At 61.6% G+C, this 112,300-nt stretch carries 114 protein-coding genes (1 of these 114 cut by a window edge); 51 read left to right on the plus strand and 63 right to left on the minus strand.

Translation table 11 applies throughout. From position 1 onward, the window contains the following. The 8 genes from ACFWXH_RS07785 to ACFWXH_RS07820 all read right to left on the minus strand — a co-directional run. The coding region (locus ACFWXH_RS07785; protein ID WP_379119026.1) for a formate--tetrahydrofolate ligase at positions 1-452 on the minus strand (452 nt) is incomplete at its 3' end. 271 nt (positions 453-723) lie between these two features. Then, positions 724-1,845, minus strand: coding sequence for a DUF2333 family protein (locus tag ACFWXH_RS07790; protein WP_054310604.1), 1,122 nt, complete (start codon positions 1,843-1,845; stop codon positions 724-726). 111 nt (positions 1,846-1,956) lie between these two features. Further along, the gene (locus tag ACFWXH_RS07795; protein WP_379119028.1) at positions 1,957-3,243 is read right to left on the minus strand and encodes a DUF6638 family protein; all 1,287 of its coding nucleotides are present in this window, start codon (positions 3,241-3,243) and stop codon (positions 1,957-1,959) included. Then, on the minus strand, positions 3,243-5,153 hold the full coding sequence (locus tag ACFWXH_RS07800) for an AAA family ATPase (RefSeq protein WP_379119030.1): 1,911 nt from the start codon (positions 5,151-5,153) through the stop codon (positions 3,243-3,245). Before ACFWXH_RS07800 ends, ACFWXH_RS07795 begins: the two co-directional genes overlap by 1 nt. Before the next feature lie 109 nt (positions 5,154-5,262). Then, positions 5,263-6,408 carry a hypothetical protein gene (locus ACFWXH_RS07805; protein ID WP_379119032.1) on the minus strand — a complete coding sequence of 382 codons (1,146 nt, stop codon included), beginning with the start codon at positions 6,406-6,408 and terminating at the stop codon, positions 5,263-5,265. Between the two features lie 86 nt (positions 6,409-6,494). Then, positions 6,495-7,583, minus strand: coding sequence for a hypothetical protein (locus ACFWXH_RS07810; RefSeq protein ID WP_054310600.1), 1,089 nt, complete (start codon positions 7,581-7,583; stop codon positions 6,495-6,497). Between the two features lie 146 nt (positions 7,584-7,729). Then, the gene (locus ACFWXH_RS07815) at positions 7,730-8,125 is read right to left on the minus strand and encodes a c-type cytochrome (protein WP_379119034.1); all 396 of its coding nucleotides are present in this window, start codon (positions 8,123-8,125) and stop codon (positions 7,730-7,732) included. Positions 8,126-8,233: 108 nt separating this feature from the next. Continuing rightward, entirely contained in the window at positions 8,234-8,845 is a 612-nt protein-coding gene (locus tag ACFWXH_RS07820) for a thymidine kinase (RefSeq protein ID WP_379119036.1), read from the minus strand. A gap of 207 nt (positions 8,846-9,052) precedes the next feature. Here ACFWXH_RS07820 and choX point away from each other — a divergent pair, with 207 nt between their 5' ends. From choX to choV, 3 genes are all read left to right on the plus strand, one after another. Then, positions 9,053-9,988, plus strand: a complete 936-nt coding sequence (gene choX, locus ACFWXH_RS07825) for a choline ABC transporter substrate-binding protein (protein WP_054310597.1) — start codon at positions 9,053-9,055, stop codon at positions 9,986-9,988. Positions 9,989-10,110: 122 nt separating this feature from the next. After that, entirely contained in the window at positions 10,111-10,965 is an 855-nt protein-coding gene (choW, locus tag ACFWXH_RS07830) for a choline ABC transporter permease subunit (protein ID WP_379119038.1), read from the plus strand. Beyond that, positions 10,962-12,143: a choline ABC transporter ATP-binding protein gene (choV, locus tag ACFWXH_RS07835; RefSeq protein ID WP_379119040.1), complete on the plus strand. Its 1,182-nt coding sequence runs from the start codon at positions 10,962-10,964 to the stop codon at positions 12,141-12,143. Before choW ends, choV begins: the two co-directional genes overlap by 4 nt. An 88-nt stretch (positions 12,144-12,231) precedes the next feature. Here the strand turns inward: choV and ACFWXH_RS07840 are convergent, their stop codons facing one another. Both ACFWXH_RS07840 and ACFWXH_RS07845 read right to left on the minus strand, forming a co-directional pair. Further along, the gene (locus ACFWXH_RS07840; RefSeq protein WP_379119042.1) at positions 12,232-13,635 is read right to left on the minus strand and encodes an ATP-binding protein; all 1,404 of its coding nucleotides are present in this window, start codon (positions 13,633-13,635) and stop codon (positions 12,232-12,234) included. After that, positions 13,632-14,354, minus strand: a complete 723-nt coding sequence (locus tag ACFWXH_RS07845) for a response regulator (protein ID WP_054310593.1) — start codon at positions 14,352-14,354, stop codon at positions 13,632-13,634. The genes ACFWXH_RS07840 and ACFWXH_RS07845 overlap by 4 nt, the downstream gene beginning before the upstream one ends. A gap of 83 nt (positions 14,355-14,437) precedes the next feature. On the opposite strand from ACFWXH_RS07845, the gene ACFWXH_RS07850 reads away from it, so the two are divergent. The 3 genes from ACFWXH_RS07850 (at position 14,438) to ACFWXH_RS07860 (ending at position 15,624) form a co-directional block, all read left to right on the plus strand. After that, positions 14,438-14,893, plus strand: coding sequence for a hypothetical protein (locus ACFWXH_RS07850; protein WP_379119044.1), 456 nt, complete (start codon positions 14,438-14,440; stop codon positions 14,891-14,893). A gap of 35 nt (positions 14,894-14,928) precedes the next feature. Beyond that, on the plus strand, positions 14,929-15,156 hold the full coding sequence (locus tag ACFWXH_RS07855; protein WP_379119046.1) for a hypothetical protein: 228 nt from the start codon (positions 14,929-14,931) through the stop codon (positions 15,154-15,156). 234 nt (positions 15,157-15,390) lie between these two features. After that, entirely contained in the window at positions 15,391-15,624 is a 234-nt protein-coding gene (locus ACFWXH_RS07860) for a hypothetical protein (RefSeq protein ID WP_379119048.1), read from the plus strand. A 233-nt stretch (positions 15,625-15,857) separates the two neighbouring features. On the opposite strand, the gene ACFWXH_RS07865 is transcribed toward ACFWXH_RS07860, so the two are convergent. Genes ACFWXH_RS07865 through ACFWXH_RS07880 form a run of 4 tightly spaced genes read right to left on the minus strand, consistent with a single transcriptional unit; the run spans position 15,858 to position 22,675 of the window. Further along, entirely contained in the window at positions 15,858-17,930 is a 2,073-nt protein-coding gene (locus tag ACFWXH_RS07865; protein ID WP_379119050.1) for a hypothetical protein, read from the minus strand. 1 nt (position 17,931) lies between these two features. Next, positions 17,932-20,745 carry a DUF4159 domain-containing protein gene (locus ACFWXH_RS07870; protein ID WP_379119052.1) on the minus strand — a complete coding sequence of 938 codons (2,814 nt, stop codon included), beginning with the start codon at positions 20,743-20,745 and terminating at the stop codon, positions 17,932-17,934. Then, positions 20,742-21,659 (minus strand): DUF58 domain-containing protein, encoded by a 918-nt coding sequence (locus ACFWXH_RS07875; RefSeq protein ID WP_379119054.1) that lies wholly within the window; start codon positions 21,657-21,659, stop codon positions 20,742-20,744. The genes ACFWXH_RS07870 and ACFWXH_RS07875 overlap by 4 nt, the downstream gene beginning before the upstream one ends. 11 nt (positions 21,660-21,670) lie before the next feature. Continuing rightward, positions 21,671-22,675, minus strand: coding sequence for a MoxR family ATPase (locus ACFWXH_RS07880; protein ID WP_054310619.1), 1,005 nt, complete (start codon positions 22,673-22,675; stop codon positions 21,671-21,673). 165 nt (positions 22,676-22,840) lie between these two features. Here ACFWXH_RS07880 and ACFWXH_RS07885 point away from each other — a divergent pair, with 165 nt between their 5' ends. From ACFWXH_RS07885 to ACFWXH_RS07895, 3 genes are read left to right on the plus strand one after another with little or no spacing between them, the layout of a single operon-like run. Next, positions 22,841-23,470 carry a DUF1285 domain-containing protein gene (locus ACFWXH_RS07885; RefSeq protein ID WP_379120868.1) on the plus strand — a complete coding sequence of 210 codons (630 nt, stop codon included), beginning with the start codon at positions 22,841-22,843 and terminating at the stop codon, positions 23,468-23,470. Then, complete coding sequence (locus ACFWXH_RS07890; RefSeq protein WP_379119056.1) at positions 23,470-24,108, plus strand: CoA pyrophosphatase; 639 nt, start codon at positions 23,470-23,472, stop codon at positions 24,106-24,108. The genes ACFWXH_RS07885 and ACFWXH_RS07890 overlap by 1 nt, the downstream gene beginning before the upstream one ends. Continuing rightward, positions 24,105-25,373: a CCA tRNA nucleotidyltransferase gene (locus ACFWXH_RS07895; RefSeq protein WP_379119058.1), complete on the plus strand. Its 1,269-nt coding sequence runs from the start codon at positions 24,105-24,107 to the stop codon at positions 25,371-25,373. Before ACFWXH_RS07890 ends, ACFWXH_RS07895 begins: the two co-directional genes overlap by 4 nt. Positions 25,374-25,390: 17 nt before the next feature. Here the strand turns inward: ACFWXH_RS07895 and ACFWXH_RS07900 are convergent, their stop codons facing one another. Further along, a complete protein-coding gene (locus ACFWXH_RS07900; protein WP_054310583.1) occupies positions 25,391-25,576 on the minus strand; it encodes a DUF1059 domain-containing protein in 186 nt (61 codons plus the stop codon). 180 nt (positions 25,577-25,756) lie between these two features. Next, positions 25,757-26,671 (minus strand): oxygen-dependent coproporphyrinogen oxidase, encoded by a 915-nt coding sequence (hemF, locus tag ACFWXH_RS07905; RefSeq protein WP_379119061.1) that lies wholly within the window; start codon positions 26,669-26,671, stop codon positions 25,757-25,759. 99 nt (positions 26,672-26,770) lie between these two features. Between hemF and ACFWXH_RS07910 the strand changes: the two genes are divergently transcribed. Together ACFWXH_RS07910 and ACFWXH_RS07915 are read left to right on the plus strand one after the other, a co-directional pair. Next, positions 26,771-27,022 carry a hypothetical protein gene (locus ACFWXH_RS07910; protein WP_379119063.1) on the plus strand — a complete coding sequence of 84 codons (252 nt, stop codon included), beginning with the start codon at positions 26,771-26,773 and terminating at the stop codon, positions 27,020-27,022. Positions 27,023-27,102: 80 nt separating this feature from the next. Further along, a complete protein-coding gene (locus ACFWXH_RS07915) occupies positions 27,103-27,861 on the plus strand; it encodes a hypothetical protein (RefSeq protein ID WP_379119065.1) in 759 nt (252 codons plus the stop codon). 250 nt (positions 27,862-28,111) lie between these two features. Here the strand turns inward: ACFWXH_RS07915 and ACFWXH_RS07920 are convergent, their stop codons facing one another. Continuing rightward, positions 28,112-28,570 carry a tRNA (cytidine(34)-2'-O)-methyltransferase gene (locus ACFWXH_RS07920; protein WP_379119067.1) on the minus strand — a complete coding sequence of 153 codons (459 nt, stop codon included), beginning with the start codon at positions 28,568-28,570 and terminating at the stop codon, positions 28,112-28,114. A 481-nt stretch (positions 28,571-29,051) separates the two neighbouring features. Here ACFWXH_RS07920 and ACFWXH_RS07925 point away from each other — a divergent pair, with 481 nt between their 5' ends. The 10 genes from ACFWXH_RS07925 (at position 29,052) to ACFWXH_RS07970 (ending at position 41,300) form a co-directional block, all read left to right on the plus strand. Continuing rightward, positions 29,052-29,438, plus strand: coding sequence for a hypothetical protein (locus tag ACFWXH_RS07925; protein ID WP_379119069.1), 387 nt, complete (start codon positions 29,052-29,054; stop codon positions 29,436-29,438). Positions 29,439-29,577: 139 nt separating this feature from the next. After that, positions 29,578-31,467 (plus strand): ABC transporter ATP-binding protein, encoded by a 1,890-nt coding sequence (locus tag ACFWXH_RS07930; protein WP_379119071.1) that lies wholly within the window; start codon positions 29,578-29,580, stop codon positions 31,465-31,467. Between the two features lie 168 nt (positions 31,468-31,635). Then, positions 31,636-33,564 (plus strand): ABC transporter ATP-binding protein, encoded by a 1,929-nt coding sequence (locus ACFWXH_RS07935; RefSeq protein ID WP_379119073.1) that lies wholly within the window; start codon positions 31,636-31,638, stop codon positions 33,562-33,564. Positions 33,565-33,734: 170 nt separating this feature from the next. Next, positions 33,735-35,624, plus strand: coding sequence for an ABC transporter ATP-binding protein (locus tag ACFWXH_RS07940; protein ID WP_379119075.1), 1,890 nt, complete (start codon positions 33,735-33,737; stop codon positions 35,622-35,624). A gap of 33 nt (positions 35,625-35,657) precedes the next feature. Then, positions 35,658-35,981, plus strand: coding sequence for a DUF6665 family protein (locus tag ACFWXH_RS07945; protein ID WP_379119077.1), 324 nt, complete (start codon positions 35,658-35,660; stop codon positions 35,979-35,981). Positions 35,982-36,203: 222 nt separating this feature from the next. Beyond that, positions 36,204-36,770, plus strand: coding sequence for a ubiquinol-cytochrome c reductase iron-sulfur subunit (gene petA, locus ACFWXH_RS07950; RefSeq protein WP_379119079.1), 567 nt, complete (start codon positions 36,204-36,206; stop codon positions 36,768-36,770). A gap of 17 nt (positions 36,771-36,787) precedes the next feature. Then, positions 36,788-38,089 carry a cytochrome bc complex cytochrome b subunit gene (locus tag ACFWXH_RS07955; RefSeq protein WP_379119081.1) on the plus strand — a complete coding sequence of 434 codons (1,302 nt, stop codon included), beginning with the start codon at positions 36,788-36,790 and terminating at the stop codon, positions 38,087-38,089. Positions 38,090-38,117: 28 nt separating this feature from the next. Then, complete coding sequence (locus ACFWXH_RS07960) at positions 38,118-38,990, plus strand: cytochrome c1 (protein ID WP_054310573.1); 873 nt, start codon at positions 38,118-38,120, stop codon at positions 38,988-38,990. Between the two features lie 161 nt (positions 38,991-39,151). Further along, complete coding sequence (locus ACFWXH_RS07965; protein ID WP_379119083.1) at positions 39,152-40,516, plus strand: MFS transporter; 1,365 nt, start codon at positions 39,152-39,154, stop codon at positions 40,514-40,516. Between the two features lie 238 nt (positions 40,517-40,754). Further along, the gene (locus ACFWXH_RS07970) at positions 40,755-41,300 is read left to right on the plus strand and encodes an adenine phosphoribosyltransferase (RefSeq protein WP_054310571.1); all 546 of its coding nucleotides are present in this window, start codon (positions 40,755-40,757) and stop codon (positions 41,298-41,300) included. A gap of 23 nt (positions 41,301-41,323) precedes the next feature. Here ACFWXH_RS07970 and ACFWXH_RS07975 read toward each other — a convergent pair whose 3' ends face one another. The 11 genes from ACFWXH_RS07975 to ACFWXH_RS08025 all read right to left on the minus strand — a co-directional run bounded on the left by ACFWXH_RS07975 (position 41,324) and on the right by ACFWXH_RS08025 (position 50,944). Continuing rightward, positions 41,324-42,574 (minus strand): RNA polymerase sigma factor, encoded by a 1,251-nt coding sequence (locus tag ACFWXH_RS07975; protein ID WP_379119086.1) that lies wholly within the window; start codon positions 42,572-42,574, stop codon positions 41,324-41,326. Positions 42,575-42,582: 8 nt separating this feature from the next. After that, positions 42,583-42,969: a YciI family protein gene (locus tag ACFWXH_RS07980; RefSeq protein ID WP_379119088.1), complete on the minus strand. Its 387-nt coding sequence runs from the start codon at positions 42,967-42,969 to the stop codon at positions 42,583-42,585. Between the two features lie 177 nt (positions 42,970-43,146). Then, positions 43,147-43,779, minus strand: a complete 633-nt coding sequence (locus ACFWXH_RS07985; protein ID WP_379119090.1) for a LysE family translocator — start codon at positions 43,777-43,779, stop codon at positions 43,147-43,149. A 135-nt stretch (positions 43,780-43,914) separates the two neighbouring features. Beyond that, a complete protein-coding gene (locus tag ACFWXH_RS07990; protein WP_379119092.1) occupies positions 43,915-44,382 on the minus strand; it encodes a MaoC family dehydratase in 468 nt (155 codons plus the stop codon). Further along, positions 44,379-44,843, minus strand: a complete 465-nt coding sequence (locus tag ACFWXH_RS07995; RefSeq protein WP_379119094.1) for a MaoC family dehydratase — start codon at positions 44,841-44,843, stop codon at positions 44,379-44,381. The genes ACFWXH_RS07990 and ACFWXH_RS07995 overlap by 4 nt, the downstream gene beginning before the upstream one ends. A gap of 126 nt (positions 44,844-44,969) precedes the next feature. After that, the gene (gene corA, locus ACFWXH_RS08000; protein WP_379119096.1) at positions 44,970-45,944 is read right to left on the minus strand and encodes a magnesium/cobalt transporter CorA; all 975 of its coding nucleotides are present in this window, start codon (positions 45,942-45,944) and stop codon (positions 44,970-44,972) included. 185 nt (positions 45,945-46,129) lie between these two features. After that, positions 46,130-46,927 (minus strand): APH(3')-II family aminoglycoside O-phosphotransferase, encoded by a 798-nt coding sequence (locus ACFWXH_RS08005; protein WP_379119098.1) that lies wholly within the window; start codon positions 46,925-46,927, stop codon positions 46,130-46,132. A gap of 9 nt (positions 46,928-46,936) precedes the next feature. Continuing rightward, positions 46,937-48,040 carry a redox-regulated ATPase YchF gene (ychF, locus tag ACFWXH_RS08010; RefSeq protein ID WP_054310563.1) on the minus strand — a complete coding sequence of 368 codons (1,104 nt, stop codon included), beginning with the start codon at positions 48,038-48,040 and terminating at the stop codon, positions 46,937-46,939. Positions 48,041-48,128: 88 nt separating this feature from the next. Further along, positions 48,129-48,872 (minus strand): aminoacyl-tRNA hydrolase, encoded by a 744-nt coding sequence (gene pth / locus ACFWXH_RS08015; RefSeq protein ID WP_379119100.1) that lies wholly within the window; start codon positions 48,870-48,872, stop codon positions 48,129-48,131. A gap of 27 nt (positions 48,873-48,899) precedes the next feature. After that, on the minus strand, positions 48,900-49,532 hold the full coding sequence (locus tag ACFWXH_RS08020) for a 50S ribosomal protein L25/general stress protein Ctc (protein ID WP_379119102.1): 633 nt from the start codon (positions 49,530-49,532) through the stop codon (positions 48,900-48,902). Between the two features lie 188 nt (positions 49,533-49,720). Further along, entirely contained in the window at positions 49,721-50,944 is a 1,224-nt protein-coding gene (locus ACFWXH_RS08025) for an MFS transporter (protein WP_379119105.1), read from the minus strand. A 262-nt stretch (positions 50,945-51,206) separates the two neighbouring features. On the opposite strand from ACFWXH_RS08025, the gene ACFWXH_RS08030 reads away from it, so the two are divergent. Next, positions 51,207-52,040: a helix-turn-helix domain-containing protein gene (locus ACFWXH_RS08030; RefSeq protein WP_054310560.1), complete on the plus strand. Its 834-nt coding sequence runs from the start codon at positions 51,207-51,209 to the stop codon at positions 52,038-52,040. Positions 52,041-52,137: 97 nt separating this feature from the next. Beyond that, positions 52,138-52,944: a sulfite exporter TauE/SafE family protein gene (locus tag ACFWXH_RS08035; protein WP_379119108.1), complete on the plus strand. Its 807-nt coding sequence runs from the start codon at positions 52,138-52,140 to the stop codon at positions 52,942-52,944. Between the two features lie 59 nt (positions 52,945-53,003). Here the strand turns inward: ACFWXH_RS08035 and ACFWXH_RS08040 are convergent, their stop codons facing one another. The 7 genes from ACFWXH_RS08040 to lgt form a co-directional block, all read right to left on the minus strand. Continuing rightward, complete coding sequence (locus ACFWXH_RS08040) at positions 53,004-53,939, minus strand: ribose-phosphate pyrophosphokinase (RefSeq protein ID WP_054310558.1); 936 nt, start codon at positions 53,937-53,939, stop codon at positions 53,004-53,006. Positions 53,940-54,185: 246 nt separating this feature from the next. Then, complete coding sequence (locus ACFWXH_RS08045) at positions 54,186-54,806, minus strand: hypothetical protein (RefSeq protein ID WP_379119110.1); 621 nt, start codon at positions 54,804-54,806, stop codon at positions 54,186-54,188. 49 nt (positions 54,807-54,855) lie between these two features. Continuing rightward, positions 54,856-56,007 carry a M24 family metallopeptidase gene (locus tag ACFWXH_RS08050; protein WP_379119112.1) on the minus strand — a complete coding sequence of 384 codons (1,152 nt, stop codon included), beginning with the start codon at positions 56,005-56,007 and terminating at the stop codon, positions 54,856-54,858. Beyond that, on the minus strand, positions 56,007-56,804 hold the full coding sequence (pgeF, locus tag ACFWXH_RS08055; protein WP_379119114.1) for a peptidoglycan editing factor PgeF: 798 nt from the start codon (positions 56,802-56,804) through the stop codon (positions 56,007-56,009). The genes ACFWXH_RS08050 and pgeF overlap by 1 nt, the downstream gene beginning before the upstream one ends. A 122-nt stretch (positions 56,805-56,926) precedes the next feature. Then, positions 56,927-57,799, minus strand: a complete 873-nt coding sequence (locus ACFWXH_RS08060) for a phosphotransferase family protein (protein ID WP_379119116.1) — start codon at positions 57,797-57,799, stop codon at positions 56,927-56,929. Between the two features lie 88 nt (positions 57,800-57,887). Further along, positions 57,888-58,979, minus strand: coding sequence for a class I SAM-dependent methyltransferase (locus tag ACFWXH_RS08065; protein WP_379119118.1), 1,092 nt, complete (start codon positions 58,977-58,979; stop codon positions 57,888-57,890). Further along, positions 58,976-59,830 (minus strand): prolipoprotein diacylglyceryl transferase, encoded by an 855-nt coding sequence (gene lgt / locus ACFWXH_RS08070; protein WP_379120870.1) that lies wholly within the window; start codon positions 59,828-59,830, stop codon positions 58,976-58,978. Before lgt ends, ACFWXH_RS08065 begins: the two co-directional genes overlap by 4 nt. Before the next feature lie 235 nt (positions 59,831-60,065). Here lgt and ACFWXH_RS08075 point away from each other — a divergent pair, with 235 nt between their 5' ends. The 3 genes from ACFWXH_RS08075 to ACFWXH_RS08085 all read left to right on the plus strand — a co-directional run bounded on the left by ACFWXH_RS08075 (position 60,066) and on the right by ACFWXH_RS08085 (position 61,580). Continuing rightward, complete coding sequence (locus tag ACFWXH_RS08075; protein ID WP_379119120.1) at positions 60,066-60,380, plus strand: accessory factor UbiK family protein; 315 nt, start codon at positions 60,066-60,068, stop codon at positions 60,378-60,380. 321 nt (positions 60,381-60,701) lie between these two features. Continuing rightward, positions 60,702-61,202, plus strand: a complete 501-nt coding sequence (locus ACFWXH_RS08080; RefSeq protein WP_054310552.1) for a YbjN domain-containing protein — start codon at positions 60,702-60,704, stop codon at positions 61,200-61,202. Positions 61,203-61,220: 18 nt separating this feature from the next. Next, the gene (locus ACFWXH_RS08085; RefSeq protein WP_379119122.1) at positions 61,221-61,580 is read left to right on the plus strand and encodes a tRNA-binding protein; all 360 of its coding nucleotides are present in this window, start codon (positions 61,221-61,223) and stop codon (positions 61,578-61,580) included. A 15-nt stretch (positions 61,581-61,595) separates the two neighbouring features. Here the strand turns inward: ACFWXH_RS08085 and ACFWXH_RS08090 are convergent, their stop codons facing one another. Next, positions 61,596-62,618 carry a glycosyltransferase family 4 protein gene (locus ACFWXH_RS08090; protein ID WP_379119124.1) on the minus strand — a complete coding sequence of 341 codons (1,023 nt, stop codon included), beginning with the start codon at positions 62,616-62,618 and terminating at the stop codon, positions 61,596-61,598. Positions 62,619-63,063: 445 nt separating this feature from the next. Between ACFWXH_RS08090 and ACFWXH_RS08095 the strand changes: the two genes are divergently transcribed. Further along, a complete protein-coding gene (locus tag ACFWXH_RS08095; protein WP_379119126.1) occupies positions 63,064-63,378 on the plus strand; it encodes an EthD family reductase in 315 nt (104 codons plus the stop codon). A 146-nt stretch (positions 63,379-63,524) separates the two neighbouring features. Here ACFWXH_RS08095 and ACFWXH_RS08100 read toward each other — a convergent pair whose 3' ends face one another. Genes ACFWXH_RS08100 through ACFWXH_RS08110 form a run of 3 tightly spaced genes read right to left on the minus strand, consistent with a single transcriptional unit; the run spans position 63,525 to position 66,234 of the window. Next, the gene (locus ACFWXH_RS08100; protein WP_379119128.1) at positions 63,525-64,934 is read right to left on the minus strand and encodes an ATP-binding protein; all 1,410 of its coding nucleotides are present in this window, start codon (positions 64,932-64,934) and stop codon (positions 63,525-63,527) included. A gap of 48 nt (positions 64,935-64,982) precedes the next feature. Next, positions 64,983-65,702 (minus strand): response regulator, encoded by a 720-nt coding sequence (locus ACFWXH_RS08105; protein WP_379119130.1) that lies wholly within the window; start codon positions 65,700-65,702, stop codon positions 64,983-64,985. Beyond that, entirely contained in the window at positions 65,689-66,234 is a 546-nt protein-coding gene (locus ACFWXH_RS08110; RefSeq protein ID WP_054310613.1) for a MarR family winged helix-turn-helix transcriptional regulator, read from the minus strand. Before ACFWXH_RS08110 ends, ACFWXH_RS08105 begins: the two co-directional genes overlap by 14 nt. 243 nt (positions 66,235-66,477) lie before the next feature. On the opposite strand from ACFWXH_RS08110, the gene ACFWXH_RS08115 reads away from it, so the two are divergent. The 3 genes from ACFWXH_RS08115 (at position 66,478) to ACFWXH_RS08125 (ending at position 68,733) form a co-directional block, all read left to right on the plus strand. Then, a complete protein-coding gene (locus ACFWXH_RS08115) occupies positions 66,478-67,371 on the plus strand; it encodes a branched-chain amino acid aminotransferase (RefSeq protein ID WP_379119132.1) in 894 nt (297 codons plus the stop codon). A 142-nt stretch (positions 67,372-67,513) separates the two neighbouring features. Then, complete coding sequence (locus tag ACFWXH_RS08120; protein WP_054310548.1) at positions 67,514-67,825, plus strand: hypothetical protein; 312 nt, start codon at positions 67,514-67,516, stop codon at positions 67,823-67,825. A 266-nt stretch (positions 67,826-68,091) separates the two neighbouring features. Next, positions 68,092-68,733: an MBL fold metallo-hydrolase gene (locus ACFWXH_RS08125; protein ID WP_379119135.1), complete on the plus strand. Its 642-nt coding sequence runs from the start codon at positions 68,092-68,094 to the stop codon at positions 68,731-68,733. Between the two features lie 87 nt (positions 68,734-68,820). On the opposite strand, the gene ACFWXH_RS08130 is transcribed toward ACFWXH_RS08125, so the two are convergent. The 3 genes from ACFWXH_RS08130 to ACFWXH_RS08140 all read right to left on the minus strand — a co-directional run bounded on the left by ACFWXH_RS08130 (position 68,821) and on the right by ACFWXH_RS08140 (position 70,186). After that, positions 68,821-69,243 (minus strand): BA14K family protein, encoded by a 423-nt coding sequence (locus tag ACFWXH_RS08130; protein ID WP_054310546.1) that lies wholly within the window; start codon positions 69,241-69,243, stop codon positions 68,821-68,823. Between the two features lie 307 nt (positions 69,244-69,550). After that, entirely contained in the window at positions 69,551-69,763 is a 213-nt protein-coding gene (locus ACFWXH_RS08135) for a cold-shock protein (protein WP_024925394.1), read from the minus strand. Positions 69,764-69,973: 210 nt separating this feature from the next. Continuing rightward, positions 69,974-70,186 carry a cold-shock protein gene (locus tag ACFWXH_RS08140; protein WP_054310545.1) on the minus strand — a complete coding sequence of 71 codons (213 nt, stop codon included), beginning with the start codon at positions 70,184-70,186 and terminating at the stop codon, positions 69,974-69,976. Positions 70,187-70,668: 482 nt separating this feature from the next. Here ACFWXH_RS08140 and ACFWXH_RS08145 point away from each other — a divergent pair, with 482 nt between their 5' ends. Together ACFWXH_RS08145 and ACFWXH_RS08150 are read left to right on the plus strand one after the other, a co-directional pair. Then, on the plus strand, positions 70,669-71,085 hold the full coding sequence (locus ACFWXH_RS08145) for a Kazal-type serine protease inhibitor domain-containing protein (RefSeq protein ID WP_379119137.1): 417 nt from the start codon (positions 70,669-70,671) through the stop codon (positions 71,083-71,085). A 230-nt stretch (positions 71,086-71,315) separates the two neighbouring features. Further along, on the plus strand, positions 71,316-72,932 hold the full coding sequence (locus ACFWXH_RS08150) for a tetratricopeptide repeat-containing sulfotransferase family protein (protein WP_379119139.1): 1,617 nt from the start codon (positions 71,316-71,318) through the stop codon (positions 72,930-72,932). An 81-nt stretch (positions 72,933-73,013) separates the two neighbouring features. On the opposite strand, the gene ACFWXH_RS08155 is transcribed toward ACFWXH_RS08150, so the two are convergent. The 4 genes from ACFWXH_RS08155 to ACFWXH_RS08170 form a co-directional block, all read right to left on the minus strand. Next, on the minus strand, positions 73,014-73,442 hold the full coding sequence (locus ACFWXH_RS08155) for a VOC family protein (RefSeq protein WP_379119141.1): 429 nt from the start codon (positions 73,440-73,442) through the stop codon (positions 73,014-73,016). Positions 73,443-73,471: 29 nt separating this feature from the next. Continuing rightward, entirely contained in the window at positions 73,472-73,663 is a 192-nt protein-coding gene (locus tag ACFWXH_RS08160) for a hypothetical protein (protein WP_379119144.1), read from the minus strand. 212 nt (positions 73,664-73,875) lie between these two features. Then, positions 73,876-77,040, minus strand: coding sequence for an excinuclease ABC subunit UvrB (gene uvrB / locus ACFWXH_RS08165; protein ID WP_379119146.1), 3,165 nt, complete (start codon positions 77,038-77,040; stop codon positions 73,876-73,878). A 109-nt stretch (positions 77,041-77,149) separates the two neighbouring features. Beyond that, a complete protein-coding gene (locus ACFWXH_RS08170; protein WP_379119148.1) occupies positions 77,150-77,566 on the minus strand; it encodes an SH3 domain-containing protein in 417 nt (138 codons plus the stop codon). Positions 77,567-77,822: 256 nt separating this feature from the next. On the opposite strand from ACFWXH_RS08170, the gene ACFWXH_RS08175 reads away from it, so the two are divergent. The 5 genes from ACFWXH_RS08175 (at position 77,823) to ACFWXH_RS08195 (ending at position 84,383) form a co-directional block, all read left to right on the plus strand. Next, positions 77,823-79,253, plus strand: a complete 1,431-nt coding sequence (locus tag ACFWXH_RS08175; protein WP_379119150.1) for an amidase — start codon at positions 77,823-77,825, stop codon at positions 79,251-79,253. A gap of 493 nt (positions 79,254-79,746) precedes the next feature. Further along, positions 79,747-81,231 carry a lipopolysaccharide biosynthesis protein gene (locus ACFWXH_RS08180; RefSeq protein ID WP_054310539.1) on the plus strand — a complete coding sequence of 495 codons (1,485 nt, stop codon included), beginning with the start codon at positions 79,747-79,749 and terminating at the stop codon, positions 81,229-81,231. A gap of 67 nt (positions 81,232-81,298) precedes the next feature. Next, a complete protein-coding gene (locus tag ACFWXH_RS08185) occupies positions 81,299-82,303 on the plus strand; it encodes a polysaccharide pyruvyl transferase family protein (protein WP_379119152.1) in 1,005 nt (334 codons plus the stop codon). A 37-nt stretch (positions 82,304-82,340) separates the two neighbouring features. Continuing rightward, a complete protein-coding gene (locus ACFWXH_RS08190) occupies positions 82,341-83,150 on the plus strand; it encodes a galactosyl transferase (RefSeq protein WP_379119154.1) in 810 nt (269 codons plus the stop codon). A gap of 183 nt (positions 83,151-83,333) precedes the next feature. Next, positions 83,334-84,383: a CapA family protein gene (locus ACFWXH_RS08195; protein ID WP_379119156.1), complete on the plus strand. Its 1,050-nt coding sequence runs from the start codon at positions 83,334-83,336 to the stop codon at positions 84,381-84,383. Here ACFWXH_RS08195 and ACFWXH_RS08200 read toward each other — a convergent pair. Next, entirely contained in the window at positions 84,374-84,631 is a 258-nt protein-coding gene (locus ACFWXH_RS08200) for a SemiSWEET family sugar transporter (RefSeq protein WP_054310535.1), read from the minus strand. The two genes, ACFWXH_RS08195 and ACFWXH_RS08200, sit on opposite strands and share 10 nt — an antisense overlap. A 509-nt stretch (positions 84,632-85,140) precedes the next feature. Here ACFWXH_RS08200 and ACFWXH_RS08205 point away from each other — a divergent pair. From ACFWXH_RS08205 to ACFWXH_RS08215, 3 genes are all read left to right on the plus strand, one after another. After that, complete coding sequence (locus ACFWXH_RS08205) at positions 85,141-85,398, plus strand: DUF1344 domain-containing protein (RefSeq protein ID WP_244483355.1); 258 nt, start codon at positions 85,141-85,143, stop codon at positions 85,396-85,398. 175 nt (positions 85,399-85,573) lie between these two features. Beyond that, positions 85,574-87,211 carry an FAD-binding oxidoreductase gene (locus tag ACFWXH_RS08210; RefSeq protein ID WP_379119159.1) on the plus strand — a complete coding sequence of 546 codons (1,638 nt, stop codon included), beginning with the start codon at positions 85,574-85,576 and terminating at the stop codon, positions 87,209-87,211. Between the two features lie 17 nt (positions 87,212-87,228). Next, positions 87,229-87,861 carry a hypothetical protein gene (locus tag ACFWXH_RS08215; RefSeq protein WP_379119161.1) on the plus strand — a complete coding sequence of 211 codons (633 nt, stop codon included), beginning with the start codon at positions 87,229-87,231 and terminating at the stop codon, positions 87,859-87,861. Positions 87,862-87,866: 5 nt separating this feature from the next. Here the strand turns inward: ACFWXH_RS08215 and ACFWXH_RS08220 are convergent, their stop codons facing one another. The 3 genes from ACFWXH_RS08220 to ACFWXH_RS08230 all read right to left on the minus strand — a co-directional run bounded on the left by ACFWXH_RS08220 (position 87,867) and on the right by ACFWXH_RS08230 (position 90,026). Continuing rightward, positions 87,867-88,364 (minus strand): hypothetical protein, encoded by a 498-nt coding sequence (locus ACFWXH_RS08220; protein ID WP_379119163.1) that lies wholly within the window; start codon positions 88,362-88,364, stop codon positions 87,867-87,869. A 92-nt stretch (positions 88,365-88,456) separates the two neighbouring features. Next, the gene (locus tag ACFWXH_RS08225; RefSeq protein ID WP_379119165.1) at positions 88,457-89,581 is read right to left on the minus strand and encodes a hypothetical protein; all 1,125 of its coding nucleotides are present in this window, start codon (positions 89,579-89,581) and stop codon (positions 88,457-88,459) included. Between the two features lie 10 nt (positions 89,582-89,591). Next, positions 89,592-90,026, minus strand: a complete 435-nt coding sequence (locus ACFWXH_RS08230) for a hypothetical protein (RefSeq protein WP_379119167.1) — start codon at positions 90,024-90,026, stop codon at positions 89,592-89,594. 727 nt (positions 90,027-90,753) lie between these two features. Between ACFWXH_RS08230 and ACFWXH_RS08235 the strand changes: the two genes are divergently transcribed. Continuing rightward, positions 90,754-91,692, plus strand: a complete 939-nt coding sequence (locus ACFWXH_RS08235; RefSeq protein ID WP_379119169.1) for a diacylglycerol/lipid kinase family protein — start codon at positions 90,754-90,756, stop codon at positions 91,690-91,692. A gap of 66 nt (positions 91,693-91,758) precedes the next feature. On the opposite strand, the gene ACFWXH_RS08240 is transcribed toward ACFWXH_RS08235, so the two are convergent. After that, on the minus strand, positions 91,759-92,970 hold the full coding sequence (locus tag ACFWXH_RS08240) for a mandelate racemase/muconate lactonizing enzyme family protein (RefSeq protein WP_054310528.1): 1,212 nt from the start codon (positions 92,968-92,970) through the stop codon (positions 91,759-91,761). Continuing rightward, a complete protein-coding gene (locus ACFWXH_RS08245) occupies positions 92,967-94,583 on the minus strand; it encodes a GMC family oxidoreductase (RefSeq protein ID WP_379120872.1) in 1,617 nt (538 codons plus the stop codon). Before ACFWXH_RS08245 ends, ACFWXH_RS08240 begins: the two co-directional genes overlap by 4 nt. Positions 94,584-94,847: 264 nt before the next feature. Between ACFWXH_RS08245 and ACFWXH_RS08250 the strand changes: the two genes are divergently transcribed. Then, positions 94,848-95,240: an acyl-CoA thioesterase gene (locus ACFWXH_RS08250; RefSeq protein ID WP_054310527.1), complete on the plus strand. Its 393-nt coding sequence runs from the start codon at positions 94,848-94,850 to the stop codon at positions 95,238-95,240. Positions 95,241-95,249: 9 nt separating this feature from the next. Here ACFWXH_RS08250 and ACFWXH_RS08255 read toward each other — a convergent pair whose 3' ends face one another. Continuing rightward, positions 95,250-95,624: a helix-turn-helix domain-containing protein gene (locus ACFWXH_RS08255; protein WP_054310526.1), complete on the minus strand. Its 375-nt coding sequence runs from the start codon at positions 95,622-95,624 to the stop codon at positions 95,250-95,252. Between the two features lie 92 nt (positions 95,625-95,716). Here ACFWXH_RS08255 and ACFWXH_RS08260 point away from each other — a divergent pair, with 92 nt between their 5' ends. Next, positions 95,717-96,319: an NADPH-dependent FMN reductase gene (locus tag ACFWXH_RS08260; RefSeq protein ID WP_054310525.1), complete on the plus strand. Its 603-nt coding sequence runs from the start codon at positions 95,717-95,719 to the stop codon at positions 96,317-96,319. A gap of 55 nt (positions 96,320-96,374) precedes the next feature. Here the strand turns inward: ACFWXH_RS08260 and ACFWXH_RS08265 are convergent, their stop codons facing one another. The 3 genes from ACFWXH_RS08265 to ACFWXH_RS08275 form a co-directional block, all read right to left on the minus strand. Further along, a complete protein-coding gene (locus ACFWXH_RS08265; protein ID WP_054310524.1) occupies positions 96,375-97,685 on the minus strand; it encodes a hemolysin family protein in 1,311 nt (436 codons plus the stop codon). A gap of 136 nt (positions 97,686-97,821) precedes the next feature. Then, the gene (locus tag ACFWXH_RS08270) at positions 97,822-98,643 is read right to left on the minus strand and encodes an extensin family protein (protein ID WP_379119172.1); all 822 of its coding nucleotides are present in this window, start codon (positions 98,641-98,643) and stop codon (positions 97,822-97,824) included. Between the two features lie 117 nt (positions 98,644-98,760). Beyond that, entirely contained in the window at positions 98,761-99,522 is a 762-nt protein-coding gene (locus ACFWXH_RS08275) for an extensin family protein (protein WP_244483352.1), read from the minus strand. Positions 99,523-99,846: 324 nt separating this feature from the next. Between ACFWXH_RS08275 and ACFWXH_RS08280 the strand changes: the two genes are divergently transcribed. The 3 genes from ACFWXH_RS08280 to greA all read left to right on the plus strand — a co-directional run bounded on the left by ACFWXH_RS08280 (position 99,847) and on the right by greA (position 101,548). Continuing rightward, positions 99,847-100,197: a DMT family protein gene (locus tag ACFWXH_RS08280; RefSeq protein WP_054310521.1), complete on the plus strand. Its 351-nt coding sequence runs from the start codon at positions 99,847-99,849 to the stop codon at positions 100,195-100,197. 74 nt (positions 100,198-100,271) lie between these two features. Next, entirely contained in the window at positions 100,272-100,817 is a 546-nt protein-coding gene (locus tag ACFWXH_RS08285) for a tetratricopeptide repeat protein (protein WP_054310520.1), read from the plus strand. A 257-nt stretch (positions 100,818-101,074) separates the two neighbouring features. Beyond that, positions 101,075-101,548, plus strand: coding sequence for a transcription elongation factor GreA (greA, locus tag ACFWXH_RS08290; protein WP_054310607.1), 474 nt, complete (start codon positions 101,075-101,077; stop codon positions 101,546-101,548). A gap of 66 nt (positions 101,549-101,614) precedes the next feature. Here the strand turns inward: greA and waaC are convergent, their stop codons facing one another. Genes waaC through rfaD form a run of 3 tightly spaced genes read right to left on the minus strand, consistent with a single transcriptional unit; the run spans position 101,615 to position 104,504 of the window. Then, a complete protein-coding gene (gene waaC, locus ACFWXH_RS08295; RefSeq protein ID WP_379119175.1) occupies positions 101,615-102,580 on the minus strand; it encodes a lipopolysaccharide heptosyltransferase I in 966 nt (321 codons plus the stop codon). After that, positions 102,577-103,584 carry a lipopolysaccharide heptosyltransferase II gene (waaF, locus tag ACFWXH_RS08300; RefSeq protein WP_379119177.1) on the minus strand — a complete coding sequence of 336 codons (1,008 nt, stop codon included), beginning with the start codon at positions 103,582-103,584 and terminating at the stop codon, positions 102,577-102,579. The genes waaC and waaF overlap by 4 nt, the downstream gene beginning before the upstream one ends. Further along, positions 103,557-104,504 (minus strand): ADP-glyceromanno-heptose 6-epimerase, encoded by a 948-nt coding sequence (rfaD, locus tag ACFWXH_RS08305; protein ID WP_379119179.1) that lies wholly within the window; start codon positions 104,502-104,504, stop codon positions 103,557-103,559. Before rfaD ends, waaF begins: the two co-directional genes overlap by 28 nt. A 137-nt stretch (positions 104,505-104,641) precedes the next feature. Here rfaD and rfaE1 point away from each other — a divergent pair, with 137 nt between their 5' ends. The 3 genes from rfaE1 (at position 104,642) to ACFWXH_RS08320 (ending at position 107,319) form a co-directional block, all read left to right on the plus strand. After that, on the plus strand, positions 104,642-106,129 hold the full coding sequence (rfaE1, locus tag ACFWXH_RS08310) for a D-glycero-beta-D-manno-heptose-7-phosphate kinase (RefSeq protein WP_379119181.1): 1,488 nt from the start codon (positions 104,642-104,644) through the stop codon (positions 106,127-106,129). Positions 106,130-106,135: 6 nt separating this feature from the next. Beyond that, on the plus strand, positions 106,136-106,717 hold the full coding sequence (locus ACFWXH_RS08315; protein ID WP_054310516.1) for an SIS domain-containing protein: 582 nt from the start codon (positions 106,136-106,138) through the stop codon (positions 106,715-106,717). A gap of 92 nt (positions 106,718-106,809) precedes the next feature. Next, positions 106,810-107,319, plus strand: coding sequence for an HAD family hydrolase (locus ACFWXH_RS08320; protein WP_054310515.1), 510 nt, complete (start codon positions 106,810-106,812; stop codon positions 107,317-107,319). Here the strand turns inward: ACFWXH_RS08320 and ACFWXH_RS08325 are convergent. Then, a complete protein-coding gene (locus ACFWXH_RS08325; protein WP_379119184.1) occupies positions 107,303-108,121 on the minus strand; it encodes a glycosyltransferase family 2 protein in 819 nt (272 codons plus the stop codon). The two genes, ACFWXH_RS08320 and ACFWXH_RS08325, sit on opposite strands and share 17 nt — an antisense overlap. A gap of 46 nt (positions 108,122-108,167) precedes the next feature. After that, the gene (locus ACFWXH_RS08330) at positions 108,168-108,659 is read right to left on the minus strand and encodes an Lrp/AsnC family transcriptional regulator (protein ID WP_054310739.1); all 492 of its coding nucleotides are present in this window, start codon (positions 108,657-108,659) and stop codon (positions 108,168-108,170) included. Positions 108,660-108,916: 257 nt separating this feature from the next. Between ACFWXH_RS08330 and trxB the strand changes: the two genes are divergently transcribed. After that, a complete protein-coding gene (trxB, locus tag ACFWXH_RS08335; RefSeq protein ID WP_054310738.1) occupies positions 108,917-109,891 on the plus strand; it encodes a thioredoxin-disulfide reductase in 975 nt (324 codons plus the stop codon). Between the two features lie 54 nt (positions 109,892-109,945). Beyond that, positions 109,946-110,842 (plus strand): LysR family transcriptional regulator, encoded by an 897-nt coding sequence (locus tag ACFWXH_RS08340; RefSeq protein WP_054310737.1) that lies wholly within the window; start codon positions 109,946-109,948, stop codon positions 110,840-110,842. A 60-nt stretch (positions 110,843-110,902) separates the two neighbouring features. On the opposite strand, the gene ACFWXH_RS08345 is transcribed toward ACFWXH_RS08340, so the two are convergent. Beyond that, complete coding sequence (locus ACFWXH_RS08345; protein WP_054310736.1) at positions 110,903-111,406, minus strand: isoprenylcysteine carboxylmethyltransferase family protein; 504 nt, start codon at positions 111,404-111,406, stop codon at positions 110,903-110,905. A gap of 866 nt (positions 111,407-112,272) precedes the next feature. Further along, positions 112,273-112,300, minus strand: the final stretch of a protein-coding gene (locus ACFWXH_RS08350; RefSeq protein ID WP_054310735.1) for an elongation factor G. It continues 2,024 nt past the right edge of the window; 28 of the gene's 2,052 nt are visible here — the last part of the coding sequence; its start codon lies off the right edge, out of view; its stop codon occupies positions 112,273-112,275.

A 112,300-nucleotide genomic window follows, 5' to 3' on the forward strand; every position in this document is an offset into this window, starting at 1 on the left:
ATGTGGTTGTCGATCAGGGCCGACAGAAGGTTGTGGGCGGTGGTGATGGCGTGGAAGTCGCCGGTGAAGTGCAGGTTCATGTCTTCCATCGGCACAACCTGGGCGTAACCGCCGCCTGCGGCACCACCCTTGACGCCGAAATTGGGCCCGAGCGATGCCTCGCGGATGCACACCACCGCCTTCTTGCCGATGCGGTTGAGGCCATCGCCGAGACCGACGGTGGTGGTGGTCTTGCCTTCGCCGGCCGGTGTCGGGTTGATGGCGGTGACCAGGATCAGCTTGCCGTCCTTGTTACCCTTCACCGACTTGATGAACTCGGCCGAGATCTTGGCCTTGTCATGGCCGTAGGGCAGCAGATGCTCGTTGGGAATGCCGATCTTTTCCCCGATCGCCTGGATCGGCTGCTTCTTCGCGCCACGCGCGATCTCAATGTCACTCTTGTACTCGGCCATGTAAGGTGATCTCCCAAATCGTCAGATGGCAGGCGCGGCATTCGCCGGCCGGTGTCGTGCGGCATAGAAGCCGAGTGTGGACTGGTTTCGCCGTCTCAAAACAGCCGCGCAATACGCGAAATGCGACAGGGTCGTCCGAAGCGAATAGCGAATGGTGAGTGGCGAATAGAGGAAGGCATTGTCGTTTCCGCAGGCCAGGTTGCGACATAACCACAACCGGCTAATTTCATTCGCTATTCGCTATTCGCTATTCGCTATTCGCTATTCGCTATTATTGCGCCAGCACGTTGCTGATCTCGACCAGGTTGGAGCGAACGCGCAGAACATAGAAGCCCATCGTGGTCAGATGCGTGGCGAAGATTCCGGTTTCATCGCTGTTGGCGACAAGCCAGGGCTGGATACGCAGCGCTGAGACGAACTGGGCATCCATCGTATCCCAAAGGCTCTTCAGATTCTTCTGCTTGAGCACGTCCTCGTAGTCGGCTTGCGCTCCCTTCATCAACCCATAGTAAGCGTAGAGCTGGCCATAGGCGAACCAGAAGCGATCGTCGGCGCGTGGGTCGAAGAAACCGTAGTTGTAGTTTTCGGCTCGGTCTTTCAGGATCGCCGATGTCGAACCGATGTCGGAGGCGATACGGTCGATATATTGCTTGAGGTTGTCGGCGCGAGCATCAAAGACCGCCTGGCAGTTGGCAAGCTTGGTATTGAATGCACGCAGCTTCTTGATGGCATCGCGGTAATAGCTCGGCGTCGGCGTCTTGGGGCCGAATGGGCTGAGCCCGAAGTACCAAGTGTATTCGTCGAATTGCAAATCGCCACGCGCGTCCTGCAGATCGCTGTCGATCTGCGAGGTTGTACGCACGCGACCCATATTGTCGGCGAGTTCGGTGGCCGTACGTCGTGCCGCCTGGTTGATGCCGCGCTGGAACGAGGCCTTGTTGTCCATGAACGGCGTCTTGTCCCAGTCGAGGCCGAAAAGGCCGACCTTGTAGAGGATCATCGACGAGATCCACGCGTTCTGGTTCACATTGAAGTCGGTCAGGTCGGCAGTAACGTCGGCGATGGCGGAACGACCGCACGATCTGGTCGTGTCGGTGCCGCCGCCAGCGGTCACCTGCTCGCCTGCAGAGACGTTACGGCTTTCGAACTTGTATTTGTCGACATAGTTCGGGTCGAAATTGTTCCACCACTGCGTGGCGTAGAAGAAGTTGCCATAGAGGGCGAGGAGGATGAGCAGGCCGACGCCCACTAGCGACTTCAGGATCCAGCCGCGCTGAAAATACCAGCGGCCGACCCACATGAAGGGCCACAGGACGATACCGATCAGCAGGCCGATACCACGGCCGATCCACTGGAATATCCGGGTGATGAAATTCACGATCGGATCAAGCATGCGGCGGCACCCCCAATAGCATAATCCCGAAAAGTTGAAGACTTTTCAGAAAAGATCATGCGGCAAAACAAAAAGTTAGATCAGGATGACAATTCAACCAAACATCCTGATCTAGTCGGTCAGGCCATAGAGGCGGTTCCTGAATGCCTCCTTGTCCCTGAGATATGTGGTTTTCAGGACGTCGACAACATGCGATCGCCAGGCCTCGCTGAAGCCTTCATAGTCCTTGTAGAAACCTTGCTTGTTGAAGACGTAACGGGAAACGAAGTCCGACGGCACGAAATCGGAGATCAGCCGATTGGTCAGCCAGGCATCGGGATGCTTTGGCCTTGCGCGCACCACCAGGAAACGCTGCCTGGGCTGCACATCCTCGATCTTCAACTGGCCGAGCTGGCCGACCTCGCGCTTGGCGGCATTCAGGAATGGAAAGTCGCCGTCACGATTGATCACGGAAGCATTGTTGTGGATCCAGGTCTGCAGCCAGACCTTGTCGACACCGGAGAGGTTACGATCCGGGTCGGACTGCCAGATCAGGTTGCGCACCACCATTTCGGCGCGGTGTTCGAGATAGCCTGAGCTTTCGATCCACGAGGCGCGCGGCAGTTCGATGCGGCCGCTGCTGGCCAGAAAGCGGAAGACGGCATCGGCATCCTTGATCGACAGGTAGCTGACCTGCCACGGCCGTGAACGCCGAAAACCCGGGGCTGCCGGATCGCCGATGACGGTGGTCACATCCGGGTCAACGAAAACGTACAGTCCGCCGAAATGGCTCGTCCAATAGGCGTTGTGGCGGAAAATGACCTGGTCGGGCACCAACGCATTTTCGCGGATGTCGCCGGTGACCTTGGCGAGTTCCACCATGCGCTCAAGCATCTTGTTGTCGCGCCAGGCGTCGGGCTCCTGCTTCAGCCGATCGACCAGCGTGCCGAGTTCCGATGCCTTGCCGAGGACGTCCTCGGCAGAGAGGACGCGGAATTCCACCTGGTTGATGGAGAGCAAATCCTCGATGTCACCGACCGTCGATACCGAATCCTCGATCTCGCCATAGATGACGTCCTTGATGGTCAGCGCGTCTATGGCGCGGCTGTTTTTCGACATGAACTCGAACATTAGCTGCGAAGTGTTCGAGAAAGCCGTGTGTACGACCGGCAGGTCGATCTGCGCAGGCGTCAGGATGATGAACCGACGGTTGATGCCGTTGGGATCGAGATAGTCGTAATCGCCGCATTCCTCTGCGATCTCTGGCGAGAAGCCTGTGCGGTCGACGTGAAAGCTTTTCCGCCTGGTCGGTTTGAACCCGAATGCCTTCAGCGCCTTGTTGTAGCGGTCGATGAGATGCGGCTCATCGATCGGCAGCAGGCGGCCGTAAATGAGCTCGTTGTCGCGCAGGAGATCCATTACGCGTTCCACAGCCCCTTCTTCTTCAATTCCTCCATCTCCCTGGCTGCGCGTTCGCGCAGGCGGGCGTCGCGCAGAAGCTTGTCGACCGCGGCATCATCGGACTTGTCTGCATAGCGGAATTCGGAATCGGCGTAGCGGTTGATCTCCTGCATGACTATGCCCATGTCGAACGGGCCGCGCAGTTCCTCGATCATCGCCTTCTTGTCATCGTAGCTCTTGTGCATGAAGGCTTCCGGCTTTTCGAACCATTCATCCGGCAGTTCGATATCCATCGCACGCATCTTGATGGCGTCGGTGACGTTCTTGATGGCGCGGCCGGTGAAGCGGGGCTCGGCTTCCTTGATCAGGTGCAGATAGGTGCCGACATCTTCCAGCGTTTTCGGTTGGCCGCTTTCCTGGATGAAGCGCTCATAGACCTTCATCAATCCCTCTTCATGCGGCTTGTCGTGACCTTCATAGGCCTCCATCACGGCGCGCTGGATTTCCTGAGCGGCATAGAGATCATGCTCGCCGAGCGGGATCTTGTGGTTCTTGCCGGCAAGCAGCACGAAGATGTCGATGTAGTCGTCGCGTGTCTGGGGGCCGTCGACCAGCCAACGAGCGCCGGCGCGCTGACGCAGCGCGTCGTCGACATTTTCGGGATAGTTGGAAAACATGCCGAAGGCACAGTTGCCGCGCACCACCGTGCCCGCGCCGGCGAACGCGTCCATCAAGACACCGGTGATCTCCTGCTGGCCGGCCGAGGCACGGTCGTCGGAACGCTTGGCCGCCACCTGATCGATGTCGTCGATGGTGCCGAAGCCGATCGCACGCGGATTGAGTACATTGTTGATGAATTGCCGGCAGTTCTGGCCGGACTTGCCTTGATAGGACGAGATCTGGTCGACGCCGAAATTCTCGTAGGCGAAAGGATAGCCGGCGACCTTGCAATAGTCGTTGACCAGGCCGGCGATCATCTGGATCAGCGTCGTCTTGCCGGTGCCAGGCGCGCCATCGCCGATGAAGGTGAACAGGAAACCGCCAAGTTCGACAAACGGGTTCAACTCCCGGTCGAAATCGTAGGCCATCAGCATCTTGGCCAGCTTCACCGACTGGTATTTGGCGATGTGATTGCCGACGACCTCGTCCGGCTTCTTGAAGGTCATCACCAGCGGCTTGGATTTCTTGCCGGGCGCCACATCGACGCCGTCGAGAGTGAAGTCGTCGGCGTCTATGCGGATATGTGCATTCTCGAAAGCGCCAAGACCGTCGAAGCGGCCCTTGCGCGTCAGCAGGCCGTCGATGGCAACGCGAGCGAAACTCTTCGCACGCGTCAGCAGATCGGCATCGTCCTTGGTGCCAGCGAGGGCCTTGTCGAGACCTGAAACGAGAGACTTCACCGCATCCTGCGGCGTGTCGAACAGGAAGTCAGGCTCGGCAATGTCATTCGGCGCTTCGCCGTCGCTGTCTATGAGCTGAGCCAGATAGGAGGCAAGCGTGAAGGCTGCGACATAGGCTGAAGCGGAAAGCAGTTTCTTGAATTGTGCGGCCTGGTCGCCCTCGAGTGGCGAGCGCGCGTTCTGTGCTTGCAGGCTTTCAAGGTCGGTCGACCGCGAGAATACATCCGACACGGCCAGCGCCACGGCAATGCCGCGCCGCGCGCGGTACAGCAGCGTGTGCTGCGGGATCGACATCAACTGGTCGTCCGGCCGTGTGGAGGCAACTGTCTTCTGCAGCTCGACCTCTCGCGTCTTGCGCAATGATCCGGTCGAAACGGTGGAGACGAAGCGTCGACCCGTACCGGCAAGCGCAGTGCCGGATTCGCCGGACGAATCCTCCAGCACGACAATGCGGGTGATGAAGCTCTGCGCGGTGGCGCGGTGCTTCTCGATGTCGGCTTCGGGAATGGTGGTCAGCCCGGTGTCCATTCTGTCCCTCGTTGCGCAGTCTCGGTCAGGCTCGTTGTTTTGTCGGATAATCCTGGTCCGAAAAGTCTGCAACTTTTTGCGTCGCTGACCTTCGGTTCGGGATCATGCGTCAGACGTCCGAAATCACCCGTCCGCCGGACAGGATGTGCACCTTGTAGCCGTTGAATATCTTCTGGGTTTCGCCGGCGGCGTAGAGCGCCTGATAGGCTTCGTGCGGCACGAGTGCGTGGTTCTCAAAACTGGAAACGCCCTGGCGCGTCGCCTCGAGATCGTCGGTGTTGATGAAGAATTCCTGCGTTGTCTTTTCGCTGGAGAAAAGGCCGCGCCGACCTGGCTTTTCGCCCTTCGAATAGACTTCCTGGATGGTCCAGGTGAGCAGCCAGGCGTTCTCCGGCTTGCGCACCTTGGCCAGCACCTCGGTCACCGTCGAATTGTTGTCGGTGATGCCTGCCGAATAGAAGGGACCGAGAACCACGCGCCGCAGTTGCTTGGGATGCAGTGGCTCGAAATCCTTGTCGAGGTTGACGGCAATGGTCAGAGGGGTCAGCGAATAGGATGAGTTCTTTTCGGTGAAATCGTCGAAGCGGCGGGCGAGATCAGGATTCAGCAGACCGTCCACCGGCAACGGGATATCGACGTCTTCGTTGAGGCGGCCGTCCTTGCCGACCAGTTGCCGCACGATGCTGTCGGAGGAATCCTCCACCGTCACCATGTAGACCAGCGGCAGGTTGGCGGGGCCGTCGAAGCTTGCCCAATGCACCAGATAGTAGGGCAAGCCGGACTTCGGATTGACGGAGACCTTGGCGGTCTGCGCCAGGGTGAATGGGCCGAAGGTCTCGCCACCCTTGATGTCTTCCAGATAGAGCCGTTCTGCCATCGACTTCTGCAATGTCGTGGGGAATTCCTTATGGCGCAGGATGAAGTCGGCCATTTCGGCACGCAATTCGCGTGCCGAAGGAATGGTGGCCAGCCGGCTGTCTGCCTGGCGGCGATCGTTCTCCAGCTCGAGCAGGTTCTGAAAGACCGGGTAGCCGCTTTCGGCACGGGAGATCTTGAATGTCTCCATGAACCCCAACCGGTTGCGCCAGCAGGTGAAGGATTTGTCGAGGCGGCTGATATATTCGGCCACGATCTTTGCGACGATGCCGTGCCGATAGAGCGGCGAGCGGTCGTCGCGCATGAAGATCTCGAGACCGGACAAGGCGGCCGTAATCGCCGAGAAGTAGCGCTCGGCCGCATCGGTTTCGATGGTCATGCTCCTGTTCCCTTCCATGTGAAGGGAAAAAACCAGCGGATGGGGTTACGAGAAGTCATCGATGGGTACGAACAGTCCTGCCGTGGTCAGGACTGCACATAGTTCGCTGAGTTGTGCTTCTTCATGACGTCGTCGAAACGGCGTGCGAACGCATCGTCGGCCAGCTTCTTGCGGCGCTGAATATCGGCAGTCGCCACCATGTTCTTCTCGTGCATTTCGAGCAGGTCGCCGATGTGTTTCTGAGCTGCGGCACCGATGCCGGCCATCGTTTCCTCGGCCGTGGTGTCCACCTGCGAGCCCAGCGTGTTGATCTTGTGCGCGACATCCTGCTGGGCAGCCGTCTTCAACGAATCCTCGAGCGCCTTGTAAAGCACGATGCGCTGCTCGGTATCGATGGTCAGCTTGTTGATCAGCGTCGACTGTGCGGCGATCTGGTTGTTCAGCGAATCCACGAAGGTCTGGAACATGGAAGTATAGCGTTCCAGTGTCTGGCTGGCCGCCAGCAGTTCCTGCTCCTTCGCCTGACGCTCGTTGTATTCGGTGGCGAGCTTGGTGCGCTCGCTTTCCAGCGCGGTGCGCTCTTTCTGGCTGGTCGAGGCGGCGATCTTGTTTTCGATGTCCAGCAGCAGCGGGTTTACTTCCTGAATGCGCTTCTGCACGGCTTCGAGCTCAGCCATGGTCGCCTTGCGGCGTTCGATCACCTGCGAAAGGCTGGCCTCGGAGGTCTTGTAGCGCTGATCAAGCACTTCCTTCTGCGCCTTCAGGATGCCGACGATCGTATCGGACTTGGCCAGAAGCTCCTGGAGGTTGCCGGCGAGCGACATGTTGCGGACACGGTCGGTGCGCATGCGCTGTTTCTTCTGGGCTGAGAAGATACCGACGAAGTTTTCCCAGCCGGTGTAGTTCTTCATGCTCTCGAATTCGGAGCCGAAGACATTGGTTGCGTCCTCAAGGCCGATGATGAGGTCGGCGATGTTGGCTTCCATCGTCTTCTGCTGCTTGAGAACATCCTGGATGCGGGCATTCTCGATGTCGAAATTGGCATCGCCGATCTTCTGATCGGCCTTGGCGAGCGTGTCGAGCATGGTGCCGGACTGCTCGATCTTCGAACGCATGTCTTCGACGACCTGCCTGGTCTTGGCGATTTCAGTGTCGAAGTTTTGCAATGTCGCCATCAGATCCCCCTAGCGGTGGCAAACTCAACTGCGCGTGGCAGCTAGCGGCGAATATATGTGGGGCGGTTGGCGATTGAAAGACGCATGCGTTGCTTTCGCCGCGGACATGATCAGCCGCGGCGATGCTTGCGACGATAGCGCCCGGATTACGGTTTCGGGTCAGCTTTCAGATAGGCGATGACATTGGCGATTTCGGCATCGTCCTTCAGGCCTGTATAGGCCATCTTGTTGCCGGGCACTTTCTGTTTCGGGCTGCGCAGATATTCGGCAATCGAGGTTTCATCCCAGACGAGGCCGGCGGCACCGGCATCCTTCATGGCTTGCGAGTACTTTGCAAGATAGCTCGGTGCGGTGCCGGCGGTGCGGCCGATGACACCAAGCAGATGCGGTCCGAGCTTATCCTTTTCCGATGTGGCGTCGTGGCAGGCCATACACTTGTTGAACACTTTCTTGCCGGCGACGGCGTCGCCGTCCGCGAGCGCGGGCAGGGCGATGAGCGTGGTGAGAATTGCAATGGCTGGGCCGAGTGCCTGGCGTTTCATGATCATTCCTCGGATCGATGGCGACGAGGTCAACGTATCAGCAGCGGCTGGCGAACGGCCATGGTACTCTTGGCCGCAGCGTGTAGCCCAATGTCGGCGAAGCCCGTCTCAAGGTCGCGTGAAACCGATGAAATCGTCCGGTTGGGCGCGGCCCATTTCCTCTTCCCAGTGACGGCGGCAGAGCGAAACATAGATGTCCTTGCCGATCGCCACCTGCTCGCCTTGCCTTGCGACCTTGCCGTCGGCGCCGAGACGCACAACCATCGTTGCCTTGCGACCACAGCGGCAAATGGTGCGCACTTCACGCAGGTCGTCGGCGATGGCCAGCAGGGCGCGCGAACCGGTGAAAAGATTGCCCTGGAAATCGGTGCGCAACCCGTAGCACATCACCGGAATGCCGAGCCGATCGGCAACGCGGGCGAGCTGCCACACCTGCTCCTCGTTCAGGAATTGCGCCTCGTCGACGAAGACGCAGTGTACCGTGGTGTGTTCGTGATGCTCCGCGATGCGGGCGTAGAGGTCGTCGCCGTCGCGAAACATCTCAGCCTCCGCTTCCAGGCCGATCCGCGAGGAGATGAAGCCCGTGTCGCCCTTGCGATAGTGGCCGGCCACGAACAGCATCGTGGTCATGCCGCTCTCGCGGTAGTTGTACGAAGCCTGCAAGAGCATCGTGGTCTTGCCGGCGTTCATGGTTGCGTAGTTGAAATAGAGCTTGGCCATGACCCTTTATGCAGAAGTTGCGGGCGGCGGGGAGGGGCGCTTTCCGGCCTTCCACCAAAAAAGCTTGGCCGTGTCGCTGATCGGCCAATACGCGCCGTCAATCGTATCTCCTGGTGCTTGAAACAACACAAGAATGGTGTTTGGCTGACATAACAAGGCCAGGCGCCGGATTCCGCTTCGCCAGACAAACACAATGGGAGAAAGTTCATGTCACGCATGAAGTCCATCATCGCAGGATTCAGCCTTGCGGCGTTCCTGTCCACCGGCGCGGCCTTCGCCGGCGACGCCGAAAGCTGCAAGAAGGTGCGTCTGTCGGATGTCGGCTGGACCGACATCCAGGCAACCACAGGTGTTGCCTCCGTGCTGCTCACCGCACTCGGCTACGAGCCGGAAGTCATCCAGCTTTCCGTGCCGGTCACCTACGCTTCGTTGAAAAACAAGGACCTCGACGTCTTCCTCGGCAACTGGATGCCGTCGATGACCAACGATATCAAGGATTACACCGCCGAAGGTTCGGTTGAGACCATTTCCGAGAACCTCTCGGGCGCCGGTTACGGCATCGTCGTACCGACCTATGTCGCCGACGGCGGCGTGAAAACGCTGACCGACCTCGGCAAGTTCAAGGATAAGTTCGAGGGCAAGATCTACGGCATCGAGGCCGGCAATGACGGTAACCGCATCATCCTCGACATGATCAAGAACCCCGCCACAAACCTGGAGGGTTTCGAGCTGGTCGAATCCTCGGAGGCCGGTATGCTGACCCAGGCCGAGCAGTCGATGAAGGACAACAAGTGGATCGCCTTCCTTGGCTGGACGCCACACCCGGTGATGGGTGCGATGAAGATCACCTATCTCGACGGCATGGGTGATTCCGGCTTCGGCGCCGCAACGGTCTCGACCAATGTGCGCAAAGGCTATCTGCAGGAATGCCCGAATGTCGGCACCTTCATCAAGAACCTGAAGTTCAATCTGGATATGGAAGGCCAGATGATGGACGTGATCCTGAAAGGTACCGATGCCAACACGGCTGCGACCGACTGGCTGAAGAAAAACCCGGCCGCCGCTGCCCCGTGGCTTGCCGGCGTGACCACTTTCGATGGTGGTGATGCTGCCGCTGCCGTGAAGAGCGCGATCGGCGGCTGACAGCAATCGCCCCAGCGGGCGACACGTCTAGGGCAGCCGCCCGTCGGGGGCTGCCCTTTTTCGTAGGCTGTGACAAGATAACGATGCTCCGTGGGTGGCGGACGCATGACGAGGGAGGGAAGATGGACCCCGTTTCGAATTTCCTGGTCGCCTGGAAAATACCGATCGGCGCATGGGGCAAAGCGTTCTTCACTTTCCTTACCGACAATTTCAACAGCATTTTCCGTGGCTTCTCGAGCGGATTGAACTCGCTGCTCGACGGTGTCGTCGATCTGCTTTTGATGATGCCGCCGGTGGTCGTCGTCCTGCTGATCGCTTTGCTTGCCTGGTGGCTGCAGCGCTCCAAAGTGCTGGCGATCGGTGTCCTGCTCGGCCTGCTCTTCATCATCAACCAGGGCCTGTGGAAACAGACCGTCCAGACGCTTGTGCTGGTCGTTGCAGCGACCATCGCTTCGATGGCGATCGGCGTGCCGCTCGGTATCTGGGCCGCTCACAAGCCCAAGGTCTACAAGTTCATGCTGCCAGTGCTGGACCTGATGCAGACGCTGCCGACCTTCGTGTATCTGATCCCGGTGCTCACGCTGTTCGGCCTCGGCAACGCGCCGGGTCTCATCGTCACCATCATCTTCGTGATCCCGACGGCCGTGCGCCTCACCCATCTCGGCGTCACCTCCGTACCGAAGGCGATCGTCGAAGCGGGCGAAGCCTTCGGCGCCACCAAACGTCAGCTGCTCTGGAAGGTCGAACTGCCGGCGGCGCTGCCGACCATCATGGCTGGGCTGACTCAGTGCATCATGCTGTCTTTGTCGATGGTTGTGTTTGCCGCGCTGATCGGGGCGGGCGGCCTCGGCACCGAAATCAACCGAGCGCTGGGCTCGCGCAGGATCGACCTCGGTCTTGAAGCAGGCCTTGCCATCGTGGTGCTGGCGATCGTGCTCGACCGCATGACGCGTATCGGCGTGGGAGGCAAGAAATGAGCATCGCCGTCGATTTCAAGAATGTCGATATCGTCTTCGGCCCGGACACGCGCGATGCGCTTGCGATGGTCGATAAGGGTGCGACGCGCGCCGAGATCCTGGAGCAGACCGGCAACGTGCTGGGCTGTGCCGGGGCCAATCTCACCGTCAACGAGGGGGAGATTTCCGTGCTGATGGGCCTGTCCGGTTCCGGCAAGTCGACGCTGTTGCGTGCCGTCAACCGGCTCAACATCGTCAGCCGCGGCCAGGTCATGGTGAAGAATGGCGACGGCATGGTCGATGTCGTCTCCTGCGACGACGCTACGTTGCGCCAGCTGCGCCAGCATCAGGTGGCGATGGTGTTCCAGCAGTTCGGCCTTCTGCCCTGGCGCACGGTGGAGGAAAATGTCGGTTTCGGCCTGGAACTTGCCGGTGTGCCTGAGGCCGAACGCAAGGCGCGCGTGGAAAAACAGCTCAAGCTCGTCAATCTGGATTCCTGGGCGAAAAAATACGCACATGAGCTGTCTGGCGGCATGCAGCAGCGCGTTGGCCTGGCACGTGCTTTCGCCACTGAAGCGCCGATCCTGTTGATGGACGAACCGTTCTCGGCCCTCGACCCACTGATCCGCACCAAGCTGCAGGATGAGCTGCTGCAACTGCAGAAGACGCTGAAGAAGACGATCATCTTCGTCAGCCACGATCTGGAAGAAGCACTGAAGATCGGCAGCACGATCACGATCATGGAAGGTGGGCGCATCGTGCAGTCCGGCTCGCCTGAGGACATCGTGCTGAAGCCGGCCGATGACTATGTGCGCGAATTCATCTCCAACGTGAATCCGCTGTCGGTGCTGACCGCGTGGAACGTCATGCGCGATCGTCGGGACCTGGAGACCAGTGAAGATGGTTGGATCTGGCTCGATCGGCGCAAGACGACCCGGTTCAAGATCGACAGCCATGGGCTGGTGGCCGCTGCGGAACGCGATGGCAAACCAGCGATATGGATTTCCTGCGCCGACATAGAGCGTCAGCCTGACGAAGCTGCGCAGGTGTTCTGGGCAACCCCAGGAACGTCTCTCAAGACCGTGATGCTCGCCATGCATCGTTCGCAGACCGCCCCGGTGGCACTGTTCGACGACCAGTCGCGGTTCGTTGGGGCCATCGGCATCCGCGACGTGTTGTCGGCGGTGCTGCACCGCTAGAGCAATTCCAGGAAAAGTATGTAGCGGTTTTCCGTCCGGAATTGCGTAAAAACTCTGTAGGCATTGGCCCGCAGATGCCGGGTGGATCTTATGTGACGAGCGGCAGGCGCAGTTCGGTTTGAAGCCCACCTTCAGGGTGGTTCGACAGGTAGATTTCACCACCTGCGGCGCGGGCGATGTTGCGGGCAATCGTCAACCCAAGGCCCAGGCCGCCGGTTTCGCGGTTGCGTGATTTCTCCAACCGGATGAACGGGCTGAATACCGCATCGAGCTTGGCTTGCGGTATTCCGGGGCCTTCATCGCGGATCACCAGGGCAACCTGGCTGTCGGAGTGGTAAAGACTGAGATGTGCTTTTTGGCCGTAGGTCACTGCATTCTGGACGAGATTGGTAATGCAGCGCCTGAGCGCGACTGGCCTCGCCTTGCAGATCAATTCGCGCGAAGGCAGCCCGCTGTCATCCAGCGTGACGTCCGGAAAATCGTCGGCAACCGACTCCACCAGCGATACGAAATCGATGCGTTCGCTCTTTTCGTCCGCGACCTCGAACGTCGCGAAATCAATGACGGAACGGGCGATGTCCTCGATGTCGCCGAGGTCCTTGGCAAGATCTTCGCGCAGCTTCGATTTGCGCAGGAGGGCGAGCCTCAGCCGCATGCGGGTGAGCGGCGTGCGCAGATCATGCGCGAGTGCGGCCGCCAACTGTTCGCGATCTTCGACATAGTCGCGCAGCCGCGATTGCATGACGTTGATGGCCCGCGCTGCGGTTCTGATCTCGCGGCTGCCTGCTTCGGAGATCGGAGAGCTTTTCAGGTCCTTGCTTATGCGCCTCACCGCCGTTTCCATGATCCTGTAGGGCGCGGTGAGGCGACGGATTGACCAGACCGACATCACCACGACCAGCCCGGCCATGACAGCATAGAGCGGCAGGCTTTCAGGATTGAGCACGGGCCCCGGCGGGATGATCGGCTCGGTGAAATTCAGCCACTGCCCATCGGAAAACCGGATCGAGGCGGTCAGCTTGTCGCTGTGCGAAAAACCGGCGGAGAGCGCCAACAGATCCTTTTCCACTTCACCGATATCGGTGCCCGGCTTGCGCGGAGGTTTTTCGGATTCGGTGGCAGCGTCGCGCCGCACTCTTGCTTCCGTGACACCGAACCGTGACAGGCGGCTGACCAGGATATCTTCCAATTCCGCCAACTGGTCGTCCTGGGCGATGGAGGAGGCGACAACCGGCGTATCTGAAACGGTCAGGGCATAGCTGGTGCTTGCGACACCCGAGGCCATGCGTTTGCGATCCACAGGTGTTGCCGAATAAAGCAGCTGCACGACGGCGAAGGCACGATCGTTCAGCCGATAATAGTCGACGATGTCGGAAGCTGCCGCCCGGTCGCGCGCAACGATATAGAGGGTCGCCACCTGGCTGACGAGCAGGCTGGCGATCACCACCAACAGGACCCAGGCAGGCAGGGTCTGGGGCAGGAACCGCCTCATTCGGTGGCGGTCTCGGGGATGAACTGATAGCCGCCGCTCCGCACCGTCTGGATCAGCTTCGGCGTTTTCGGATCGTCTTCCATCTTGCGCCGTAACCGGCTGACCAGGATGTCGACGCTGCGATCATAGGCGATCGCGCCGTCGCCGCCGGAAAGCTCGATGAGCTGATCGCGGGTCAACACGCGCTGTGCGCTCTTCACGAAAGTATGCAGCAGGTTGAATTCGGCGGCAGTCAATTCCACCCGCACATCACCGGGCGCAACCAGGCTGCGGCGCGAGCAATCCATGGTCCAACCGGCAAAATGATAAATCTGTCGGGGCGGCAGGCGCTTTGCTTCGACGGCTCCGGTGTTGCGCCTCAGCACGGCTCGGATGCGAGCCAGCAACTCGCGTGGGTCGAAAGGCTTAGGCAGATAGTCGTCCGCTCCCATCTCGAGGCCGACGACACGGTCCGTCGTCTCATTGACCGCTGTCAGCATGATGATGGGGATATCCTGGTTGGCGCTTCTCAGTTCGCGGCAGAGTTCCAGGCCGCTCTTGCCCGGCAGCATCACGTCGAGAACGACGAGATCGAAATGGCCGCGCCGCATGATGGTTTCCATCTCGATACCGTCGCGAGCCACGGAGGTCCGCAGGCCGCGTTTTTCGAAGAATTCCTGCAGCAGATCACGGATGCCTTTGTCGTCGTCGACGATGAGAATATGCGGATCGGTTTTCACTCAGTACCTGTCTTCTGACCTGTCTTCCGGCCGGCCGCTAGGGTCGCGATTTACGCCTTATAGGATAGGGCCGCCGGGGTGTCTTGGCCAGCGGCCCGGCAAAACGCGCCCAGAAACAATCCAGAAACAAAATTCAACAAACCGGAAAAACTCCTGAAAAAAATCAATGGCATAACGATATCCGCAGCGGCCAGAACACCGGTCGCGGCGCCTCGCAACCGGGAGATCAGGACCCGACCATGCAGAGAAGTTCGTATCGATGGATGGGAGCGCTGTTCGGCATTTCGCTCGCCATGGTCGGTGTCGGACATTCCAACGCGGAAGCGGCGATCACTCGGAGCGAACGTTGCAGCCGGCTAAGTCGACAGCTCGACGAGGCCATCGAAAACCACGCCAAGGCGGTGCAGGCCGCCCAGGCAAAGGTGCTTCAAAAGAGGGCGACCCGGTACTGCGCCGATCACAAGCAGGCGCAGGGCATCCGGACTTTCGCCAACGCTTTGAAGCTCCTTGGAGTGACACCGGACGATCCCAGTCAGTGAACTCGAACCCAACCTGCGACAAAGGAAAGCTGATCATGAAAAAGACCCTTCTCTCCGCTCTCGGCCTCGCCGTCGCTCTTGCCTTCTCGATGCCGGTTCTCGGCACCTCCGCTGCCAACGCCGCTTCGGCGACCGCCGCCACGACGACCGCTCCGGCGGCTGCGGCCACGACCGCCAAGAAGCCGGTCGCGAAGGTCGCGGCCAAGAAGGTGAAGAAGCACAAGAAGGCAGCCAAGAAGGCCGAAGCCAAGAAGACGATGTAATTCGTCCTGGCAACCTCGAGGCCGTCTCCGGTCCCCCTCTCGGAGGCGGCCTTGTGATCCGATACCCGCCGCGGCCATGCGGGCCATAGCGGAAAAGGCGCTTCGACGCGCAGTCCGGGACTTCGCCTGAAAGGCTGGCCCTCTGTTCGCCCCATGCACCAGGGTTCGCAAAGACTGGCGGCACTCGACCCGATCCGTGTCTCCAGGCTGGCCCGCTCAACAGGAACAATGTCCATGAAGAAGTCCATCCTCTCCGCCCTCGGCCTTGCCATCGCACTTGCCTTCTCGATGCCGGTTCTGGGCACGAGCGCAGCAAATGCAGCTCCGGCAGCCAAGCACGTTGTGCACAAGAAGGCGCATCGTCACCACAGCGTGGCGCACAAGAAGCACCATGTGCGCAAGCATCACGTTCGCAAGCATCACACCAGCAAGCATCACATCCACCATGCCCATAGGGTCGCCAAGTAGGCCTGAGGCATGGTTTCCTGCTTTGCGGGAACGAGAAAAGCCGCTTTCCGGGACCGGAGAGCGGCTTTTTCTTTCGTGTGGATTGACGATCGACGTGACGCAACCGCCCACGATTCGGCAATGCTTCGCGCTTAGAGCGTTTCTGTTTTTCACGGAAACGCGGAAACGCTCCAACTCTTTGTTTTTACGCAAGTCCGGACGGAAAACGGTTACACACTTTTCCCGGAATTGCTCTAGCGCCCTTCGCGATACCACATGCTGCCCATTGCCAGCAGCAGCAGGCCAAGGCCCAGGAAACCGCCGAACAGGGGAACGCGCGAGATGGCCTTCAAGACGCTGTCGTCGGTGGTACGCAAGCCGATCCAGTCACGGCCGGCAGCCTCGGCCTGGTCCCGGATCGGCACGACCGAGGGCAATGCAACATCATTGCCCGTGCCAGCTGCCACGCGCCGCACGCTGCCGCCGGTGGCATCGGTTGCAGGCTTCAGCCTGCTTTCCGTCGAAACGACATCGGCGAATTCCGGTGCATTCACTGGACCGACATGGGCAAGCGCGGTCAGGTCGCCATTGGCGACCTGATAGAGGCCGATCTCGTTGACCTCGACACTGCCGCTGAAGATGCCGGGTTCCGACTTCTGCAATTTGACCGTCAGTGCCTTGCCGGAGGGCGTGATGATGCGTGCTGTGCCGGGATCCTCGCTCATCGTCTGGCGACGCACTTCGAGCGTCATGCCACGGCTGTCAGTGGTCAGGCGCTCTTCCTCCAGTTCCGGCTCCTTCATCAGCCAGTGGGCTATGCGACGATAAAGCTGCACATAGGGGCCGCCGCCTTCGAAGCCGCGGGCCCATAGCCAGCCTTGATCGGACAGCAGCATGCCGACACGGCCTTCGCCCTTGCGATCAAGCACAAGCAGAGGTCGGTCGTCAGCGCCCTTCATCACCACTTCACCTTCCGGCCTGTCGATGCCGATGGTGCGGAACCAGCGGCCCCAGCGCGGAGGATTGTTCTGCGAGCCGTCGAGACCGCGGGTAACAGGATGGCGTCCGCCGAGATCGGTCAGGCGTGGATAGAAGGCCTTGTCGATCACTTCGCCTGTCGGCATGCCGGGCAAAGCCCCCATCAGCGGTGTTCGCGCGATCGTCGCCTGGCCACCATATTCCGGACCCGCGGCGATGAGCAGTGCGCCGCCCTTTTCGACATATTCGGCGATGTAGTCGTAATAGAGGGTCGGCAACACGTCACGGTGCTGGTAGCGATCGAAGATGATGAGATCGAACTCGTTGATCTTCTCCACGAACAGTTCGCGGACCGGGAAGGCAATCAGCGACAATTCGTTGATCGGTGTTCCATCCTGCTTTTCCGGCGGCCGCAGGATGGTGAAGTGGACGAGGTCCACCGAAGCGTCGGATTTCAACAGGTTGCGCCAGGTGCGTTCGCCGGCATGCGGTTCGCCGGAAACGAGCAGCACCCTGAGGTTCTCCCTGATGCCGTCGACCAGGGCGATGGTGCGGTTGTTGACGTCGGTAAGTTCGCCATCTTCCTTCGGGATGGCAAGCTCGACGATGTTGCGGCCAGCGGTCGGGATCGTCACCTGCAGCGGCATTTCCTGGCCGATGAAGGCGCGTTCGACGGCCACCTGCTGGCCGTTGACGGAAACGCGCACCTCAACGGGGCCGGTTTCACCACCGGTGGAAATGACACGATAGGTCATGTCGAGAGGCTTGCCGACCAGTCCGAAGCGCGGTGCCTTGTCGAAGCGGACACGCCGGTCCTTCTCGTTCTCTTGTCCGGTGATGAGCGCATGCAGGGGGGCGTTGAAGTCGCCACGTCCGGCCGGCACGTCGTGCACTTCACCGTCGGTGATCATGACCGCGCCGGCAACGCGCGAGGGCGGCACGTCGCGCAACGCTCCGTTCAGCGCCGAGAACAGCCGCGTTTCGGTGCGCTCTTCGGCTGCGCCGCTCTTGCCGGCTTCGACCACGCGCACGTCGAACTGCTTGAAGCGGGCGAGCCGTTCCTTCAATCCGGCAAGCGCCGCGTCCGCCTGGGCGGTGCGATTGCCGATCTCCTGACTCTGGCTGCGGTCGACGACGACGGCGACGACGCTTTTCAAAGCTTCGCGTTCCTCGTCAAGCAGGACGGGGTTCAGAAGCGCAAGGGCAAAGGCCGCGAGTGCGGCAAGACGCAGATACGCGCCGCGCTGCCGGAACCACAGGCTGGCGCCAGCGATGAGCGCCAGCGGTGCCAGGATCACCGCCAGTAGCGGCCAGGAGAGCAGAGGTTCGAAGGCGACCGACCAGTTCATGTCACTGTCCAAGCCGCTGCAGCAGATCCGGTACGTGGACCTGATCGGATTTGTAGTTGCCGGTCAGCATGTACATCATGATGTTGACGCCAGAGCGGAACGCCAGCTCGCGCTGCATCGGATCGGAAGGCACAGTCGGCAGCAGCGGGCTGCCGCTGCCGTCTTCCGCCCAGGCTCCGGCAAAATCATTGGCAGTGATCATGATGGGGCTGACGCCGTCGCCGGTTCGCACCGGGCGGTTGTCGGGATTTGTCGCTTCCAGCGAAGCCTCGACCCAGAGCGGGCTGCCCGCGAAGCGTCCCGGAAAATCGTTGAGGATATAGAACGACTTGGTCAGCACGTGGTCGGACGGTACCGGCTCCAACGGCGGTACGTTGAGATTGCCGAGGATTTCGCGCAGGCGCAGGGTCGCCGGACTGGTCGAGGTCTCCAGCGAGGCTGTGTACTGGTCGCGCGTGTCGAACAGGATCGTTCCGCCGTTCTTCATATATTCATCGATGCGGGCAATCGCGGCCTGCGATGGCACCGCAACATTGGCATCCACCGGCCAGTAGACGAGCGGGTAGAAGGCGAGATCGTCGTTTTCGATATTGACCCCCGCAGGATCGCCAGGCTCCAGTGCCGTTTTTTCACGCAGGAAGCGGGTCAATCCCGCCATGCCGGCGCGGCTGACGGAATCGATGCTGGAGTTGCCGGTCAAAACATAGGCGAGACGAGTCACCGCGGTAGCCTCGATCGCCTGTGGGTCGTCGGGCTTGGCGTCGCTGGCAGACGCGGGCGGAACCGGCATGAAAAGGGTTGGGAGCACGATCAGCGCGATTGCCGCAGCCGCTACCCGTCGGGCGTTCCTGCGCCAAAGACCGGCAAGCCAAAGGACGATAAGGCCATCCAGGATCAACAGGGCGAGCGCGCCGAAAAGCAGTGGTCCCTTCATGTCGCGCGACTCATCGACTGCGTAGCTTTCGGTGACGACGGGAACCGATGCCGTTGGCTTGCTGATCGGCGTCAGCACGGTATCGGCTGTGAGCAGATTGTGCGCGAACACGCTGTCTTCCGTGCCATAAAGGCCTGGTGGATTCTCAATCGTGACGGGGAGCGGCCCCTTGCCGGTCTGCAGCGGCTTTGCCTCACCGCTCGGCGGGCCGATCAAGCCGTCGGCGGCGATCATGCGATAAGGCGGCAGCGAAGCGCTTGGACCGTTTTCTGCCGTCGTCCCGATCGCGCCCTGATTGCGCGAAAGCTGGACGATCGCCCGCAACATTTCCACGAAACTACCCGAAATCGGCAGGTTCGACCAAGTCGCCGAGGGCGTGATGTGAAAGAGCACGACGATGCCCTTGCCGCGGCGGTCCGCGGTCACCAACGGCGTGCCGTCGGCCAGCGTCGCCCACGTGCGCTCGGCGAGGGTCGGGGTCGGCTCGGCCAGGATCTGGCGTGTCACCGTCACATCCACCGGAGGCGCGAGTTTGGCGAACGGGCCGTTTGCCGGGAATTCGGTCACCTTCTGCGGTTCCGTCCAGGATAGCGCGCCGCCGAGCTGGCGCTCACCCAACCGCAGCTTCACCGGCAGCAGTTCCTCATCATTGCCTGCGGTGAGCAGGCGCGTGCTGGCGAAGCGAATGAGCGTGCCACCGTTTTGCATCCACTTGATGAGCGGCTCGCGGGTGGCCTCGGGTATCGTTCCGACATCGCCCATGACAATGACCGCGGGCTTCTGTTCGAGAAGCTGCGGTATGGCCTCCAGCAGATCCGGGCTTTTCGGTTCGATGATATCGGCCGAAGGCTCCAGCGCCTGACGGATGTAGTAGAGCGGCGAAAGCAGCTGCCTCGTATCGTCGGTCGGCGCCTGCGACAGCAGGCCGACACGGCGCCGTTTGGCTGTACCGTCCAGCAATCTCACTCCGGCGGCCTGATTTTCGCCGTCGAGCGAGATGGAGGCAAAATCGTTGCGCAGTTCGAAGGGAACGACAATCTCGCCTGAAGCAGACGTCTCGCCGGGACGGAAGGTGATGGCAGCATCGCCGATACGGCGGCCCTTTTCGTCAAAGGCGCCGGCAGTCATGACGCGGGGAGCTGCTCCTGCCGGCGCGCGCACCGCCGTGACGCTGAAGCGGTCGAGGCCATTGTCTGCTGCGGTGAGGCCGACCGTGTCGAGACGGTCCGGAGTGGCCCAGACGATGTTGGCGAGTTTGCGCTCGAGCAGCGGTGCGAAAGCCTTGGCGTCGTCTTTTGCGGCGAGACCATCGGTGAGCAGGGCAAGCGTTACGCCCGGCTGGTCGCCGATCGTGTTGGCAACGGCAAGGAAGACGCCGTCTCTGTCGACAGGAACGGGCCGCGGCTGCGCTGCGTTCAGGCGGCTGCGCGCCTCACCGGCGCTGTACGGTCCGATCTGCTGGTTGGCCTTTTCCGCCGTGAAGGCAAGGATGATCGGCATCTCCTTCTTCTCGGCGTCGTTGATCAGGCGGCCGGCCGTCGCGACACGCTTGTCCCAGTCAGGCGCACTTGCCCAGCCATTGTCGATGACGAGTGCGAGCAGATTGCCACCGACGGGGATGCGTTCGCGCGGGTTCCACACCGGCTCGGCGATAGCGAAGATGACCAGCGCCGCCATCACCAGACGCAGCAGCGTCAACCACCACGGGCTGCGATTTGGGGTGTCGTCGGATTTGAGAACCTTCGCCAGGATCCGGAGCGGCGGGAACACCTCCGTTTGCGGCTTCGGCGGCGTGAAGCGCAGCAACCACCAGATGACGGGCAAGGCGATGAGGCCCCACAGCACCATCGGTGCGCCGAAGGAGAGCGGAAGCCAGCTCATGCGCCAACCCTTCCGAGATGACTGTCCTCGGAGCTCAAGGCCATGTGCAGGCCTACGAGCGCCTCCGAAGCCAGGCGGTCGGTGTGGTTGACGGTGTAGCTCCAACCCAGGCGCTTCGCCCAGGCAGCGACCGTCTCGCGACGCGTGATATAGAGGTTGCGATACTCGTCGGCCAGGATCTCGGCGCGGCCTGCCGTCAGCTTGTCGCCGGTTTCAGGGTCGGTGAATTCCGTGCGGCCGGCATAGGGGAAAGTCTCCTCGACCGGGTCTGCTACCTCGACCAGATGCGCGCGCGCGCCGCGGCGTGCCAACCCATCCAGCCATTCGAGCGTTTCTTCGGCCGGGTCCAGGAAATCACTGACCAGGATGACGTCGGAAAAGCGGCGGACGCCGAAAAAATCCGGCTTGGCCGGCAATGTGGTGGCTTGCGCCAGATGCGAAGCGATGCGCTCGGCGCCATTGCGGTTGATGAACGGATCGGTCAGGCCTGGCCAGGCGATGCGTTCGCCGCTGCGCGATAACAATTCGGCCATGGCAAGCGTCAGCACAAGCGCGCGCGATTGTTTGGAAACCCTGGCTCCCGCCGATTTGTAGAGCATGGACGGGGAGGGGTCGGCCCACAGCCAGACGGTGTGGGCAGCTTCCCATTCGCGGTCGCGCACATAGATGTGGTCGTCGCGAGCCGAGCGGCGCCAATCGATATTGGCGATCGCTTCGCCCTCGACATAGGGGCGAAACTGCCAGAAATCCTCACCGATGCCACGTTTGCGGCGACCATGCCAGCCGGCGATCACGGTGTTGACGATGCGGCGCGCCTCGACCAGCAAATCCGGTACCAGTGAAGCGCGCAGGCGTCCTCTGGCCAGCGCATCCCGCGCGGTTACCGGTGCCTGTGCCTCGCCTATCTTCGCCATCAGGCCTTTACCTAAAGTCCCTTGGCCAGCTTTGCCACCACATCACGCACGCTCATGCCTTCGGCGCGTGCTGCGAAGGTCAGTGCCATACGGTGCTGCAATACAGGTTCGGCCAGCGCTTTGACGTCATCGACCGATGGCGCAAGACGTCCGTCATAAAGTGCACGGGCGCGAGCACACAAAGTCAACGCCTGGCTGGCGCGCGGCCCAGGGCCCCAGGCGATATGCTTGTCGGTCTCGGCATCTCCCTGGCCTGGACGGGCCGACCGCACCAGTTTGAGGATCGCTTCGACGACGCTTTCAGGCACCGGCATGCGGCGGATCAAGGTCTGGATGTCGCGCAGTCTCGCCGGGTCGAGCACATTTTCGGGCTTTGCTTCATCAATGCCGGTCGTTTCGAGCAGGATACGCCGCTCGGCCTCGATTTCGGGATAGAGGATATCGACTTGCATCAGGAAACGGTCGAGCTGTGCTTCGGGCAGCGGATACGTGCCTTCCTGCTCCAGCGGGTTCTGCGTGGCGAGCACATGGAAGGGCGCAGGCAGGTCATGCCGGGCACCGGCAATGGTGACATGGTATTCCTGCATCGACTGCAGAAGAGCCGACTGCGTGCGCGGGGAGGCGCGGTTGATTTCGTCCGCCATCAGCAATTGCGCGAAGATCGGCCCACGAATGAAACGAAATGAACGTTTGCCGATGTCGTCCTGTTCCATCACTTCAGAGCCCAGGATGTCGGAAGGCATCAGGTCCGGCGTGAACTGAATGCGGCGGGCATCGAGACCCAGCACTACTCCCAGCGTCTCCACCAGCTTGGTCTTGGCAAGGCCGGGGACCCCGACCAGCAAGGCATGGCCGCCGGCCAGAAGCGCCACCAACGTGCGTTCGATGACGCTTTCCTGCCCGAAGATCACCTTGCCGACGCCGTCGCGGATCCGTGAAATGTCGGAGAGCGCCTTTTCCGCAGCGGCGATCATCTGCTTTTCGTCGATCGGACTTTCCTTGACTATCACGCTCATCAGGCATCGATCCTTGTCGTTGGGGACAGCCTTGTCGTTGTAGGCATGGGCCCGCACCATTTCAGCGTTCATTATGCGGCGATTCGGCCGCCGCCAGGCTCTGGCCCCGAGCTTATTTGACCGTGTGTAGCTGACAAGCGCAACAACAGTGACTATTTCGTGACGATGACCGATGCTTCCGGACAAACGCCTGACAGCTTGACCGCCGTGGCCGACGCGCGCGGGCTGGAGGCGCTGCTCGCCCGGGCGGCCCGCGCCGGCAAAGGCCTGCCGCCGGTGGAGCGCTGGAACCCGCCATTCTGCGGCGACATCGATATGGAAATCCGCCAGGACGGCACCTGGTTCTATCTCGGCACGCCGATCGGCCGCATGCCGTTGGTGCAACTGTTCTCCACCGTGCTGCGCAAGGATGCCGACGGCAAGACCTATCTGGTCACGCCTGTCGAGCGGGTCGGTATCCGTGTGGCCGATGCCCCCTTTGTCGCTGTCGAGGTCAATATCTCCGGCAAGGGAGAGGGCCAGATCATCACCTTCCGCACCAATGTCGGCGATGTCGTCGAGGCCGGGCCGTCCAACCCGCTCCGCTTCGTCAACGAGGCGGAGACCGGCGGCCTGAAACCTTATGTCCTGGTGCGCGGCCGGCTGGAAGCACTGGTGTCACGGCCTGTGATGTATGAACTGGTCGGGCACGGCGAAGAGATCGATGTCGACGGCGTTTCGACGTTTGCAGTACGCTCGAACGGAGAAACCTATCCGATCATGCCGGCGGCGCGGCTCGCGGAGTTGAGTGCCTGATGGATCAGTCGGTTCCTCCGTTGTTTTCGGCTGCCGATTTCCGGACGCGGGCGGCACGCGAAGAAAATTTCATCGTCCATCCGGAAGAGGATGGCGACCATCGTTTCAATCCCGGCCATCCGCGGCTGAGACGAGGCGAGCCGCTGCGGGATGCAGCGGTGCTGATCCCTGTGGTCGACCGGGGTGCGCAGGCGACGGTGCTGCTCACCAAGCGCGCGGAGACGCTGCGCAGCCATACCGGTCAGGTCGCCTTTCCCGGCGGGCGCATCGACAGCGGCGACCGTTCCGCCGAATTCGCGGCGTTGCGCGAGACCGACGAGGAGGTTGGGCTCGGGCGGGAGTTCATCGAAGTCATCGGGCGCATGCCCGATTACGTCTCGGGCAGCGGCTATCGCATAGCACCGGTGCTTTCGATCGTGCGCCCAGGCTTTTCGCTCACCTTGAACCACGACGAGGTCGATGCCGCCTTCGAAGTGCCGCTTGGCTTCCTGATGGATCCGGCCAACCACCACCGCGACAGCCGCTTCTGGGACGACCTCGAATGGTTCTTTTATGAAATGCCCTATGACGGGCAGCGTATCTGGGGTGTCACCGCCGGTATCATCCGCACACTTTATGAAAGGCTTTACGCTCGATGAGCCAGGTCTCCATCGCCGACAAGGCCGATTGGCTCAACGACAAGCATCTCAAGCGGCTGCTCGAAGCGCTGTCGGGCGACGGCGAGGAGGCGCGCATTGCCGGCGGTGCCGTGCGCAACGCGCTGATCGGTGAGCCCGTGGCCGACATCGACGTCGCCACCACCACCTTGCCGGACCAGACGATGCGGCGCGCCAGGGCCGCGGGCTTCAAGGCCGTGCCGACCGGTATCGACCATGGCACGATCACTGTCGTTGCCGCCGGCAAAGGCTATGAGGTGACAACGCTGCGCGCCGATGTCGAGACGGACGGCCGCCATGCCAAGGTCTCGTTCGGCCGCGACTGGAAGGCGGATGCGGAACGGCGCGACTTCACCATCAACGCATTGTATGCCAAGGCCGATGGTTCCGTTATCGATCTGGTCGGGGGCATTGCCGACATCGAAGCTCGCCAGTTGCGCTTTATCGGCGATGCCGAAAAGCGTATCCGCGAAGACTATCTGCGCATCCTGCGTTTCTTCCGCTTCTTTGCCTGGTACGGGACGGGGCGTCCGGATGCGGAAGGGCTGAAGGCCTGCGCCCGACTGAAGGATGGGCTCGACCGCCTCTCAGCTGAGCGGGTCTGGACGGAACTCAAGAAGCTCCTGTCGGCGCCGGACCCTTCGAGAGCGCTGTTGTGGATGCGCCAGGCCGGGGTGCTGTCGCGGGTGCTGCCGGAAAGCGAGAAGTGGGGCATCGACGCGATCCACGGATTGGTCGTCAGTGAGCGCGATCTCGGCTGGCCAGCGCAGGCACTGCTCAGGCTGGAGGCAATCGTACCCCCGGACGCCGCACGTATGAAGGCGTTGGCGGAACGGCTGCGCTTCTCGACCGATGAAGGGAACCGGCTGCAGCGCTGGGCGCTTGCGCCGGCAGTCGAGGCGAAGACGACCGAGAGCATGCTGGCCAAGACGCTCTATCTCGGAGACCGGCAGGCCATCGTCGATCGGTTGAAACTCTCGCTTGCTTCGGCGCGCGCGCGTGTTGGGACGGACGATGCGGCGCTGATCGATGCCGGTGGCTATGCGCGTCTGCTTGGCTTCGCGGAGAAATGGGAAAAGCCGGTGTTTCCGGTCAAAGGCGCTGATCTATCGGCGCTCGGCGTGCCGCCTGGCCCGAAATTTGGGACGCTGCTCAAAAACCTTGAAGGCGAATGGGTCGGCAAGGGCTTCCAGCCCGATCGCGGCGCGCTGCTCGAACGCGCCGCCGAAATGCTTGCGGCGGACTAGGGCGTTTTCAGCCCTGATCAGGCCGCGTCGCGAACCTTGTCGATGCGCGAACGGATCGCCTCGATCATGGTTTCGCGGATGATGGTCTCGCCATGGGTCTCGCGCATGTGCTCGACGGCACGGCGCATGACTTCGGCTTCCTCCTCGGCGCGGGTATGCCATTCGCAGCCGGGGACCAGCGAGCCGCAATGAAATTCCTTCATCGGAGTCCTCCTTTCTCGTCATCTGGAAGGTCCAGCATAACACGCACCCGCCGCTTTGGTTGCGTTGAAAATGGCTGGGCGAGGATATTGTGACTGGCCGGATGCCGCGGCCAGTCACCGGCCCGAAAATCAGAATCGGTTTTCGGAAAGCACGATGCGCAGGTTCAGACGCGCGGTTCTCTAAGGCCACTTCACCTGTGGTGGCAGGCTGGAGAGGATGGAATTGACGTTGCCGCCGGTCTTCAGCCCAAACAGCGTGCCGCGGTCGTAGAGAAGGTTGAATTCGGCATAGCGGCCACGTCGCACCAACTGCTCGTCGCGGTCGCCATCGGTCCAGTTCTCGTTGAAGTTGCCGCGCAGGAGGTGCTGATAGACGACCAGGAAAGCGCGGCCGACATCCTGCACGAAGCGGAAATCCGCTTCCCATCCGCCTTTTTCATCCGGCGAATGCAACCAGTCGAAGAAAATGCCGCCAATGCCACGCGCCTCGTTGCGGTGCGGCAGGAAGAAATACTCGTCGCACCAGTCCTTGAACCTGGCGTAGTCGGCCACGGCCGTGTGTTTCTCGCACACGAACTGCATGGCCCGGTGAAAGCGGAGCGTATCGGGGTCGTCCTGGGTGCGGCGGCGGTCGAGCACAGGCGTCAGATCGGCGCCGCCGCCGAACCAATGCCGGGACGTGACGACCATGCGTGTGTTCATGTGCACGGCGGGCACGTTCGGGTTCCAGGGATGGGCGATCAGCGAGATACCGCTTGCCCAGAAACTTGGATCGTTTTCAGCACCGGGTATCTGCTTGCGAAACTCCGGCGAGAATTCGCCATGGACCGTGGACGTATGCACGCCGACCTTTTCGAAGACGCGACCGTGCATCATCGACATGACGCCGCCACCGCCCGCACCTTCCTCACGCTGCCAGGGCGTTCGCTCGAAGCGGCCGGGGGCCCAGGAGGCCTGCGGACCCGTCAGTTCGTCCTCGATCGCCTCGAAGGCAGCGCAGATGCGGTCTCGCAATTCCTCGAACCAGGTCCGCGCGCGTTCTTTTCTGTCTTCGATGTCTGCCGGCAAGCCGACCGGTATTTCGGGTCTTTCCAACTGCCATCTCCGCTCGCGGGCACGGTTGCCCGACAAATGACTCGTCTTTTTCGGGCGCGATCCCTAATCTCTTGAGAAGTTGGGTCAAGGAGTTCTTTCATGCGTACTCCATCAAGACCACCGCTGGATGGCCTCAAGAAGAGGCTGGATCGCGCCCGCGCCGAGGCAACGCCGCGCGACGGCTTCCTGCGCGAGACCTTCGTTTTACCGCGTACCGACGCCAGGCTGAAGGCGAAGGAATGGTTCGAACGCTGGCCGAAGCAGGCCTATTGGACCAGTATCGAAAGCTGGTTCGAGCGCCCGGGTGATGTGATAGAGTTCACCATTCGCAGGCTGCCGGTGGCGGATTGAATATCGGCGACACAGGAACGCCCACATCCGGTTGAAGATTTGTCGGGTCTCTCAACCAGAGCGTCGAAGAGTTGATCCCGATGACCACGTTTCGCTTGCTGTGGCGTATCGTTTCGGCCTGTTTCGGGCTGGCCCTGGTCGCCACCATGTCTGTGGCGGGGCTGCTGGCTTTTCCACAGCCGCTCTATGCCTATCATGTCGGGCAAGGCAGGTTGCACCTCTATTCCGACCGCCCTTTCAATGAACTGGCAGGACGCGCTGTACTCGCCGATGTCGAAGGTCGTCTGGCCAAGGCGCCGGCGGGTTTTCGCGACGATCTCGGCGTCTATCGTATCTTCGTCACGAATGAGGAATGGCGGCGGCGCCTGGTCTTTCTTTGGAATGGCGGCGCCGCTGGCGTGAACTATGCTCCGGTCGGTGGTGGTGTCTTCATCCGGCAATCCGACATCGATCACAACAAGGTGCTGAAGGCCGATGCGACGCCGGTACCCGAGCCCCGCACGCTTGCTTACTATGCCGGCCACGAAATCGGTCACAGCTTGATCTCGAACCATATCGGCGCGATCGCCAATTGGCGTCTGCCTGCCTGGCAGCGCGAAGGCATGGCGGATTACATCGCAATGGGCGGGGTCGTCGATGTCGACGCGCTGGCCAGGGCGCGTCGCTCCGGCGAGGTGGACCTCGATCCCAAGCGTTCCGGCAACTATGCGCTTTACCGCTTGCTGATCGCCTTCCTGCTCGACAAGGAGCACTGGTCGCCTGACGAACTGCTTGCTTCCGGCATGACGCTCACGGAAGCGGAGAAGCGACTCGATCTCAGCTTGCCGTCCGGACCGTAGTCGCAGTCGGCAACGCCGGATCAAGCCCGCGCATGGCAGCTCCAGATTCATGGCTTGACTTAAAGTTAACTTGAACTTCTACAAAGAACACCTTCGGGACGCGACGAAGGTGGAAACGATGTGCGCAACAGACTGGGCTCCGTCAAAGAGCCACCTGGGGATAGCTCGGCGGCGGAACGGTGCCGGAATGGGGGAATGGCGAGCGATTGTCAGCGCGCTGGCACGAACGGGCAGGGTAGTTGTTGATGCGTTAGCCGAGTTGCCGCAGCGCTTCGCCCGCAACCATCGCCACCGAAAGCGCGACATTGAGGCTACGTGCGCCGGCCTGCATCGGGATGAGCAGTCGAGCATCGGAAGCATCGCGAACCGCCTCCGGGACGCCGGCCGATTCGCGCCCGAACAAAACGATGTCGTCCTTGTCGAAAACGAAATCGGTATAAGGCACGGCCGCCTTGGTCGACAGCAGCACCAGCCTGCGCGCCTCGCCTCGTCGCCAATTCTCGAAGCTCGCCCAGTCGACATGACGGGTCAGCGCCGCCATTTCGAGATAATCCATGCCGGCGCGCCTCAGATTGCGGTCGGAGAGATCGAAGCCTGCGGGTTCGATGATATCCACGGCAAGCCCCATGCAGGCAGCAAAGCGCAGGATTGTCCCGGTATTGCCGGCGATATCCGGCTGGTAGAGGGCAATGCGCAGACCGTGCTTCATTTCCGTGCCTTCTCAAGTTTTGTCGGAGGTTCTGATCGCAAAACCGCGGAACACTTTTGCGGAACCTGCTTTATGCGTGGCAGATCGGCCACAGGCGCCTCGTGGTTTCGGCGATTTCTCGACTGGCGTCTGGTTATTTTTTGCGAATGCGTGTATCAGGCCGGCATTGTCAACTCGAGCCGACGGAGGCGTTCATGGAAATGATGACCATGCGTAATGCACGCTTTCTCGCCTGGGGCGTATGCCCGACGGCTGGCTCGGTTCGACATTTCTCCTAACTTTTTAGGCCCAATCGCACCGATTCCAGCCGGACCCTCTTTCCGGCCTTCAAGGGAATCCTGCGATGTTTTCTTATCTGTCCAAGGGACCCAAGGTCCCGTCTGAGTCTGCTCAGTTTCAACCGTTTGACGCCACCGGTTCGCATTTCGCCGGGGGCCGCAATCCATCTTTCGACCTGTTCTTTTCAATGGAGGACGGACCTATGTTCGATCCCTTTAAGATACCGGGCTCCCGCAGCCTGCACGACCGCAAACTGGCGACCTGGGCGTTGCTGGTCGGCGAAACCCGTTCCTCGGCAGTGCGTGCCGAAATTCGCCGCAGGCCGCATCGCGGCATGCTGCCGGATGTCGATTTCTCACGCGCCGTTCCGGCCCCCGGCCGGCCGTCGCTGGTGCGCCGCTTCATCAGGCTGCTGCGACCTCGTCTGGTGAAAACCGAAGCTCCTGCCACGGCTGGTCAGGAGGGTGAGCGTGGCGGTGTCGGCACTGAACATTCGGACGCCCATATCAGCGGCGCCCGCAGGGTCGGTCCAGCAATGCTACGAACCGAAGATGATCGCGAGATCATGACCCTGCCGCGCGCAGCCTGAGGCTGCGCGCGCTCCCATTCTTCACCAGAGCGTTTCGGTTTTTCGGAAACGCGTAGACGCTCTAACTCTTTGTTTTTACGCAATTCCAGGCGGAAAACCGTTACACACTTTTCCTGGAATTGCCCTAGAGTACGAAACCATGTTCCGCTGGTTTGAAAAAAGACTGAACCCGTTTCCGGCCGCAGAGCCGGTCGAGCCGCCGAATACGCTGTGGGCTTTCTGCTGGTATTTCACCAAGCCTGCCTGGCCGTTCGTGCTGCTGGCCACCGTGCTGATGGCGTTGATCGCCTTCCTTGAAGTCTGGATGTTCGGCTTCCTTGGCCACATTGTCGACTGGCTTTCGGCGCAAAACCGGGAAACCTTCCTGCAGACCGAATGGTGGAAGCTGGCGGGGATGGCGCTCGTGATCGCCATCGTTCTGCCGGGCGCCGTGGCGCTTTCATCGTTCAACACCTACCAGACGCTGTTCGGCAACTACCCGATGCGCATCCGCTGGCAGGTGCACCGCTACCTGCTCAAACAGTCGATGGCCTTCTACCAGGACGAGTTCGCCGGCCGCATCGCCACCAAGCTGATGCAGACGGCGCTCGCCGTGCGCGAGACGGTGCTGAAATTCGCAGAGGTGCTGAACTATGTCGTGGTCTATTTCCTCGGCATGCTGTTCATCGTCGGCTCGGCTGACTGGCGTCTCGCCGCGCCGATCGTGGTGTGGCTCGGCGGCTATCTTGTCGCTTTGCGCTATTTCGTTCCGCGCCTTGGCAAGGTGTCGGAGGCGCAGGCCGACGCACGTTCGGTCATGACCGGCCGCATCGTCGACAGCTACACCAACATCCAGACCGTGAAGCTGTTCTCGCATGGGCGGCGCGAGTCCGACTACGCTCGCGAAGGCATGACCGAGTTCCTCGACACCGCCTATGCGCAAGGCCGGCTGATCAGTCAGTTCTACATCGTGGTGTATCTGCTGAATTCACTCCTGCTGCTCGCTGTCGGCGCGATGGCGATCGGTTTCTGGCTGCACGAGATCGTGACCGTCGGCGCCGTGGCGGTGGTGGTCGGCCTCGTGCTGCGCCTCTATGGCATGTCGCAATGGATCATGTGGGAAGTGTCGGGCCTGTTCGAGAACATCGGCACGGTACAGGACGGCATAAGCTCCATCTCGATGCCTCGCCTTGTCGAAGATAAGCCGGGCGCCCGCGACCTCGAAGTGAGCAAGGGTGAAATCCGCTTCGACGACATCCGCTTCCACTACGGCAAGCAGAAGGGTGTCATCGAGAACCTGTCGTTGACGGTGAAACCGGGCGAGAAGGTTGGCATCGTCGGTCGCTCGGGTGCCGGCAAGTCGACGCTCGTCAACCTGTTGCTGCGCTTCTACGATCTGGAAGGCGGACGCATCCTGATCGACGGCGACAATATTGCCGACGTTACGCAGGATTCGCTGCGCGCTCATATCGGCATGGTCACTCAGGACACGTCGCTGCTGCATCGTTCAGTGCGCGACAACATCCTCTATGGCCGTCCCGACGCTGGCGAAGAAGCCGTGCTGGAGGCGGTAAGACGTGCCGAAGCGTTCAGCTTCATTGGCGGGCTGTCGGACGCGAAGGGTCGCAAGGGTCTCGACGCGCATGTCGGCGAACGAGGTGTCAAGCTGTCCGGTGGCCAGCGCCAGCGTATCGCGATTGCCCGTGTCATGCTGAAGGATGCGCCGATCCTCATTCTGGACGAGGCGACCTCCGCGCTGGATTCGGAAGTCGAGGCGGCGATCCAGCAGAACCTCTACAAGCTGATGCAGGGCAAGACGGTGATCGCCATTGCGCACCGCCTATCGACCATTGCGGCGATGGATCGGCTGGTGGTGATGGACCAGGGCCGCATCATCGAGGAGGGTTCGCACGATGAACTGGTCGCCAGGGGCGGACTCTACGCCCAGCTCTGGCAGCGCCAGTCGGGCGGTTTCCTGCTCCACGACGATCCCGGACATGAACCCGCCGCCAAGATGAAGCTCGAGGTGACGGAAGAGGCGGCAGAATAGGTTTCGCCTCGCACCATCCGCTCCGGTTGAAGCGGATGGTGCTTCTTGGGCCGTCGAAAAGCGAATGCTGGGCGAGGTCCGGTTCAAAAAACGAATCTATAACGAATCAAGAGAGTCCGGCCACCGGACCAGAGGTCCCCAGGGGCCGCACCCGCATGAGTGAAGAAGATGTTCGCTAAGCTCTTCGACTGGTTTGAGACCCGCTATTCGCCCGTTGCGCTGGCTGAAGACCGCCAGCCGCCGATGGGACTTTGGAATTTCTTCCGCTATTTCATCATGCAGTTCCGCGCAGGTTTCGCGATGCGCATGCTGTTCGTTGCGGCGGGCGCCATTGTGGACGCGATGCTGCCGATCTTCGTCGGCGTCATCGTCGGCATGTTGGCGAGTTCCGATCCACGCAGCTTCTTCGCGGAGCATGGGACCACGCTGGTCGTCATGGCCTGCGTCGTCTTCCTGCGGCCGCTGACAATCGCCCTCGACGCACTTGTGCGCAACCACGCGATCGCCGCGAATTTCATCGACCTCATCCGCTGGCAGAGTCATTGGCATGTCACGAGGCAGGATTGGACTTTCTTCCAGAACGATTTCGCGGGCCGTATCGGCACCAAGGTCATGCAGAGCGGCGATTCCATCGAGATCGCTGTCAACCTGACCATCGATACCGTCTGGTATGCGGTGGTGTTCGTCGTGGTGGCGATCACCGTGTTGGCACGGTTCGACGTCACGCTGGTTGCGGCAATCGCTGTCTGGCTGGTGCTTTACGGTCTGCTGCTCAGATACTGCATGCCGCTGATCGCGCGGCGCTCGACGGACCTTTCGGAAGAATGGTCGGTGATGAGTGGCCGCATCGTCGACAGCTATACCAACATCCTGACGCTGAAGACGTTTTCGACCGGTGAACACGAGGACAGATATGTGTCGCAAGCTGTGCTCAAACACGCCCAGACCTTTTACCGGCTGATGCGCGTGTTCACCGGTATGTGGTCGGCTTTGTTCGTCATGAATGCCAGCTTGCTGGTGGCCATCAGCTGGCTGGCGCTGGCACGCTGGAGCGCGGGTGGAATGAGTGCCGCGGCGGTGGCCACCGCCATCCCCTTTGCGCTGCAGATTGCGGGTATCTCGTATCGGATACTGGATGCCGGTGGGAACATCTTCCGGCAGATCGGGACGGCCGGCAATTCGATGACCACCATCGCCAGGCCGATCAGGATGCTCGACAGGCCCGACGCCGAGACACTGCGGGTGACCAGGGGCGCGATCGAGCTCGATCGCGTCAACTTCAACTACGGGCGCAAGGATGGAAAAGGCGGTCTCATCGAAAACCTGTCGCTGAAGATCGCGCCAGGCGAAAGGGTAGGAGTCATCGGACGGTCGGGCGCCGGCAAATCGACGCTGGTGAACTTGTTGCTGCGCCTCTACGACGTCCAGGACGGTCGCGTCCTGATCGACGGGCAGGATGTTCGCGACGTGACACAGGAGAGCGTGCGCGCCGCGATCGGGTTCGTCAGCCAGGACACGTCGCTGCTGCATCGCTCAGTGCGCGAGAATCTGAAATACGGGCGCCAGGACGCCACTGATGCCGACATCTCGCGGGTGGTGGAAGCGGCCCAGGTGGCCGATGTCGTCGCCGGCCTGGTGGACCGCGAGGGACGGATCGGCTTCGATGCCCATGTCGGCGAGCGTGGCGTCAAGCTTTCCGGCGGACAGCGCCAGCGCATCGCCATTGCGCGGGTGATGTTGAAGGATGCGCCGATCCTGATCCTTGACGAAGCTACCTCGGCGCTGGATTCTGAGGTCGAAGCGGCGATCCAGGAGAACCTCTATCGCCTGATGGAGGGCAAGACGGTGATCGCCATCGCGCACCGGCTCTCAACCATCGCCGCAATGGACCGGTTGGTGGTGATGGATCACGGCCGCATCATCGAGGAAGGTTCGCACGAGGAACTGGTCGGCAGGGGTGGGCTCTACGCCCAGCTCTGGCAGCGCCAGTCCGGCGGCTTCCAGCTGCATGACGATCTCGGACAGGAACCCGCCGCCACTGCGAAGGCAGAGATGGTCGAAGAGGCGGAGGTGACCGAAGAGGCCATGGAGAGATGACATCGGCGGGAGACGTTGTGCGTTGCGAGTGACGGCCCATCGCCGGCTCCGATACGCACCGACGTGCGCTCCTGAAGCTATCGCGAAGACGTGAATCGGAACAAAAGGATGGGCATGGCAATTGATGCCCTGAATCAATTCCTTGAAGTCAACAGTGAGGGTCCTGGCAGTTGAGCAGCGGAGGTTTCCGTGACCGCATCTGGCGCGCCGTCGAGGGTGCCATCGACCCGTTCAGCGATACGGATCGGGAAGTGCTGCCGGCCGATGCCTGGCGGTTCATTCTGTATTTCGCCAATCAGGCCAAGGGCGCCTTCCTGCTGCTCCTGATCACCGGCGGGCTGGCTGGCGCCGTGGATGCGGCCATGTACTGGTCGGTCGGCTGGCTGATCGATCTGCTCGACAAGTCCTCGCCGGCCACGCTGTTTGCCGATCACTGGGTGGCGCTGGTCGGACTGCTCCTGCTGATCCTGGTCGCGCGCGCTGTCATTATGATCGCTTCGGCGGTGGTCGAACAGCAGGTGGTGGTGCCCGGCTTCTATTCGATGGTGCGCTGGCAGGCGTTCCGGCGCGTGATCCAGCAGCCCTACGGTTTCTACCAGAACGATTTCGCCGGCCGCATCGCCACCAAGATCATGCAGGGCGGCGAAGCCGTCGGCGACTTCATCATCAACGTGCTGCAGACGATGTGGTCGTTCCTGACCTTCCTGATCCTGGCCATCACCATCCTGGTGTCACTGGATCCGCTGATGGGCGTGGTCGTGGCATTGTGGTTCGCAGGTTATGCCGGCATCGTCTGGTTCCTGTTGCCGGAAATGCGGCGTGCCGGGCGCGAGACCGCCGACCAGCGCTCGGTCTTCAACGGGCGGCTGGTCGATGCCTTCACCAACATCGTGGCGGTGAAGCTGTTCGACAGCGGCAAGCGCGAGCATGCCTATATCCGCGATGGGCTGGAAGGCTTCCTGACCGCGGTGGTGCGGCTGACGCGGGCGATCACCACCGTGCGTTCTTCCGTCGCTGTCCTCAACGGCGTCATGATGAGCCTGATCGCCATCATCGCCGTCATGAACTGGACGTCAGGCCACATCTCGACGGGGGCGATCGCCGCCGCGCTCGGTCTGGTCTTCCGGCTCAACCAGATGTCGGGCTGGATGATGTTCAACATCAACGGGCTGGTGCGCAACTACGCCACCGTGCAGGACGCCACGCGCACCATCTCGGTGACGCCCACGATCCGGGACGCTACGGACGCCACGGTGCTGCCGCGCGCGAGCGGCGACATTCGCTTCGAAAACGTCTCCTTCCATTATGGCAAGGAAGGTGGCGTCATCGACAATCTGAACCTGCATATCCGCCCCGGCGAACGCGTGGCGATCGTCGGCCCTTCGGGCGCCGGCAAGACGACCATTGTCAACCTGATGCTTCGGCTGTTCGATGTCGAGAAAGGCCGCATCCTGATCGACGGTCGCGATATCCGTGAACTGACCCAGGCCTCGCTGCGCGCGCAGTTCGGCGTCGTCAGCCAGGAAGCTATGCTGATGCACCGTTCCATCCGCGACAATATTGGCTATGGCCGCGAGGGCGCTTCGGATGCCGAGATCATTGACGCGGCGAAGCAGGCGGCCGCGCATGATTTCATCGTCCACGTCGAGGACCCGCGTGGTCGCAAGGGTTACGAGGCGCAGGTCGGCGAGCGCGGCGTCAAGCTCTCCGGCGGGCAGCGGCAGCGGGTGGCGATCGCCCGCATGATGTTGAAGGATGCGCCGATCCTCATCCTGGATGAGGCGACCTCGGCACTCGATTCGGAAGTCGAGGCGGCGATCCAGGACAACCTCTATCAGTTGATGGAGGGCAAGACCGTCATCGCGATCGCGCACCGGCTTTCCACCATCGCCGCACTCGATCGCCTGGTGGTGATGGACAAGGGCCGAATCGTCGAGGAAGGAACTCATGAGGAGTTGGTGGCGGCCGACGGGCTCTATGCAAGGCTGTGGAAACGGCAGTCCGGCGGCTTCCTGTTCAGCGGCGACGACTCACTGGACGCTGCGAGCGCGGCGGAATGAGCTATGATCACATCCAGCAAAAGGTGGGATTGAATGACGCTTAGGCTCCCTTCCGGTTACTCGGGCTCTTCGGGCGGTTCGCTGGCCGAGGCGATGTTCGACGCGCTGGGTCACGAAGTGCTGGCGGAGAAGGCTGCAGCGCTTGGCCAGGCGGGCGAACGTGCCGAAAAGGCGCTTCTCCGGCTCAGAACCTATGTCGGCGACGAGGCGGGCAGGGCCCAACTGCTCAAGGAAACGGCCGGTCTCGTCTATGGCTGGTTCATCCAGCGCGAATTGTGCGGTTTTCGCCGTCATGACGCGGTGATCCGCGACCTGCAGATCCCGCGCGAAGTGCTTGTCAGGCTGGGTGCCGCATAGGATCATTTTTCAGCGCGGCATTTCTCCCCGCGACAATCTGCCCTGTGCCCTTCACCCGACTGGACAAAAACGGGCTGCACGCATAAACCGAAGTCCAAATGCCGGAGGAATTCGCTAGCCTGTTGCCATGCGCTGTCGGGCCGGTGCGAATTGAGCGGGGATGCTCAAGCGGGACAGGGGGCTCGCCTTTCGGCACGGAAGAGGCGAAAGGACCAGGCACCCGTGAGCGCAACCGACGAAACCCACGATCCCAATCGCCGTGATTTTCTGTACATAGCCACCGGCATGGCCGGCGTGGTTGGCGCGGCGTCCGTCGCCTGGCCGTTCATCGATCAGATGCAACCGGACGCCTCCACGCGCGCGCTGGCCTCGGTCGAAGTGGACGTAGCCTCGCTGACGCCCGGCATGTCGCTCACCGTCAAGTGGCGCGGCAAGCCGGTCTTCATCCGCAACCGCACGCCGGAAGAGGTGAAGGCAGCGCAGGACGTCAAGCTCGATGAGTTGAAGGATCCGCTTGCCCGCAACGCCAATCTCGCGTCGGACGCGCAGGCCACCGACACCGATCGCTCTGCCGGCAAAGGCAAGGAAAACTGGCTGGTGATGGTGGGTGTGTGCACCCATCTCGGCTGTATCCCGCTTGGCCAACAGGGTGAATATGGCGGCTGGTTCTGCCCGTGCCACGGTTCGGTCTACGACACGGCCGGCCGCATCCGCAAAGGCCCGGCGCCGGAAAATATGGCTGTGCCGGTCTTTTCATTCATCTCCGATACCAAGATCCGCGTCGGCTGAGGCAGGGGGACATTTCCATGAGCGAGGGACACTCGACCTATACGCCGAAGACCGGCCTCGGACGCTGGTTCGATGCACGCATGCCGCTGCCGCGGCTCGTCTATGATTCTTTCATCGCCTATCCGGTGCCGCGCAACCTGAACTATATGTGGACGTTCGGCGGCATCCTTTCGATCATGCTGGTGTCGCAGATCCTCACCGGTATCGTGCTGGCGATGCATTACACCTCCGACACGACGCTGGCCTTCGGCTCGGTCGAGAAGATCATGCGCGACGTCAACCAGGGTTGGCTGCTGCGCTACATGCACTCCAACGGTGCGTCCTTCTTCTTCATCGCGGTCTATCTGCACATCTTCCGCGGCCTCTACTACGGCTCCTACAAGGCGCCGCGCGAGCTGCTGTGGATCCTGGGCTGCATCATCTACCTGCTGATGATGGCGACCGGTTTCATGGGTTACGTGCTGCCGTGGGGCCAGATGTCCTTCTGGGGCGCCACCGTCATCACGGGCTTCTTCACCGCCATTCCGGTGGTCGGCAACTGGATCCAGGAGTTGCTGCTTGGCGGCTTCGCGGTCGACAACCCGACGCTGAACCGCTTCTTCGCGCTGCACTACCTGCTGCCGTTCATGATCGCCGGCGTGGTTGTGCTGCACGTCTGGGCGCTGCACGTCACCGGCCAGAACAACCCGACCGGCATCGAAGTGAAGTCGAAGACCGACACCGTGGCTTTCACACCCTATGCGACCATCAAGGACGCGCTGGGCATGGTGGTGTTCCTGCTGTTCTTCGCCTACTTCATCTTCTACATGCCGAACTATCTCGGCCATCCGGACAACTATACCGTCGCCGACCCATTGAAGACCCCGGCCCATATCGTCCCTGAATGGTACTTCCTGCCGTTCTACGCGATCCTGCGCGCCATCACCTTCAACATCGGGCCGATCAACTCGAAGCTCGGCGGCGTCATTGCCATGTTCGGCGCGATTGCGATGCTGTTCATCGTGCCGTGGCTCGACACCTCAAAGGTGCGCTCGGCGGTCTATCGTCCATGGTACAAGCTGTTCTTCTGGCTCTTCACGATCAACGCCATCCTGCTCGGTTGGCTCGGCTCGCGTCCGGCGGAAGGCTCCTACGTGCTGATGGCGCAAATGGCGACGCTGTTCTACTTCGCCTTCTTCCTGGTCATTCTGCCGGTGCTCGGTCTGATCGAGACACCACGCCGCTTGCCCAATTCCATCACCGAAGCGGTGCTGGAAAAGAACAAGGGCGGCAGCGGGCATCCGGCCGGGGCGACCGCATCGCCGGAAACCAAAGGCTGAGCGAGAAGAGAATCCAGGGGATATTGGCATGAAGAAGATTCTCATTTCGCTGGCCGCGGCCTCCGCACTGCTCGTCGGTGCGGCCGCCTACGCCGAGGAAGCCGGGAAGGCAGGCGAGGCTTCGCATGAAGCCAATCCAACCCATTTCCCGATCCACAAGCCAAAGGAGATGAGCTGGTCGTTCGCGGGGCCGTTCGGTACCTACGACAAGGCGCAGCTGCAGCGCGGCCTGAAGGTCTACAAGGAAGTGTGCTCGGCCTGCCACTCGATGAAGCTGGTGGCCTTCCGCACCCTGTCGGACCTCGGTTATTCGGAAGCGCAGGTGAAGGCTTTCGCCGCCGGCTACACCGTGCAGGATGGGCCGAACGATGCCGGCGAGATGTTCGAGCGTCCAGGAATCGCGTCGGACTACTTCCCGTCGCCCTATCCGAACGATCAGGCTGCCGCGGCAGCCAATGGTGGCGCGGTACCGCCTGATATGTCGCTGCTTGCCAAGGCGCGTGGTATCGAGCGCGGCTTCCCGCAGTTCATCATCGACATCTTCACCCAGTATGCCGAGAACGGCCCGGATTACATCCACTCGCTTCTCAACGGCTATGACGAGCAGCCGCCGGCCGGTATGACCGTCCCGGAAGGCACGCACTACAATCCGTATTTCAACGCGGGTGTGTCACTGAAGATGCCGAAGCCGATCTCGGCGGACCAGGTCACCTACGACGACGGGGCGCCGCAGACGGTGGAGCAGTATTCGGAAGACGTTTCTGCTTTCCTGATGTGGGCTGCCGAGCCGCATCTGGAGGATCGCAAGAAGACCGGCTTCCGCGTCGTGGTCTTCCTGCTGCTCTTTGCGGTGTTGATGTATCTCACCAAGCGCAAGGTTTGGTCGAACATCGCCCACTGATCCAGTGGCATAAGGAAACGAAAGGGCGCCCTCGGGCGCCTTTTTTGTTTGGCCCTACACACAGTCGTGCATGACCGACCCGATGCGACCTTCCCGCGATGGACGTCAGCTTTGTCGCATGTTTACGTGGCGCCCGGGGGCGTTGTCCAGGGAGGAAAGCCGTGGCCGGTCCATCTCACTCGACTGCCGTTGACGCAGGTATGCGCGAGCGCGTCGTTCGAAAAGTTGCCTGGCGGCTGATGCCGTTTCTCGGTCTGCTGTATTTTATCAATTATCTCGACCGCACCAATATCGGCTTTGCCGCGCCGCACGGCATGAACGATGCGCTGGGTTTCGACAAGGCGGCTTTCGGGCTTGCCTCCGGCATCTTCTTCATCGGCTATCTGCTGCTCGAAGTGCCCAGCAACCTCATCCTGCACAAGGTTGGCGCGCGCCGCTGGATCGCGCGCATCATGGTGAGCTGGGGCATCGTCGCGTCGCTGATGGCATTCGTGCCCAATGCGCTGTCGATGTATGGCTTGCGTTTCCTGCTCGGCATCGCCGAGGCCGGCTTCTTTCCCGGCATCATTCTTTACCTCACCTTCTGGTTCCCCAAGCGCGAACGCGCGCGAGCCGTAGCGCTGTTCATGATTGCGATACCGGTGTCGTCCGTGATCGGCTCACCGTTGTCTGCCTGGCTGATTTCAGCCGGCCACGGGCTGGTATTCGGGCTGGACGGCTGGCGCTTCATGTTCCTGGTCGAAGGCCTGCCGGCGATCCTGATCGGCGTGCTTTGCTGGTTCTACCTCACCGACAAGCCGCAGGACGCTGCCTGGTTGACTGCGGAAGAGCGCAACTGGCTGCAGAATGAGATGGACAATGAACATGCCCAGACCAGCCAACGCTATCACTACCCGCTCAGAAAGGCGTTGACGCAGCCTCGTATCCTGGCGCTGGCCTTCGTCTATTTCGGCGTCGTCTACGGGCTCTACGCCGTCGGTTTCTTCCTGCCGACGATCATCGCGGGCTTCAAGCAGGCCTTCAACACGGAATACTCGATCATCGAGCAGGGCTTCATCGTCGCGATCCCTTATGCCTTCGGCGCGATTGCCATGTATCTTTGGGCACGACATGGCGACAGCACGGGCGAGCGGGTCTGGCACGTGGCCATTCCGGCCATTGTCGGCGGTCTCGCCATCCCTGTCGCGCTCTACATGCAGTCGCCCTTCACCACGATGATTGCGGTGACGATCTGTGCCATGGGCATCTGCTCGGCTCTCCCGACCTTCTGGGCGCTGCCAACCCGCTTCCTGACGGGAGCGGCAGCGGCAGGTGGTATCGCGCTCATCAATTCGCTCGGCAATCTCGCCGGGTTCGTCGGTCCCTACGTGACCGGCTGGCTCACCGACCTGACCGGCAACCCGAAAGCGGGGTTGTGGGTGGTTGGTGCCTTCATGATCGCAGCCGGCATTGTTGCCGTCCTGCTCAAGGCCGCACCGGCGCCGGATGACGAGCGTGTGGCTGAAACCGACACGTTGGCGGCGTAGTCCGCTCGCAATCTGTTGCCGAAGGCCGCCGGTGGTCCGATATCTGCACTGGGTGCTGGAATCGGACGGCTGGCGGCTTCCGGCTTTTCTTTGCCTGCCGCAACAGCTAGAGCGTTTCCGTTTTCACGGAAACGCCGAAACGCTCTAACTATCAGTTTACGCAATTCCGGACGCAAAACCGCTACACACTTTTGCTGGAATTGCTCTATCGATGGGGGGAACAGGGAATGGATTCTTGATGTCACCGTCGATCGAAGAAACGCTGCTTTCCGCCATCCGCACCATTCCGGACTATCCGAAGCCGGGCATCCTGTTTCGCGACATCACCACATTGCTTGGCAATGCGCGGGCCTTCCGCCGCGCAATCGATGAGCTGGTGCACCCCTATGCCGGGCAGAAGATAGAGAAGATCGCCGGCATCGAGGCGCGAGGCTTCATCCTGGGTGGAGCCATCGCGCATCAGCTGTCGGCCGGCTTTGTGCCGATCCGCAAGAAGGGCAAGTTGCCGCACGAAACCGTGCGTGTTGCCTACAGCCTGGAATACGGGCTGGACGAGATGGAGATGCACAAGGATGGCGTGGCGCCGGGCGAAAAGGTCATCCTGGTTGACGATCTGATCGCCACGGGTGGTACGGCGGAAGCGGCGGTGAAGCTGCTGCGCCAGATCGGCGCCGATATCGTCGCGGCCTGTTTCGTCATCGATCTGCCGGATCTCGGCGGGCGCAAGAAGCTCGAAGCACTCGACGTGCCCGTGCGCACGCTGATCGCTTTCGACGGCCATTGATTTCCGAGTGTCGCCGCAGGATCTCAGTGCGGGCGGCGCTGGCTGGACGAAGCAAGTTCCTCCGCCTTACCGATGAGGAAGTCGCGCATCGCCGCATCATCGCTTAACCCAATGGCGCGGTCATAGGCCTCCAGAGCGTCGGCGATCGCGCCAAGCCTGGCAAGAAGATGCGCCTTCAACGCCCAGTAAGGTTGGTAGGTCGCGGCCACCGCGTTCGGCAGCTCCCACAGCAGAGCCAGGGCTGCCTCCGCGCCGCGTGCCTCGGCGATCGCGGCTGCGCGACCGACCCGCGCGCCGAGCGTTGGCGCGATCTCCACAAGGCCTCCATAGAGCAGCGATACCGCCTCCCAGTCGGTGTATCCATTGATTGCACGCTGGGCATGCACGGACTGAATTGCGGCTTCGAGCTGGAAGCGGCCGATGCGACCAGCCCGGGAAGCTGTGGCGAGCTGTTGCTCCGCCTCGGCTGCAAGCGAATCCGACCACAACGCGCAGTCCTGATCGGCCAGCGGCACATAGGCGCCGCGTCCGTCTCGGCGCGCCGCCTGACGCGCCTCGCAATGGAGCATCAGCGCGAGCAGGCCGCGCGCCTCCGGCTCGTTTGGGAGCAAAGCGACAATCAGCCGGGCGAGATAGACCGCCTCGGGGGCAAGGCCGCGCAGGCTTGAATTGCCACCGGCCACGGCGTCCCATCCTGTACCATAGGCGGCATAGACCGCCTCGAGCACGGCGTCGAGGCGCGGGATGAGATCGTCGGAACCTGGCGGGTCGAAGGGAATGCCGGCCTCGCGAATGCAAGCCTTCGCGCGCGTCAGGCGCCGCGCCATCGCTGCGGGGCTGACACAAAAGACGGAGGCGATGCGCGCGGCATCGATGCCGAGCACGGTCTGCAGCATCAGCGGGGTGCGGATTGTAGCGTCGATCAACGGATGCGCGCAGATGAAGAGCAGCTTCAGCCGTTCGTCACCCAGGCCGGTAGCTCCCATGAGGCAAGTCTCTGCTTCTTCCGCGGCACACAACAGCGCCGGCATCGACTGCTCACGAACCTGCTTGTGGCGGGCCGCATCGATCAGCCTGCGTCGCGCCGCTGTGAGCAGCCATGCTTCAGGATTGGCTGGCACGCCCGAATGCGGCCAGTTGACGAGCGCTGCGCTGAAGGCGTCCGCCAGCGCATCTTCGGCGGCCGCGATGTCGCGCGAGCGCGCCGAGAGGAAAGCGAGCAGGCGGCCATAGGATTCGCGTGCCGCCCGCTCGACGATGTCGTGAGCGTCCAATGGTTGCCTCAGCCGTCCGCCATCGTCTTCAATAGCGTCTCACGGTCTTCCGGCAGGTTGGGACGAATCTCCACGCCGAAGCCTGGTTCCGCAGGATAGCGCGACGCCCATTTCAGTGCGGCGTCGAGATCGGGTACATCGATGATGAAGAAGCCGGCGAGCTGCTCCTTGGTGTCGGCATATGGACCGTCCTGCACGTGATGACCACTGTCGCCAAGCTTGATCGAGGTTGCCGCGTCGGGTTTCTCAAGCCCGGCTCCGGCGACGATGATGCCTGCATCGTGCATTGCCTTCACATAGGGAATGAAGGCTGCGTGGAAGGCCTTGCGCTTTTCCGGATCGGCTCGAGCGGAAAACACTTCAGGCGTCTGATAGAACAGGAGAGAATAATGCATGGTTTCGTCCTTCAGCTTGGAGCGCGGGATCGTCGCTCGAGCCGATGACGTGTGAGCCGCCCGCGATCGGACAAGGATAGCAATTTTTTTTAGTCTGCGTCACAACGTTGGTTGCAGCAAGCCAGCCGGCGAAGACTGGCAGCGCCAATGGTGGCACGCGTGGCACCCGGGTATTGCTCACATCCCCCTCATTGCGCGGAACAACGTGAAGGCGGCGACGGCCATCAGGAGCAGACCGGCGCCGCGGCCGACCCAGGCGGTCGCCGCATGGTTCTCAGTCAACGCATCGCGGCCGCGCAGGGCAGCGAGAGCCAGACCGCCATAGACGACCATCTGCACGGTGACGGTCATCGTGCCCATGATCAGCGCCTGCAGCCAGATCGGACCGTAGATCGGTTTCATGAACTGTGGGTAGACAGCGAGCACGAACAGCCATGCCTTGGGATTGAGCACGCAGGTGAGCACGCCCTGCGCCAGGATCGTGCCGAACGGGCGTACCGCCGCCGCCTCGACCGTGTCGACGGCGATCGTGCTGCGGGAAAGGGTGAACCCGATCCACATCATGTAGAGCGAGCCTGCCACCATCATGGCTGGCGCGACGACGGGTAGCAGAGTGGACAGGCCGGTCACGAAGACCGTGCCGAAGATAGTGTGGCAAATGCCTCCAAGCATGATACCGCCGGTCGCCGCCGCACCTGCCTGTCGTCCCCCGGTGAGCGCGTTGGCCAATACGAACAGCATGTCCATGCCGGGCACCACGATGATGCCGACAAGCAGAACGAAATAGAGCCACAAGGCGCTGGAATCCATCGGTCGCATCCCCAAGAGGGATCCGGATGCGCCGGCATTGCGAAACCTCGGATCCCTTCACAGGCCGATCAGATAGCGCAACCATCCTGACACCTTGGTGTCAGGATGCAGTGGCAATGCCTTGGTTTGAAAAGGTTATCCAGCCTTCACGAGGACAGAGCTTTCGAACTCGATCACCTTGTCGCCGGTGGAATCGAAAGCCTCGCACAGGATGGTCAGCAGCCGCCAGCCGGGTCGCGAGGCAAGGGGGCGGTGAGCAAGGCCGGTGCGCGTGAAAGTGACCGTCTCGCCGGCGAACACCGGCTTCAGCCATTTGAGATTGCGGAAGCCGGGCGAAGGGCCAAACTCCGGTTCCGGACCAGGGCCGTCCCAGACGAGGCCGGGTCGCTTCGGCGTCTTGAGATTGTATTTCATCCAGGTCGACGCGGTGTGCCAGCCGGAAGCACACAGGCCGCCGAGCAGGCTCGCCTTGGCGGCCTCCTCGTCGACATGGAAGATCTGCGGATCGTATTTTCGCGCAAATGCCTTGATCTCGTCGGGCTCGAACCGGTGTGACCCGAGCGTGACAGTCGCGGCAATGCCGAAATATTCGTCGAGCGTCATGCTTCGCCTCCCGCACGCGTCAGGAACATGCCGGTGTTTTCCAACTCGAACACCGCTTCGCCGCGCTGGTTGAACAACTCCGCCCGCATGGTGATGAAACCGAGCCTTGGCTTCGACTTGGAGAGGCGCTTGGCAAGTATTGTGGTGCGGCCCGTCAACGTGTCGCCGGCCAATACCGGCTTCTTCCATTTGACCTGGTCGACGCCGGGTGCGCCTTGCGAGGTCGATTCCAGAAGGAAAGCATCGCATAGCATGCGCATGAACATGCAGCAGGTATGCCAGCCGGACGCAGAAAGACCTCCGAGCAGGCCTGCCTTGCCGGCTTCCTCATCGAGATGCATGGGCTGGAAGTCGAATTCGGAGGCGAATTCGATGATCTCCGCTGCCGCCACCTTCTTGGTGCCGAGGTCGAGGATGGCGCCTTCCTCGAAATCCTCATAGGCCCATTTCTTGCCGGTCATCGCGCAACCTCGTTCAAGCTTGTACGATTATTGTGACTGCTGCCCTGTGCTCCCGCAAGACCGTGGAGGCCTTGGTTCAGCGCTTTAGGATCTGTGGACGGCATCCGGTCCGCACGTTCCGAGCGTTCAAAGCCAACCGCGCCTGCGGAAGTAGAGATAGGGCAAGATCGCCGAAATGATCATCAGGCCGATCGCGAAGGGATAGCCGATCTCCCATTTGAGCTCCGGCATGATGTCGAAGTTCATGCCGTAGATCGAAGCCACCAATGTCGGCGGCAGGAAGATGACGGCTGCGACCGAAAAGATCTTGATGATGGCATTCTGTTCGATCGAGATCATGCCGAGCGTGGCATCGAGCAGGAAGCTGATCTTCTGCGACAGGAACGTGGCGTGATCGGCGAGCGACAGCACGTCGCGCGCCAGCGTCTTGATGCGGGCACGCGTGTCCTTGCCCATCTTGGTCTGCGTGGCGGCATGGGCAAGAAAACCCGCCACCCTCTGCAGCGAGGTCAGGCTGTCGCGCACGCTGGAAGCGAGGTCCTCCTTGCGGCCGATGCTCTTCAACAGTTCCTGGAAGTCGCGGTCGCGGCGCGAGGCATTGGTGGCGGTCGCCTCGAAGATGTCGCGCGAAATCGCCTCGATATCCCGGCCGGCTTTTTCCAGGATGTCGGCGAGGCGGTCGACGATCGCTTCGAGCAAGCCGATCAGGATGGTGTCGGCACTGGTGCAGCCGGTGGCCACTTTCTCGGCGCGCAGTGGAAAGGTCTTGAAGGCCCGCGGCTCGTGATAACGCACGGTGATCAGCCGCTTCGCGGCCAGAACGAAGGTGACCGGCGACATCTCCGGCTTCTCGCCTTCGGTCTGCGAGGGCAGGTTGGCGGTCATGAAATATCCACCGTCCTCGACATAGAGGCGGCTGGAAATCTCGATCTCCTCCATCTCCTCCCGTGTCGGCACGGCGATGCCGAACACCGCTTCGATGACGGCTTCTTCTTCCTTGGTGGGGTTGAGCAGATCGACCCAGACGATCGCGTCTCGGTTCTGCTCCAGGTCGTCGGCGAGGCGCAGACGGTCATTGTCCACGACGAAGGCTTTGATCATCGCGTGGTCTCCCATGTTGGAAACGATATGAGGCCCCAAGGGCACAGGCTCATGACGGCGCCGAGGGAGAAATCCAGCCGACGCAAGGGCGCGATAGACCGGGGGATGAGCCGCGTCAAGTTGCAAACAGGCGGCTGCCTTCGCGATGCCGGGAATGTGTTATGCCGCCGTAGCCAGCCGCCCGGTCAGAAGAACTCGTCCAGCAGCCGATAGTAGGCAAGTTTGCCCGGATCGACGTCCGGTGCGTCGTAAAGGGCGAGGAACGGCGCAACCCACTCTTCGCCGAGGTTGTGGCGGATACTCCAGCAGGAAAGCGCGAGATCCTGGCAGCGGTCGGCCACGCCAAGCCGGCCGCAGTCGATGAAGCCCGAGAAACGGTCGCCATCGACCATGAAATTCGGCAGGCAGGCATCGCCATGGGCAACGACAAGGTCCTCGCTTTCCGGACGCGAGGCGATGAGGTCGGCAAAGACATCTTGCGCAGTCCGGCCCAGGCGTTCGTCGTCGAAGTCCTCCTCGTCGACGAGCCCAGCCTCCATGCGCGCCCTGGCGTCGGTGATGCGCCGACCGAGCCTGTGGTCGAACGGGCAGGAACGAATATCCAGCGCGTGCAGGGTCCGCAGCGCACTGGCCATCATGGCGATCGTCTTCTCGGCGGGCAGGGGGCCGGCAGAGACCAGATCCTTGCCCGATATGGCGCTCATCAGCAGCCAGTTGCAGCCAGCATGCGCCTCGAAAGCCAGAACCTCGGGACACGCTATGCCCTGACGCCCAAGCCAGTGCAGCCGCTCCACTTCCGCCGGCAGTTCGCCGAAGCCATTGGCTTCTTCGATCTTCAGGAACAGGCCGGGCTTATCGGCCACTTCCAGCTTGAACACGCCGGCATCCGAGTGGCCGAGCGTGTCGCGATCCCACGCGTAACCGTCCACCCGTGTGCGGATGACCGCGGGCAGATCGACTTCCGGTGCGCCGCGCGCGGTCATCGGCTGGCGTCAGGTGTTGAACTTGAACAGCATGACATCGCCGTCCTGCACGACATATTCCTTGCCTTCGTCGCGCGCCTTGCCGGCTTCCTTGGCCGCCACTTCGCCGCCCAGTGTCACGAAATCTTCGTAGGCGATGGTTTGCGCCCGGATGAAGCCGCGTTCGAAATCGGTGTGGATGACGCCGGCAGCCCCTGGCGCCTTGGTGCCGCGCTCGATCGTCCAGGCCCGTGTCTCCTTGGGGCCGGCGGTGAAATAGGTGATCAGATGCAAGAGCTCGTAACCGGCGCGGATCAACCGGTCGAGGCCCGGCTCATGCAGGCCCATCGCTTCCAGGAACTCCTTCTGCTCGCCGTCGGGGAGCTGGGCGACTTCGGCCTCGATGGCTGCCGAGATGACCACGGTGGAGGCGCCTTGGGAAGCCGCCATCGCTTCGACCGCCTTGGTGTGTTCGTTGCCTGTCGCGGCATCGGCCTCGGCGACGTTGCAGACGTAAAGCACCGGGTGAGCGGTCAGCAGGTTGAGGCCCTGCAGGATCTTCAAATCTTCGGGTGCGATGTTCTTCAACATGACACGGCATGGCTTGCCGTCCTGCAGCAGCGCCAGCGCCTGCTCCATGACGGGCAGGACAGTGAGCGATTCCTTGTCCTTTGCCTGCGCGCGCTTGCGCACATTGACGATGCGGCGCTCGAGGCTTTCGAGGTCGGACAGCATCAGTTCGGTCTCGACCGTATCGGCATCAGCCACCGGGTTGATGCGGCCTTCGACATGGGTGATGTCGTCATCCTCGAAGCAGCGCAGCACATGCACGATGGCATCGACCTCGCGGATGTTGGCGAGGAACTGGTTGCCGAGCCCTTCGCCCTTGGAGGCGCCGCGTACCAGGCCGGCGATATCGACGAAGGAAATCCGGGTCGGGATGATCTCCTTCGACTTGGCGATCTCGGCGATCTTCTTCTGGCGCGGATCCGGCACCGCCACTTCGCCGGTGTTCGGCTCGATGGTGCAGAAGGGATAGTTGGCAGCCTGGGCCGCCGCGGTGCGCGTCAGCGCGTTGAACAGCGTGGACTTGCCGACGTTGGGCAGCCCAACGATGCCGCATTTGAAACCCATGATGATGTGGTCCTATCGGGAGTTCGGAATTTGTTCAGGGCTATGGGCGAAAGGGGAGACGATCGTCAAGCCTCCGACCGAAAGAGGCTCAATCCTTGTTGCCGAGCAGCTTCTTCAGCATGGCGGCCATCGGCCCATTTTCGGGAACCTTGACTGCGGGCTGCTGCGGCCTTGCCTGGCGGATATGGCTCTGTGCCTTGGGTGCGGAAGACTGTTTTGGTGCCTTGGCCGGTGGGGTGTCGTCGGGGCCTGTCGGCTGCAGCTTGTCGCGCAGGGCGAGGGTGACGCGATTCATGAAGGAGTTGTCGTCGCCCTTGGCGATCAGTTCGGCACTGTCGGCGATGCTGTCGAGGAGGACGCCTAGCCATTCCTGATCGGCCTTGGCAAAGTCGCCCAGCACATGGTCGCGCACAATATCCTTCGCGCCCGGATGGCCGACGCCGATGCGCACGCGCCGGTAATTGTTGCCGATGTGCTGGTCGAGCGAGCGGATGCCGTTGTGGCCAGCCGAACCGCCGCCGATCTTGACCCGGACCTTGCCGGCCGGAAGTTCGATCTCGTCGTAGAGAACGGTCACCGCAGCAGCATCGAGCTTGTAGAAGCGTAGCGCCTCGCCGACGGACTGGCCGGAGAGGTTCATGAAAGTCTGTGGCTTGATGAGGAGCACCTTCTCGCCGCCGATCCTGCCCTCGGCGATTTCGGCCTGGAACTTCCTCGACCAGGGCGAAAAGGAATGGCGGCGGGCGATAGCGTCCGCCGCCATGAAACCGACATTGTGCCGGTTGTTGGCATATTTCGCACCCGGATTGCCGAGACCAGCAAACAAAAGCATGGTTGCGGCCCTCCCGGGCAGCGAAAATTACTCTTCTTCGGCTTCCTCGGCGACCGGAGCGACTTCCACCTCTTCGGTCTCCGGCTTCATCGCGGCCGAGCCGGCGATGGTGGCGATGGTGAAGTCGCGGTCGGAGATGATCGGCTTCACGCCAGCCGGCAGCTTGACTGCCGAAATGTGGATGGAATCGCCGATCTCGGCACCGGTAAGGTCGACCTCGATGAATTCCGGGATCGCGTTGGCCGGGCAGTGGAACTCCACCTCGTGACGCACGATGTTGAGCACGCCGCCGCGCTTGATGCCGGGCGATTTCTCTTCATTGATGAAGTGGACCGGAACGTTGACGTTGACTTCGGTATTCTTGCCGACGCGCAGGAAGTCGACATGCAGCGGGAAGTCCTTGACCGGATCAAGCTGATAGTCCTTCGGCAGGACCTGGATCTTCTTGCCGTCGACGTCGATCGTGGCGACCGTGGTCAGGAAACCACCGCCATGGATCTTGTAGAAGATGTCCTTGTAGGACAGGGCGATAGCCAGAGGGGGCTGCTTGTCGCCATAAATAACTGCAGGCACTTTACCGTCGCGGCGAACTGCACGGGCGGACCCCTTACCGACCTGTTCGCGCGACTCGGCCTTGAGCTCGTAAGTATCGTGGCTCATGGTATTTCCTTTCGCGTTGCTGGAGCATTCCCGGTTTCCGGCAAGCCGGGTTCCGAAAATGTCGAAAGCCGCGAAATCCGCGGCCCTCGTCCGCGTTGCCTCCAAGGGTGTCTACGCGGGTAGCGGCTCTATAGCGGAAGGTGGCCAAACGCGCAAGCATGGCCGCCTTTCCTGGCTTTGCTTCTGGCTTACGCCGCCTTTTTTGCTTCCTTCATGTTGGGCAGGAAGATGGTGAGCAGGCCGAGCAGGGGCAGGTACGAACAGATCCGGTAGACGAAGTCGATGCCCTTGGCATCCGCCACCACGCCGAGGATGGCGGCGGCGATACCACCCATGCCAAAGGCGAAGCCGAAGAAGATGCCAGCGATCATGCCGACCCGGCCTGGCACCAGTTCCTGCGCAAACACCACTATGTTGGAAAACGCCGATGACAGGATGAGGCCGATCAGGATCGTGAGGATCACCGTCCATTCCAGGTTGGCGTAGGGCAGGATCAGCGTGAACGGCAGCACGCCGACGATCGAGAACCAGATCATCGCCTTCTGGCCATAACGGTCGCCGAATGGCCCGCCAAGCAGGATGCCGAGTGCCGAGGCGCCGAGGAAGGCGAACAAAAGCACCTGCGACATCTGCACTGAAACGCCGAACTTCTCGATGGTGTAGAAGGTGTAGTAGCTCGACAGGCTGGCGATATAGGCGTTCTTGGAGAGCACCAGCACCGTCAGGATGACCAGCGACCACGCAACCCGGCCGCGCGAGAAGGGCGAGACGTGCACTGCTGCCGGCCGGTTGCCAACTGCCTTGCGGTAGCGGATGTACCAGTTGCCGACCTGCCACAAAACAATGATGCCGATCAGCGAGCCGATCGCGAACCAGGAGATGCTGGTCTGGCCGAAGGGCACGACGATGAAGGCAGCGGCAAGCGGGCCCATGGCCTGGCCGAAATTGCCGCCGACCTGGAACAGCGACTGGGCAAGGCCGTGCTTGCCGCCAGAGGCGAGCCTGGCAATGCGCGAGGATTCCGGATGGAAGATCGATGAACCGATGCCGATCATAGAGGCGCCGAGCAGCAGCAGCCAGTAGTGGCCCGCATAGGCAAGGATGATCAGACCGACCAGCGAGGAGGCCATGCCCCAGGGCAGGGAAAACGGCATCGGCCGCTTGTCGGTGATTATGCCCACAACCGGCTGCAGCAACGAGGCCGTAACCTGGAAGGTAAAGGTCAGCAGGCCGATCTGCCAGAAATCGAGGCTGTAATTGTCCTTAAGGAGCGGATAGATGGCCGAAAGCAGCGACTGCATAATGTCGTTGATGAAATGGCCGAAGCTCACCGCCAGGATGACGGTGAAGGCTGTGGTGGTCGCTGCGGTCGTCGCGCGACCGGCTGTCGCTGCGGTATCGGTCAAGATCATGCTCCTTGCTGTGGCGCGCCGATATTCAAACGAGCCCGGCCTGCGAATGGCAGCTTTCCGCGTTTTCGCGCACGTACCCAGCGCACGCTCCGCTTGTCGCTTCGCGACTCCGAAAGCCACCACTTTTCGGCGTGCCCTGGCTTGAATCTAGCCGCACCCTTGTTGCGGGCGGCAATGTGCCACCGCGCCGGCGCTTATAATCCTGTTGTGACGCAGCTTCTTTCGTGGTTTGGTCCATTTCTTACGCAAGTGGGCCAAACCCATGCCGACAAGTGTTTCCTATCTCGAAGCGCCGGTCACCGACCTGCATCGCCGCCATCGCGAGCGGCTGGAATGGCTCGACCGCACCAAGGACCTCGTCGTGGCCCTGCCGTCAGAATATCCGGATGGCTATACGGTGCCCGACCATCGCCATAATCGCAGCCAGCTTCTGCACGCCTTGACTGGCGTGGTTCTGGTGAAAACGCATTTCGGCCGCTGGATGGTTCCACCCGATCACGCCATGTGGATCCCGGCCGGCATCAAGCATGCGGTGGAAATGCAGGGCAATGTCTCTATGCGCTCCGTCTATGTCGCGCCCGACTCTGTCGCCGGCCTGCCGACAAACCTGCGCGTCGTCGGCGTCAGTGACCTGATGCGCAGCCTGATCATCGAGGCGGTCACGCTGCCGACCGACGAGCCGCCGAGCGAGCGTGCCGCACTTTTGATGGCGCTGCTTCTGCATGAGATTCCGGCCATGGAGGAGCGGCCGCTCGGCCTGCCATTCCCTCATGATCCCCGCATCGCGGCACTGTGCCGGCGCTTCGTCACCGAGCCGTCGCCGCATGCCACCATCGACGATTGGGCGGAGACCGTGGGCATGAGCCGACGCACTTTCACCCGTGTATTCCACCGCGAGACGGGTTTGTCGCTGTCGACCTGGCGCCAGCAGGCGCTGCTGCTTGCCGCCTTGCCGCGGCTCACCGATGGCGAGCCGGTAACGCGCGTGGCGCTCGATCTCGGCTATGACAGCGTGCCGGCCTTCACCACCATGTTCAAGCGCATGCTGGGCACCTCGCCGCGCGCATATCTGAGGGGTGCAAGGGAAGTGGGGTGAGGGCGGCGGCAATCGCCATCAGCTGGCGCAATGTCTTTGCGGCGGCGTCTGCGCCATCTTGCTGCAATGGTCTGTACCCTATCCAGCGAAGCAAGGGATGGGTACGAAGACCAAGGATTGTCTTCGAACCTTCGCTCAAATGCTTCACTCGCTTCTGGCCGACATTTCCAACCAGGCTGTATTCGCCATTGTTGTGATCGCGTTGATCGCCGGCCTGGCGCGTGGCTTTTCAGGCTTTGGCGCCGCGCTCATCTTCGTGCCGCTGGCCAGTTCGGTGATCAGCCCCAAGATCGCGGCGCCGCTGCTGCTGGTGGTCGATGGCGTGATGACCATCGGTTTCGTGCCGGGCGCCTGGCGGTTGGCCGACAAGACCAATGTCTCCGTCATGGCGCTCGGCGCTATGGTCGGCGTGCCGCTCGGCACTTATGCGCTCGCGCATCTCGACCCGCTGACGATCCGCTGGTCGATCATCGCCGTTGTCATCGCGCTTCTTCTGCTTCTGATGTCGGGCTGGCGTTATCACGGCCGTCCGAAAGCCTACCTCACTGTCGCAGTCGGGGCGATCTCCGGTATTTTCTCGGGTGCGGCACAGGTCGGCGGACCGCCGGTCGTGGCCTACTGGCTGGGTGGTGGCTTTGCCGGCAACACAGTTCGGGCCAACATCATCCTCTATTTTGCCGCCTCTTCAGCCATCACCGCGGCGAGCTATCTCTGGGGCGGCCTCATAACCACTTCAATCGTGGCGCTGGCCGTTGTGGCTGCACCAGCCTACGGGATGGGGCTGTGGCTCGGCGCGCATATGTTCGGCATCGCCAGCGAGCAGACCTTTCGCAGATTGTGCTTCGGACTGATCGCGCTTTCGGCGTTCATCAGTCTGCCGGTGCTGGACGGGATACTGCGATAAACGGCGCAGTTTCAAAGTGTCAGAGCGTCCTTGGCGCGTCCGGGTGGACGCGCGGCGCTTTAATCGAACAGGCTTGACACTGATTCTTCGGTGGCAGTGCGCGAGATCGCTTCGCCCATCAGGTCGCCGATAGAGATGCAGCGGACATTGGGTGCGTCTATGACTGCCTGGGTCGGCTGGATCGAATCGGTGATGACCAGTTCCTGCAGTTTGGAGCCGGTGATGCGAGCCACCGCGCCGCCCGAAAGCACGCCATGGGTGATGTAGGCGGTGACGCTGGTGGCGCCATTGGCCAGAAGCGCGTCGGCCGCGTTGCATAGCGTGCCGCCGGAATCGACAATGTCATCGATCAGCAGGCAGTCCTTGCCGCGAACGTCGCCGATGACGTTCATGACTTCCGATTCGCCCGGCCGCTCGCGGCGCTTGTCGACGATGGCGAGCTGGGCGTCGATGCGCTTGGCAAGAGCGCGCGCGCGCACCACGCCGCCGACGTCGGGCGAGACGACCATGACGTTGCCGAGCTGCTTATATTTGGCTTTCACGTCGCGCGCCATCACGGGGACGGCAAAGAGGTTGTCGGTCGGGATATCAAAGAAGCCCTGGATCTGGCCTGCATGCAGGTCAAGCGTGAGTACCCTGTTCGCCCCGGCGCGAGCGATCATGTTGGCAACCAGCTTGGCCGAGATCGGCGTGCGGCCGGAAGCACGACGGTCCTGGCGGGCATAGCCGAAATAGGGGATGACCGCCGTGATGCGCCGGGCCGACGAGCGCATGAAGGCATCGATCATGATGAGCAGTTCCATCAGGTGATCGTTGGTCGGGAAAGAGGTCGACTGCAGGATGAAGACATCCTCGCCGCGCACGTTTTCCTGGATCTCGACGAAGATCTCCTGGTCGGCGAAGCGCCTGACACTGGCCTTGCCCAACGGGATGTTGAGATAGCGGGCGACCGCTTCGGCCAGCACCCTGTTGGAATTGCCCGCGAAGAGTTTCATGCACCGTACCTGGTGGTGGAGTTTATGGGGCTTTTAACCAGCCGTGCCGGTATTGCAAGCGCCGTATTTACGAATCCGCAGCTGAATCGCAACAAAGGTTTAACGCAGGGGAAGGAGTACCGGGGTGTCAGCCGGCTAGATTCCCGGAGCAATTCCAGCAAAGTGCGTAGCGGTTTTGCATCTGGAATTGCGTCAACAAAAATTACAGCGTTCCGCGTTTCCGAGAAAAACGGAAACGCTCCAGGATCAGCCGGCGGTGCGGCCTGCCAGCCAACTGGTCAACTGGGCGATGGTCTGGTCGGCGATCGCTTGCATGGTGGCGGGTGGTACGGCCGCCCAGCCTTCCGCACCGCTGACGACGGGTGCCTTCTGCTGGCCGTTGATACGGTGCAGGCGGGTGCCGGCCGGATCGTAGACGTCCCAGACATAGATGACGGTGGTGTCCTTGCCCTCGGAGATCGTGGAGAAATAGCCTTTCAGCACATGGGTGGCGCCTTGGCCGGCGCTGCCGGCAAGTGTGATACCACTTTCCTTCGCCCGCGCGGCGAGGCGCTGGGTGAGTGGCGTGGCGGCCTCTACCGAGGCACCGACGATCGGGGCGATTTGCAGCCGGGTCTGGCCGAGCACGGCGGCCATCTGCGCCGGCGTTGCGGTGGGAGTAGCACCGGCAGTCGCAGGGGCCGGGGCGCCGGCGATCGGGTTCGCCAGAGTGCCGGGCTGTGCGCTGGTCGTGGGAGCGGTCGAGCCCGGGATGGGTTGCGTCGCTTGCGCGGTGGGGGCCGGCTGCAGGGCGTCATTGGCCCTGTTGCAGGCCGACAGCGCCAGAGCAACAAGCAATGGCGCGATGGTCAGGCACGATCGCCTCATCGACTGACGAACTCCTCGGCGACGAACAAATACCCTTCCCGGTGTCGATTCAGCGCACGATCAAGTCGAGATCATGGCGCGAAAGCGGCTTGGGCTGCGATTCGGTCGTGAGATAGGTGCGGCCGAGCGTCATCGCGGTCTCCGTTTCGGAATCCATGATGATCATGTGCGCAAACAGTGTCATGTTGGGCGCGATCGGCTCGGGATTGCCCTGGTAAAACATCGGCATGTCCATCCAGGACGGTGTGAAGCGCGCGCCAACCGAATAGCCGCAGGCGTTGAGTCGGTGACGGGTCAGTCCATGCGTTTCCATGGTACGCGCATGGGCATCGAAGACATCGCCGAAACTGTTGCCGGGTGTCATGGCTTTCTCGACCGCCAGCAGTGCGGCATGGGAGGCATCAAACAGTTCCTGGTGGCGCTTGGAGACCTTGCCGGTGAGTGCAGTGCGCATCATCGGCGCATGGTAGTGGTGGAAGACGCCGGCCCATTCCAGCGTGAGCTGGTCGTTCTTGGTGAGTTTGCGGCGGCCTGCCTTGTAGCGGCAAAGCAGCGCGTCAGGCCCCGAGCCGATGATGAATTCGTTGGCGGGATAGTCGCCACCACCTGAGAAGACCGCGCCTTGCATGGCGGCCAGGATCTGCGCCTCGTCGCCACCTTGCTTGATCAGCGGCAGGGCTGCGTCCAGCGCGTCGTCGCTCAATGCGGCAGCCTTTTCAGCCTTGGCGATCTCGGCCGGGCTCTTGAACAGACGCAGCCGGCCGACGATGCCGGAGGCGTCTGCGATCTGGCCGAAGGTCTGCAACTGCTCATCGAGCCGGCGGCCATTATAGGCGGTCAGGCCGTGGGTGTCGTATTCGACACCGATGCGCGCGCCGAGCAGGTCGAGATCGTTCAAAAGATTGCGCAGGTCGATTGCCGGATTGGCGTCGGCGCGATCCATCCACACCACGATATTGTCGATGGTCGAGGTGTGGCGGGCCTGTCGCAGGTCGGCTGAGCGGGTGAGCAGGACCATCGAGCCGTCCGCTTTCACCACCAGGCACTGGAAGAAGCAGAAGCCGAAAGTATCGTATCCGGTCAGCCAGTACATGCTTTCCTGGGCGAACAGCAGGATGGCGTCGAGCTTCTTCTCGGCCATCTCGATCATTAGCCGGTCGCGGCGAGCGTCGAATTCGGAACGTTCGAAATGCAGCGCCATCAGCCATTGTCCTCCAGCACGATCGCCGACAGTTGGCGTCCATAGTCCGGTTCGTTGCGGTGGACGGTGCGGCGATAGGAAAAGAAGAGATCCTCTTCCGCATAGGTGCAGCGGTCGAGTGCCTCGGCGGTAACGCCGGCTTGTCTCAGCCGGTCGATCGTATAGCGGTTGAGGTCGAACATCGCGTGACCCGCTTTGCCGGACGGCGCGAAATAGCGCTCGTTGCCGGCATCCGCCTCAACGAAGCGGGAGACGAATTCCGGTCCGACTTCATAGTTGCGTGGACTGATCGAAGGGCCGAGCACCGCGACGATGTTTTGGCGCCTTGCACCCAGGCTCTCCATGGCGACGACGGTGTTTTCAAGCACGCCGGTGAAGGCGCCTTTCCAGCCGGCATGGGCGGCGCCGACGACGCGCGCGCCGGAATCGGCAAATAGCACCGGTCCGCAGTCGGCGGTCGTGGCGGCAATGGCGATGCCCGGCCGGTCGGTGACAATGGCGTCGACCTTGGGTCGCTCGCCGTCGAAAGGCTCGCGCGCAACGAAGACGTCGGGCGAATGGACCTGATGGGCGCTGAGCAGATGTGTGGCAGGTACGCCCATCCAGTCGGCGACGCGGCGGCGATTCTCGCGCACCAGTTCAGGAGCGTCCTGAGAGCCGGTGCCGATGTTGAGACCTCGATAGATGCCGTTCGAGACACCGCCGACACGGGTGAAATAGCCGTGGCGGATGCCTTGTCCGGCTGCCTTTTCGAGCATCGGAGACCGGATCGGCTCCGGCTTCGTTTCATTCAGCATGTCTGTCTTGTCTTTGTCAGTCAGGGTTCGTCAAGGCGCTGCGCCGACGGTTCGAAGCGCGGACAGTGGGGCAGGGCGGGGGCCGAAGTCAATCGCGATTGGAGGCGCGGTTTTAGGACAGGTCAACGCAACGCGGCCGCCCAATAGGAGAAATGATCGATCATGAACGGGATTCGCGGTGGATCGTCCACAGCCTCCGCCAGCTCCCACAGACGATGCGCGCCGGTGAGCACCTCGACACGTTCGCGCTCGAGCGCACAGCCGGACAGGATCTCATAGTGGGAGATGATGCGTTCGGTCAGGTCGGTGGAAATGAAGTTCGAATAGATAAAATCCCTGTGCAGCGGGCCGAAGCCGGAATCGGCGAAATCATAGACGCCGCTGAGGCGGCTGGTCTCGTGATCGAAGGCCATGTTCCAGCCGTGACCGTCGAAAAAACCATAGGTCGTGCCGTAAGGGTCCGGCGGCAAGTCGGCCCAGGACGCGATGATCCGCTCGGCCAGGATTTTCAACTCGCCCGACAGAAGCGGCAGCACCTTGACGCGGACTTCGTCAGGTTTGGACCATGCTTCCACAGGTCCTGCGCCGGCAGCACGCATCGTGTCCATGTCGAGGCCGTGCAGGTCGACGTAGAAACGAGCCAGGCGCAGTGCGAGGTCCTCACGGGCTTCCGCGGACAGGCGGGCATAGTGAGGCGTCTCCAGATGGCTGCCTTTCAGCTTCTCATGGCGCGAGAAGACCCGCGAACCATCGATCAGGCGGATATCGGGAACCGGCATGGTGACGGCGGGACGGATCACGTCGAGAAGGCTGCTCTCCCGGATCAGCGACTTTTGCGCGGTCTCGTTGCGCGGAAATTTGAAGATAAGCCGATCGTCCACGTCCACTGCGATCGAATCCCAGCCCTGGGTGAGCAGCCTGAACCTGGACCCGGCCAGGTCTGGAAAACGGGCGACGATCGTCTCCTTCAATGTGTCGAGTTCGTCTTCCTGCATCGTTTCCATCTCATTCCGAACCGCTCTAGCGCATTGTTTTTACGCAATTCCGGGCGGGAAACCGTTACACACTTTTCCTGGAATTGCTTTAGCTGACCCGACTGCGGAACACCGGCAGCGCGATGTCCTCGTGGGCGACGGCCAGCACCTTGAACAGATCGCCCATGGCCTGCGGGCCGGCGAGGCGCTCGACTTCGCCCGACAGGCGCTCGCGCGTGGCATCGTCGGCATCGGCGCCGAGGCGACCGGCGCGTTCGAGCAGACCCATGCCGAGCAGGAACGAGCCTTGTGTCGTGAAGTCGGCACGCAGGCCAGCAATTCGGGCGGAGGTGGCCAGCGCGGAAAAGTCGACATGCGAGGTGAGATCGGCTTCGCCGGGGCTCGCCAGTACGCCCTCGTATTCGTGGCTGCGCAACGCCTGCAGCGTGTCGCCGACACCCGGCTGCAAATGGCCATAGTCGAAGAACAGGCCTGCACCGCCATGCGCCGCGATCTGGTCGGCAATCGTCTGCATCAGCGCCGAACGTGCCGGGGCGATCTCGACGATGGAGCCGTCTGGTGCGCTCTCTGCGTCGGGCGGCAGAAGCGAGGGATCGAGCGAAGCCGCTCCGGCGAAAAAGGCAAGTTCGCCGTTTTCATCGAGCCCCACCATGCGTTCGCGCCAGCCGTCGGAGGTTCGCACGAATTGTCGGATCGGAACGGCATCGAACAGTTCGTTTCCAACGATCAGCAGGGGTGCGCCGGGCAGGGAAGCGACTGTTTCGTGCCATTTGACACTTGCCGCACTGCCGGCCAGCCCATCCCTTTGTTTCTCGCGCAAGCGCGGGCTGGTCTCGATGAGTGCGATCGAAGCGCCTGCAACAAAAGCCGGATCGAGGCGCTCGAGGGTGCGCAGCATGTCCTTCGTCAACGTGCCGCGGCCCGGTCCGATTTCGGCCAGGGTGACAGGCATCGGCGAGCCGACCGCACGCCAGGTCTCGTAGAGCCAGACCGCTACCAGTTCGCCGAACATCTGGCTGACTTCCGGCGCCGTGATGAAATCGCCGCCGGTACCAAAGGGCTCGCGCGTCGTGTAATAACCCGCCTCGGGGTCGAACAGGCAAAGCGCCATGTATTCGCTGGTCGGGATGGGCCCGGCCGTCGAGATCAACTCGATGATGCGGCGTTTCAGTTGCGTCATGCCGGCTGTGCGTGGGTGATGGGTCTGGCCGTTGCCATGCACCAGATGCCGATGAGAACCATTGGCGCCGACAGCACCATACCCATGGTCAGCCAGCCGCCGAAGAGATAGCCGAGCTGCGGGTCGGGTTCGCGGAAGAACTCCACAAAGATGCGCGACAGGCCGTATCCGGCTACGAAGGCGCCTGAGATGAAACGGGGCGTCATCAGCTTCAGCCGCGAATGGGTGAGGAAACGCAGCACCAGGAAAAGCACGAGGCCTTCAAGCAGCGCTTCGTAGATTTGGCTGGGATGGCGTGCAAAGGGGCCGCCATTCGGAAATTCGACCGCCCAAGGCACGGTTGTCAGTCGCCCCCACAGCTCGGAGTTGATGAAGTTGGCAAGCCGGCCGAGGCCGAGGCCGACAGGTACGCCCGCGGCCACCACGTCGAACAGCGACCAGACATGGATGCCGCGCGAGCGGGCGAAGAGATACATCGCCAGGATGGTGCCGGTGATGCCGCCATGGAAGGACATGCCGCCGTCCTGAAGGTAGAAGATCTCGATCGGATTGTTGAAATAGCGCGGGAAGTTGTAGAAGAGCACGTAACCCAGCCGCCCGCCGGCGACGATGCCGACAGCGGCCCAGACGACGAAATCGTCGATATCGATGGGCTTCATCGGCAGTCTGCCTTCGGGCCACAGCCGGGTGTTGGTGATGAGGCGCTTGGCGTACCACCAGGCGAACAGGATGCCGACGACATAGGCGACGCCGTACCAATGCACTTTCAAGGGGCCGAAGCCGAAGAACGGGCCGATCTGGAAGATGACCGGATCGATGTTCGGGAAGGAAAGGGCAGCCAGCGGCAGCAGGTCGCTCAAGGAAATCTCCCATGCGGGTCGCGTTGGAGCGGAACGCGACGTTGTATCGCTGTTCCGCTCTATCTCTTTGTTTTGCCGCATGATCTTATCCAAAAAGTCTGCAACTTTTCGGGATCATGCTTTGAGGCGCGGACCATGGGGCAGGCTTTTGGCGGGGTCAAGGCAGAGCAACCTTGCATTCTGGCATGGGGCTCATTAGGTCAAATCAGCTAACAGGGGTTTTGCCATGTCGACCGGACCGAACCGCATCCTCGATGAATTCGCCAAACTGGTGACCGATGCCGCGGGAGCCGCCCAGGGCGTGCGCCGCGAGATGGAAACAGCCTTCCGGGCCCAGGCCGAGCGACTGCTGAACTCCATGGATATCGTGCAGCGCGAGGAATTCGAGGCGGTGCGCGAAATGGCAGCCAAGGCGCGCGAAGAAAACGCCAAACTTGCGGCCCGCATCGAGGTACTTGAAGCACAGCTTGGCGGCTCCGCAGCAGCCAAGAGCGAAAAACCGGCCTCGGCCACCACCGCGAAGCCACGCGCAAAAAAATAAATCGTTAAATCTTTCCACAACCCACCGTCTGAAAAAGCGCTTTGTCGTGAATCGCTTAACGGCGGCTTGTGACTCTTTGTGTCTCCACTTTCCACATGCGAATGGCCCGCCCCAAAAAATTGGGCTGGTCACGCGACTCCCGATCAATAGACTGAATTTGCTGCATGATTCGGAACGGGGTCATGCGCCGGGCGGTGGGGTCCGGTCATGGGGTGTTGCGTCGAGCAGTCCAGGCCGTCCGAGTTCTAGAAAAATTGTTCGTTGTGCGTGCCTCCCCCGCGGAGCGTGCGGTGGCGCTCCCAGAACGACAGGAAGCATTCCATGGAACTTCTCGAACTCGAATTCTCCCGCGAAATCCATCCGGTCGATGTGATCGAGCAGGTGGCGCACAACAATGACTGGTCTTTCGAGCGGGCCGGCGACGACGAAATTTCGATCTCGGTGACCGGAACCTGGACCGATTATCATGTGTCGTTTTCCTGGATGGAGGATTTCGAGGCACTGCATCTGGCCTGCGCCTTCGACATCAAGGTTCCCGAGAACCGCACATTGGAAGTCATGCGTCTGCTGTCGCTGATCAACGAGCAGATGCTGTTCGGCCATTTCGACCTGTGGGAGCAGGAAGGCGCGATCATGTTCCGTCAGTCGCTGCTGCTCGCCGGCGGCGTCGAACCTTCAAGCCAGCAGGTCGAAGTGCTGCTGTCTTCAGCACTGGAAGCGTGCGAATGCTACTTCCAGGCATTTCAGTTCGTCGTCTGGTCCGGCACTTCGGCCAAGGATGCGCTGTCGAGCGTGCTGTTTGAAACCTATGGCAATGCCTGACCAATACTGTCGAGAAAAATGACTGCCAGTACCGAGCGTAAACCAGACATCACCTTCGCCGACTTCGACCGTGTCGACATCCGTGCCGGCACGATCATCGAGGCTGAGCCTTTTCCGGAAGCCCGCAAGCCCGCGATCAAGCTGAAGATCGACTTTGGCCCCGAGATCGGGGTGAAAAAGTCGTCGGCACAGATCACCAAATATTATACGCCGGAGAGCGTGGTAGGTCGGCAGGTCTTCGCGGTGGTGAATTTTCCGCCGCGGCAGATTGGCAAGTTCATGTCGGAAGTCTTGACGCTCGGCTTTCCCGACGGCGACGGCGACGTCGTGCTGGGCGCGATCGAGCGCAAGGTGCCGAACGGTGGTCGCCTCTACTAACCGCTCGCATATTGATCAGGCAGCGAGTTTCTCGCGTCTTCCGAGCGCCTCGTTCACCGTATCCATGAACATGTCGGCGCAGGCCTTCCAGCTGTAGCGCATGGCGCGTTCGCGCGCTTCGGCGCGGCTCACTGTCAGAGTATCGAGGCAGGCCTGGCGCAGATCCTCGGAGACCTTGCCGCCGATGCCGTCACCGACGATATCGATTGGCCCCGTCACAGGATAGGCGGCGACCGGCGTGCCGCTGGCCAGCGCCTCGATGATGACGTTTCCGAAAGTGTCGGTGCGGCTGGGAAACACGAAAACGTCCGCGGAAGCATAGAGTTCGGCGAGTTCAGCGCTCGGGCGGTGGCCGAGGAAATGCACGTTGGGATAGCGGGCCGTCAGCTTGGCGCGCTCTGGTCCGTCGCCGACCACGACCTTGCTGCCGGGCAGGTCGAGTTCGAGGAATGCCGGCAGGTTCTTTTCGATGGCGACGCGGCCGACCGACAGGAAGATGGGGCGCGGGTAGGGCAGATCGCCACGTTTGTCGGGGCGGAAATGTTCGATGTCGACGCCGCGCGTCCAGGGTTTCAGCTTGTTGAAGCCGCGTGAGGCGAGATCATCGGCCAGGGACTGGGTGGCAACCAGCGTGCCCTGGCCGGAATTGTGGAAGTCGCGCAGCCAGTTGTAGGCCCAGCTTTCCGGCACCGGCAGGCGAGCGCTGAGATATTCCGGAAAACGCGTGTGGTAGCTGGTGGTGAAGGGGCGGCCATGCGCCCGACAATAGCGCCGCGCCATGATGCCGAGCGGGCCTTCGGTGACGATATGGATGTGGTCGGCGTTCGAATCCGCGATCAGGCGGGCGACATGGCGCGGCGTGGTCAGCGCCAGCCGGATGTCGGGATAAGTGGGCAGGGGCAAGGTGCGGAAGGTATTCGGCGTGAGGAATTGGGTTTCGACGCCTTGCGTCTTCAAGGTTTCCGATAGCCGTTCCAGTGTATGAACGACGCCGTTGACCTGGGGACGCCAGGCATCGGTGACCATCAGGATGCGCATGGGACCTCGCCGCGGTGTCGCTGGGGGCTGCTCGCGCGCGTTCGGAAGGGGAGGCTGTTCAGCATCCATTCCTCGCACCAGTCCGGCCTGCCGGGCAGGACGCCGGGGTCCAGGCGCCAGATCGAATCATGGACAATCGCGCGCTTCATGGGCGCTGTTGAGCATGTTTTCATGACGCGGCGATGAATTGGAGCGGGTGGCCGCCTTCGGAGCCCAGGTCACGCACTCGTAAACTGCTGGCGATAGCTGCAAGGTTCTGGAGCCGCTGATGGGCCAGCGTCGCTCAAGCACTTCCGTGCCGTGGTCACCCGCTTCGAAAAGCACGTTGAAAACGACCTTGCCCTCGTCGAACTCGTTTCAGCCAAAATCTGGATGCGCATTATGAGCCGGTGAGCTAGAAGGCCACCTCGGACGCTCGGGGAGGCGTTCAGTCAGGAGCCCGACCGTGATCAAGATGAGCGTCTACTATCCGGCCAATGGCGGCTCGAAGTTCGATCACGACTACTACCGCACCAAGCACATGCCACTGATCCAGGAACGGCTCGGCGATGCCTGCCTCCGCTACGAGATCGACAAGGGCCTTGCGGGTCGCGAACCTGGAAGCGCGCCGGAGTTCGTCGCGGCGTGCCACGTCTACTCGCCGACCCTGGAGACATTCCAGGAGGCGCTAGGTCCCCACCGCGCGGAGATCGCCGCGGACGTCGCCAATTATACGGACATCGCGCCCATCGTGCAGATCAGCGAGATCGTTGGAGGGTAAGGGGTTTCGGCGCGTCAGCGTAGACGTTGAACTTTCGAGGATCGGCGTCGCGCTGGCGCACCATGATCCATGGTGACGAATGAGCGTTATGAGCCGGTGACCTAACACGGCTTTCGCTTTCCTGACGCAAAATCGCAGCTTTTGCTCTAGGAGGGCACTCTGATGATGGCGCGAAGGCCGCCGAGCGGACTGTCTTCGAGAGCGATGTCGCCGCCATGGGTCCGTGCGATGTCGCGCGCGATGGAGAGGCCGAGACCGGTGCCGCTGGCATCGAGGTTGCGTGCTTCGTCCAGCCGCACAAAGGGTTTGAACACTTCCTCGCGTTTTTCCGGCGGGATGCCAGGACCGTCATCGTCGATCGTCACCACCAGTGCGCCGCGGCTGTTGACGGCCTTGATGTCGACGGTCTTGCCATAACGAAAGGCATTGCCGGCGACATTCGACAACAGGCGCTCGAAGGCGTTCGGCCTGACATGCACGAGCTTGGGTCCACTGATCGTGGTGGTCAGCTTGCGTTTGCGCAACGCAGCCTCATCACGCAGTTTCTGGAAATAGGCTTCGAGGTCGAAATCTCCCTGGTCCTCGGTGGCTTCGCCACGCGCGAAAGCCAAGTACCCTTCCAGCATCGACTGCATGTCCTGGATGTCCTGGTTGAGCGCCTCGGTGTCGGTGCGCTTGCCGCCGATCAGTGCCAGTTGCAGTTTGAAGCGGGTGAGCACGGTGCGCAGGTCATGGCTGACACCGGTCAGCATTGCCGTGCGTTGCTCCATCTGACGCTCGATGCGCTCGCGCATCTGGATGAAGGCAAAGCCGGCGCGCCGCACCTCCTCGGCACCGCGCGGTCGGAAATCGCGCGGCATCGGCCTCCCCTTGCCGAAACTCTCGGCAGCATCGGTAAGCGCCAGGATCGGCCGGATCTGGTTGCGCAGGAAGGGGATGGCGATCATCAGAAGCACCAACGACGCGCCGACCATCCAGATCAGGAAGACGATGGTGTTGGAGGCATAGGCCTGGCTGCGGCGTACGAAAACCCGCAGCACCTTGTCCTCGAGCTGGATACGCACCTCGATGACGTTGGAGTTGCCGACCGTATCGATCCAGAACGGCCGATTGATCTGGCGGGTGATCTCCGCCGGCAGCACGTCGTCGAGGATGGAAAAGAAGGGCCGGGGTCCCGGCGGCGGCAGCGGGTCGGCTGGCAAAAGATCGACCTTCAGCTGCATGCGGTCCTGCGCGATGCGGATGATGTTGCCGTAGTCGGCTTCGCGCGGATAAGTCTCGATCAGATCGACGACGGCTGCGATATCGCGGACCACCGCCTGTGAAAGGCGTTGGGTCATCTGCTGCCAGTGCCGTTCGAGGAAGACATAGGCGATGACCGACTGCAAAAGGATCATCGGCGCGATGACGATGATGAGCGAACGGGCATAAAGCCGCTTCGGCATATAGAAGGAGACCCGGCGCCAGAACCGACGCCAGCCACGCGGCAACGCGCCCAATGTGCGCGCGATGCGTCCGTCCTGCGATTGCGGTCCTTGCAATTCCGAAGTCGCCATTCACCTACCGGTTCGCGCGATGCCGCCGCCTGGCGACAGCGCCACAGTCTATTCCACGCTCAACCGATACCCAATACCGCGCACGGTCTGAAGCCAGACGGGATTGGCCGGATCGCGCTCGATCTTGCGGCGCAGACGGTTGATCTGGACGTCGATGGTGCGCTCGCCGACCTCCGAATCATCGCCGACCAGTTCGTGGCGCGGAATCGTCTCGCCGGCACGGGCAGCGAAGATCGCCAGGATCTCCTGTTCGCGGTCGGTCAGCTTCAAGGCCTCGCCGCCCTTCTTCAGCTCGCGCTTGGCGATCTGGAACGTGTAGGGGCCGAACACCAACTGCTCGACTTTCGGCGTGGTGGCCGGGCCGCCGCGGCGCAGGATGTTGTTGATGCGCAGGATGAGTTCGCGCGGATCGAACGGCTTCGGCAAGTAGTCGTCGGCCCCGGCTTCGAGCCCGTTGATCCGGTTGTCGGTTTCCGAGAGCGCCGTCAGCATCAGGATCGGCACGTTCTTGTCCGTCCGGAGCGAGCGGGTCAGGTCGACACCGCTTTCGCCCGGCATCATGATGTCGAGCACCAGGAGATCGAAATCGAGGCCGATCAGTTTGCGTCTCGCCTCGTCGGCATTGCCGGCCACGGTGATGCGGAAGCCGTTCTCGGTCAGATATTGTTTGAGCAGGTTGCGGATGCGCGTGTCGTCGTCGACCACCAGGAGATGCGGCGCATCGTCATTCGGAGCAGGTGGCCTGTCGGTCCTCTCAGTGTTCTCCATGATCGTCCCCTGATCGTTTCTGGGTAGGGTTCGCGGGCAAGATATCAATCTGCGCCCTCAATTCCGGATTGACCATCGCTTTTAGAAACAGCTCAATCGAAGCGCGGTTCCCCAAACCGGAATCTCCCAATGCCGTATGGATGCGGCGTGACTGTGGCCGCGCCAGCGCCAGTGCCAGGGCGCGCCCCTTTTCGGTCGGGTAAAGTTCGCGCTGGCGGCGGTCGCGCGGGCCAGGAAGCTGCACGATATGATCGGTGTCGATGAGCTGCTTGAGCACACGCGCCAGCGACTGCTTGGTGATCTTGAGCACATCCAGCAGTTCCGCGACGGTGAGCCCTGGCCTGCGGTTGACGAAGTGCAGCACACGGTGATGCGCGCGACCGAAACCGTAGTCGGCCAGGATCTCGTCGGGGTCGGAGGTGAAATCGCGATAGGCGAAGAAGAACAGCTCGATGATGCTGAAATCGATGCCGTCCTGCTCGCCTACCGGCGTTTTGATCGGCGCTCCTCGAGCGGTCTTGCGGTCAGCCATGATGGTCCTGCGTTTAGCCGAAAAATATGTCAGCATTATTGACGTATTTTTCGGGCAGTGGTAATTTTCGATAAGCTTTAGGGCTGATTGCGCACGAAAAGGCAAGGCGGCAGCGCTTTTCCGGAAATTTCATCAATGTGCATCCGACCCTGCGCAAGCATCGCGCAGATTGCCCTCAAGCCGAATCGACAGCAACGCAACGTGACAACGGTGCGCAGGCTCGCCTGCGCTCGGGAGGATTCCATGAAGACTGTTCCCTTCGACGAACTGGATGGTTTCATCTGGATGAATGGCCAGTTCATCAAATGGGCTGATGCGAAAGTTCATGTGCTGACCCACAGCCTGCACTATGGCGGCGCCGTTTTTGAAGGCGAACGCGCTTATGCCGGCGAGATATTCAAGCTGACTGAACACAGCGAAAGGCTGCATCAATCGGCGCGCATCCTCGGCTACACCATTCCCTATTCGGTGGCCGAGATTGACGAGGCCTGCCGCACCCTCTTGAAAATGCAGGGTTTTCAGGACGCCTATGTGAGGCCGATCGCCTGGCGCGGTAGCGAACAGACTTCGGTTGGGGCGCAGAACAACCGCATTCACTGCGCGGTCGCCATCTGGCAATGGCCGAGCTATTTCGACCCGGAACTGAAAATGAAGGGTTTGAGGCTCGATTGGGCCGAATACCGCCGGCCGGATCCACGCACGGCGCCATCGAAATCAAAAGCTTCCGGCCTCTATATGATCTGTACCATGTCGAAGCACGTCGCCGAGGCGAAAGGCTACGCGGATGCGCTGATGCTCGACTGGCGTGGGCAGGTGGCGGAGGCGACCGGCGCGAATGTGTTCTTCGTCAAGGACGGCAAGTTGCACACACCGACAGCCGACTGCTTCCTCGACGGCATAACGCGACGCACGGTGATGGATCTGGCTCGTCAGCGCGGCATTGAGGTTGTCGAACGCGCCATTCTGCCGGAAGAGCTGTCGGGCTTTGAAGAATGTTTCCTGACTGGTTCGGCGGCGGAGGTCACGCCGGTGAGTGAGGTTGGCCAACACCGATTCGCCGTTGGTGCCATCAGCAGAACGCTTGTTCAGGCCTATGCGGATGCTGTGCAACCTGCAAAAGCAGTCGCCGCTGCCTAAGAAGTTTGGCAATTTGTGTTCAAAGAGCAGTTATGCGCTACTTTTTTGCTCGCGCTTTTTTCTGCCATTTGACTTTCAACCGATTCGCGGTCTCATTTCGATGTCTGCCTGCGGCGGCAGGCATCCAAGGAGGGACTATAGAATGGAAACACTTCTTCCGATCATCGTCCAGGTGGTCACCGGCATCATCGGCGGTCAGGCGGTGGGTGCGGCGCTGCAGCAGGCTGCAATGTCCCAGCTTCCCAAGATCCTCGGTGGCGCGATCGGCGGCGTCGGTGGCGCAGCCATCCTCGGCAGCCTGCTCGGCGGCGGAGCGGTTGATCCGGCCGCGGCGACGGCCGCCGCGGGCGGCCTGGGCAGTGCGCTCAACCTCAACAACATCGTCGGTGGTGCCGGCGGTGGCGCGATCCTGACCGGCATCATCGGCCTGGTCATGAACGCGATGAAAAAGTAAGCGCAGCTATTTTTCGAGTTTTAGAAATGGGCGGCTTCGGCCGCCCATTTCATTTCCGGCTTCGAAGCCCGGCTTCTTGAATCGACGCACCGTGCTTTTCTGAAAATCGATTCCGATTTGCGGGCCGATGCGCTAGAGCAATTCCAAGAAAAGTGTGTAACGGTTTTCCGTTCGGAATTGCGTAAAAACAATGAGTTAGAGTGTTTCCGCGTTTCCGTGAAAACGAAAACGCTCTAAGGTGAGGGGAAAGCGATCAAGGAGCCATCATGGGTCAGCTCAATGCCGGTGTCGTGCCGGTCACGCCGTTCCAGCAGAACTGCACCATCCTGTTCGATGGCGACAGCAAGATCGGCGTGGTGGTCGACCCCGGCGGTGACGTCGAGCGTATCCTGGCGGCGGTGCGCGATAATGCCATCTCGGTCGAGGCGATCTGGATCACGCATGGCCATATCGACCATGCCGGCGGTGCGATGGATCTCAAGGAAGCACTGGGCGTCGACATTATCGGTCCGCACGAGGATGACAGGCCGCTGCTCGATAATCTGGAAAACCAGGCTCGCCGTTTCGGCATCACCGACACTATCCGCAATTGCGTCCCGGACCGCTTCTTGACCGAAGGCGAGACCGTGTCGTTCGGCGAACATAGCTTTGAAGTGCTGCATTGCCCCGGGCATGCGCCCGGCCATGTCGTCTATTTCAACCGTGCGGCCCGCTTCGCTCATGTCGGCGACGTGCTTTTCCACGGCTCGATCGGCCGGACCGATCTTCCTGGCGGCAGCCACGAGACGCTGATCCGTATGATCAAGGAAAAGCTGCTGCCACTCGGGGACGATATCGGCTTTTTGTGCGGGCATGGTCCCGGCAGCCGCTTTGGTGACGAGCGCCGCTCCAATCCATTCCTTGTCTGACGGCCGACCTCGGATCTTGCCGGCATGAAAAAAGCGCCGCTCGGAGGCGGCGCTTTTGGTCCAGGCAGGGAACTTGATAACGTTGGTTCAGTTGGCGGTGCAGAAATGCTGCTGCCCGTCGTAGCCCGTAAACGTGCCTGAACGCGCATTGAACGAGCGGTAGCGGTTCGAGCAGTAGCTGTACCATTCCGGGCTCCAAGGCTCGACGCTGCCGGCATACGAATAGTACTGCCGCACAACAGGCCGCGGGCGCACGACATAGCGGGGACGCGGCTCGTAATACGGATCATAGTCGTCGTAGTAGGCCGGCTCGCGATAACGCGGCTGCGACAGGGCGCCTGCGATGAGGGCGCCCGCAGCGAGGCCAACGACACCAGCGGCAAGAGCATCGCCGCCGCGGTGATGGTGACGGCGCCAGCGCCAGTCGTCGGCACTTGCAGGTGAAAAGGTTGCCAGGGTCGTCGCGCCGACGGCGGCAGACAGGATGGCAGCTTTGACAAATCGGTTCATGACGGTCTCCTTCGTTCCGGTTCGCCCGCTTCTTTCGGAGGCGTCGTCCGGTCTTGCAACCACTAATAGGCGGTCGTGGCTGAACGGAGGCTGAACGAAATCGCTGTCGCGAAATCTGTCAAAGACATCCCACCGCGCCATTTTGCGATGGGCAATCGATCGATGTCGTCCGTGACCGATCGGCCCGGCGCATGACCCCGAAAATCGGAATCGATTTCCGGAAAGGCAGGGCGGCATCTGCAGCCCGTCATGCGCCAACTTAAAGTGCCAGAGCGTCCTTTGCACGTCCGAAGGGACGTGCGGCGCTCTAGCCGACCGTAAGGTTGACCGCCTTGGGACCCTTGCCGCGCTTGTCCGGCTCGGTATCGAAAGTCACTTTCTGTCCATCCTCAAGACCAGGAAGCCCGGATGCCTGCACGGCGGAAATATGAACGAAAACGTCCTTTGCTCCATCGTCCGGCGTAATGAAGCCGAAGCCCTTGGCATGATTGAAGAATTTGACAGTGCCGGTCTGCGGCATGGGAAACTCCTTGTGAACCCCATCAGTCCAGTCTCCGGGCTTTTGATGACCCAGAATGGAAATTTGTCGTTTATTTTGGCGGTATCGGCAAGAAAAACTTTTGCCGTTGGTTAGCCGTCAAGCCGCGAATGCTTGAGCTGGCAGACAAAAGGCGCGACGAAGATCGCCGCGCCTTTCTAATCTGTTGCCGCTCGCCGATCGAACGCTGTTCTATGCTGCGTTCAGATTGACCGCCTTCGGTCCCTTGCCCTTGCGATCGGGCTCGACTTCGAAGCTGACCTTTTGTCCATCGACCAGCGTGCGCAGGCCGGAGGCCTCGACCGCGGAGATATGAACGAAAACATCCTTGTCGCCGTTGTCAGGCGTGATGAAGCCGAAGCCTTTGGTGGAGTTGAAGAACTTTACGGTACCGGTCTGGGCCATTGGAATAACTCCCTCACCCGTTCAATGATGGGTTCCGCCCTTCGTCCTGCGCCGATGGGCAGTTCCCGGTGGTTTTTTCGGCGCTCATGCATTCGCGCATGACAAAATCCCCCGCCGAAAAACGGGGCTGTCAGAGATTCACACTATCGGGGAAAGGGTCGTGCAAACGTTCCAGTCTCCGGGTCGCAAATGCCCGAACACAGAATTTATCGCACGGAAATGTGATCGTTGCAAGCTGAAGCAGGTGACTGGGCACCTAGCTTGCGCCCGCACTAGACCCTCGCCAAGGCAGGGTCATCTGCCACAGACCGGGAATGATAGGTACAGAACCCGACGGTACGGTTGATTTAGCCGTTCACCACGGCGGAAGGCTGCACTTGCGTTGTTCCCGATGCGGGCTATTCAATCGGGCTGATATGGCTGCCGCGGTCGCGGTGCCGTGTCTCCGGCTTGACCGCCGGTGGGGGTGATGGAGAGAGGCCATGATATTTCTGAAATTCTTCCTGCGGCCGCAAAGCCTTGCGCTGGCGGTTCTGGCGATTGTGCTGGCGGCCTGCACCGTCGTTGTGGACGAGGGGCCGGGACCACGCCCGCCTTATCCTGGTCCAGGGCCGCAATTCTGTACGCGCGAATACGAACCCGTCTGTGCGCGGCGCGGCGGCGACAGGCAAACCTTCGCCAACGCGTGCATGGCGCGGCGCTCCGGCTATCGCGTCATTGGCGACGGTCAGTGCCGTGGTGGTGGCTGGAACGATGGCGGCGACGGCGACCGCCCGCAGTTCTGCACACGGGAATATGCTCCGGTCTGCGCACGTCGGCGCGGACAGCTGCAGACCTTCCCGAACAACTGCGAAGCGCGCGCCGCCGGCTGGCGCGTCGTCGACGGAGGCCCATGTTGATTGCCGCTTCCAGGCGCCACTATCCGTGGCGCCTGGAAGGTTGGTTCGGACACGCCATGCTTGAAACCTCCGGCCGGATGGCCTAGGTCGCAGCAGGCTCAGACGAACATGGCAGGTGTCCCATCAACCGGGCATTGAGAAGGCGTGAAAGCGCAAAGGGTGGCGCAGGGGGCTCCGGGCAACCGCCGCGCGGTGGTGACCTGGATCGCGCGGTCGCCCAGGCATTGCAATTGCATCAGACGGGGCGCTTGCCGGAAGCGGAGAGCCTCTATCGGCAGGTTCTCGCCGCCAAGGCCAGCCACGCCGCAGCGGCACATTTCCTCGGTCTTCTGCTGCACCAGACCGGCCGCAGCGCCGAGGGACTGGCCCTCATCGAGCAGTCGCTGCGGGCCGAGCCCAGGAATCCAGATTTCCTCAACAACTACGGTACGGTGCTGCGCGACGTGGGCCGGGTTGTCGCCGCGGCCGACCAGTTTCGCAAGGCTGTCGCCGTGAAGGCCGATCACGCCGCTGCACGCGAAAACCTCGGCTCGACGCTGCGCCAGGTCGGTCATTTCGATGCCGCCGAGGAAGTCTTCCGCGCCACGATCGGCCGCAATCCTTTCCACATGCGCGCAAGGGCAGGACTTGCCGAGACACAGCAGGAGGCTGGCCGGCTGGACGATGCGTTGGCTACCTTCCGCGAGGCGCTGACAATCCGTCCGAAGGATGCCGACCTCAATCATGGCTACGGTGTCGGGTTGATGGAGAAGGGCCGTCTGGCCGAAGCGGCCGAGCATTTCCGCACCGCGCTGGCCGCGGAGCCCGCGCAGGCGAAGTCCTGGCTGATGTTGTCCCAGGTCAAGCCACAGCGCGAGCGCGACGGCGAACTGACCGCCATGGAAACTCAACATGCCAAGGCGCCGGCAGACAGTCTCGCGCGCATGCAGCTTTCCTTTGGTCTGGGCAAGGCGCACGACGATCTCAAGATCTACGACAGGGCGTTCGACTATTTCGCCGAGGGCAATGCCATCCGCCGCCAGGGTATCTCCTACGATGCCGCCAGGACGCGCGCCGAATTCGAGGCGATGAAGGCGACCTTCACCAGGGAGTTCTTCAAAAAACACAAGCCGAGCGCGATCGAGGACGATGCGCCGATCTTCGTGGTGGGCATGCCGCGCTCGGGCACGACGCTGGTCGAGCAGATCATCGCCAGCCATCCCCAGGTGTTCGGCGCCGGCGAGCTGACGATCCTCAAGACCGCCGTGGGCAAGGGGTTCCCGCTCGATATGAAAGGCGGCTTCCCTGCCGGCATCGCCGATATGCCGGACAAGGCCTTCGCCGATGCCGGGCACGATTATCTCGACATGCTGCATGCCCGCTATCCCGGCTTGAAGCATGTAACCGACAAGATGCCGGGTAACTTCCTTCTGGTGGGCTTCCTGCACCTGATGCTGCCCAAGGCCAAGATCGTGCATTGCAGCCGCAATGCGGTGGCAACTTGCCTGTCGATCTTCAAGTCGCATTTCCGCGGTGACGGCCATCTCTACGGCTATGACCTTGCCGAGCTGGCTGATTTCCACAATCTCTACACGGATATGATGGCGCATTGGCATGCAGTGCTGCCCGGCGTCGTGCACGATGTGCGCTACGAGGATTTCGTGGCCGATCAGGAAGGCCAGAGCCGCGCATTGATCGACTATCTCGGCCTGCCCTGGAGCGATGCGGTGCTGTCGTTCCATGAGAACGAACGGCAGGTGCGCACGGCTTCGGCCGCGCAGGTACGCCAGCCGATGTACAAAGGGTCTGTCGATCTCTGGAAACGTTACGGCGACCGGCTCAATCCGCTGATCGAGCGGTTGAAGTAGCAGTCGACAGGAGCAAACCGCCGGATCGTCCGACCCGGCGGTTGGAAACCAGCCTTTATCTGGTGGAAGGTCGGCCTCTGGCTACTTGATGGGGGCGTTCATCGCCCAGTTGACACCGAACGGATCGCGCAGGCTGCCCCAGCGGTCCCCCCAGAACATTTCCGCGAGGGGACTTTCGATCTCGCAGCCGGCATCGACCGCGCGCTTCCACCAACTGTCGATAGTGTTGGCCTGCAGGATGAGCTGCATCGTATAGCCTTGCGCCGGCTTGTGCGGATAGCCTTGCTCGGGATACGCGTCGCACAGCATCAGCGAGGAACCGTTGATATAGAGATGGATGTGCATGGTGCGGCCCTGCTCGTCCGGCGGATAGGAGAAGACTTCCTCGGCGCCGAAGGCACGCTTGTAGAATTCGGCGGCCTTCACGGCGCCGTCCACCTGCAGATAGGCGATCAGGCCGCCGAGAACCTGCGGGCGTGGATATTCGGTCTGTGTGGTCGTGTCGTTCATGGGGCTCTCCTCTCGTTTGTGGATTCAGCTTATGAGTTCAGCGAATTGGCCCGGGTGACGGGACCGAACGGCCGGTTTGCCCATCCATCGATGGGCTCAGGCCAGCCAATGTCCTTGCGCAGTTCGATCGGCAATGAACGAAGCACACGCTCGGTGCGAGCGCGGGTTCGTGCCGCCGAGTATTCGGTCGCGATGCGACCAATGGATGACAGGATCGACATGGTGCATTCTCCCTTTTGTTGGCGGCGACATCTTGTGCCGACACTCAAGGAACGAATGACGAGACTGCTTCCCGACAAAGGCGGCGAAAATTTTTTGCTAGAGCAATTCCAGGAAAAGTGGGCAGCGGTTGTCCGTTCGGAATTGCGCAAAACAAAGAGTTAGAGCGTTTCCGAAGAACCGGAAACGCTCTGGGCTCAAAAGCGCCCAGCAATCAGTGTCCTGGTCGGCCCGTCTTGCCCGGCCGGCGCTTCTGCCTGGCCCTGTCCGCCGGGTCCTCGTAGGAGCCGATGCCCGCGCGTTCACGCACGATCGGCTTCACATCTTCCGGCTTGACCGGACGCGCGCCTTCGACCGGCTTTTCCGTGCGCCGCACCGTCATCTCATCGAGCGAGTTCTTCCTGAACAGCGACTTGCGATCATTATCGCTTACGCTGTCGCCACCGTGCGGCTCGTTCCGCGAGGGCGCGCCATCGGGCGCGGTGGCCTGTTGGCCACTGCGGCTTCGCCGGGAATCATCCGGCGTGCCATAGTCCGAACCGTGGGCTTCGGCAGCCGTCTGCTTCTTGAACAGCGAACGCGAGATCGCGCCGGCCGGCGTCGGCTGGTCGGTGCCCGGACCCATGTCGTCGATCGAGGGCTTCTGGAACAGCGGCTTCTTGGCCGGCACGACGCCATCGGCACCCATCTCGTCGAGGTGCGGCTTGCGGAAGAGGTTGGGCCGGGCGGCCTTGGCTGCTTCTTCGGCGGCGCGCGCTTCGTCGAGTTTTCGGAAACGCTCCTGTTCCTCGGCCGTACGATGTTTGGCCACGCCCTTGTTGTGCTTGCCCTTTTCGCGGCCCGAAGCCGGGCTCTGGCCTTCCACTTCACGCGCCAGCGGGTCGTCGGAAATGGCAAGTTCCATCTCGCGCAGCCGCTTGATCTCGTCGCGGATGCGGGCAGCCTTTTCGAAGTCGAGATTGGCGGCGGCATCGCGCATCTGCTTGTCGAGCGCTTCCAGATGGGCCTTGAGGTTGTTGCCCATCATCGCGCCGGCGCTGTCGGTGAACTGCGAGATGTCGGCGCGGACATGGTCCTTCTCGTAGACCGAATCCAGGATGTCGGCGATGCGCGACTTCACGCTTTCCGGCGTGATGCCGTTGGCGGCGTTGTACTCCATCTGCTTCTCGCGGCGGCGGTTAGTCTCCGCCATCGCGCGTTCCATCGAACCGGTCACGGTGTCGGCATAGAGGATGACCTTGCCGTCGACATTGCGCGCGGCGCGACCGATGGTCTGGATCAGCGAGGTTTCAGACCGCAGGAAGCCTTCCTTGTCTGCGTCGAGGATGGCGACGAAGCCGCATTCGGGAATATCGAGGCCTTCGCGCAGCAGGTTGATGCCGACCAGCACGTCGAACGCGCCGAGGCGCAGGTCACGCAGGATCTCGATGCGTTCCAGCGTGTCGATGTCGGAATGCATGTAGCGCACGCGGATGCCGTTCTCGTGCAGGTATTCGGTCAGGTCCTCGGCCATGCGCTTGGTGAGCACCGTCACCAGCGTCCGGTAGCCCTTGGCCGTGGTCTCGCGAATTTCGCCGACGACATCGTCGACCTGGCTCTTGGCCGGACGCACTTCGACCGGCGGGTCGATCAGGCCGGTCGGGCGGATGACCTGCTCGGCGAAGACGCCGCCGGACTGCTCCAGTTCCCAAGTGCCGGGCGTGGCGGAAACACCAACGGTGAGCGGGCGCATCGCGTCCCATTCCTCGAAGCGCAATGGCCGGTTGTCCATGCAGGACGGCAGGCGGAAGCCGTATTCGGCCAGCGTCGCCTTACGCCGGAAGTCGCCGCGGTACATGCCGCCGATCTGCGGGATGGTGACGTGGCTTTCGTCGATGAAGATCAGCGCGTTGTCCGGCACATATTCGAACAGCGTCGGCGGCGGGTCGCCGGGATTGCGGCCGGTGAGATAGCGCGAATAGTTCTCGATGCCGGCGCAGCTTCCGGTCGCCTCCAGCATCTCGAGGTCGAAGCGCGTGCGCTGCTCCAGCCGCTGTGCTTCCAGCAGACGCCCGGCTCGTTCGAGTTCGACGAGGCGATGCTGCAGCTCTTCCTTGATCGACTTGATGGCCTGGTTGAGCGTCGGCCGCGGCGTCACATAGTGCGAGTTGGCGTAGATCTTCACGCTTTTCAGTTCGCCGGTCTTGGTGCCAGTCAGCGGGTCGAATTCTGTGATCGACTCGATCTCGTCGCCGAACATGGAGATGCGCCAGGCACGGTCCTCGAGGTGGGCAGGGAAGATCTCGATCGTATCACCGCGCACGCGGAACGAGCCGCGCACGAAGTTGGCGTCCTGGCGCTTGTATTGCTGCGCGACAAGGTCGGCGAGGAGCTGCCGCTGGTCGAGGCGGTCGCCGATCGTCATCTGGAAGGTCATCGCCGTGTAGGTTTCGACCGAGCCGATACCGTAGATGCAGGAGACCGACGCCACGATGATGACGTCGTCGCGCTCGAGCAGTGAACGCGTCGCCGAGTGGCGCATGCGGTCGATCTGCTCGTTGATCGAGCTTTCCTTCTCGATATAGGTGTCCGTTCGCGGAACGTAGGCTTCCGGCTGATAGTAGTCGTAGTAGGAGACGAAATATTCGACCGCGTTCTCGGGAAAGAATTTCTTGAATTCGGAATAAAGCTGGGCGGCCAGCGTTTTGTTCGGCGCCAGGATCAGGGCAGGGCGCTGTGTCTCCTCGATGACCTTGGCCATGGTGAATGTCTTGCCCGAGCCGGTGACGCCGAGCAAAACCTGCGTGCGATCCTCGTTGACGACACCTTCGACCAGGTCCTTGATGGCCGTCGGCTGGTCGCCGGACGGCTTGAACTCGGTCTCCATCTTGATGGCGATACCGCCTTCGGATTTCTCCGGGCGTTCGGGGCGGTGCGGCGTCCACAGCACGCCGTTCTTATGCAGCGGGTTGCCGCTCTCGATCAGGTCGGCCAGCGCCTGAACAGTGGCCGTAACGCCCGAATTGGACAGGGAGGCAGCTTCCTCGAGGCTGATGTCGAGACCGGCGACCGGGTTGAGACCGGCTGCAGCCCGCTCCTTGGCGGAAGCAGCGCCACCCATGGAAGTCCCCCGCGCCGTGCGGGTTGGCGCGGCACTTTTCTCCGGCACTTTCTTGGGCTTGGGGGCAGCTTTCTCGGCTTCCTTGGAGATCTGCTCGGCCCAATCCGAAATCGAGCCACCCAAAGGCGCGCCGGTGAACTCGGTTTGCTGCGTTTCCTCGAAGCCGCCACGACGCAACGGTTCCGACGCGTCGAGGAAGTCGGTCACGCCATTGCCACGCTTGCGCGGTGTGGAACGATCCTCCGGGCGAGGCGGGTTCTTTTCAGGGGATTTGGCCATGCCCCGAATATGGGAGGAGTCCGCCGAAATGGAAAGAGGCTGGAGGCCGCGAGCCGGCCTTCAGCCTCAATGTCAGCCGGGCTCCTGACATCAGGTTGTCAGGAGTGGATCACGGACAGGGGAAGCCCGGCGCGATCTTGCAGTTGTCCCCGGGGCGTGGCCGTGGCGGACGCGGCTTCCAGCCAGGGCGATGCGGTGGCCGCTGCCAGTGCGGCGGGCGATGTGGCGGCCGGACGACGATTTTCGGCGCGATGACCACGGCGGGTGGACGACCGACATAATTGGTCAGGAAATTGGCCGAGACCCAGCCGGACAGGCCGGCGCCCCGCACGTTGCACCAATTGTCCTCGCAACCGCGCAGGTTCACGCGGGCGCCTGCCGGCAGCGTGCCGAGCTTGGCATAGCCCGTCCCTGGGCCGGAGCGCACATTGACGTTGCCGGTGGTGTGCGCGCTGGCGGCCAGCGCCGGCGCGGCGACTGCCAGCCCGCCGAGCAGCGCAAGGGCCGCAACCAGTTTATGAAGCATCGTCCCCTCCATAATGTTTGGACAGCGCATATTAGCCCGCTTGAATACAGCCGCCAGTCCTGCCTTGAGTTATGGTTAGGGCTGGACCGGACGGGAAGCATCGTCACGGCTGGACCGGCACAGCCACCCCATCTGCTCCATTCAGCTGGCGTGCCTCAACCCTATCTTTTCCGTATTGGGGACGGGGAGGGGTCGGACCGGGATCGTATTCGGCTGGCGTTCGGTCAGCCTCATTCTTCTGGGAGGAGGAACCATCGTGACAAACCTGCAGGATGTCTATGTCCAATCCGATGCGCTCGGCGTGGCTGAGCTGGTGCAGCGTGGCGAAGTCTCGCCGCTGGAGGTGATCGAGACCGCCATCACATTGATCGAACAGCTCAATCCCCGGCTCAACGCGGTCGTCCATCGGCTCTACGATATGGGGCGAGCGACGGCGGCGAAAGTCGACCGCAAAGCTCCGTTCGCCGGCGTTCCGTTCCTGGCCAAGGAACTCGGCAGCTCCTGGCAGGGTGCGCCGCTGACCAATTCGTCATCCTATATGAAGGACCTCGTGGCGGAGACGGATTCCGAAACGGTGCGCCGCGCCAAGGCGGCAGGATTGGTGCTGGTCGGCAAGTCGAATGCGCCGGAAAACGGCTGGTCGATCTCCACCGAGCCGAAACTCTACGGCGCCACCATCAACCCATGGAAGGAGGACATCACTGCCGGTGGTTCCAGCGGCGGCACCGCAGCGGCGGTGGCGTCGCGCATGGTGCAGATCAGCGAGGCCAGCGACGGTGCCGGTTCCATCCGCGTCCCAGCTTCCTGCTGCGGCATCGTCGGTCTGAAACCCTCGCGCGGTCGTGTCACGCTCGCTCCGGACGGTGATTTCTGGTATGGCGGCGCCTATTTCCTGTGCCATTCGCGCACGGTGCGGGACACCGCAGCCTATCTCGATGCCGTGGCCGGCGCGTTGCCTGGCGACGCCTATGTGCCGCCGAGACCCACCGAAAGCTGGCTGGAACTATCACGGCGCGAGCCGAAGCGGCTGCGGGTCGGTTACACGGTCACCGCCAACAACGGCACGCCTGTCGATCCGCAGGTGAGGGCCGCCGTGCTGGCCACCGCCAAGTCGCTGGAAAGCCTCGGACATGATGTCGAGGAGCACGATATGGCGCTCGACGCCAACGACGCCTGGAGCACCTATTGCCATATGGGGCCGGTCGAAACGGCGGCGATGTTCGAAAACCTGGCTGGCGCAATCGGACGGCCAGTTACCTGGGAGGATGTCGAACCGATCACCTGGGCGGTGATCGAGCGTGGCCGTTCGATCAGCGGCGTCGATCACGTGCGCGATGTCGAAAAGCTGCGTCAGCTCAGCCGGGCGATCGCACAGGATCTTTCGCCCTACGACATTTACCTCACGCCGACGCTGACGCAGCTGCCCCGCCCAATGGGGTACTACGACATGTCAATGACCGATCTCGACCGCTATAATGCCAAGTGGGCGGATGCCTGCTTCGCCTATCCATTCAACATTTCCGGCCTGCCCGCGATCTCGCTGCCGCTTGGCTGGTCTCAGGAGGGCATTCCGATCGGCGTGCAGCTTGTTGGCCGCTATGGTGACGAGGCTGCCGTGCTCGCGGTCTCAAGCCAGCTCGAACTGACAATGCCGTGGAAGGATAAACGCCCTCCGATCAGCGCCTGAGGAGTGGATGCGATGGCTCCTGACTGAGTCTGGCATCGAAAGCTCCAATCCTGACACATTTCAAGCCTAAGAACAGGTCTCTCGGATGGCTGTCAGCCGAGGCTAAACCGCTGTGGGCGTTACATAACGAAGGCCTGAAATGAACCGTGATCAGGTCCCTATTGCGGTGCAACATAGCGGACCATAATTTGCGGCCGTCTTGGTGAGCGGCAGGGGCGAACAAAGACAGGCACGCGCGAAAATCCCACAAGGATGGTCGCCGTGACCGGTTCCGATTGGAGTACGGCTTGGTACCGGCGGACATCGCTCTCGCGGCTATTCACGTGTCGCGAAAACCGGCTCGCCTTGCGGCGATAGGCGCGGTTTCACCCGCTGGCGCGAAATGTGCTCGCGATGACCAGGCATTCCGCGCGAGCCTTTTTTCTTTTCGCATGATCCTTGTCCGAAAAGTCTGCAACTTTTCGGAATCATGCTTTGGAGCCAGCGTCGCCGCATGAGCAGCATCACGGGACGCCTCGTCAAGGGAAGCATGTGGCTCAGCCTGTCCAGGGCGATCGTCAATGGACTGGCGACGCTCTCGACCTTCGTGCTGGCCTGGTATCTGACACCTGCCGATTTCGGCCTCGTGGCGCTGGCCACGACGATGCTGCTGATCGTCGATACGGTCACCCAGATTTCGCTTTCCGAGGCGCTGATCCGCCACAAGGCGCCGGATGAATCGCATTTCAGCGCAGCGTGGACGCTGAATGCCTCGCGCGGATTGCTGCTCGGCCTGCTGTTCGCAGGCTTCGCCTATCCGGCAGCGCTCCTGTTCAACGAACCGCGGCTGACCGGCGTCATGCTGGCGCTCGGCGCCAGCATCCTGCTGGGGGGGCTTATCAATCCGCGTCGGATCATGCTGCAGCGCGACCTGATCTTCTGGCAGGAGTTCGTGCTCGCGGTCTCGCAGAAGCTCACGGGCTTCGTCGCAGCGGTGGCGATCGCCATGATCTATCACAGCTACTGGGCGCTGGTGATCGGCACGCTGGTGAGCCAGGCGACCAACGTGGTTGTTTCCTACATGGTGTTGCCGTTCCGGCCTAGGATCACGTTCCAGCACATGAAGGAGTTCTTCTCCTTTTCGGCCTGGCTTACCGCTGGCCAGATCGTGAATACGCTCAACTGGCGTTTCGACTACCTGCTTGTCGGCAAGATGCTCGGCGGCTCTGCGCTCGGCTATTATTCGCTGGGCAGCAACCTGGCGATGATGCCGACGCGTGAGGCGACCATGCCGCTCACGCAGACGATCTATCCCGGCTTTGCCAGCATTCGCCATGATCCCGCCCGTCTGGCCGCCGCCTATCAGCGCGTGCAGGCACTGGTCGCTGCGATCGCGCTTCCTGCCGGCATCGGCGTTGCGGTGATTGCGGATCCGCTGGTCCGGCTGACGCTCGGCGAAAAATGGGCACCGGTGATCTTCATCATCCAGGCGCTTGCCTCTGTCTTCGCTCTGCAGACCCTGGGTTCACTTGTGCAGCCGCTCGGCATGGCGAAGGGCGAGACGCGCCTTCTGTTCGTCCGTGACACCCAGATGCTGCTGGTCCGTGTTCCGGTGATGGTGGTCGGACTGCTCATGGCCGGTTTGCCGGGCGTGATCATTGGCCGTGTGTTCACCGGCCTGTTCAGCGCACTGGTCAACATGATCCTGGTGCGTCGCTTCATCGGCGTCACCGTCTCGAAACAGCTCTGGGCGAATGTACGGGCACTTGCCAGCATCGCGCTGATGGCCGCCGGTGTCGCGGTGGCGTCACACTATCTGGACTACACAACCGACAAGGTCGAACTCGCCAAGCAGTTGGCGATCCTGGTCAGCCTTGGAGGCTTTTTGTACTGCGCTTCCACCTTCCTGCTCTGGATCCTGATGGGACGGCCCGAAGGGCCCGAGACCGAGGTCCAGAAAATCCTGGGCAAGATCTATTCGAAAGTCCGCCCCGCCTGACGATACGCGGCGACCGCGCGCCGGTCGTCCAACGAGCCAGATGGAGACATCCCATATGGAAACACCAATGACATCGAAATCAAATCTGGTCCTGATCAATGAATTGCAGGACAGGATCCATGACTGCCTCAAGGATTATCTGTCGGTCGAGGAGCCGATGGCGATCCTCGACTTTCCGGACATCCGCAACTGCGGGGATTCCGCGATCTGGCTGGGCGAGATGGCCTATCTGAAGGACCGCTACGGCAAGCGGCCGGCGTATGTCTCGCGGATCGACGATTTTTCCGCGGAAGAGCTGGAACAGGCGATGCCGAGCGGGCCGATCTTCATCCATGGCGGCGGCAATTTCGGCGACATCTGGGTTGCGCACCAGGATTTCCGCGAGCGCATCCTGGAGCGGTTTCCAAACCGCCAGATCATCCAGTTCCCGCAGTCGATCCACTACGCGTCGCCCGAACGCATCGAGGAAAGCGCGCGTGCCATCGCGCGTCACAAGAACTTCGTGCTGCTGGTGCGCGATGAGGAATCGAAGGCGTTCGCGGAAAAGCACTTTGACTGCCAGGTACGCCTTTGCCCCGACATGGCTTTTGCCATCGGCGCCATCAAACCGGCCGCGGCCGAATTTCCGGTTCTTGCGATGCTGCGATCGGACAAGGAGAAGGCGGGCAATCTCGATCTCTCCACGTATGGCGATATTCCGGTCGAAGACTGGACGAACGAATCCGCGCGCAGCGTGCGCGTCTCAAAGGCGATCGGCGCGGCATCCGGCTTGCTGTCGCTGAAGGCGGGCGAGGTGCGCCTGCGCAAGCTCGACGCGGCGGCGCACAACCGCTTCCAGCGTGGCATTCGCCAGATATCGCGCGGGCAGGCCATCGTTACCGATCGTCTGCATGTTCATATCTGCTCGCTGCTGATCGGACGCCCGCACGCCGTTCTGGACAACAGCTATGGCAAGGTGCGGCGTTTCATGAGCGCCTTCTCGGGCGGAACCGATCTCTCCTACAAGGCAGAGTCGCTCGACGACGGCATCGCCTGGGCGCGCAGCCAGGCTGGACAGAGGATCGCCGCATGAGGCGGCCGGTGCCGGAGAGCCATGGAGGCAAGCTGCGATGAGCCTCGTCACCTTCATCATTCCAGTCCGGCATCAGGACAATGCCCGCGATTGGGGGCTGCTCAAGGCGAACCTTACCCAGACCGTCGCGTCGATCTCGAACCAGACGAATGGCGACTGGCAAGGGATCATCGTGGCCAACGAAGGCGCGGATCTGCCCGACCTGCCGGCAGGCTTCAGCGTTGTGCGCGTGACATTCCCGCCGAATGTCCTGCACGAGATCGACAAAGCCAATGTCGAGGATGTCTATGACGCTTTCCGTGCGGACAAGGGCCGACGCGTGCTGATGGGCATGCTGGCCGCGCGCGACAGCGGCTTCTTCATGATTGTCGATGACGACGATTTCGTCAGCGCCCGCATCGTCGAACATGTGGCGGAAAATCGCGGCGCCAATGGCTGGACGATCGACAAGGGCTACATCTGGGACGACGGTGGCAAGATACTGCTGGGTTATGACGACTTCAGCCATCTGTGCGGAACCTCGCTCATCATCCGTGCCGCTCTTTACGGCCTTCCCGAACGTTTCGAGGATGCGTCGCTGGACTGGATCAAGTCGATGTTGGGCAGCCATGTCCGCATTGCCGATATCCTGGCCAACAACGGCACACCGCTGGCGCCGCTGCCGTTCCGTGGCGCTGTCTATCGCGTTGGCCATGCCGGCTCGCACAGCAAGGCGCCCAGCCTGCTGGTCAAATATTTCCTGAGCTGGGAAGCGCTGAAGCGACCGCGGCGTCTGCTGCGCAACATGGGCAAGCTTCGCCTGGTCGATGATGGCGCAAGGCGGGAGTTCTTCGGTCAGCCTGCCTAGAGTGTTTCCGTTTTCACGGAAACGCGGAAACACTCTAACTCTTTGTTTTTACGCGATTCCGGACGGAAAACCGTTACACACTTTTCCTGGAATTGCTCTAGCGCCTTCGCTTCCACTTCGTGAAGTGCTACTTCACCTGATGTGGCCGGATGGATAAACCGGGGCAAACGAACCGGGCTGCGCGTGTCGAACTATCCGCTTTCCTACAAGCTATCCTGGCTGCCGCGCTTCCTGAAGCCGTCGCTCGATGGCAACGGACGGGATTTTGCGCCGCCCTCAGCGCAACTGATGTCTCCGATGCCGGCAAGGACAATACGGCTCGCTTTCATCGGCGATATTTCGGCAGTCGCCTCCAGGCAGGTGCCGGCATGCGATCCCACATTGAAGGCGCTACTCGGTTCTGCCGACCTGATGATCGGCAATTGCGAGAGCCCGGTGGTCGGGCGCGTGCGGGCCAGGTTCGGCACGTGGGTCGGTACGCACCACGCCATGGAAGAGGCTTTCCTCGCCGATGCGATGGCCGCTGTCGGCATCCGGCACGAGCGATTGGTGCTGTCGGTCGCCAACAATCACATGCTCGACCAGGGCGTCGAGGGTTTCGCAGAGACGATTGATGCGTTGCGGCACCTCGGCGTGCAAATCATCGGGGCGGCAGACTACGGTCCCGTGCAGCGGGTCGATGCAGGCGGCCTCACCATCGGTTTCGCCGCCTTCACGGTGTGGCGAAACGCTTCCGAGGCGCTGTTTTCAGGCCGTGTGTCGACTGAGACCGACCCGAGGCTCTGGCCTGCTGGCAGTTTGGAGGGCGCGGATCTCCTGTGCGCCGTACCGCATTGGGGCTGGGAATTCCGCCATTTTCCGCAACGAGAAACGATGGTGCTGGCGCGACGACTGGTCGAGCACGGTTTCGGTCTGATTGCCGGGCATCACGCACATGTCCTGCAGCCGGTCGGTCTCATCGGGCAGGTGCCGGTCGCCTATGGGCTGGGCGACTTCCTCGGCACGGCGCTGGCGCGCCAGCCCTGGCCGGGACGTATCGGCGCGATCCTCACTGTCGACGTGAGCGCCGAACCGGAGAGCCTCGGCAAAGTCGCGGCTTACAAGATGCATCCCTTCATGCGGCTGCGTGATGGCAGGCGCGAGCGACTGATGCCAGTGACAAATCTCTCCGGAGCGCTGCATGCACGCGTCGAAGAGCGGTTGGCATGCGTTCTGGGAACTGCTCAGCCGTAGCGCAATTTCATGGCGACGATGGCGGCAACCAGCATGAAGGTAAAGCCGTTGGCGAGGATGACCGGCCAGGAGCCGATCAAAAGACCGTAGAGCGCCCACAGCAGGATGCCGAAGGCGAGAACGCCGGTGGTGACGAGCGAGATATCACCGGCGCGGCGCTCGCGGGCGATCTTGGCGACCTGCGGAATCCAGCCGACCGTCGTGATGAAGGCAGCGACCGCGCCGATAATTTCGACCGAGGGGTGCAAGACGTAAACTTTCAGAAAGGCCGGCTGGGAGCGCCGATTGAACCGGTCCAATATGCCAGAAAGCGCGATTCTTGGGAAGAGAGGCGCGCACTGGACCAAAGAAGAAGTGGGCCTCGTCGAAGGGGCTGAGTAAAAATGTTTCCAGGGCCGGATATTCCATCCTAACCATTTGAAAGAGAAAGAAAAATTACATTCTTTCCCCAATTTTCTCGAGCTTTCGGGGACATTCGATGGCTTGAACGCAATGGCTGCGTTGCCGTTGGAGAAGTGCGCGAAACGTCTCCTTTCATTGCATAAAACCGGCTGCGCCTCGCTGGGGGAATGGGCTCGACGCGCAATTGTGTCTGAAATAAGCATATGATTTCATTTAACAAAGTTATCGAATGTGATTTGGTGGCGATGCTATAGGCTCTTTAGCCTTTGGAGGTTCCGCCGTTTCGCTATGCTGCAGCCGTTTCAGCAAAGTCTGGCCGGGACGCTTCCGACCCTAAAAAAACGGAGCTCTGACCATGAATAAAGTCATCAAGACGGTCATCGCGACCGCTTCCGTCGCCCTGTTTGCGCTGGCCAGCTCGGCCTATGCGGCGACCGTGCAAGGTACGATCAAATCCATCGACCCCGACACCAAATCGTTCACTCTGGACGACGGCAAGATCTATCAGCTTCCGGCAGAGTCGACGGTCGACAAGCTTCAGGTCGGCATCAAGGTAGCGGTGACCGTCGACGACAAGACAGGCATCGTCACGTCGATCGTCAAGTCATCCTGACCTAAGGGCGGACATCCAGGCGCCGCAGAGGCGCGTCTTCCCCATCTTCCATACCATTCGAAGAAGCCGGCTGTGCAGGCCGGCTTTCTTCAGTTAGCAGCGCCGTCAGCCGTCCGGCTGCGGCTATGGTCTTTGCCGCGACCCCGCGCTATCGGTTGGAAAACGAGGGGGCGTTATGGCCGAGCACGGCACGGAAAATCGTCAAAGCGGCTGGCGGCCCACCCGACGGTTGCTGCTCGGCGCGACGGTAGTCGGTGGCGCCGTCTTGTGGGGTGGCAATACGGTAGCACGGCTGACGCGCAGCCCGTCCTCCGCAAAGGATGCCGGGCGTGTCGCAGACGTGGATGGCTACGCGTTGCCACTGAAGCCGTTGGAAAATGCGCCGACCCATGACGCCGGCCTGACCTGGCTGACCAAAGGCGGGACGGTAAACGATGCCAGCGGGCTTTCCCGCACGCCTGTCTACGGCATGGTCGAGGTGAGCAGCGAGCGTGACGTGGCCAAGGTGCTGGCCTTCGCACGCGCCAACGGCCTGAAGGTCTCGATGGCGGCAGTCCGGCACTCTATGGGTGGGCATGCCTTCGATGACAATGCGCTGGTCCTCGACATGCGCAAATTCAATGCTGTCTCAGTCGACGCTGCGGCGAAGACGATGACGGTGCAGCCAGGTGCTACCTGGCACGATATCCAGAATATCTTGCATCCACGCTTCGCGGTGAAGGCGATGCAATCGACCGATATCTTTTCCGTTGGCGGCTCGCTGTCGGTGAATGCACATGGCATGGACCATCAGGCCGGCTCCGTGGTCGGCTCGATCCGATCCCTGCGCGTGATGCTGGCCGATGGTTCTGTCCTGACATGTTCGGGATCTGAAAATGCCGATCTGTTTCGTCATGTCGTCGGTGGCTATGGGCTCTTCGCGGTGGTGCTGGAGGCAACGCTCGACATCGTCGACAACGCCGTCTACCGCACGACCCGCGAAATCATAAAATCCGAGGAGTTTCCACGATTTTTCAATGAGGTTCTGGAGCCGAACCATGAGATCGGCCTGTTTTACGGCCATCTTTCGACGGCACCGGGAAATTTTTTGGAAGACATGATCGTCTACCGCTACGAGAAGGTGGCGGGGGAGCCACCGGCGGATCAGGCCCCGATCGGGGAGCCGGGCGTGGTTGGCGTCAAGCGCCTGATCATGAACATGGCGAAGTGGGGCGGACCGTTCCAGGAGTTGAAGTGGTTCACTGAGAAGACGCTGGAGCCGCGCTTCGAGAACTGCACGGTGGCGCGTTCTGCTGCGATGGGGGAGGGCGAGGCTTGCCTGGTGACCCGCAACAACCCGATGCACGATTCCGTGCCCTACCTGTTCAACGATCTGGCAGGCGAAACCGACATACTCCACGAATATTTCGTGCCGCGTGCCGACTACAACGCCTATATCGGCGAAGTGCGCACCATCCTGCGCAGCCAATCCCTGCCGGTGCTGAACGCCTCGGTGCGGGTCGTGCACAAGGAAGACATCGCACTGAACTATGCGCCGCAGCCGGCCTTCTCGCTGGTTCTCTACATCAACCAGCCAACGACGGCGGGCGGCAATGCGCAGATGCGGCAACTGACGCGCGCGCTGATCGACACGACCATACGATATGGTGGCCGCTTCTTCCTGCCCTACCAGTTGCACTACACAGGTGCTCAACTTCTGGCATCCTACCCGGAATTACCGCTCTTCCTGGCGCGTAAACGCAAGTACGATCCCGACGAGCTGTTTTCCTCGACTTTCTACAGGGCTTTGAAGGTACTCAGCCCCACCACCTGATGCAGCGGAGAGCTAAGATGCGACACAGTGCGGCGATGGCGGTTGTTGTTTCTGCCACGCTCTTTTGCACGCCTGCGTTTTCCGAAGACCTCAAGGCTTACAAACTCACCGTCGATGGCGTCTCCGTCGATATCGATCCGGGCGAGGATGCCACCCTGGCCTTGCCGAACGGCAAACAGGCGCGCGTCAGGCTGGAACCCAACGCATTCGCAACCTTCAGCGGCGGCAGTTTCTCCTTCGTGCATCCAAGCGGGGTAACGGTGACCAAGACCAACCTCTCCAAGGGGCTCGACCAGCATCTGATGGCTTCGGCGGTCGGCTCGATGGTTATCGTCCAGGAATACTCCAATATGAACCCGGTGATGCTCAACCAGCTCATGTTGCAGGAGATCACCAAGGAGTCGGTACGGGCGGGTGGAAAGCTCACGCAAAAAGCGGGTTCGCGAAAGCTTGCCGACGGCAAGGTGCTGAACGGGTTGAGCGCAACCGTTAAGACCCGCATCGACCGGGTCGCCTACGAGGTGATGAGCTACGGAACCACCGACCAAGGCGTGATCGTGATCACCAGCCTGGACGATGACAATGCCGAAGCCGACCGGCCAATGATCGACCGCTTCTGGCAGAGCCTGAAACTGCACATGGACGAGTAGGCGATCTACCAGTTGCCTTGCAGTTGCGCCGCAAGCCAGCCAGCAGAGCGTTTCAGGACCATGGCAGTGTCCGAGAAGGTTCGATCCAGCCTGGTCTTGACCAGTGTGTAGCCGCTCTCTGTCCGATAGAGAATCGCGTCGCCGCCGTCGACATCGGGTCCGCTGGGCTCGGCATTGGCGTTGACGACCGGTGTTGGACGCCGGCCGATCGGGATTTCCGGCCGGCGCAGGCCAAGAGCCGCGATTTCATCGTTGAGCGGAGCCAACGCAACTCTCGGCGCGGTAGAAACGGTCATCGCAGTCTGCGGCTGGATGGTGCGGCAGATGCCGGAAACCACTGGATAGCTGAATCCCTTGCGGTGGTGCAGCATCTGGTTCTTCATCGCTGCTTCGCAGTCGGCGATGGTCGACCATTTGGCCGGCGTTTCGCCGATATACTCACAAAGCTTGGCGTCGCAGTCGCATCCCACGATGGTCATGGCGACAAGTGTGGTCTTGATCACGGCTTCGGCCCCTCGAAAATCCGAGGACAAGATCGCTCGAGAACACGGCGGGATTTCGCTACGATTGTGAAATCAGCGTGGCGCAGAAAAGATCAATAGTCGTAGACGTGTTCCAGCTTCGCTCCGCTCTTGCTCAGGACTGGAATGACCGTGTGCAGCTTGCGCACGGCGATGGCAAGGCCAGTGCGACGTGAGGCAGGGTCGGCCGGCAGCTGATAGGTGAACAGCTCGCGCGCGCCTTCAGGAACGGCAACCGGCTCGTTGGAAAGCACGGTGGCCATGATCTCGTCATTGCCACCGATCTCGATGAAGGAAACACCCTTCTCGATCAGACGTGGGATCATGTCCGTAAAGACCTGGTAGCGTTTGGTGACGAAGACGGCGCCGCCGGCACCGAGATCGCGTTCCAGCAAGGTGTCAGGTTCGCCGCGCGTTGCTTCCGCAACCTGTCCCTTGGCCCAGACATGGATGTCGAGCAGCGCGGGATCGGATGTGGCGGCGAGCGCCTGCTTGATCAGGTCTGCATATCCCTGCTTGATCGTGTCGGCGAGACCGAAGGCGAGCTTGCGCTCGCCCGGCCGCACCACACCGTCGCCGGCTGCAGGTTCGATGGCCAACAACCCCGTTCGCTTTTGAGCATAGGGAAATTGGTACCACGGTACCTGGTCGAGGAAGGCGGCATATTCTGCCGCCACCTTGGCCTGGTAGTCGTCAACCGCCGTCCGTTGGCCGCCGATGGCTTCCGTAATGCGGCCGGCCGTATTCTCATACGCCCACTGGATCGCGTGTTCGATCGTATGGCTGGTGCCGATGACGGCGAGCATCTGGTGGTTCTGCCAATTGAGCGGGTAGGCGGAACTGGCGCGGATCACCATCGCGTAGTCCTGCCAGAAGCGACCGATATAGGACCAGTAGGGGAAGCCGCTCGGCTGGTTGTCTTTCACATAGCCGGCATATTCGCGCGCGGCATAGACGATCGCCCATTCCGGATAGGTGAGGAAGGTCGACTCTTCCGGCCGCTGGTAGCCGGGAATCTCGGCGCGCAGCTTGTCGGCCAGTTCCTTTGTTGGCGCGCCTTCGGCGACGCCGGGCAGGGGCGTCGTATCGAGCGACGAGGTGGTGAGCCAGCCATAGGTGAGGCCGAGGACCGGGATGAGCAGGATAATGACGACCAGCCAGACGATCGTCTTCAAGATGCGTTTCAGCCAGCGCAGCATGAACATGGGCTCAAGCTGTCGCGAAGTAGTCGTGTATCCGTTTGGAAAGCCGGAAGCCGATATAGACGGCGATGCCGCCGATCAGGATATGCGGCAGGTTGGCGAAGAAACGCGCCGGGAATTCGATGTCGTTGAAGGAACGGAAGCCATTGATGAAGATGCCGCCGTCGAGGCAGCCGGAACCGGTGACGAGGCCGAGGAGGCCATCGAACAGGTAAACCGAGCCGAACAGCTTGAAGTAGAACACCGACTGGCGGTGCGAGATGAAGGCGGCAATCGCAGCCCAGACGCCGGAGAAGGCGTGCAGAAGATCATCGTACCACTGCAGCGAAAACAGGCCGAAGAGGTAGCCATTGGCGTCGTTGAAGGCAGGAATATAGCCGATGGCTACGACGACGAAGAACAGCACGGCATAAGCCAAGGCGAGCTTCTGGATCAGCGTCATGGAAGGTCCCTCTCCTCGAATGACGAGGGGACGATAGCCGATTCCGCTCTTGTGTGCAGCCATGGCTCATCGAGTCACCGCAACGGTCGGGCGAGCAAGCCATCTGGAAATCATGTGCGTGAAGCGGGCCTAAAACAGTTGGCGCCGGGATTTCTCCCAGCGCCTCCCTGTCAGACCAGGACCAGTCAGCGGCGGCAATTTCCGAAGGACATTGCACCTGCCGGCCTTGATTTTGACGACCCGTCCGTCCGCCTCCCCGGAGGGCTGCGTCCATTCCGGATCACGCCGGTCTCGACCCTTGCGGGCTTCGGTCGACGTGCCATCGAAGGTCTTCCCCGGCCTTCATGGCTCGCATCGGTCCGCCGTTGGCGTTCGCACGCTTTCCGCGGCCCCGCACATCACGGCTCTCGATCCTTAACAGGCAAGCCCGTTACTGATCTGCATGGTGCAGGCCTCAGGAGTTCCGCGTGGTTGCCGTTGTCTTTCGACCGTTCAATCCGTGGCCGCCTGAGATGATTTAACCATACGCCCGATCACCCGTATTCGAAACCGCCGACGGCCTGTGAATAGCGGGGTTATCGGGAATAACGCGTGGCAAGAGAGACTTTTTCGGGTAAGCGGGACGGTTTTGCTTCGGCCCGATATTTTGCGTGCAACCGGCCAGCACTTGCCGAGTTTTGTGTGAGACGTTTCACTACGAATAGGACCACCGCAAGGGGAGACGCGGTTGAAGGTCGGCATCATTCTCAATCCGGTCGCCGGCGATGGCCAGCTGAAGCACGACTGGGCCACCGTCGCGGCAGCCGTCGAGCGTTATCTCGGCCGTTTCGAGATGCGTGAGACGTTGGCGGAAGGGGATGCCGAACGGCTGGCGATCGAATTCGCGGCTGAAGGTTATGATCTCGTCATAGCGGCGGGTGGTGACGGCACCGCAAGCGAGGTCGCGGATGGGTTGTTGCAGGCTGTCCGCGAGGGGCATGATCGCACCGCGCTGGGTTTGCTGCCCTGCGGTACCGGAACCGATTTCGCGCGGGGGCTCAATCTGCCGGATGATGTCGACGCGATCCTCAAACAGATCGCCGATTCTCACGTGCGAATGATGGATGTCGGGCGCATTTCCTATATCGATGATCACGGCGCTCTGGCCAGCCGGCATTTCATCAACATCGCCAGTCTTGGTCTGTCAGGTCATGTCGACCGCGCGGTGAATGCGGACAAGCGCAAGGGGCGCATTCCAGCAAAGGCTCTGTTCTTGTGGCGGACGGTCACGGAGTTCCTCAGCTACCGCTTTGACGACGTCGTCGTCACCATCGACGATGGTGAACCCATCAAGGATCGTGTCGCCTTGGTCGCTGTCGCCAACGGGCCTTTCTTCGGTGGCGGCATGATGATCGCGCCCGACGCTTCACTGGATGACGGACAGTTCGACATCGTCATCCTGCGGGCTACCGGCAAGATCGCGCTCATGCGGGATATCCGCTTGCTCTATACCGGCCAGCACCGCAACCACCCGGCCGTCACAATCGGGCGCGGCAGGAAGGTTTTGGTCGAGCCGGCAGACGGTGCGGTTCACAACGGCGCGTTGGTGGATATCGACGGCGAGGCGCCGGGCCGTATTCCGGCGGAGTTCGAGATCGTGCCCCGTGCCCTGAAACTCAGATGCTGATTCTGGAAATTGCAGCAATCTCCTGAAACGGCTCGGTTTTTCGGCGCGGCATGGATGTGCCTGCGCCTATGGGAACAGCGGGTCCGGCGCCATCTCCAGGTGGAGTTGCTTGCCGTCCCAGGGATGCGCCTCGCAGACCGTTTCGTTGAGTTCAACGCCGAGACCCGGTTCCTTGGAGGGAATGACCCAGCCGTCCTGCCACTCGATCTTCTTCTTGAGCAAGGTCGCGTGGAAACCGTCCCATTGCTTGAGGGATTCCAGGATCAGGAAGTTGGGCAGCGTCGCGGCAAGCTGGATATTGGCGGCACCCACGATCGGCCCGCAATAGCAGTGCGGTGCGATCTGGATATGATAGGCCTCGGCCATCGCCGCGATCTTCTTGGTCTCAAGAATGCCGCCTGAGCGGCCGAGATCCGGTTGCAGGATGGTGGCGGCGCGGTTCTCGATGACGCGGGCAAATTCGAACTTGGTGGTGAGGCGCTCGCCGGTCGCGATCGGGATGGAGGTGCCGCGCGCCACTTGCGCCATCACTTCAGGCATATCCGGCGGCACCGGTTCCTCGAACCACAGCGGGTCGTAAGGCTCGATGGCGCGGGCCAGGCGCAGCGCGCCGGAAGCGGTGAACTGGCCGTGGGTGCCGAAGAGAATGTCGGCCCTGGTTCCGACCGCTTCGCGGATCGCCTTGACCATGCGAGCAGAGAGGTCGATGTCGAGAAGGCGCGGCTGGTGCCCGTCGAAGGCGGTGTAGGGGCCGGCGGGGTCGAGCTTCACCGCGTTGAAGCCCTGCTCGACGTAGAGTGCCGCGCATTCGGCGGCGAGGTCGGGATCGTTGTAGACGTTCCGTCCGCGCGCGTCCTCGGAATGGACGCTGCCCTCGTGCGGGTAGAGATAGGTGTAGGAGCGCAGCTTTTCGTGCACCTGGCCGCCGAGCAGCTTGTAGACCGGCTTTCCGGCCTCCTTGCCGATGATGTCCCAGCAGGCCATTTCGAGCGCCGAGAAACAGCCCATACCCGACACGTCGGGGCGCTGGGTGAAGCCGGACGAATAGCAGCGGCGGAAGAAGCTCTCGACATCGTGCGGATCGCGGCCGACCAGGTAGCGCTCCGCCATATCTTCGATCATGCGGGCCGTGACGTGGCCGGAGAAGGTGGCGTTGTAAGCCTCGCCATAGCCGACGACGTTGGAATCGGTCGTCAGCTTGACGAAGATGAAATATTTGCCGCCGATGCCGGGTGGCGGATTGCCGACGACCCAGGTCTTTACGTCGGTGATTTTCATCGATTGTCCTCCAGAACCATTTCAGCGCCCTTCCACCCCGTCATGATCGAGGCGGCGTTGGTGTTGCCGGCGATGTTGTCAGGAAAGATCGACGCGTCGATGACGCGCAGACCGGTGATGCCGTGGACCCTCAACCGCGGGTCAACCACTGCATGAGCAGGGTCCGGGCCCATGCGGCAGGTCGATACGGGGTGATAGACCGTGCCGGACCGTTTCCTGAAATCTTGAATCAGATCGGCATCGGAAGTGATTGAAGCGCCTGGCAAAACCTCTTCTGCGATGACGTCGGCGAGCGCAGGCTGAGCTGCGATCCGGCGCAGGAACTTCACCGCATCGAGCATTTCCGACACGTCCTCATTTGTCGAAAAGGCATTGGGCGTGATCCTCGGATATTCGAACGGATCCTTCGAGCGGATCATGATTTGGCCGCGGCTGGAGGGCCGGCAATTGGAGAGGCCGATGGAAAAGCCGGGCCAGGGATCGGGCGACAGGATAGGCCGCTCGCCGGGTTTCGGCAGCACGGTGGAAAAGGCCTGGAAATAGAGCTGCATGTTTGGACGCGGCTGACCGGGATCGGTGCGGAAGAAACCGCCGCCCTGGTTCATCGACATCGACAACGGGCCGGACCGCAGCACGAGATAGTGAAGGCCGACCAAAAGTTTGCCCCACCATGGCCGCAGGATCTGGTTGAGGGTGGGCCACTTGGCCTTCCATGTGTAGTTGACGCCCTGGTGGTCCTGGAGATTGCGGCCGACATTCTCTGCCTCCAGCACGACGGGGATGCCAAGGCCGGACAACACATCTGCTGGGCCGATGCCCGAGAGCTGGAGAAGCTGGGGCGAGTTGATCGAGCCGCCGGATAGGATCACCTCCCTGCCGGCGCGCGCTGTTTTCGTTTCGCCGTTCTGGACATATTCGACGCCGACGGCACGGCTTCCGTCGAACAGGATTTTCGTTGCCAGGGCATGCATTTCCACGCGGACATTGGCGCGTTTCATGGCGGGGCGAAGGAAGGCACGTGCGGCCGACATGCGTCGGCCGTTCCTGGTGGTGATCTGGTAGATGCCGACGCCTTCCTGCACGGCACCGTTGAAGTCGTTGTTCGCGGGCAACCCAGCCTGTTCGGCAGCCTTGAGATAGCGAACCGTCAGCCTGTGAACACGGGCGCGGTTGTCGGTTACGTGGATCGGCCCGCCGCGGCCACGCCACTGGTCCGCGCCTGCCTCATTGTCTTCGATCGTCTTGAAGAGCGGCAAGACATCGTCGTAGCCCCATCCAGGATTGCCGGCCGCCGCCCATGCGTCGAAATCCTCGCGCGCGCCGCGGATCCAGACCATGGCGTTGATGGAACTCGATCCACCCATGATTTTGCCGCGCGGCCAATGATCGGCGTTACCGGCAAGGCCGGGGTCTGGCTCGGTCCTGTAGTTCCAGTTCACCGCCGGATCGAAGAAGGTCTTGCCGTAGCCCAGCGGCATCTGGACGAAAAAGCGATGGTCGCTGCCGCCGGCTTCCAGAACCAGCACGGAAAAACGTCCCGAAGCCGAGAGTTTTTCCGCCACGACCGAGCCGGCTGAGCCGGAACCGACGATGATGAAATCATAGGTCTGCATGGTGATCGGCGGCGCTCGGTCCAACACTTTGAATCGACGCATCGTGCTTTCCGAAGATCGATTTCGATTTTCGGGCCGATGCGCTGGCCAGACTAGCTGTCGCATTCGTCGCCATCACCGGCACTTCCGGCATGCGGTGTGAGAAAAACGACCATAGCAACAGAGCTGTTCATTTCCCGCACGAGTGATCTGCATGACTGTTGGCGTTGACGCTTTCCCGTCGCGCAGCTACGGCATCATGACATTCGGCAAGAGGGATTTTGCATGGTGCACTACGCGGACGGAAGACCGAACGGCGACCTGACGCTGAGGACACTGGCCATGCCTTCAGATGCCAATGCGGCCGGCGACATCTTCGGTGGCTGGGTGATGGCGCAGATGGACCTGGCCTGTGGTATCCGTGCGGCCGAACGCGCCAAGGGCAGGGTGGTGACGGCGGCAGTGAAGGAAATGTCCTTCGCCAAGCCGATGAAGATCGGCGACACGCTTTGCATCTACACGGTCGTGGAACGAGTCGGCCGCACGTCGATGACGTTGAAGGTCGAGGCCTGGGCGCAGCGCTATCTCTCCGACCTGATGGAGATGGTGACGCATGCCGACTTCGTCATGGTCGCGCTCGACGGCGAAGGCAAGCCGAAGCCGATACCTGCTGAATGATCCTGGCCCTCAGGCCGCGGCCTTGACGCCGTCGAAACGTGCGCGTGCGGCGCTGACGCGGCCTGCATTGGCGATGGCCCATTCGGCCAGTCCCTTTACCGGGATCAGCAGTTCACGGCCAAGGTCGGTGAGCTCGTAGTCGACCCGTGGCGGAATGGTCGGAAAGACCGTTCTGGTGACGAAGCCATCGCGCTCGAGACTGCGTAGCGTCGTGGTCAGCATCTTCTGCGAAATGTTGCCGATGTGGTGCTTCAATTCGTTGAAGCGTTTCGGACCTTCGCCCAGATTCTGGACGACCAGCAACGACCATTTGTCGCCGATGCGCTGCAGGATATCGCTGACTGCCAGACAGTCGCCGGTGACATGCGGGTGCCTCGGTTTCAAAAAAGTGCCTCCTTGCCAAGCGAGTTGACGGTATCAGATATAGCGTCGGTATCCAAATGATACTCCAAGTTTGCCCTTACAAGGAGCCTCCGATGTCAAAACCCAAAGTCGCCGTCGTGATCGGTTCGACGCGTGCAACCCGCTTCGCCGACGCGCCAGCAGAATGGATCGCCAAGCTCGCCGCCAAGCACAGCGAATGGGAAGTCGAGCTTGTCGATCTGCGCGACTATCCGATGCCGTTCTTCGATGAAGCAGCGTCCTCGCTGTGGGCGCCATCCAAGAACGAGGTTGCGCAGCGGTGGCAGAAGAAAGTCGATGAATTCGACGCTTTCATCTTCACGGCCAGCGAGTACACGCACGGGCCGAGCGCGGTTCTCAAGAACGCACTCGACTATGCCTATACCGAGTGGAACAAGAAGCCGGTTGGCTTTGTGGGCTACGGCGGCGTCGGCGGCGCGCGCGCGATTGAGCAGCTCCGTCTCCATGCCATCGAGCTGCAGATGGTGCCGGTACGCACCGCCGTTCATATCGTTTGGGCAGACTATATGGCCGTCAAGGGCGGCACGAAGCTGTCGGAACTCGAGCACGTCAACCAGGCCGCAGACGACATGTTGAACCAGCTTTCCTGGTACACGCACGCCCTGAAGACGGCTCGCGATGCCGATCTGGCGACGGCCGACGTCGAAGCAGCCTGAGGCTGATCTCTCTTGAGAAGGCAGCCCGCTGCCTTCTCATCCCGAATTTATGGATTTATCGCGCCGCGCCGTGCTGTCCGCCAGCAAGGCGCGTGGCAATGACTTTGTCGATGCGGCGGCCATCGAGATCGACCACTTCGAAGCGCCAACCCTGTGCGTCGACGGCCTCACCGGTGGTGGGCAGATGGGCGAAGTGCGACAGGAGATAGCCTGCGACGGTTTCGTAGTCGCGATCTTCGGGCAGATCGAAACCGAGCAGGTCGGCCATCTCATCGGCGGGCATGTAGCCGGCCAGAAGCCAGGAACCGTCCTCGCGCTGGACAGCGCTTTCCTCCTCGTCGCCGGCATCGAGGTCGGAGCGGAATACGCCGGTGATCGCTTCCAGAATGTCGGCCGGAGTGACGATGCCTTCGAAATGGCCGTATTCGTCATGGACGAGGGCCATCGGCACTTCCGATTCGCGCAAGGTCGCGAGCACGTCCAGTGCATCGGCCTGGTCGTGCACGATGGGTGCCGTCTTGACATGCTTGCGCGGATCGAGCGCACGGCCCGCAAGCAAGGCAGCCAGAACATCTCTTGTCTGCACCACACCGACCATGGCGTCGACGCTTTCGCCCGCCGGCAGGCGTGAATGCTGCGTTTCCATCAAAAGTTTGCGGATCGTGGCGTCGTCGGCCTCCAGGTTGATCCAGTCGACATCGGTGCGCGGCGTCATGACGGCGCGCACCGCGCGGTCGCCCAGCCGCATCACGCCGGCAATCATGCGGCGTTCATCCGACTCGATCGTGCCGTGATGTTCGGCTTCGGCCACGAGCATCTTGATTTCTTCGTCGGTGACCTTTTCCTCGCTTTCGCCGCGGAAGCCGAGCAGCCACAGAACGGCGCGGCCCGAAATGTCGAGGACGAAAACGATCGGAGCCGCGACTTTCGCGAGCACCGCCATGAAGGGTGCTGCGCGGGCAGCCACACGCTCGGGATCGCGCAGCGCGATCTGCTTCGGCACCAACTCGCCCACGATCAGCGAGGCATAGGTGATTATTGCCACGACGATGCCGACGCCGACGGGATTGGCGAAACGCGGGCCGACGCCGGAATCGGCAAGGAAGCTGGCCAGCCGCTCGCCGAGCGTGGCGCCCGAAAAGGCGCCGGACAGGATGCCCACCAGTGTGATCCCGATCTGTACGGAAGACAGGAACTTGCCTGGATTGGCACCAAGCTCGAGCGCGCGCGCCGCGCCGCTGACATGGCGGTCGATCATCGCCTTGAGCCTTGCCGGACGGGCAGAGACGATGGCGAGCTCGGACATTGCCAAAAGGCCGTTCACGCAGATGAGAGCGACCACGATAGCGATTTCAGCGTAGAGCATGCGCGCTCAATAGCATTCCACCTGCCACTTCGAAAAGCGGCGGCCAGCGTTTTGTCCAAAACGTATTGAACTTCAGGCGCACCGCCAAATCAAAGTGCCGGAGCGCTTCTTTGCGTGTCCGAGTGGACGCGATGCGCTAGCGGCAGGCGCGGTAGCCGTTCCTGCGGTTCTTGATATCGAAATGGAAATGGTTCCGGTGATCGTAATTGTAGCCGGGGCCGAGCACGGTGGTGAAATAATCGCAGCCGTCGGAACGCACCGAATCAAGGAAGCCACTGGTGCGGAAGGCGAACCAGCCGGGCTTGCGCACGTCGATATCATCGCCGTTGTTGAGCTTGATGCTCATCACGTCGAGCGCGTTGCCCTTGCCATGTTCTGAAAGCACTCTTTCCCCGGCGATCTTGCGGCAGGAATAGCTCGATCCCTGGTGGATGGTCTTCACGCCGGAAAAATAGCGCCAGCGCGCGGTCGGGACGAGTTCGCGCTTGGTCCAGGATGCAAAGGTCGCGGCCATGTTGCAGGTGAGCGTTGCCGCCGGCTTCATCTGGACATTGCCGATGGCGGTGACCTTAACCGGGTGCTCGATGCCGCACTGTCCTTCACGGATCGGGGAGAGGTCAGTGTAAGCGACGTCGAGGCGCTTCAGTTCGTTGCGGCAGTCGATCTCTTCCGAGGACAACTGTTCCACGGGGGACATCGGTTCGTCCATGCGCGGATAGGCCGCCGTCATGTATGGGTCCGACGGCACCAGGGTTTGCATGCCAGACAATTCCGGTGCGGCAGGCGTCATCTTCGGTACCGCAGAGGTTGTCGAGCCGACATCGACCGCTGGCTTCAGTTCGAAGACGTCGCCAGTCGTGCAGGCGGCGGCTGTCGCCAGCACGCACAACGCGGCAAGCCGCCTTGTCGCGGCCCATGGTTCGCGCCTGGGTCGTCTCGCGTGAATTTCTCCGGCCATCCTTCTTCGCGTCCCTCGGGCAGTCCCCTTGAGCCAAGGGTGTTTTACGCCTCAAGGGTAAAGGAAAGCTCAGCGGCGCGGTTTACGGCTGTGGTGGAAATGGGGCAGTGGAAGGCGCTATTGGCAGAAGGTGCCGCCATTTCGGCGCGGTGCGAGGTCGAGATGCAGGTGAAGGGCATGATCGGCATCGCTGCCAGGGCCAAGCACCGTCTTGAACGGTCCGCAGGCCGCCTTGCGGATTCGGTCGATCAGCTTTGCCTGGGCCGAGGATGAGGTCTTGCCAACCTGAATGGTGGTGCCGTCCACGAGCGCAAAGGCAGCAATATCCAAAGCATTGCCAAAGGCGTGCTCGGAAAGCTTGGAGCTGCCGTTGCGGGGACGGCATACGTAACCGGATGCCTGCGAGATCGATTTCAATTCCTGGCCGAGTTCGGCTTTTGCAGCCGGAACAATTGTGTCTTTGACGAAGCGGGCGATGGTCTCGGCCATGGCACAGTCAAGCTCGGCGTCGGGCGTGATTTCAACAGACGTTCCCAGCGTCTTGAGCCGCAGCGGATAGGGCAGGGAGCAACCGAGTGCGGTATCGTGCCTGGCTTCGGTATCCTCGAATTCGGCACCAAGCGCTTTCAACCGCTCGCGACATGCCATTTCCTCGGCCGGCTTCTTTTCAGCAGGGACGATTTCGGAGCGGGGATCGGGCACCGGCTTGACCACAGCGGGCTTTTGCCAATCCGGTGGCAGTTCGGGGCCCTGGAATGGCTTACGGCCATCCTGCTCCTTCGTCGTGTTGTCGGGCGCCGTATTGTTCTGCGGCGTGTCATCGGGGCGCGTCTGCGGCAGTGGCACGCTGGAGGGCGCAGGGTCTTCAGGCTTGGACACGATTTCGCCCAGGTCGCGGCGATTAGGTTCGGGAACCGGCGCCGTCGCGGGCAGATCTGGTGATTTTGCCCAGGCAGAGCCGCCTTCAAACGATGCGACGGCACCCAGTAGCGTAAATCCGATTGCCGCCAGCGGCCGTTTGAACAGCGTCATGGAGCGGCAAACGGCGGTGGTGCAAATTGGTTGCGCAAATGCGGAGAACTCTTCGTTCACAATGGGTTACGGCGCTGTTGCAGAAGGCTCGCTAGGGTACCCTGCAAAGGCAGTTGACTGGCAAAGCCCGCGGCCTGAAATGGGCATCCCTCCTTCCTCCGGATTTTCCCGATGTCGCTGATTCTCTCGCCTCGCATCCTGCCGATCCTCATGCTCGTCGCCTCGAATGTCTTCATGACCTTCGCCTGGTACGGGCATCTCAAATTCAAGAGTTCGCCGATCTGGATCGCCGTCATCGGCAGCTGGCTGATCGCCTTTTTCGAATATTGGCTGGCAGTGCCGGCGAACCGCATCGGCAACCAGGTCTATTCGGCTGCGGAATTGAAGACGATCCAGGAGGTGATCACGCTGACCGTTTTTGCGGTGTTCTCCGTGCTGTATCTCAAGGAGACGCTGACCTGGAACCACGCCATCGGGTTCGCGCTGATTGCCGGCGGCGCCGCCTTCATCTTCAAGGGCTAGACCGCGAGTGTCGCGGGATGAAATCGAACTCGTCTGGCGTTATCCTGTCATCGATAAGCCAGGAGGAGTTCCCGATGCATAAGCGACTTCTGATCCATACTGCGGCAGCACTTGTCGTCATACCGTTCGTTACCGCGCAAGTTCAGGCTGCGGGAGAAGGCGGAGGAGGCAATACGCCCAGCCCGACCGTCACCAAATGCAAGAAGGGCGAGGTCTACGACAGCAAGTCCAAGAAATGCGCGCCGCCCAAGCAAGGCATGCTGGACGACGACAACATCTACGAGGCGGGTCACGACCTGGCCATGGCCGGGCGCTATGACGAAGCCATCGCGGTGCTGACGCTGGCGGCAAACAAGAAAGATCCGCGCATCCTCAACTATCTCGGCTATTCGCATCGCAAGTCCGGTCGCATCGTGGTCGGCCTCGGCTACTACGAGGAAGCGCTGCGCCAGAACCCGGACTACACTCTGGTGCGCGAATATCTGGGCGAAGCGCGCCTGCAGATGGGGGATATCGCCGGCGCGCGCGAGCAGCTTGGCGAGATCGAAAAACGGACCGGCAAACAGTCGCGCGAATACGGCATGCTGTCCGAACAGATCGATCATTACGACCGAAGCTGACGCTTTTCGGCGCAGCCGGCTGACAATGAACGTGGCGCGCGTAACAGGGGAACGGGGCCAAACGCCGCGGTCGGCGGAGCCTGCCGATGCGAGAGCAATCAAGCCGCTTTTTTGAGGTGAAAATCGGCTGGAGCTTGCTATATTACAGGAATCTGAGGTGAGACGGTTCCGTCAGTCAGAAGCTGCCGGGCCGTTTTCTTTTTGTACCCAGCGATAGGGTTGGTCCCGCTTCAGGGGCCGGCAGAAAAGGTGAGATGATGAACAAAGTGCCGATGACAGGCGGAGGTTTCGAGACTCTCAAGGAAGAGCTGCGCTGGCGCCAGCAGGAAGAGCGGCCGCGTATCATCGAAGCGATCTCTGAGGCACGTTCGCATGGCGACCTTTCGGAAAACGCCGAATATCACGCCGCCAAGGAACAGCAGAGCCTCAATGAAGGCCGTATCAGTGAACTCGAGGATCTGGTGGCACGTGCCGAGATCATTGATGTTTCCAAGCTTTCCGGCAACACCATCAAGTTCGGCGCCACCGTCGTCCTGGTTGACGAGGATACCGAAGAAAAAAAGACCTACCAGATCGTCGGCGATCAGGAGGCCGACGTGAAGGCTGGCCGCATTTCGATCTCTTCGCCGATCGCGCGCGCGCTCATCGGGAAGGGTGTCGGCGATGCCATCGAGGTCAACGCGCCTGGCGGGGCCCGCGGCTACGAGATCGTCAAGGTCCAGTTCGTCTAGGACTTGGCGATACCGGGGCCAGGCCGCCCGCGAAGAGCGGCCTGCTGCGCCCCCGGTACCCGATAACTATCGGCCCTTGAGGTTCAGCAAAGTCATCGCCTCTGTGACCGCGGCCTGTGGTGTTACAGGCTGCTCGCCATGAGCGACCAGCGTCGAGGCATATTGCCCCTGCGGTCCGGTGAGGCCCGGTTCCGTCGTCAGAAAAATGGCGACGGTGGGCAGGCCGAATGCAGCGGCCAGATGGGTGAGCCCGGTATCGGCGCCGATGACGAGCGTCGAGTGACCGATTAGGCTGGCCACTTCCGATAGCGGTGACTTCGGCACCACCAGCGTTGCAGGCACAGCCTGGCCTATCGCTTCGGCTACAGTCCGCTCCTTGTCGTTCGACCAGGTCGTGACCGGCGTAAACCCTTGCGCGACAAGCAGCGTGGCGGTTTCGATCCATTCCTGAACCGGCCACTTCTTGTCCTCGCGACTGGTGCCATGCAGTAAAGTCGCGACCTGTCCTGTCGGAACCGGCGAGTTGCCGGACGGAACGGCGATACCGGAATCAAGTGTCGACAGATCCGGCTCGTAGCCGAGAGCCAACGCGAACAGGCGTCGCGTGCGTTCGATGGCATGCAGATCGCGTGGGACGCCGTAACGCTGATCGTAAAAGACGGTGGCGGCCGGTTCTCTAGCGCTGGCCTTGTCAAAGCCGGCGACCGGCGCGCCGGCAAGCTTGGCGACCAAGGCCGATTTCATCAAGCCTTGCGCGTCAAGCACCAGGTCGTAGTGACCGGCGCGCAAGGTATTGCGCAGGGCACTTCCCTCCCGCCAGGTGGTCGGCGAGGCAAGCTGCTTGCGCCAGCGGCGCAGCGCAATCTTATGGATCGTGCCGATTGCCGGATGCAGCGCCACGATGCTGGCGAAAGGTTCTTCCACGCACCAGTCGAAGCTGATGTTCGGTCGGGCGCGCAAAGCATCCTCAACAGCCGGGAAAGTGTGGATGACATCGCCCATCGACGAGGTCTTGACGATCAGCACCTTCATGCGGCGGTCGGCTGTTCGAGCAGGCGGTCGGCGGCCACGACGACCCGCTCGACACCCAGCGTGTTGAGACAGTTCATGTGGCCGAGCGGACAGACTTTCTTGTGGCAGGGCGAGCAGGAAAGCTGCAGCCATACCAGTTCCCGCCTTTCGGCGAGCGGCGGGGTGTTTTCCGGCGATGTCGAGCCATAGACGGCGACGAGGGGGGTGCCGACGGCCGCGGCGACATGCATCAAGCCGCTGTCGTTGGAAACCGCCAGTTTGGCCGCGGCGATGAGATCGATGGCATCTTCCAGGCGGGTTCTGCCGGCAAGGTCGACACAGCCGGGTGCCAGTGTCGCGATTTCTGCGGTGACGGCGCTGTCATTCTTCGAGCCGAAGAGCGCGACCTTGAAACCCTTCGCCATCATGGCGCGGGCAAAGCCGGCATAGGATGCGCTCGGCCAGCGCTTGGCTGGGCCAAACTCGGCGCCGGGCATCATCGCCACGAATTTGCCGGCCTGGAGATCGTTGTGTTCGAGCAGTGCAGCCTGGTTGGCTGCATCGACGGTCAGCTTCGGAGCCTGAAACTTGCCGCCGCGGGCCAATGAAAAGAAACCGTATGCGGTCCGGCGCTTTTCCTTCTTGGGTTGCGCCACGATGTCGGTGAGCAGGCCGTAGCGCATCTCGCGCAGATGGCCGACGCGTTTCGGAATCCGGGCAAAGAACGGTATCAGCGCCGATTTCAGGCTGCCCGGCAACACATAGGCCATGTCATAACGGCCCTTGAGCATGCGGCCGTACCTGCGGCGCACGCCGAGTTCCAATTTGCCCGATGGCACCGGCATTTCGATCTGCTGGCGAACCTCCGGCATGCGTCCCACAAGAGGGGCAGCCCATGCCGGAGCCATGACGTCGATGCCGGCGTTCGGATAGAGCTGCTTCAATGCCGAAAACAGGCATTGCGCCATGACCATGTCGCCCACCCAGCGGGGACCGATCACGAGGATCGTCGGGCTTTCAGCCATTCGACATAGTCTTTCACGCCGGTTTCCACGTCGCGGAACTGGCCGTTGTAGCCGGCAGCACGCAGGCGGGACATATCAGCTTGGGTGAAACTCTGGTAGCTGCCCTTCAGGTGATCAGGGAAGTCGATGTATTCGATGCTGCCCTTGCCGAGCGAGGCGATGACCGTTTCGGCGATGGTGCGGAATGGCTGTGCGCGGCCCGTGCCGCAGTTGAAGATGCCGCTGGCGCCGCGCTTCCACAGCCAGAGATTGACGTCGGCGACATCACCGACATGGATGAAGTCGCGGCTCTGTTCGCCTGGGCCGAAGCCATCGTAGGCACCGAAGAGTTTCGGGTTCTCGCCGCGCCCAACCTGGTTGAACAGGTGGAAGGCCACCGAAGCCATGGTGCCCTTGTGCTGCTCACGCGGGCCATAAACGTTGAAATAGCGCAGGCCGGCAACCTGCGAATGACCTGGGCCGACCACGCGGCGGACATAGTCGTCGAAGAGCTTTTTCGACCAGGCGTAAACGTTGAGCGGCCGCTCGAAGTCCTGCTCTTCCTGGAATATGGAACCGCCGCCATAGACCGAAGCCGAGGATGCGTAGAGGAAGGGCACGCGCTGTTCCAGGCAGGCATGCAGCAGGCGCTTCGAGTAGGAAAAATTCACCTCCATCATGAACTTGCCGTTCCACTCGGTGGTCGTCGAGCAGGCACCCTGATGGTAAACCGCCTCGATCCGGCCGAGCTTGCCGGTCTCGAACAGCGCTGGAAACTCATCCTTGTCGAGATAGTCGGCGATCCGGAGATCGGCCAGGTTGACGATCTTGTGGCCATCGGTCAGGTCGTCGACCACGAGGATGTCGTCGTGGCCTTCCGCGTTGAGTGCGGCAACGATGTTGGAGCCGATCATGCCGGCGCCGCCGGTAACGATGATCATCGGGACCTCGAATTGTTGAGCGGATCGCGGTTCTTATAGGAGAGGTGAGGGAGCGTGTCGACAAGGGTGCTTGCTACGACAGGCCGGCAGCACTGCCGCAGTTGCACTGCCCAGATTTGCGGTATATCCGCTTGCGCATGAGCGAGTTGCACCTGTCTTCTCCCGAAATTCTTCACCGCGCGATCGCCCGGTTCGCCGATGTCACCGTGCTGGTGGTCGGCGATCTGATCCTCGACCGCTTCGTCAGCGGCGTCATCGAACGCATCTCGCCGGAAGCGCCGATCCCGGTCCTGCATGGTCGTGGCGAAACGCTGGCGGTCGGCGGCGCCGGCAATGTCGTTTCAAACATCGTCTCGTTGGGTGGCAAGGCAATTCCCGTCTCGGCGCTCGGCGACGATGCTGCCGGCCGCAATGTCATGCGCATGTTCGCCGAACTGGGCGTCGATACGGGCGGGATCGGGCAGACGCGTGATCGCATGACGTCTTCGAAGTCACGCTTCAGTGCGCTTAACCAGCAGGTACTGCGGTTCGATGAGGAGGATGTTCGCGCGCTCGACGCTGTGGAGCGGGCAAAACTGCTTGCGGATTTCCGGACAGCGCTCGCTGGAGCCGATATCGTCATTTTGTCCGACTACGGCAAAGGCACACTGCTTGATGGTGTCGCGGCGGAATTGATCGCGATCTGCCGTGAGGCAGGCAAGCCGGTTCTCGTCGATCCGAAGGGGCGGGATTATGCACGCTACCACGGTGCCACCGCAGTAACGCCCAACCGCAAGGAACTTGGCGAGGCCGTGGGCCGTTCTGTCTTCGCCGATGACGACATCGTTGCTGCCGCGCGCGAACTGATCGCGGCAAACGGTTTCGATTTCGTCGTGGCGACCCGCAGCGAAAAAGGCATGAGCGTGGTCGATGCGCAATCGGCACGCCATATCGCGACCCAGGCGCGCGAAGTGTTCGATGTTTCCGGCGCCGGCGACACGGTGATTGCCTCGTTTGCCCTCGCATTGGCGGCAGGTGCCGACCGCGCTGCCGCCGCAGCCATCGCCAATGCCGCAGGTGGAGTGGTGGTCGGGAAGCGCGGCACCGCACGGCTTACAGCCGATGAACTGACCGGAGCGCTGTTCCGCTCGCACGGCGCTGTCCACAAGGATGCGATCCTCGACACGGCAACTGCGCAGCGTCTGGTGACGACCTGGAAGCAAGAAGGTCTGACGGTCGGGTTCACAAATGGCTGCTTCGACATTCTGCATGCAGGCCATGTCAGCCTGCTCAATGCCGCGCGCAGCCAATGCGACCGGCTGGTGCTGGGATTGAACAGCGATGCCTCGGTACGGCGCCTGAAGGGACCCGACCGGCCGGTGAACGACCAGCACGACCGCGCCTGCGTGCTTGCCGCACTTGCCTCCATCGATGCCGTCGTTCTGTTCGAAGAAGACACACCGTTGAAACTGATCGAGGCACTGCAGCCCGACATTCTGGTCAAGGGCGCGGATTATACTGTCGATCAGGTGGTGGGCGCCGACGTGGTGCAGAAGGCCGGCGGCCGCGTTGTCCTGGTCGATCTCGTCGCTGGAAAAAGCACCACCGGTACCATAACCAAATTGCGCGCCCGCAGCGGAACCTGAAGCTCCATGTCCAATCTGAACGACTATCTCGTCCGCTCCGCCGCCGCGATCACGGCCATGATCGAGCGCGATCTTTCCGGTGAAATGCAGCGCGCGACCGACACGGTTGTGGGGGCATTGTCCGCAGGCAAGGCTTTGCTCATCTGCGGCAATGGCGGCTCGGCGAGCGACGCGATCCATATCGCCGGCGAACTGGTCGGGCGCTTCCTGAAGGAACGCAAGGCCTACAATGTCATCGCGCTGCCAGCCAATGCAGCCGTGCTGACGGCCTGGGGCAACGATTACGGTTTCGACACGGTTTACTCGCGGCAGGTGGAAGCGCATGGCGCGGAGGGCGCGGTGCTGCTGGCGATCTCGACCAGCGGCAATTCGCCTTCCATCCTGGCGGCCGCGGAACAGGCACGCGCCATGGGCATGACGGTGATCGGCATGACGGGCGACACCGGTGGCAAGCTGAAGCCGCTGTGCGATATCCTGCTCAACGTGCCTTCAAGTTCGACGCCGATCATCCAGCAGGGCCATATCTGCCTCTATCACTATCTTTGCGAAGAGGTGGAAAGCCGCCTGAGCAACGGTCCCGCCGCCTGATGGCAGGGGCACCGGCCTCATACCCACTCATAGAGCCAGGGCTCTGGCTGGAGCGGGTCGGCAACAGGGCCTTTCCAGATGGATGCCGGGCATTGTTCCTCGACCGGGACGGCACCATCAACGTCGACACCGGCTATCCGAGCGATCCGCGGCAAGTGGTGCTGCGCACTGAAATCCTTCCGGTCATTCAGGCGGCCAATCGAACCGGCTGGCCAGTGGTGGTCGTCACCAATCAATCGGGTATCGCGCGCGGCTATTTCGGCTGGGAGGCGTTTGGCGCCGTCAACGGCCGGGTGCTGGAGCTCTTGGGTGAGAGGGACTGTTTTGTCGATCTCGTTCTGGCCTGCGCATATCACGAGGCGGGAGAAGGCGCCCTTGGGGCGGACGACCATCCGATGCGTAAGCCCAATCCCGGCATGCTTTTGATGGCGGCTGAGTTGCTGAGCGCCGATCTTGGCGCATCAATCATGGTCGGCGACAAAGATGCCGATATCGAAGCTGGCCGTCGGGCAGGGTTGTCGCGGCTGTTCCTGGTCGGGAAGGCGCATGCTGCAGCCGAGCAAGCAGCGATTGCCGAAATCCGGGCTACTTGCCGGCCTTGACCGCGCTCTTGTCCGCGCGGCGTTCGTCACGGGCCTCGAACAGCTTCGCTTCGGTGACGTAAGAATAGAGAAAAACCATCGCCGAATGGACGTAGCCGTAGCGGCCGCACAGGAAGTAGCGCTTGCCGACATAGAATTTCAGGAAATTGATCCAGGGCGAGAAGACCAGCCGCGACATGCTGGGCTTGTCGCCCTGCTCGACCTGAGCTTCGACCTTGAGCGACGAATAGGAGTTCGTGCGCTTCAGATCCTCGGTCAGCGAGGTCGCGCGCCGGTGCAGCAGCATCCCCTTTTCGATCAGAGCGGTGCGGCCAGGCACTCTGAAGGACTCGTGGACGCGTTGAGCAATGTCCATTGTCGCCTTGTCGCGGCGAAAGAAGCGGAAGATGCGATTGTGTGCCACCCAGCGGTGGGCGTAGCCGTAACCTTTCAGGTAGTCGCGACGGCGGACGAACCAACCATCGGTATCGTTTCTGCCCGAACTTGTAATTTCGATGATGGATTGCCTCAGCTCAGCGTCGGCGCGCTCATCTGCCTCGATGCACAAGCACCAAGGCTGCGTGGCCTGTTGTAGCGCAAAAAGCCGCTGCCTGGCGAAGCCCGGCCAGTCGTTGTGGAACAGGCGGATCGGATAGCCTTTCGCGACGTAGTCCGCGATGCATTCCAGCGTGCCGTCGGTCGAACCAGAATCCACCACCACGATCTCGGCACAGAAGTCGACGCTCCGCAGGCAGTCGGCAATCATGTCGACTTCGTTCTTGCAGATGATCAGAGCGGAGACAGGAGTGTTGAACTGAGACATGGGGAGAGAATTAGGGGAGGCGTTAATTGCTTCCAGCCATGCGCCTTTACTGTGTTTGGTTCAAGGCACTGATTTCGACTAGGCCTTCATCTTTTACCTGACGGATAGTCAGCGCGGTGCGCACAGTGTCGACATTCGGCGTGGAGGTCAGTTCCTCGATGACAAAGCTCTGGAATGTTGCGAGATCGCTGGTCACGCAATGCAGCAGGAAATCGGACTCGCCGGAGACCATCCAGGCATCGCGCACGATCGGCCAGCTGCGCGTGCGCTCGGCGAAAGCCTTCAATTCCGCGTCGGCCTGGTGATGCAGGCCGATCAGGCAGAATGCAACGACATCCATGCCGAGCGCGGGAGCGTTGAGCAGGGCGCGATAGCCGCGGATGATGCCACTTTCTTCCAGCCGTTTGACGCGCCGTAGGCAGGGTGGGGCCGATATCCCGACACGGCGCGAGAGTTCGACATTGGTCATGCGGCCATCGCGCTGCAATTCGCGCAGTATCTTCCAGTCAATGGCGTCGAGATCGGCCTTTATCGGCATGGTTTTCCGCCCGCTGCGCAAGAATCTTTCGCAAACACGTCATTAAACGAGTTTACGGGCCACGCCATCCCTGCAACGGGGAATTTTCAGCATTCACCATGGATTAACCATGGGCTGCGGTTCGGTCAGCCATGCAAGCATTATGGGGACACTTGTCGCATGTCCTTGCTGGCAGAGTAGGCAGCACTTACATTGCGCGCAACAATTGCCGCTCGTTCGGGTCGCCTGAGGCGGCCGTCTTTCGCAAAGGCCGTTCCATGACCGTCAAGCACGCGCCCGTTCTCATCGTCGGTTCCGGCCCTGCCGGTTACACCGCGGCCATCTATGCGGCGCGAGCCATGCTGAAACCAATGCTGGTGGCTGGGCTCCAGCAGGGTGGCCAGCTGATGATCACCACGGATGTCGAAAACTACCCTGGCTTCGCCGATCCCGTACAGGGCCCGTGGCTGATGAGCGAGATGCTGAAGCAGGCCGAGCATGTCGGTACCGAGATCGTCAACGACATCATCACCGAGGTCGACCTCGATGTTCGCCCGTTCGTAGCCAAGGGCGATTCCGGCACGACCTATACGGCGGACGCTCTGATCATCGCCACCGGCGCGCAGGCGAAGTGGCTGGGCATTCCTTCCGAGCAGACCTTTATGGGATTCGGTGTTTCGGCCTGCGCTACCTGCGACGGGTTCTTCTATCGCGGCAAGGATGTCGCAGTGGTCGGCGGCGGCAACTCGGCGGTCGAAGAGGCACTCTATCTTTCCAACCTGGCCAAGACGGTCACCGTCATTCACCGTCGCAGCGAATTCAGGTCCGAACGCATCCTGCGCGAACGGCTGATGAAGAAGGACAATGTCCGCGTCATCTGGGACACGGTGGTGGACGAGATCACCGGCCGTCCCGGCCAGGCCCCGCTGCCGCCCTCGGTCGAAGGGCTGAAGTTGCGTAATGTGGCGACAGGTCAGGAGAGCCAGTTGAAGGTCGACGGTGTGTTCGTGGCGATCGGCCATGCACCGGCGGTGGAGCTGTTCACCGGCAAGCTCAAGCAGAAGTCGAATGGTTATCTGTGGACTGCACCGGATTCGACGCGGACCGACGTGCCCGGCGTCTTTGCCGCCGGCGATGTGACGGACGACATCTATCGCCAGGCGGTGACGGCGGCCGGCATGGGCTGCATGGCGGCGCTCGAAGCGGAAAAATATCTCGCTGGGATTGAGGTGCATCGGGAAGCGGCGGAATAAGCCGCAAAATCTCCGAGATCTTTCTTCAGACGCCAAAGCGAAACGAGGGGAATCATGGCGCTGGATTGGGACAAACTTCGCGTGTTTCACGCAGCCGCCGAGGCTGGGTCATTTACGCATGCGGCCGAGACACTGCATCTTTCGCAGTCGGCGATTTCGAGGCAGGTCAGCGCGCTGGAACACGACGTCGGCGTGCCACTGTTCCATCGTCATGCGCGTGGCCTCGTGCTTACCGAACAGGGCGAGATGCTGTTTCGCACGGCGCACGACGTGCTGATGAAGCTGGAATCGATCAAGACCCGGCTGGCCGAATCCAAGGATCGGCCATCCGGCATTCTGCGCGTGACGACCACTGTAGGCCTGGGAGCCGGCTGGCTGACCGACCGCGTGCAGGAATTCATCGACCTCTATCCGGAAATCCATCTGCAGCTCATTCTCGCCAATGAGGAGCTGGACCTGACCATGCGCCAGGCCGACTGTGCGATCCGGCTGAGGCAGCCGCAGCAGCCGGACCTGATCCAGCGGCGTCTGTTCACGGTGCACTTCCATCTTTATGCGTCGCCGGCCTATGTGAACAAATTCGGCAAGCCAGCAACGGTGGCCGAACTCAAGAGCCACCGCATCGTCACCTTCGGCGTGCCGGTGCCGACGCATCTGTCTGAGCTCAATTGGCTGGAGACGGTCGGCGATTTCGAAAGCGGGCAGCGCGTGCCGACGTTGCAGATCAACGACATCCTGTCGATCAAGCGTGCTGTGCAAGGCGGTGCCGGCATCGCCATGCTGCCGGACTATGTCGTCGGCAAGGATGCCGGCCTGGTGCAGCTTCTGCCCGAAACCGAGGTGCCGTCCTTCGACACCTATTTCGCCTATCCCGATGCCATGAAAAACCAGGCGAAGCTGCACGTCTTCCGCGACTTCATCATCGCCAAGGCCCGCAACTGGTCATATTGATCCGGCGCTTTCGGACCTTCCAGTAGCCGATGTTCCCGGTGGTGGTTTCGCCTGCGCGGTTTATGCGTCGTGCCACGGCTTCAATCGAGGCAGCCAGCCCGGCACGGCGCGTCGGTAGGTCTCATATTCAGCACCGTAACGCCTGGCGAGTGTCGGCTCTTCATAGAAGTGCACGAACGACGCCATGGCTATGCCCATGATCAACCCGTAAAGCGCGACCGCCCAGCTTGCGAAGAGCAGCGCCTGGCCGGCGATGATCGAAAGCACGGCGACATACATGGGGTTGCGGATATGGCGATAGATACCGCCGACCACCAGTCTCTCTGTGGGGGCGACCGGCGCCGGCGTGCCGAGGCCTTCGAGAGCGAAGCGCGCAAAAGAATGCAGAAGAGCCGCGGCAGCTGCCACGATCAGGATCCAGCCCATGACCACAAAAGGCAGCGCTGTAGAAAAGGGGAGACGATAGCGATCGAGGACCAACCAAGGCAGCACGCCAGCAACAATGCAGGGTGCGACCAGAAAGAAAACTGCGCTGCCGATGATGGCTGAGGTCCTGCTCTTCATGATGCCCCCAGTTCGGTTCTTCCGCGCCAGGCGGTATCGCCGGCTGTCAGATTATCTGCCTGTTTCGGCGCCACACCTTCTCCTCCTGGCTGCCGGCCAATGCATAGATTTGCAGCGCAGCATGAAAAACGCTGTGCAATGTGCCGCTTTTCTGGCCCTATGGCCGTGAAATGTGCGTTGGACCACAGCCTGAGCCTTTTTGCATGTGTGCGTTGCAAAATAGGTGCTTGTTTGTTGGGCAGGAAGAGCCCATATATCAATCATCTCCTGGGCGCGTTCTCCTCCCATTAGCGCCCTCGAGTGTTCCCCTCTGGAGGTTTAGCCCTAACGGGCGCTTCCATTCAACTTAGCCGGGTCTTCGCGATCCGGCTTTTTTGTTGCCTGCGGCGAGGGAAACCGCATGCCGGAAAGATCGTGGGAACAGGTCCACGCGAAGAGCGATCGACAGAGCATATGCGCCACGTCGAGGACGCTCTAACACTTTTGAATCTGCGCATCGTGCTTTCCGAAAATCGATTTCGATTTCGGGCCGATGCGTTAGCTATCCGTCATGTAACGGTCACGTGTAACCCTAAGTAACATGGTAATACGCAAATTAGCGGTTATGCATGTAATCAGGACGCGATCAGAATCGTTCGAGGGATGGGGGCATCTCCCGCACGATCGGGCTCTGGCAACGGTCGCGTCCAGCCTAATTCTTCCGGTTGAGGCGATAGCCTGGATTGGAGACATGCGGCGGACCTGAGCTCTTTTCTCCCAAGAAAGCGGTCCGCGAAAACGGCGTCCGGTTCAACCGGACGCCGTTTTGTCTTTCACCCTGATGATGTGGCCGCCGCTTGGGCGAGCGCAACTCGGAGGCGATATCGTCAGGCTGCCTTGCCGTTGGCGTTCATG

The organism is Mesorhizobium sp. NPDC059054, assembly GCF_042739215.1.
In the GTDB taxonomy this organism is placed as follows: domain Bacteria; phylum Pseudomonadota; class Alphaproteobacteria; order Rhizobiales; family Rhizobiaceae; genus Mesorhizobium.

Coding starts and splice junctions, on each gene's coding strand:
- ACFWXH_RS07790 (WP_054310604.1), bottom strand. CDS start 1,845: ATGCTTGATCCGATCGTGAATTTCATCACCCGGATATTCCAGTGGATC.
- ACFWXH_RS07795 (WP_379119028.1), bottom strand. CDS start 3,243: ATGGATCTCCTGCGCGACAACGAGCTCATTTACGGCCGCCTGCTGCCG.
- ACFWXH_RS07800 (WP_379119030.1), bottom strand. CDS start 5,153: ATGGACACCGGGCTGACCACCATTCCCGAAGCCGACATCGAGAAGCAC.
- ACFWXH_RS07805 (WP_379119032.1), bottom strand. CDS start 6,408: ATGACCATCGAAACCGATGCGGCCGAGCGCTACTTCTCGGCGATTACG.
- ACFWXH_RS07810 (WP_054310600.1), bottom strand. CDS start 7,583: ATGGCGACATTGCAAAACTTCGACACTGAAATCGCCAAGACCAGGCAG.
- ACFWXH_RS07815 (WP_379119034.1), bottom strand. CDS start 8,125: ATGAAACGCCAGGCACTCGGCCCAGCCATTGCAATTCTCACCACGCTC.
- ACFWXH_RS07820 (WP_379119036.1), bottom strand. CDS start 8,845: ATGGCCAAGCTCTATTTCAACTACGCAACCATGAACGCCGGCAAGACC.
- choX (WP_054310597.1), top strand. CDS start 9,053: ATGTCACGCATGAAGTCCATCATCGCAGGATTCAGCCTTGCGGCGTTC.
- choW (WP_379119038.1), top strand. CDS start 10,111: ATGGACCCCGTTTCGAATTTCCTGGTCGCCTGGAAAATACCGATCGGC.
- choV (WP_379119040.1), top strand. CDS start 10,962: ATGAGCATCGCCGTCGATTTCAAGAATGTCGATATCGTCTTCGGCCCG.
- ACFWXH_RS07840 (WP_379119042.1), bottom strand. CDS start 13,635: ATGAGGCGGTTCCTGCCCCAGACCCTGCCTGCCTGGGTCCTGTTGGTG.
- ACFWXH_RS07855 (WP_379119046.1), top strand. CDS start 14,929: ATGAAAAAGACCCTTCTCTCCGCTCTCGGCCTCGCCGTCGCTCTTGCC.
- ACFWXH_RS07860 (WP_379119048.1), top strand. CDS start 15,391: ATGAAGAAGTCCATCCTCTCCGCCCTCGGCCTTGCCATCGCACTTGCC.
- ACFWXH_RS07865 (WP_379119050.1), bottom strand. CDS start 17,930: ATGAACTGGTCGGTCGCCTTCGAACCTCTGCTCTCCTGGCCGCTACTG.
- ACFWXH_RS07870 (WP_379119052.1), bottom strand. CDS start 20,745: ATGAGCTGGCTTCCGCTCTCCTTCGGCGCACCGATGGTGCTGTGGGGC.
- ACFWXH_RS07875 (WP_379119054.1), bottom strand. CDS start 21,659: ATGGCGAAGATAGGCGAGGCACAGGCACCGGTAACCGCGCGGGATGCG.
- ACFWXH_RS07880 (WP_054310619.1), bottom strand. CDS start 22,675: ATGAGCGTGATAGTCAAGGAAAGTCCGATCGACGAAAAGCAGATGATC.
- ACFWXH_RS07885 (WP_379120868.1), top strand. CDS start 22,841: ATGACCGATGCTTCCGGACAAACGCCTGACAGCTTGACCGCCGTGGCC.
- ACFWXH_RS07890 (WP_379119056.1), top strand. CDS start 23,470: ATGGATCAGTCGGTTCCTCCGTTGTTTTCGGCTGCCGATTTCCGGACG.
- ACFWXH_RS07895 (WP_379119058.1), top strand. CDS start 24,105: ATGAGCCAGGTCTCCATCGCCGACAAGGCCGATTGGCTCAACGACAAG.
- ACFWXH_RS07900 (WP_054310583.1), bottom strand. CDS start 25,576: ATGAAGGAATTTCATTGCGGCTCGCTGGTCCCCGGCTGCGAATGGCAT.
- ACFWXH_RS07910 (WP_379119063.1), top strand. CDS start 26,771: ATGCGTACTCCATCAAGACCACCGCTGGATGGCCTCAAGAAGAGGCTG.
- ACFWXH_RS07915 (WP_379119065.1), top strand. CDS start 27,103: ATGACCACGTTTCGCTTGCTGTGGCGTATCGTTTCGGCCTGTTTCGGG.
- ACFWXH_RS07920 (WP_379119067.1), bottom strand. CDS start 28,570: ATGAAGCACGGTCTGCGCATTGCCCTCTACCAGCCGGATATCGCCGGC.
- ACFWXH_RS07925 (WP_379119069.1), top strand. CDS start 29,052: ATGTTCGATCCCTTTAAGATACCGGGCTCCCGCAGCCTGCACGACCGC.
- ACFWXH_RS07930 (WP_379119071.1), top strand. CDS start 29,578: ATGTTCCGCTGGTTTGAAAAAAGACTGAACCCGTTTCCGGCCGCAGAG.
- ACFWXH_RS07935 (WP_379119073.1), top strand. CDS start 31,636: ATGTTCGCTAAGCTCTTCGACTGGTTTGAGACCCGCTATTCGCCCGTT.
- ACFWXH_RS07945 (WP_379119077.1), top strand. CDS start 35,658: ATGACGCTTAGGCTCCCTTCCGGTTACTCGGGCTCTTCGGGCGGTTCG.
- ACFWXH_RS07955 (WP_379119081.1), top strand. CDS start 36,788: ATGAGCGAGGGACACTCGACCTATACGCCGAAGACCGGCCTCGGACGC.
- ACFWXH_RS07960 (WP_054310573.1), top strand. CDS start 38,118: ATGAAGAAGATTCTCATTTCGCTGGCCGCGGCCTCCGCACTGCTCGTC.
- ACFWXH_RS07970 (WP_054310571.1), top strand. CDS start 40,755: ATGTCACCGTCGATCGAAGAAACGCTGCTTTCCGCCATCCGCACCATT.
- ACFWXH_RS07980 (WP_379119088.1), bottom strand. CDS start 42,969: ATGCATTATTCTCTCCTGTTCTATCAGACGCCTGAAGTGTTTTCCGCT.
- ACFWXH_RS07985 (WP_379119090.1), bottom strand. CDS start 43,779: ATGGATTCCAGCGCCTTGTGGCTCTATTTCGTTCTGCTTGTCGGCATC.
- ACFWXH_RS07990 (WP_379119092.1), bottom strand. CDS start 44,382: ATGACGCTCGACGAATATTTCGGCATTGCCGCGACTGTCACGCTCGGG.
- ACFWXH_RS07995 (WP_379119094.1), bottom strand. CDS start 44,843: ATGACCGGCAAGAAATGGGCCTATGAGGATTTCGAGGAAGGCGCCATC.
- corA (WP_379119096.1), bottom strand. CDS start 45,944: ATGATCAAAGCCTTCGTCGTGGACAATGACCGTCTGCGCCTCGCCGAC.
- ACFWXH_RS08005 (WP_379119098.1), bottom strand. CDS start 46,927: ATGACCGCGCGCGGCGCACCGGAAGTCGATCTGCCCGCGGTCATCCGC.
- ychF (WP_054310563.1), bottom strand. CDS start 48,040: ATGGGTTTCAAATGCGGCATCGTTGGGCTGCCCAACGTCGGCAAGTCC.
- pth (WP_379119100.1), bottom strand. CDS start 48,872: ATGCTTTTGTTTGCTGGTCTCGGCAATCCGGGTGCGAAATATGCCAAC.
- ACFWXH_RS08020 (WP_379119102.1), bottom strand. CDS start 49,532: ATGAGCCACGATACTTACGAGCTCAAGGCCGAGTCGCGCGAACAGGTC.
- ACFWXH_RS08025 (WP_379119105.1), bottom strand. CDS start 50,944: ATGATCTTGACCGATACCGCAGCGACAGCCGGTCGCGCGACGACCGCA.
- ACFWXH_RS08030 (WP_054310560.1), top strand. CDS start 51,207: ATGCCGACAAGTGTTTCCTATCTCGAAGCGCCGGTCACCGACCTGCAT.
- ACFWXH_RS08035 (WP_379119108.1), top strand. CDS start 52,138: ATGGGTACGAAGACCAAGGATTGTCTTCGAACCTTCGCTCAAATGCTT.
- ACFWXH_RS08040 (WP_054310558.1), bottom strand. CDS start 53,939: ATGAAACTCTTCGCGGGCAATTCCAACAGGGTGCTGGCCGAAGCGGTC.
- ACFWXH_RS08045 (WP_379119110.1), bottom strand. CDS start 54,806: ATGAGGCGATCGTGCCTGACCATCGCGCCATTGCTTGTTGCTCTGGCG.
- ACFWXH_RS08050 (WP_379119112.1), bottom strand. CDS start 56,007: ATGGCGCTGCATTTCGAACGTTCCGAATTCGACGCTCGCCGCGACCGG.
- pgeF (WP_379119114.1), bottom strand. CDS start 56,804: ATGCTGAATGAAACGAAGCCGGAGCCGATCCGGTCTCCGATGCTCGAA.
- ACFWXH_RS08060 (WP_379119116.1), bottom strand. CDS start 57,799: ATGCAGGAAGACGAACTCGACACATTGAAGGAGACGATCGTCGCCCGT.
- ACFWXH_RS08065 (WP_379119118.1), bottom strand. CDS start 58,979: ATGACGCAACTGAAACGCCGCATCATCGAGTTGATCTCGACGGCCGGG.
- ACFWXH_RS08075 (WP_379119120.1), top strand. CDS start 60,066: ATGTCGACCGGACCGAACCGCATCCTCGATGAATTCGCCAAACTGGTG.
- ACFWXH_RS08080 (WP_054310552.1), top strand. CDS start 60,702: ATGGAACTTCTCGAACTCGAATTCTCCCGCGAAATCCATCCGGTCGAT.
- ACFWXH_RS08085 (WP_379119122.1), top strand. CDS start 61,221: ATGACTGCCAGTACCGAGCGTAAACCAGACATCACCTTCGCCGACTTC.
- ACFWXH_RS08090 (WP_379119124.1), bottom strand. CDS start 62,618: ATGCGCATCCTGATGGTCACCGATGCCTGGCGTCCCCAGGTCAACGGC.
- ACFWXH_RS08100 (WP_379119128.1), bottom strand. CDS start 64,934: ATGGCGACTTCGGAATTGCAAGGACCGCAATCGCAGGACGGACGCATC.
- ACFWXH_RS08105 (WP_379119130.1), bottom strand. CDS start 65,702: ATGGAGAACACTGAGAGGACCGACAGGCCACCTGCTCCGAATGACGAT.
- ACFWXH_RS08110 (WP_054310613.1), bottom strand. CDS start 66,234: ATGGCTGACCGCAAGACCGCTCGAGGAGCGCCGATCAAAACGCCGGTA.
- ACFWXH_RS08115 (WP_379119132.1), top strand. CDS start 66,478: ATGAAGACTGTTCCCTTCGACGAACTGGATGGTTTCATCTGGATGAAT.
- ACFWXH_RS08120 (WP_054310548.1), top strand. CDS start 67,514: ATGGAAACACTTCTTCCGATCATCGTCCAGGTGGTCACCGGCATCATC.
- ACFWXH_RS08125 (WP_379119135.1), top strand. CDS start 68,092: ATGGGTCAGCTCAATGCCGGTGTCGTGCCGGTCACGCCGTTCCAGCAG.
- ACFWXH_RS08130 (WP_054310546.1), bottom strand. CDS start 69,243: ATGAACCGATTTGTCAAAGCTGCCATCCTGTCTGCCGCCGTCGGCGCG.
- ACFWXH_RS08135 (WP_024925394.1), bottom strand. CDS start 69,763: ATGCCGCAGACCGGCACTGTCAAATTCTTCAATCATGCCAAGGGCTTC.
- ACFWXH_RS08140 (WP_054310545.1), bottom strand. CDS start 70,186: ATGGCCCAGACCGGTACCGTAAAGTTCTTCAACTCCACCAAAGGCTTC.
- ACFWXH_RS08145 (WP_379119137.1), top strand. CDS start 70,669: ATGATATTTCTGAAATTCTTCCTGCGGCCGCAAAGCCTTGCGCTGGCG.
- ACFWXH_RS08155 (WP_379119141.1), bottom strand. CDS start 73,442: ATGAACGACACGACCACACAGACCGAATATCCACGCCCGCAGGTTCTC.
- ACFWXH_RS08160 (WP_379119144.1), bottom strand. CDS start 73,663: ATGTCGATCCTGTCATCCATTGGTCGCATCGCGACCGAATACTCGGCG.
- uvrB (WP_379119146.1), bottom strand. CDS start 77,040: ATGGCCAAATCCCCTGAAAAGAACCCGCCTCGCCCGGAGGATCGTTCC.
- ACFWXH_RS08170 (WP_379119148.1), bottom strand. CDS start 77,566: ATGCTTCATAAACTGGTTGCGGCCCTTGCGCTGCTCGGCGGGCTGGCA.
- ACFWXH_RS08180 (WP_054310539.1), top strand. CDS start 79,747: ATGAGCAGCATCACGGGACGCCTCGTCAAGGGAAGCATGTGGCTCAGC.
- ACFWXH_RS08185 (WP_379119152.1), top strand. CDS start 81,299: ATGACATCGAAATCAAATCTGGTCCTGATCAATGAATTGCAGGACAGG.
- ACFWXH_RS08190 (WP_379119154.1), top strand. CDS start 82,341: ATGAGCCTCGTCACCTTCATCATTCCAGTCCGGCATCAGGACAATGCC.
- ACFWXH_RS08205 (WP_244483355.1), top strand. CDS start 85,141: ATGAATAAAGTCATCAAGACGGTCATCGCGACCGCTTCCGTCGCCCTG.
- ACFWXH_RS08210 (WP_379119159.1), top strand. CDS start 85,574: ATGGCCGAGCACGGCACGGAAAATCGTCAAAGCGGCTGGCGGCCCACC.
- ACFWXH_RS08215 (WP_379119161.1), top strand. CDS start 87,229: ATGCGACACAGTGCGGCGATGGCGGTTGTTGTTTCTGCCACGCTCTTT.
- ACFWXH_RS08225 (WP_379119165.1), bottom strand. CDS start 89,581: ATGCTGCGCTGGCTGAAACGCATCTTGAAGACGATCGTCTGGCTGGTC.
- ACFWXH_RS08230 (WP_379119167.1), bottom strand. CDS start 90,026: ATGACGCTGATCCAGAAGCTCGCCTTGGCTTATGCCGTGCTGTTCTTC.
- ACFWXH_RS08240 (WP_054310528.1), bottom strand. CDS start 92,970: ATGAAAATCACCGACGTAAAGACCTGGGTCGTCGGCAATCCGCCACCC.
- ACFWXH_RS08245 (WP_379120872.1), bottom strand. CDS start 94,583: ATGCAGACCTATGATTTCATCATCGTCGGTTCCGGCTCAGCCGGCTCG.
- ACFWXH_RS08250 (WP_054310527.1), top strand. CDS start 94,848: ATGGTGCACTACGCGGACGGAAGACCGAACGGCGACCTGACGCTGAGG.
- ACFWXH_RS08260 (WP_054310525.1), top strand. CDS start 95,717: ATGTCAAAACCCAAAGTCGCCGTCGTGATCGGTTCGACGCGTGCAACC.
- ACFWXH_RS08265 (WP_054310524.1), bottom strand. CDS start 97,685: ATGCTCTACGCTGAAATCGCTATCGTGGTCGCTCTCATCTGCGTGAAC.
- ACFWXH_RS08270 (WP_379119172.1), bottom strand. CDS start 98,643: ATGGCCGGAGAAATTCACGCGAGACGACCCAGGCGCGAACCATGGGCC.
- ACFWXH_RS08280 (WP_054310521.1), top strand. CDS start 99,847: ATGTCGCTGATTCTCTCGCCTCGCATCCTGCCGATCCTCATGCTCGTC.
- ACFWXH_RS08285 (WP_054310520.1), top strand. CDS start 100,272: ATGCATAAGCGACTTCTGATCCATACTGCGGCAGCACTTGTCGTCATA.
- greA (WP_054310607.1), top strand. CDS start 101,075: ATGAACAAAGTGCCGATGACAGGCGGAGGTTTCGAGACTCTCAAGGAA.
- waaC (WP_379119175.1), bottom strand. CDS start 102,580: ATGAAGGTGCTGATCGTCAAGACCTCGTCGATGGGCGATGTCATCCAC.
- waaF (WP_379119177.1), bottom strand. CDS start 103,584: ATGGCTGAAAGCCCGACGATCCTCGTGATCGGTCCCCGCTGGGTGGGC.
- rfaD (WP_379119179.1), bottom strand. CDS start 104,504: ATGATCATCGTTACCGGCGGCGCCGGCATGATCGGCTCCAACATCGTT.
- rfaE1 (WP_379119181.1), top strand. CDS start 104,642: ATGAGCGAGTTGCACCTGTCTTCTCCCGAAATTCTTCACCGCGCGATC.
- ACFWXH_RS08315 (WP_054310516.1), top strand. CDS start 106,136: ATGTCCAATCTGAACGACTATCTCGTCCGCTCCGCCGCCGCGATCACG.
- ACFWXH_RS08325 (WP_379119184.1), bottom strand. CDS start 108,121: ATGTCTCAGTTCAACACTCCTGTCTCCGCTCTGATCATCTGCAAGAAC.
- ACFWXH_RS08330 (WP_054310739.1), bottom strand. CDS start 108,659: ATGCCGATAAAGGCCGATCTCGACGCCATTGACTGGAAGATACTGCGC.
- trxB (WP_054310738.1), top strand. CDS start 108,917: ATGACCGTCAAGCACGCGCCCGTTCTCATCGTCGGTTCCGGCCCTGCC.
- ACFWXH_RS08340 (WP_054310737.1), top strand. CDS start 109,946: ATGGCGCTGGATTGGGACAAACTTCGCGTGTTTCACGCAGCCGCCGAG.
- ACFWXH_RS08345 (WP_054310736.1), bottom strand. CDS start 111,406: ATGAAGAGCAGGACCTCAGCCATCATCGGCAGCGCAGTTTTCTTTCTG.